Here is a 113,300-nt window from a genome sequence, read left to right on the forward strand (position 1 = left end):
TTACAGACCCTTCTAAGGGATCATATGACGGAACGGTCGTAGCGACGCTGGGGTCTCCGGGCTGATGTTCTACCTGTTGCATGAGATCCCGGCTTTCGCTGGGACGACAGGCATTTGGACGTGCTCACTCCGGGTAGCTGATCTCCATCACCTCATATTCCTTTTCCCCAGCGGGGAGCATGACGCGGCGCAGGTCGCCTATCGCCGCGTTGCGCAGGGCGCGGGCGATTGGGGAGTTCCAGCCGATCCGGCCTGCACTGGCGTCGGCTTCGTCATTGCCGACGATGGTGACGGTGCGGTGATTTTCGTCTTCGTCAGCGATCGTGACGGTCGCGCCGAAAAAGACGCGGGTCTTGTCGGGCTGTTGACGCGGGTCGATGACCTTGGCGTCCTTCATCTTCTTGGACAGGCGGCGGAGTTGGCTGTCAATTTCGCGCATGCGCTTGCGGCCGTAGAGATAGTCACCATTTTCGCTGCGATCGCCATTGCCTGCCGCCCAGCTGACGATCTCCACGATGCGGGGCCGCTCCTGCCCAAGCAGCTGATCATATTCGGCGCGCAGCTTCGCGAAGCCTTCGGGCGAGATATAGTTGGGATGAGCGGTCATGACGGGACATCTCTATCCATTCGGGTCGAGCTTGTCGAAGTCCCTCTGGATACGACAGGCTCAACCCGGCAGGAGAATGAGAAGCGTCAGCCCGGCGTCTGCTTGCCGAGATATTTGGACAGCGGCGTGTTCGAGCCCCGGAAACGTGCCCGTTCCGGGTTCATCGCTTCATACACCACCGCATTTTCGAGCACGCGCTGCACATAGTTGCGCGTTTCGAAAATCGGGATCTGCTCGATCCAGCGCAACATGTCGGCACCCGGCAGGCGCGGATCGCCATTGGCCCTGATCCAGCGGTTCACATTGCCGGGCCCTGCATTATAGGCCGCAACCGCCAGCGGATAGCTGCCGCCATAATAGTCGAGCATCCGCTGGAAATAGGATGAGCCCAGCATGATGTTGTAGCTGGGATCGTTGAGCGAGCCGGGGTCGTAGCCAAGGCCGAGCTTGCCCGCCTGCTCGCGCGCGGTGCCGGGCATCAGCTGCATGAGGCCGCGTGCGCCCGCATGGCTGACGATCTGACGGTCGAACTGGCTTTCCTGCCGGGCGATGGCGTGAACCATCGTCCAGTTGGACTGTGCGGTAGACGGCACGGGCACTCGGGGAAAAGCGCTCTCGCCATAGCCGGTGAGGCCGCTCGACACCGCGCGGCGGCCGACCATCACGCCCATGTCGGGCCTGCCGATGCTCTTGGCCAGTTCAGCGGCGAGATAATGGTCGCTGTCGCTGTCGGCATTATTGGCGATCGCGCGGGCGAATTTGCTCTGATCCTCCCAATAGCCCATTTGCCCGAGCGCCCGCACCGCGCGGACCACGGAGCGATTGTTGAAGGCGGTGCGATCAGCGGCGGAGATTTCCACCGGCCGCTCGACGGCGGCGGGCGCAGGGACCGGTTTCCCAACGCGTTCCAGGGCGAGCTGACCATAAAACTGGTCGGGGAATACCGACGCCTGGGCAAAATAGCTGTTCGCGGTGCTTTTATCCCCTGCGGCCAGTGCTGCGCGCCCGGCCCAATAATAGCCCTTGGATTGGGTCTGGGGCGATTTGGCAGCCGTGGCGTAGCTGCGGAACATCACCGCTGCGTCGGATGGACGATTGAGATTGTAGAAGGCGGTCGAGCCCGCCAGCCAGGCAAGGCTGGTATAGTCATCACGCTCGCCGATCGGGCGGCTGGAAACGTCGGTGCCGGGCGCATAGGCGTCGTCAAGCTTGCTGGCGATGCCATAGGCGAAGCTCCACTGGCTGTCGTTGGCAGCGGCGCGGGCCTGACCCAGCAAGGTCTCATACCATTTTTCGGCATTGCCCGGACGGAAGGTCAGCTGCGGGCGATTGGCGAGATATTGACGGGCGGCGACCCAATTGCCGGTGTTCATCAGCCATGTGGCCTTGTCCGCGACGAAGCCTGCGTCGGAGACGCCGATGGCTTCTGCCGCCTGCATCCGGACAGCCGCGTCCGGCGCTTTCCGGCGGAATGCCATGCGTGCTTCATAGACCGGCCGCCGCGATGGCGTGACATAGGCGAGCATCCGCTGCGCACCGGCAATGTCATTGCCCCACAGCAGCATGTCGGCGCGCTGGTCATGATCCGCGCTTGTCCAGCCCGAGCCGAACATCGAAAGCAATCTTGCTTCATCGTCCGGCGAAAGCGTTCCGCCGATCCAGGCGCTGCGGGCGGCGATGCGGGCTTCGGCCGCCCGGCCCATCTGCATCAGCGCCAGCGCATTGCGGGCATGGCCCGTGGCGGTGCGCGCCGGGAAGCGTGCGAAGAAGGCCGTTACTTGACGCGGATCATAGCTGTTGGGGTTGATGCCGGTTTCCGCCAGCCGCCGCATCCGGTCCTCCCCCGGCCAGCCGGGATTGGCGAGGATGAAGCTGGCATAGGAGGAGAAGCCCAGACCATCGCTTTGCTGCAAGGCGCGCCACTGGCCGATCGTCGCGGAGATCGATGGATCGGACGCAACGCCGATTCGGCTGCTGACCTGATTCCAGGGCGACGGCTGAGACGAGGGCCGAGTCTGGGCAGGCAGTTGCTGGACTACTGCGCCCGGCGGATAGGGCGATGCTGTTGGAGTTTCGGTCTGGGCGCTGGCGCCGGCGGTAAAAAGAAGAAGAGCGATCAAGGGCATGCGGACCATTGCTGTTTCGGGGCGGCGAGTTGACAGCCTACTGGACATCATCGCAATTCCATCCTTATCAGGCCCTGAATGACGCGCTATAGCGCCCCGTCGCCTTGAGGCGACAATGTGCCCCGGAATGCCGGTGAATTGAAGGAGTTTGTTGATGTTTTCCGGGTCGATTCCGGCACTGATCACCCCTTTCCGCGATGGAGCCGTGGATGAGGCGGCTTTTCGCGCGCTGGTGGACTGGCAGATCGAGGAGGGAAGCAGCGCGCTCGTACCGTGCGGCACCACCGGGGAAAGCGCGACCATGACGGTCGAGGAGCATAATCGCGTCGTCGCCATCTGCGTCGACCAGGCAGCGGGCCGGGTGCCCGTGATCGCGGGTTGCGGCTCCAACGACACGCGAATCGCGCTGGAGCATATGTTTGCCGCTCAAGCGGCTGGCGCGGACGCCGCGCTGGTGGTCGCACCCTATTACAACAAGCCGAACCAGGAAGGCGTCTATCAGCATTTCGCCTATCTTGCCGAACGCTGCCAGCTGCCGATCGTCCTCTATAATGTGCCTAGCCGCACGATTACCGATATCGGCGTGCCGGTGATCCACCGCCTGTCCGAAGAATATCAGACGATCGTGGGCATCAAGGACGCTACCGGGAATCTGGGGCGGGTCACCGCGCAGCGGCTCGCGTGCCGCGATGATTTCTGCCAGCTGTCCGGCAATGACGAAACCGCTTTGGGATTCAACGCCATGGGGGGCAGGGGCTGCATCTCCGTCACGGCCAATGTCGCGCCGCGCCTGTGCGCGCAGTTCCAGGCTGCGTGCGCGTCAGGCGATTGGGCCGGTGCGCTGGCGCTGCAGGACCGGCTCTACCCGCTGCATGACGCGCTGTTCAGCGATTCTTCACCTGGGCCAGTCAAATATGCGCTTAATCGGGTGCGGCCCGACATGCCCGGCGAGCTTCGCCTGCCGATCACCTGGCCTTCGGAACCGAGCCGAGCCGCCGTCGATCGCGCTTTGGAAATTGCGGGTCTCGTCTGAAAGGGGCTGCGGCCCTATATGGTGAAGTGAGTTAGTTAAGAGAGCCATGGCCCGCCCCCGTCCCGAACTGTTCGACAAGAAGAAGATCGTCGCCGAGAACCGGCGCGCGCGCTTCGAATATTTTCTGGAGGACGTGTTCGAAGCGGGCATCGCCCTGCAGGGGACAGAGGTGAAGTCGCTTCGCTTCGGCGAGGGCAACATCGCCGAAAGCTATGCCGAGGTGAAGGGCAATCAGGTGTGGCTGGTCAACAGCAACATCCCCGAATTCAGCCACGGCAACCGCTATAATCATGAACCCAAGCGGCCCCGCAAGCTGTTGCTGCACGAGCGGGAAATCGCCCGCATGCATGGTGCGGTGGAGCGCAAGGGGATGACGCTCGTCCCCTTGAGCGTCTATTTCAACAGCCGCGGCAAGGCAAAGGTCGAGCTGGCGCTCGCCAAGGGCAAGAAAACGCACGACAAGCGCGACACCATCAAGGAACGCGACTGGAAGCGCGATCAGCAGCGCATCCTGAAGGCGCATCGCTGATGGGGCCCAAGGCGAGCATGGGCCGTCTGGCCCGCTGGTGGCACGCCAATGCTCCGACCCGGGAGTCGATGGAGGAAAATCGCTTCATCGCGCCAGTCGCGCACCGGGTGCTGGAACCGTCGCTGTGGCGCTTTACCCGGCGGTCGGTGCCGCGTGGCGTCGCGCTGGGGCTGCTCGTCGGCATCTTTCTGCTGATCCCCGGCGTGCAGATTGCGGGCGCGGCGCTGCTGGCGCTGCCGTTCCGGGCCAATATCCCGATCGCGGCGGCGATGACATTCCTGTCCAATCCCGCCACCACGCCGCTGTTCCTGATGGCGTCGGTCTATATCGGTAATTGGCTGCTCGGGCGCAGCGCCGATGCTTCGGGCTTCATGGCGCTGGTCGACAAGCATGCATCGATCCGCGAATGGTGCGCCTGGCTCTTTTCCGAAGCGGCGCCCGCCATGCTGTTCGGCCTCGCCCTTATTTCCATCGCCTTTGCAGTCGTGGGTTATTTTCTGGCCGACTGGTTCTGGCGCCACAGGATGGGCCGGAAATGGCATGCGCGTAAATTGAGGATTGGCAAGGCACCCGAAAGCAGCGCATTGGAAGAAGTCGCCCGCGTCTGACGCCGGGTAGAATAGTCCAGGCGTTTTCAGGGGGAAGGCCGGCCGATGGCCTCGCGTATCAAAAGGGATGGGGAAGCGTGGACGGGCGAACGCCCTTCCCGGCTGGCCCTGCCGCTGCTGATACTGGCTGCGCTGCTGTCCGCGATCCTGATCATTTTCGCGAGCGGCAACGCGGCGGTCGGCGCTGGTTTCGGCGCAATGATCCTGGCCGCCGCCGCGCTGCTCAGCTGGTATCGCCGCCTCTTTCCCGAAAAAGCCGCTGACCTTGACGCGGTGCCGGACTGGACGGTCGCGCGGGCCGCAGCGGACGCGTCGAGCATGGCGATCGCGGTCACTGATCGTGCCGGGCGGCTCGTTTGCGCGAGCGACCTGTTTGGCGAATGGTTTCCCGGATTTCCAACGCCCCCCAACATCACGGCCGAAACGGGGCTGGCCCAAAGCCTTGCCGATGCCGCGCGCGGAGCCTGGCGCGACGGCGAAGCGCGGGTGGAAGGCATGGCGCAGGGCGCGCTGCGGCTGGACGTCGATATCAGCCGCACGGGCCGGTCGGAAGATTATCTGCTGTGGCGCTTTACCCCCGTGCGCCAGCCCAACGCGCTGGATGACGTGCATCGGCTGCTGACGGGCGATGCCGGGCGGCAGATGGGTGAGGCCGGGATCATGGCGGTCATGATCGGGGGGGAAGGGCGCATCCGCTCGGCCAATGGCGCTTTCCTGCTGCGCGCGGCGGGGCGGATCGACGCCAACATCACCGGGCGCGATTTTGCCGCCCATATGCGGGTCGATGACAAGGGACGGCTGTTCCTGGCGCGGGAAGAGTCGGGCGGGTTGCCGCTGCGGCTGTTGCAGGTGCCCTTGCGCCGGGCGACGCAGCCGGGCGGCTATCAAGGGAGCGGGCAGGGCGGAGGGCAGGACGGCCCGATGCTCCTGCTGCTGATCGACGAGCCTGCGGGCAGCGCGGGCGGCACGTCGGCGCTTTCCTATATCGAAACGCTGCTGTCGCTGCTGCCCTTTGGCCTGGCGATGGCGGATCGCGACGGGCGCATCCTGTTCCTGAACGGCGCCTTTTCCCGTGCCGTGGGGCTGAAGCGGAGCGAGAAGCCGAGCTATCCGGGCGACCTTGTCGTGCGGGAGGATCAGGCGGCCGTCGCTGATGCCGTGCGCCGCTTTGCCGTGGGGCCGCAAATGTCCGGCGACATCGCGATCAGGCTGCGGAACGAACCGGAGGAGCCCACCGCGTTGAGCCTCGCGGGCGTCCGTGGATTGGGCGAGGCGGCGGTGCTGCTGAGCCTCAAGGACAATAGCGAGGAAAGCAAGCTCAAGCGGCAGGTGGCGCAAGCGACGAAGATGCAGGCGATCGGCCAGCTGGCTGGCGGCGTCGCGCATGATTTCAACAATATCCTGACCGCCATCATCGGCCATTGCGACCTGATGCTGATGCGCCATACGCCTGGCGACAGCGACTATGACGATATTCAGCAGATCAAGTCGAACAGCAATCGCGCAGCCGGGCTGACGCGCCAGCTGCTCGCTTTTTCACGGCAACAGACGCTGCGGCCGCAGGTGCTGCAACTGCCCGACATCGTTGCCGATGTCTCCAACCTTCTGAAGCGCCTGCTGGGCGAGAGCGTCAAGCTGGAGGTCAGCCATGGCCGCAACCTGGGCGCGGTGCGCGCGGACCCGGGCCAGTTGGAGCAGGTGATCGTGAACCTGGCGGTCAATGCCCGCGACGCCATGCCCGAAGGCGGCATCCTCAATATCCAGACCTATGCGGTTCCGGCGGGCAAGGTGCGCGAGATGCGGCAGGAAATATTGCCAGCCGCCGACTATACCGCGCTGCGCGTATCCGACACCGGGCTCGGCATTCCGCCCGACATTCTTTCCAAGATCTTCGAACCCTTCTTCACGACCAAGGAATTGGGCAAGGGCACCGGGCTGGGCCTGTCGACGGTCTATGGCATCGTCAAGCAATCGGGCGGCTACATCTTTGCCGAATCCGAACTCGGGCGGGGCGCGAGCTTCGTCATCTACCTGCCCGTCTATCAGGGCGCGGACATGGAGCAGGCGATCCCCGCAAAGGCGCCGATCAAGCGCAGCGAGACATGGGGCACCGGCACCGTGCTGCTGGTCGAGGATGAGGACATGGTCCGCGCCGTTGCCGAACGCGCGCTGTCGCGGCAGGGCTACAAGGTGCTGACCGCCCATGACGGCGAGCAGGGGCTGGAGGTGCTGGCAGGCGGCGAGCAGATCGACCTGCTGATTTCCGATGTGGTCATGCCCAATATGGACGGCCCGTCCATGGTTGCGCGCGCGCGGGATACGCATCCTGACCTTCCGGTATTGTTCATGTCGGGCTATGCCGAGGAACAACTGCGCAAGTCGATAGACCTTGCCAATGTCGCCTTCCTGCCAAAACCCTTTTCCGTCAGCCAGTTGGCAGAGGCCGCGCGTGATGCCCTGGCGATGCGGCCCACGGCTGAATGAACTTCTTGAACGATCAAGCGTTTATACTGGTCCGCGCGTCGATGATAAGATAGCGAGCGTGACGAAATAGGGGATCGCACATGTCGGACAGCAAGACCATCCTGGTGGTCGAAGATGAAGCAATGATCGGCATGATGCTGGAAGATTATCTCGAAACATTGGGATATCGCCTGCACGCGGTTGCCGTTTCGGTGGATGAAGCCTGCGATCAGGCGCGCAGGGGCGGCTTTGACGCGGCGCTGCTCGACTGCAATTTGCAGGGCGAGAAAAGCTGGCCCGTGGCCGACATATTGGCCGAGACGGGAATTCCCTTCATCTTCGCCACGGGCGGCATGGCTGATGATGTGCCATCAGGTCATGCGGATCGGCCGACGCTGGCGAAACCCTATACGATCGGCGCGGTCGAGCGAGCACTGGCGAAGGTGCTTTCCGCCTAAATAGGAAATTTCCGTTCCCCTCTTGTTCTTTGAGAACAAAGCGGATACGTAGTGGCCAAGGCGCCACTTAATCGGCGCTTCCGCTTGACAGGGGATAGGCCGATGACAGCAATGCTCTCACTCATCGATTCCAAGAAGACAGGGACAATGGACAGACAGAAAGCATTGGAAGCGGCCCTTTCCCAGATCGACCGCGCCTTTGGCAAGGGTTCGGCGATGAAGCTGGGCAGCCGCGAGAAGATCGAGATCGAGGCGATTTCGACGGGGTCGCTGGGGCTCGACATCGCGCTCGGCATTGGCGGGTTGCCGCGCGGGCGCATCATCGAAATCTATGGCCCGGAAAGCTCGGGCAAGACCACGCTGGCGCTGCATGCCATTGCAGAGGCGCAGAAGACGGGCGGCGTTGCGGCTTTTGTCGACGCGGAACATGCGCTGGACCCTGTCTACGCCAAGAAGCTGGGCGTCGATATCGACGAACTGATCGTGTCGCAGCCCGACACTGGCGAACAGGCGCTGGAGATCGTCGATACGCTGGTGCGGTCGAACGCGATCGACGTGCTGGTGGTGGACTCGGTGGCCGCGCTGGTGCCCCGCGCCGAAATCGAAGGCGAGATGGGCGACAGCCATGTCGGCCTTCAGGCGCGTTTGATGAGCCAGGCGCTGCGCAAGCTCACGGGATCGATTTCGCGGTCGAAATGCCTTGTCATCTTCATCAACCAAGTGCGCATGAAGATCGGCGTCATGTACGGCAATCCGGAAACGACGACGGGCGGCAACGCGCTCAAATTCTACGCGTCGGTCCGCCTCGACATCCGCCGCACCGGCCAGATCAAGGATCGCGACGATATCGTCGGCAATGCGACCCGCGTTAAGGTGGTGAAGAACAAGGTCGCCCCGCCGTTCAAGCAGGTCGAATTCGACATCATGTATGGCGAAGGCGTTTCCAAGATCGGGGAGATCCTCGATCTGGGCGTCAAGGCCGGCATCGTTGAAAAGTCGGGCGCGTGGTTCTCCTACGACTCCGTTCGCATCGGGCAGGGCCGGGAAAATGCCAAGACTTTCCTCAAGGAACATCCGGAGATGGCCGAACGCCTGGAACGCGCCATCCGCGGCAAGACCGAGGAAGTTGCTGAAGGCATGATGACAGGACCTGAACCGGATGATGACGGCGAATAAGGCGCGCTTGTAGCTGCGTTTTTTATGAATAGTGAAAGGCCCGTCTGCGCATGTCGCGGCGGGCCTTTCTTGATTCTCGCACGTTGGCGCTGAGAGTTCTGCCCGCTCCCTCAACGGCAATGCATCCCTGATTGACAGGGTTCGTCGGAGGATCGAAAAGAACATAAGAAGAACATTCTTATGGTCGAGTCGGTAAAAACCCTTGCAGCCCTCAGGCGGCATATCGCATCGCTGGAAGGCATTCCGGCTATGGAGGCTGGTGCGCCGGTGGCGACGGGACATGGTCTGTTCGATCAGGCCTTGCAAGGCGGTCTGGCACGCGGGCGGCTGCATGAGCTTTTCGGCGGTGACGAGGATGAAGGCGCGGCAGCGGGCCTGTCGTTGATCCTTGCTCATCTGGCGGCGGGCGATTTGCCGCTCTTCTGGCTGCGGCTTGCCAAGGGGACGGGCGCGCAGCCCTATGGGCCGGGACTTGCGGAACTGGGGATTGATCCGGCGCGACTGCTGATCGGGGCAATGAAGGATGAGGCGCTGCTGCTGCGCGCGGCGGTCGATGTACTGCGCTGCCCGACGCTGGGGGCATTGGTGATCGAACTGCGCGGGCGCGCGCCGCTCATGGACCTGACGGCAAGCCGCCGCCTGGCGCTGGCAGCCGAAACTTCGGGAGTCACGGCCTTCCTATTGCGGATCGGCGGCGATCCCGTGCCGAGCGCGGCGGAGACGCGGTGGCGGGTGGAGGCCGCGCCTTCCCTGCCTTTGCCGGGCAACGCGCCGGGCATGAGCGCCTTTTCACTCCACCTGCTGCGCCGCCGGTCGGGGCCGGACGGCATGACATGGCGGATGGTGTGGAATGCCGAGCGGGGAGATTTTGGAGAAGAGTGCGATGAACGCCATGAGCATGGATGGGCAAGCGGAGGACGCGCTGAAGAGGCGGCGCTACCTGGCGCTGTGGTTCCCCTTCCTGGCGGTCGATCGGCTGCGCATCGCGCGGCCTGATCTGTGGCAGGCGCAGGCCGGTGCCGGGCCGGTCGCCATCGTCGAGTCCATGCGCGGGGCGATGCGTCTTGTCACGCCGGACGCCGACGCGCTGGCGCTGGGCCTGAGCGCGGGCATGACGCTGGCTGATGCGCGGGCGCAGGAGCCCGACCTTGTCAGCTTCGAAGCTGATCACCACGCCGATCAGGATTGGCTGGAGCGGCTGTGCGATGGATGCGCGCGCTATACGCCGGCGGCGGCGATCGATCCGCCGCATGGGCTGATGCTGGACATCACCGGCTGCGCGCATCTGTGGGGCGGGGAGGAGGCCATGGCGCGTGAGGCGGTGGACCGGTTCGAGCGGCACGGCATGGAGGTGCGTCATGCGATGGCGGGCACGGCGGAGGGAGCCCATGCGCTGTGCCGCTTTTCCGCAGGACCAGCGCCCGATGAAGAGGCTGCCTTGCGCCGCCTGCCGGTGGAGGCGCTGGAGTTGGAGCAGGAAAGCAGCGTGGCGTTGCGGCGTGCGGGGCTGCGCACCATCGGCGACCTTGCCGCCAGACCAGCCGCAACCCTGGCGGCGCGTTTTGGCGAGGAGGCGGTGGATGCGCTGCACCGCCTGTTGGGTCTGGGGCATCGTCCGCTTAGCCCCCGCCGCCCACGCCCTGTGCTGCGGATCGAGCGCCGTTTCGCAGAACCGGTGGGCAGCACCGCCTATGCCCTGCAACGGGTCGAGGAGATGGCGGCCGAAGCGGGCGAGCGGCTGGCCGAGCGGGGCGAAGGCGGGCGGCGGTTCGAGCTGTTGTTCTTTCGCACCGATGGTCTCGCTTTTCCGCTGCGGGTGGAAACCGGGCTGCCGGTGCGCGACGCGCCCGCGATCATGCGGCTGGTGCAGGAGCGGATCGACAGTCTGTCCGATCCGCTCGATCCCGGTTTCGGCTTCGACATGCTGCGCCTTGCCGTGCCGCAGACCGAGCCGATGGCTGCGACCCAACTGGCGCTGGAAGGCGGGGAAGCGCGGCGCGAGGAAGCTGTCGCGGCGCTCGTCGACCGGCTGTCCGTGCGGGCCGGCCGCAATCGCATCCAGCGCCTGGAGCCGCGCGACAGCCATATTCCCGAGCAGGCGCAGCTCGCCTTGCCCGCGATCGAAAGCCGCACGCTATCCAGTTGGCCGCGCCAGGGCGAACCGGGCGACCCACCCATGCGCCCCATCCATTTGTTCGATCCGCCCCAGCCGATCGAGGTGGTGGCGGAAGTTCCGGATGGCCCACCCCATCATTTCCGTTGGCGGCGCAGCGTGCATGAAGTGACCCGCTATGAAGGGCCGGAGCGGATCGCGCCCGAATGGTGGAAGGCGAAGGACGGTGCGCTGGCGGGCGAAAGCGCAGGGATGACCCGCGACTATTACCGGATCGAGGATGCGCGCGGCCGCCGCTACTGGATTTTCCGCCACGGCCTTTACGGCACGGAGGCGCGGCATCCGGGGTGGTATATCCACGGCCTGTTCGCATGAAACGCGGCAAGGGGCCTGATCCGTCGAAGCCTAAATCGATGGATCGGCGAGAGTTGGATGCGGTCGAAGCGGTCCGGGAAAGAACGCGGATGAAGGAGGCGCGGCCTCCGCCACCGCGCAAGGATGGGCCTGCCTTTGCAGAATTGTTGGCCGCCACCAACTTTTCCTTCCTGCGGGGCGCTTCCCATGCCTCGGACATGGTAGGGCAGGCGATTGATCTTGGCCTTAAGGGGCTGGGGATCGCCGATCGCAACACGGTGGCGGGCGTGGTGCGGGCCTGGTCTGCGCTCAAGCGCGCGCCCGAAAAGGCGCGAGCCCGCCTGTTGGAGGCAAAGAAGGAGGCGGGCCAGCCGTTGGAGCTGAATGAGGAAGAAGAACAATCATGCCAAACCGACCTGAAACTCGTTGTCGGCGCACGTCTGGTCTTTTCCGACGGCACTCCGGACATAGTCGCCTATCCGTCTACGCGGCGTGGCTGGGGGGAACTCACCAAGCTGCTGACGGTGGGCAATTTGCGGTCGGTGAAAGGGGACTGCATCCTCAACTATGAGGATCTGACGGCCTATCTTGATGACTTGCTGCTGATCGTCCTGCCGTCCTCCAGCGCCACGGAGCAGACCGCCCATCGGAAGCCGGTTGAATATGAGTATGACGACAGGCCATCTCAGGAAGCGATCCGGCAGGGACATTTGAGCCTGGTCCCGCCACCGCGTCCTGCCGATCTTGAATCCTATCTTCGGCGGTTGGCCCGATTGGCGCCAGATCGCGTTTGGCTGGGTGTGGCGTTATGTCGGGACGGGCGGGACGCGCGACGGATCTCCCACCTTAAGGGTTTAAGTGCCCGCACAGGCGTTCCTCTGGTCGCGACGATGGATGCGCTTTACGCCACGCCTGAGGAGCGGCCATTGCAGGATGTGCTGAGCTGCATCCGCGAAGGCGTGACCATCGGCAAGGCAGGACGCTTGCTGGAGGCCAATGCCGAACGGCACATTCATGCGCCCGATGAGATGGCGCGGTTGTTCCGCGACTGCCCTGAAGCTCTGGCTGAAAGCATGCGCTTTCTTGGCAGAGTGCATTTCAGGCTGGACCAGTTATCCTATGAATATCCCCATGAGCCGGTGCCCGAAGGCTGGACGGCGCAGCAATGGCTGGAGGAATTGACCATATCGGCCGCCCATGCGCGCTATGGTCCGCATATTCCGGCCAAGGTGCGCAAGCTGCTGGATGACGAGTTCAAGCTGATCCGCGAGCGTAACTATGCTTATTATTTTCTGACCGTTTACGACATTGTCGCCTTTGCCAAAATGAAGGGCATATTGTGCCAAGGGCGCGGATCGGCGGCCAATTCCATGGTCTGTTTCCTGCTGGGCGTCACCTCGGTCGATCCGGAACGGCATGAACTGCTCTTTTCCCGCTTCGTGTCGGAAGAAAGGGACGAGCCGCCAGATATCGACGTCGATTTCGAACATGAGCGGCGCGAAGAAGTGATGCAATATATCTACGATCGCTATGGGCGGCATCGCGCAGGGATCGCAGCGACCATCATTCATTACCGCTCCCGCAGTGCGGTGCGCGAGGCCGCCAAGGTGCTGGGCCTTAGCGAAGATGTGGTGGCGCGCCTATCGAGCACGGTTTGGGGCAGCTATTCGGACGAATTTCCCGAAGCGCGAATAACCGAGGCAGGCTTCGACCTTCATAATCCTCAGATCGTGCGGTTGCGGGCAGTGGTGGATCGGCTGCTGGACGCTCCTTTTCCCAGGCATCTGTCGCAGCATGTCGGCGGTTTCGTTCTGACCCAGAACCGGCTGGATGAAACGGTGCCGCTGCATCATGCTGCCATGGCGGACCGTAGCTTCATCGAATGGGACAAGGATGACATTGATGCGCTGGGATTGATGAAGGTCGACATTCTGGCGCTGGGCATGTTGACCTGCATCCGCAAGGCTTACGATCTGATGAGGCTCCATAGGCTGGGCGATCATGACCTCAATATCGATCTTAAATCGGACGATCCGGCCGTCTATGACATGCTGGAAAAAGGCGACAGCATCGGCGTGTTCCAGGTGGAAAGCCGGGCACAGATCAACATGCTGCCGCGTTTGCGCCCCCAATCCATCTATGACCTGACGGTGCAGGTGGCGATCGTGCGACCCGGACCAATCGAAGGGGACATGGTGCACCCCTATTTGCGGCGAAGATGCGGAGAGGAGGCGGTGGAATTTCCCGCGCCTGATCCTATCCATGGTCCGCACGATGAACTGAAATCCTTGTTGGGCAAGACCTACGGCGTCCCCCTGTTCCAGGAACAGGCGATGAAGCTCGCTATTGTCGCGGCGGAATTTACGCCTTCGGAGGCCAATCAGCTGCGGCGGTCGATGGCGACTTTCCGGCAGGTGGGGGGCATGGACAAGTTCAAGGAGAAGATGATCGGCGGCATGGTGCGGCGTGGGTATGAGCGCGATTTTGCCGAGCGATGCTATAGCCAGATCGAGGGGTTCGGCAGCTATGGCTTTCCCGAAAGCCATGCCTTGTCCTTTGCCCGGCTGGTCTATGTGTCGGCCTGGATCAAGTGCCACCAGCCTGCCGTTTTCGCCTGCGCGTTGCTGAATTCGCAGCCCATGGGCTTTTATGCCCCGGCGCAGATCGTCCGGGATGCGCGGGAGCATGGCGTTACCGTGCATGATGTGGATGTGAACATGAGCGGGTGGGACAATGCGCTTGAACCCCTGCTTCGATCGCGAAACAGGCGGCGGGGTGAAGGGGAAGGCCGGGCGTTGGCGCTGCGGCTGGGTTTTCGCCAGATCGATGGCTTTCGCGAGACCTGGGCTGCGCAGATGGTCGAGGCGCGGGCGCAGGGTCTGTTCACCAGCCTTGAGGATCTGGCGCGGCGGGCGGGGTTGCCTGCGCGGGCGCTGCGCCTGCTGGCGGATGCGGACGCTTGCCGGTCGTTGGGACAGGACAGGCGGGCGGCGCTGTGGGAAGCGCGACGGACGCCGTCCAATGAATTGCCGCTGTTCGCCGCTGCCCGCAAACGGGACCAGAAAGCGGCGGGAGAATTGGGGCAGGAACCGGACGCCCTGCTGCCCGCCATGCCGCTCGCCGAACAGGTCGCGGCCGATTACCAGATGACGCGCCTGTCCCTAAAAGGCCATCCGATGCAGTTCCTGCGTCCGGTCTTTGCGGCCGAGGGCGTGCTGAGTTGCGCGCAGACATCGGCGGCAAAGAACGGGACGAAGGTGCGGACTGCAGGCGTGGTGCTGGTGCGGCAGCGGCCGGGCAAGGGCAACGCCGTCTTCATCACGATCGAGGATGAGACGGGGATCACCAACATTTTGCTGTGGGCGCGACTGTTCGAAATGCAGCGGCGGCCTGTCATGGCGTCGCGGCTGATGATGGTCGAGGGTGAGGTGCAGCGGAGCAAGGAAGGCGTCGTCCACCTGATGGCGACCCGCGTGCATGATCGCACCGCCGAGATGTCGCGCCTTTCGGATACGCATAAGCCGCATATCGCCTTGTCGAGGGCGGATGAGTTTTTGCATCCCCAGCACCCGCGCACGTCCAGCCATCCGCGCAATGTGCGCATCTTGCCCAAGTCGCGGGACTTTCATTGAGGGCGCGCGTGAATACTCCCATCTTGCAATAGGAAGGATCAATTACGTCCGCTCTAGAGTTTCGCGCTTTAAATCAGCGCCACCTCTTAGCACCGTTCGCCCTGAGCTTGTCGAAGGGCTCTACCTTCTTAGGAAGGAGAGGGCTTCGACAAGCTCAGCCCGAACGAGCTACGTGATACAGAGTAAACGCATTCCGCTTTAACAGGAGAAGCCTCATGCCTATCCCCGATTTCCCCATCGATGGCGGTTGCCGGTGCGGCCGGGTGCGTTTCCAGTTGAGCGAAGCGCCATGGGGTGAGGCGGCGTGCCATTGCACCGGGTGCCAGAAGATGACGGGTAGCGCTTTTTCCACCACGATCATTATGCCGTCGAGCGGCTTTGCACTGATCGCGGGTGATACCGTGATCGGCGGGATGCATGGCGAGGATGTGCACCATCATCATTGCGGCTGGTGCAAGAGCTGGGTCTTCACCAGGCCTGCCGCCGACATGGGCTTCGTCAATGTCCGCGCGACGATGCTGGACGATGCCAGCTGGTTCGCGCCATGGATGGAAACGCAGACAGCGGAGAAGCTGGCCTGGGCGCAAACCAGGGCGGCGGTCAGCTTTGAGCGCTTCCCCGGCATGGATGAATATGAGGGGCTGATCGCCCGCTACCGCGCGGAGCGGCTTCAATAATCCTTCGAATAGCGCAGATTTGCCGATGATCCGGCGTTGGTGCCGGTCTTCGACAGCAGGCTCAGCGTCTTTGACAACGAGATTTCCAGCTGCGTGGCGGTGAAGCCCTTGGGGTCGGTGATCACCTCCACATAGATATTGTTGGAGATGCGCTGCCCGACTGCCAGCGACGTGCCGCGCCCGGTGGCATCGTCCCCGCCGACGATGCCGATGCGGTCGACGCCCGACGCGTTCTGCAGCTTGCCCATCGGATTGAGGCCGCCACCGCCACCGCGCAGCCCGTTGAGCGCGGCGGCAAGCTGGATCGCCTGCGTGGCGGACAGGTTCGCGACATTGTCGCCGAACAGGATGCGCGCCAATATCTCGTCCTGCGGCAGGGTGGGCGTCGAGATGAAGCTGATGTCGGGCCGCTGCGCCGTGCCGCCGACTGCAATGCCTGCGGTCACCGTGTTGATCCGGGTTTCGGCGCGGATCGCCAGCACCGGGTTCATCATCGGCCCGTTGAAGGTAATGATTCCCTGTTCAAGGTCGAACTGATGCCCTGAGAAGCTGTAGCGGCCACGTATCACCTCGATCTTGCCGACGACGCGCGGGGCCTTTGTTGTGCCCGTGACCCGCATGTTGGTCTTCCATTCGGAATCGAGCCCCATGCCGGTCAAGTAGATCTCATTGTCGGCACGCACGCGGATGTCGAGCTTCCAGTCGGCGGGCTTCGCCGCCGCTTGGCGGGACGCGACGCGCTGGTCGAGCAGGTCGGTGCCTTCACCCTTCCGACGGACGCCCTGAAGCTGGCGGATTTCCGCGCCGCCCTGCCAGGCGATGCGGTAACGGGTTTCGGGGAGCCACAGGTCGCCCTTGATCAACCCGCCATTCGCCGCGCTATTCGTGACGTTGATGTTGCCGGTCACGACGCTGGTGATGGCTTCGCTCCGCGCGATGCGGGCGCGGTCCAGCTTGACGGCGATGTTCATGGGATAGCCGCTTTCGGCGGCGAGCCCCACCGAGCCGCTTGCCTGCACGGTGCCGTCGCCCGCCCGACCGGAAAAGTCGCGTATCTCCAGCCGATCGTTAGTAAAGCGGCCATCAAGGCGCATCTGCGTCAGGCGCGTGCCGAACGTCTCATTTTCATAGGTCAGCGCGTTGGCGCGGACGAGGCCGTTGAGCCGCGGCGCGGTTAGGCGGCCGCTGAAGTCCGCGGCGACGGCGATCGGGCCGGTCAGCTGCTGGTCCGCGAGCCCGGCGAAGGAGAAGAGCACATCGGCCGGGCCGGCGTAGCTGATGCCGCCACCGAGCGGCGCCGATTGGAGTTGCTGCGTCCAGCTGGCTCCGGGGCCAGGAGGCGCGAGCGTGGCGATGAAGCGACCGAGCGGCGCATTGCCGCGCCGGATGAGGCCGCGCAAATCGCCGCCGCGCCCTGACAGGCGGCCCTCGATCGCCATGGATACGGGATCGGACACGGCGGACAGGCTTGAGCGGCGGAAATCATTGATCGCGATGCGGGTGGTGGCGGTGGGGAAGGCGTTGCCGCTCTGGTTGAAATCGATCGCGCCCGTCGCCTTGCCACTGATGCCGAGGCCGGGGCTGGCGATGTTCATGATGGCGAGGTCGAAATCCTTGAACCGGGCCTGAAGGGCGGTCTGTCCGCCGAACCGTCCGGCAAGATCAACCCTTCCTTGCGGCAAGACAAGCGTCGCGGGTTCGAGCCGGTAGCCCTGCGGTTCGACGCGGATGATCGCGGGTTGGGCGAAGCGGAAGGGGATGTTGCTGGCCTTGCCTTCCAGGGCGACGGCGTAGAGATTGGGGCGAAGCGCCGCATTCATGGCGACGGAGAAGGGCACGCCCGTCGATCCATCCGCAACAAGCTGCGCGCGTCCGCGCCCGCCCTGATAATTGATGCGCGCCCGCCCCTTGCGCACGACATAGTCGCCATAGGCCGCGTTCGCCATCTGCACATCGGCGGTGATGCGCGGCTGGTCGGCGAACACGATGTCCGCAGCCACTATGGCGCGGCCGATCACCACATCGGCTTCGCCGGGAAGGCGAGCGTTGCTGGCGGTGGCGTTCACCGCGATGCCCTGTGCCTTGCCCACGGCCGCGAGCCGCGCCATGCCGTTGATCCCCGAGCCGTTCATGGCCAGCCGTCCGGCGAAAGGTCCGGCGGCGGTCTGCTGAAGGCGGCCATTCATGTCTACGCCCGCGAAACGTGCGCGCGTGATGTCGATCGTAAGCGGCCCACGCCCCGTGCGGATCAGCACATTTGCGAAGAAGGGGCCATAGGCGGAGCCGCCAGTCGCTTCCAGCCGATAGCCGCCTGCTTCGCCATTGAGCTTTGCAACGACGTCGGACAGCTGCACGCCGACATTGGGCCGGGCCGCGCGCAGGATAGCTTGCGGCCGTTCCATCGTGCCGCGAACAGTGAGCGCAAGCGGGCCATATTGGTTGGACGTCGCGGACGCGTCAAAAGTGACCGCGCCATTGGTGTCGTAGCTGCCTGACCCGGAATGAATGCGGAAATTGGGTGCCGCGCCTCTGAGGCCGGCAAGGGTGAACTTGCCTTCCGGCGTCATGCCGATGCGGCCCGACATGACGGCATTGCCGCCAAGGAAATCGCGCACCGACGCATTTTCCCAGCGCGCGGTGCGGACGCCGAACTTGCCCGCAAGGCCCCAGCCGCCCTTGGGGCCCGGCACCAACTCCACATCGGTGTTGAGGTTGACAATGCCGACGCCGTCGATCTTGTAATCGTTCACCCGGCCCTTGAGCGCGCCTCGGTAAATGGCGTTGTCGAGGTCGGCAAGGACGATGGCGGTGGCGTCCACCCGATCGCTGTCGATCTTCAGATTGTCGCTGATCAGCTTGCCTGCGGAATAAGCGAAGTCGCCCTTTACCCGCAGATTCTGGAGCAACCCGCCTGCTGCTGCATTGAGGCCGGTGACGCGCCGCGCGGTCGCGTTTACCGGGATGCCGATGCGATCGGTATCGATCACTGCCCGGCCGCTGGCCTTCAGCCCTTCGATGCCGGTCTGGTCGAAGGCGAGCATCGCGGCGGTCAGATCATAGTTTATGAAGGGCGTCGCCATGGGGCCGTCGAGGATGATCGAAGCGCGCACATCCCTGCCGCGCACCTTTTCCATGATCGCGCCGGGCGTCAGCAGTGCGGCGTCGATCTTGAGCCCGCTGAACTGGCTTTTGCCGAGGTCGATGAGGCCCTGCGCCGTCGCGGCGAGCGCGTTTGAGCGGAGTGATCCTTTAAGGTTCACGCGCCGCTCGTTAAGCCCGGCGAAGAGATCGACATCGAGGGCTGGAGCGGTCAGCCGGTCAACGGTTCCGGCAAAGACGAGGCCGGGGCGTACCGGACCCTTGGCCGTGAAATTACCGTCGCGCGCGGCGAGGGCAATGTTCGCAAGCTCGCCCTTGGGCGAGTTGGCGACGATCCGGCCGTTCCACGCCTGCCAGGTACCACGCCCGTCCAGCGTCGCGGTGAGGCCATCGGTGAGCCCACTCATCTTTGCGATCACGCCGCCCTTGGGCGCGGTCAGCGTGCCCTTCATGGCCAGGCGGTTCTGTTCGGGCACCGCGTCGAGCCATGCCTGGAGCCGATCGCCGCTATCGACCACGGCATTGGCGCTAAGCTGCGCGCGTCCATCGGCAATGTGGGTGACGCCGTCAATGGCGATCTCGCGCTTCTGGCCGATCACCGGCTTCGCCAGCACGAATTTGGCGATCTTCAGCCGATCGACGTCAATGTCGAGGTCGGGAAGGATCGGGGCGTTTGGATCGCTTTGCGTGACGTTGAACTGTGGGCTGCGGGCCAGCACGACAAGCGGGCTTTCCAGCACGCGGACGGAGATATGGTTGTTGAGATAGCGGAAGGGGCTCCAAACGACATGAACGCGTGGCGATACGGCGAATGGCCCCTTGGGATCACGCAGGACGAGGTCGTGGATGACCATGTCGCTATAGACCGATCCTTCGATGCGGCCGACCTCGATAGCCATGCCGGATTCCAGCTTCAGCGCCGCGATCTGGCGGATCAGGAATTTCTTGCCCGGCTGCGTGTTGAGGAAGAGCAGCAACCCGGCGGCGAGGACGACCAGGCCAAGGATCAGACCGGCAATGCCGAGCACGATCTTCTGCCACAACGGCCGACCTTCCCGGATGATCACGGTTTGGCTTTCGGGAGCGGGTGGAGGCGTATCTTCGGCCATCAGAAAGCCTGTCCAATGCCGATATAGAGAGTGAATTTGGATTCGCCGGGCTGCCGATTGATCGGCATGGCTATGTCCGCCCGGAACGGGCCGAAGTCGGTATAGAAGCGGCCGCCCAAGCCTACGCCATAGCGAATGTCCGAGAATTTCGGGATGGCGCTTTCATAGACCTGGCCCGCGTCAACGAAGGCGACGACGCCATAATTGCCGAAGCGATAGCGGCCCTCGACGGCGAACTCGTTGACGGACCGCCCGCCGATCGGGTCGTCATTGACGTCTTTGGGGCCCAATTCCTGATAGCCAAAGCCGCGCACCGACCCGCCCCCACCAGCATAGATCCGGCGCGAGGGCGCAATCTGGTCGCGGGCAGCGCCGCTGATCGTGCCGAGCCGCGTCCGCGCCGCGATCACCAGCGCATCGGAAACGGGATAATAGCCGCTAAGGTCGAAGGTGCCGCGCACATAGGGCGACACATTACCCTGCAATGATGCCTCGGGCGAAAGGCGCAGATTGGCGCGAAAGCCCTTGGTCGGATTGAGCAGGTCATTTGAGCGGTCATAGCCGACCTGCAGCGGCAGCGAGCCGATGAAATAGGTCAGTCGCCGCTTTTCCGCCGTTGCCGGATCGATCGTCGTCTGTTCGTTGGACAGCAGGATTTCCGCGCCATAGGTATAGGTCCAGCGCTTCTGGAAAATCGGCGTCGATTGGCGCGACCAGCTGATGTTGAGGCCCGCGGTGAAGGCTTCGTAGGCATCGTAATTTTGATGGTTGAGCAGGGCGCCAGCCTGGAAGGTCTTGTCCCGCTTGCCCGCGTTCGAGCGGCGGAAGGTGCCCGAGACGCCCTGTTCCTGCGTGCCCGCGATGACCTTCGCGATCAGCGCGCCTTCCGGTGGGAAGAGGTTGCGATGCGTCCATGTGCCCTCGGCGCGGAAGCCCTGTCCCGTGCCATAGCCAAGCTCGCCCGCCAGGGTGCGCGGCGGTCCTGCTTCCTGATCGACATGCAGATCGACATATTCGGTGCCGTCGGGGCCGGGCTCGCTCGTGCGCACCGGATCGACCGCGATGCTGGAGAAAAGGCCTGTCGCGACGAGGGCGCGGCGCAGGTCGTCGACCTTGCGGCTGTCATATAGCTCGCCGGGTTTGAAGCGGCTGATGACCTTCATATGGTCGGCGCCAAAGGCTTGCTTGGCGCCGGAGGTGGTGATGCCCCGGAACGACCCGCGCGGGCCGACATCGACGGGCAGCGTATAGTCGCCCGTGATCGTCGCCGGATCGAGCAATATGTCCCGTTCGCCGACCTTGGCGAAGGGATAGCCATTTTCGGGGAGCCTCACGCCGACATTGGCTTCCGCGCTTTCCACATCGGCGGCAACGATATAGTCGCCGGTCTTGAGCGGCAGGCTGTCGCGGACGAGCCCGGGCGGCACCGTAGGCCCGGCGTTGATCACGATGTCACCGATCTTGTACCGCTTGCCCGGCGTGACGGACAAGACTGCCTTCAGCGTGCCATTGCCGGTCTGGTCGAGCGAGGCCAGGGCGGTCGCGTCATAATAGCCTTCCGAATAGAGCAGCCGCACGGCGAGGGCTTCATCCTCATGCGCGCGGGCCTGCACCATGGCGGCTGTGTCGGCGCGTCCCTTCCCATCGATCAGCGCTGACTCGCCCCGGAACTCATCTTCAAGGCCGGTCCTGCCGAAGCCGTCAATCTCGACAGCATAGCGGATTTCCGGCGTTTTCTCATTGGGGCTATCGCTTGCCACCTGGGCAGGCACGGTGACGCTGTCGAGCGGGGGGAGGGGCTGTGCGAGCTCTGCTTCCGCTGCGGGTTCAGTAGCCGGGGGAAGTTCGACGGGCGCGCTGGCCTGCGGCATTTGCTGGTCGATCCAGCTGTCGATCGACGGGAGCGGAGCGGAGGGGTTCGCCGTGTCACTCTCACCAGCCTTGGGGAGGCGCGCCTCGAATTCCTCGTCGGGCAGGATCGGCGGCTCCTGTTCCGGCGCAACCGTGCCGGTGGAAGCGCCGCTGGAAGTCTGGGCCTGTAGCGGAAGAGGTGACGCCGCAATCATCAAAACGCCCAAGGCATGCCGGACGCGTTTCGCCTGCCCTGAACTCATGTAAACTTCGCCGCCCCTTTCGATCCGCCGCACCCGCGCGCGGCTTGGGAATACGCGCAGGACATCGATTCGGTTCCGCCGCTGTCCGCGAACCGCTTCCCTCAAGGGCTTGGCCGGTTTAGGGACTGATAAATGACTGTCGCGCTGAATGTATCCCGCTCCATCCTTGGACAACCGTGGCGCTGGCGGGGTGCGGGCGCGGATGCTCGCGAGCCCGGCTATCTGCCCGACGACCTCGTCACACAGCTGTTGCTCGCCCGAGGCTGTCCGCGCGAGGCGGTGGATGCGCATCGCAATCCCACCATCCGTCATTTCATGCCTGACCCCAGCCTGTTCCGCGACATGGACAGCGCGGCCGAGCGGCTGGCGGATGCGGTGCAGAGCGGCGAACATGTGCGGATTTTCGGTGACTATGACGTGGATGGCGCGACCAGCGCGGCCTTGCTGATCCGGCTGCTGCGCGATCTTGGCCTGTCCGCGCGGCCTTACATCCCGGATCGGTTGATGGAAGGCTATGGCCCGTCTGGCGAGGCGCTGGTGCGGCTGGCCGGGGAAGGGGCGACGTTGATCGTCACCGTCGATTGCGGCGCTCAGGCGTTCGAGGCGCTCGCCATGGCGAAGGCGGTCGGCGTCGATGTCGTGGTGGTGGATCACCATAAATGCGCCGCAGCGCTTCCCGAAGCGTTCGCGCTGGTGAACCCGAACCGGCTTGACGAGGTCGAGGAAGCGGCGGCTCATGGTCATTTGGCGGCGGTCGGCGTCGCCTTCCTCCTCGGCGCGGCGCTGATCCGCGTGCTGCGGCGGCGCGGCTGGTTCGCGCAGCGGGCCGAGCCTGCGCTGATGGAGTTGCTCGATATCGTGGCGCTTGGCACCGTCGCGGACGTGGCGCAGCTCAAGGGGCTGAACCGCGCCTTTGTCGCGCAGGGCCTCAAGATCATGGCCAAGCGCCGCAACATCGGCATCTCGGCACTGATCGACGCCAGCCGCCTCAGCCGGGCCCCGCTATGTCATGATCTTGGCTTCGCGCTCGGCCCGCGCATCAATGCCGGCGGCCGGGTCGGCAAAGCCGACCTTGGCGTGCGGCTGCTGACAACCGAAGACCCGTTGGAAGCAGCGAGCATCGCGGCCGAGCTCGACCAGTTCAATGAAGAGCGGCGCGCGATCGAAGCGGCGGTGCAGGCCGAGGCCGAGGAATTGCTCGCCGCGCAGGGCAACCGAGCGGTTGCGGTGATCGCGGGGCCAGGTTGGCACCCCGGCGTGATCGGCATCGTTGCCGGACGCATCAAGGAAAAGGCCGGGCGGCCTGCGATCGTGGTTGCGATCGACGACGCGGGTACCGGCAAGGGATCCGGGCGGTCCATATCGGGCGTGGACCTGGGGGCGGCCGTGCTGGCAGCGAAGGACAGCGGGTTGCTGGTCGCCGGGGGCGGCCATGCCATGGCGGCGGGATTGACGGTCGCTTCGGACAAGGTGGACGCGCTGGCCGACTTCCTGGACGAAAGGCTTGGACCTGCCGTGGCCCGTGCGCGCGATGACCGCGCATTGCTCATAGATGCTGTGCTCGCGCCTGCGGGGGTCAATCCCGACTTTGTGGCCGCGATCGAGGCGGGTGGGCCCTATGGCGCTGGCTGGCCTGCCCCGCTGGTGGCGGCGGGGCCGATGCGGGTCATCAAGGCGGATGTGGTCGGCAACGGGCATTTGCGCGCCGTGATGGCTGGCGATGATGGCCGTTCGATCAAGACCATCGCGTTCCGCCAGGCCGAAAGCGAGCTGGGCCAAGCGATCCTGGGCGCACCGCGCGATCGCCGCCTGTGGGTCGCAGGGCGCGCCAAGATCGACGATTGGGGTAGCCGCCCGGCAGCCGAGCTGCATCTGGAAGACGCCGCCTGGGCCGATTGAAGAAGAGATGATTTTCTAGGCCCAAAGGGGGTTGACCGGCGCAAGCTCCCCCCCTAAAGCCGCCCTCGCTTCGCAGCACTGCCAGAGCGGTTCTGCAGTGTGGCCCCTTCGTCTAGCGGTTAGGACGCGGCCCTTTCACGGCTGAAACACGGGTTCGATTCCCGTAGGGGTCACCACCCAGCATCTGCTGGGTTTTTTCATCTCCACCGAGATAAGTTCCCCTGAAGCTGGGGATCAGTTTCCCCATCATCCTTTTGCGCGAAAGCTGCTAAGGCATTTCGGGTCTGCGCAGGAGGGATCATGGCGAAGCATCGCATCTACTCGGTCAGCGTTGCGAGCGTCTACCCCCTCTACGTCAGCAAGGTCGAGAAGAAGGGCCGCACCAGAAGCGAGGTCGATCAGATCTTCCGTTGGTTGACCGGACACAGCCAAGAAACGCTTGAGGAGCAGCTGGCGGCCAATGTCAGTTTCGAACGCTTCTTTGCCGAGGCGCCCAAACTGAACCCCGCGCGGCGGCTTATAACCGGCGTGGTCTGCGGCGTCCGCGTCGAAGAGGTCGATGAGCCCCTCATGCAAGAAATCCGCTATCTGGACAAATTGATCGACGAACTCGCCAAGGGCAAGCCGATGGAGAAGATCCTGCGCGCCGATGCCAGCTGAGCGGCTTCGGCCAGTTCCTGCCCTTCAACGCGCTTGAAGCACCATGTTGAATGGCCCTTCCGCGACTCTTTCGACCGACTGGAAGCCGCCGGTGGCGATGACTGCCGCCAGACGAGCTTCGCCTGCTTGCGCGCCCAGGCCTTCGCCGACCTCCTGGTCGAGCGACGTGGGCACGCAGATCATGGTGGACGCGTTGTAGTAGAGCCGCCCAACGGGATTGAGATTGTCTTCCGGCCTGTCGCCTGCAATCGGCTCGACGATCATCCAGCTGCCGCCCGGTGTCAGGATGCGGCGCATGTGTGCCGCGCATCCCTTGGGGTCGCCCATATCGTGCAGACAGTCATACATGGTGATGAAGTCGAAGTCCTTCTCGGCAATGTCCTTGGCCGCTGCTACTTCGAACCGCACCCGATCGCTGAGGCCATGTTCTTGCGCATGACGCCGTGCGTCCTCGATCGATGGTTCGTGGAAATCATAGCCGGTGAAGTGACTTTCGGGATAGGCCTGCGCCATCAGCAAGGTGGAGAAGCCGACGCCGCAGCCGACATCGGCGACCTTCGCGCCGGACCGCAGCTTTGCCTCCATGCCGTCCATCGCGGGTATCCAGCTCTGCACGATGTTGTTGACATAGCCGGGCCGGAAGAATGCGCCGGTCGCGCAGAACAGGCAGCCCGCATGGTCTCCCCATCTGACGCCCTTGCCGTTGCGGAAACATTCTTCGACCTTGGGCTCCGCCTCTATCATGGCGGCGACCATTTCGAAGGCGCCAGCCAGATAGACGGGGCTGTCGGGGTTCACGAAAACCATCGCCTGCTCTGGCGAGACGCTGAACATGCCTGAGCCAGGATCGAAGTCGATGAAGCCATTGGCGGCCTGGGCCATTGCCCATTCCCGCACATAACGCTCATGCAGGCCGCCTGCTCGTTGTGCGAGGTCCGCCGATGTCGCTGCGCCCTGCGCGAGCGCGTCAAACAGGCCTAGCCTGAAGCCGACGCGCACCGTCGGCACGCTGATCGCGCCGCCAAGGTCGTTCAGCATTTTTCCGACAAAATTGTGAAGTTTCGCTTCGTCGATTGACGTCTGCATCATGCCCTCCTCGAAACAGTTCGACTCTCGGCATTTCTCGTGGGCGACCTTATCAGATTAACGGACACGCGGCACGTGATGATTGACGCTGCCGTCGCGAGGAATAGACAGTAAGCAGGACAATATTCGACAGGAGCGGCGGTTGGTTACAGGCTCGGCTGAAGACATGCGGCCAACGCGGTCGCCCGGCATGAAGCTGCTGTTCGCGGCGCTGGTAGCGCTGTCCCTCATCGTGCCGCTGATGCTGATCTATGCTCTGGTATGGGACCGGCAGAGCCAATCGCAGACGGCGCAGGACGCCATCAATGCTGGTTGGGGCGGGCCACAGATCATTGCGGGACCTGTCATTGTCGTTCCGTTCCGTACCACTCAGGTGCAGGAAGAGCAGGTTGACGGCCAGCGGGTGTCGCGCACTGTCGAGACCGAAAAGCTGCTCTATATTTCGCCGGTCGAGAATATAGTCACGACCACCGTCCGTCCGGAAGAGCGGCGCAAGTCGATCTACCGCAGTGTGCTCTACGACGCACGTATAAAGGGAACCGCGCAATTTGCTTTGCCGCAAGACCTGCCACGTTTCGGCATCACCGCCGATCGCCTTTTATGGGAGCGGGCGGAATTGCGGATGGGCGCATCGGATGCGCGGGGATTGACCAGCGGTGGGTCGCTGTCTGCCGGTGGCAAGGCTTTGGCCGTTCAGCCCGGCAAAGGTCCCGGCGCTACCGGAGGGCAGGGTTTCTTCGCCTTTCTCCCCTGGGCGGGCGAGGGCAGACTGACCGTGGCATATGATTTCGGCCTGCGCGGCAGCCGGTCGCTGAGCCTGGTGCCAAGGGGCGGCAAGACCTTCTGGCAGATCTCTTCGACATGGCCGAGCCCGAGCTTTGGAGGCGCCTTCCTGCCCGAGAAGCGGGAGATTTCGGATGGCGGCTTTTCGGCCCGTTACCAGATCGACAAGCTGGCGCTGGGCCAGCCTCCCGTCGCGATGCAGGAATTGGGGCCTCCGCTGCTGGATGGCAGCGCGGGCTATGCCATGGTGGCGGCTGCCGACACTACGGTTGCGGCGAGGCCAGCCGAAGTCATCGGCGGCAATTCCCGCGCGGTGACGGTCGGCCTGATCGAACCGGTCGATCTTTATTCCAAGGTGGACAGGTCGGTCAAATATGGCTTCCTGTTCATAGGCTTCACTTTCCTCGCCTTCCTGCTGTTCGACATTGTCGGCGGCGCGCGCGTGGCTGCGGCGGAATATCTGCTGACGGGGGCGGCGCTGGTGCTCTTCTTCGCCCTGTTGCTTGCCTTTGCAGAGGTCATCGGCTTCACCGCAGCCTATATTCTGGGGGCGGCGGCGATCATTGGCCTGTTGTCCGCCTATAGCGCCGCCGTGCTGGGAAGCTGGCGGCGCGGCCGGTTCATCGGGGCGCTGCTGGTGGGGCTCTATGCCTTGCTGTTCGTGCTGCTCAACCTGGAGGCATGGTCGCTGCTCATCGGTTCGGTGCTGCTGCTGATCGCGCTGGCAAGCGTCATGTACGCCACGCGCAATGTTGAATGGAGCAATGTCGGGCAGCGGAAATCCGGGGAAGCGCAATCCCGCGCGTAGACCGGGTGGATGGGGCATGGCTGCTTCAGGGTTGGCTCGCCATGCCTCCCTCGCGCGCCTGCGTCGGGATCAAAGCCTTGGCGCGACCGTTCTTCATGCCTCAGCAACGCGGCATGAAAGGCAGGGACATCCGTGGCGTCACTTCATTGGCCAAGCCAGCTCATCATCGTTCGTCATGGCCAGAGCGCCGGAAATGTCGCGCGCGATGAGGCGACGGAAGCGCAATCCGATCGCATAGCCTTGTCGGTGCGCGACGCGGATGTCCCCTTAAGTGAGTTGGGCCGTGAACAGGCGCAGGCGTTGGGCCACTGGTTTGCAAGCGAGGCGGAGGATCATCGGCCGGAGGTTCTGCTATCCTCTCCCTATCTGCGTGCATTTCAGACTGCGCAGGTCTTTCGTGAAGCAGGCGGAGCGCGGGCGGACGAGCCGATCTGCTTCGACGAGCGGCTGCGGGAAAAGGAATTCGGAATATTGGACGGGCTGACGACGTCTGGCATCCGTAACCTTGAGGCGGAGCAATATGAGTTTCGCCGGATGCTCGGGAAATTCTACCATCGGCCACCCGGCGGGGAAAGTTGGTGCGACGTGATCCTGCGCCTACGGTCGGTGATGGATACCATATCGTTGCACTATGCCGGGCGCCGGGTGATGATCTTCACGCATCAGGTCGTCGTGCTGTGCCTGCGCTACATCATCGAAGGCCTTGATGAAGCGGAGATTTTGGCGATCGATCAGGCGGGAGACGTCGCCAATTGTGCGATCAGCGACTATGTCTATGACCCCTCGCATGGCCGCAATGGCGGGCTGGTGCTTCGCCGTTATAATGTGACCGCGCCGATGGAAGAAGAAGCGACACCGGTCACGCGCGAACCCGATGCCATTGCAGGAGCGCGGGGATGATGCCGGAGACCCTGGATACCGCCTGGCTGAAGGCGAACCCGTTGCCGGTTGTGGACAGCGATTCAGACAAGAATGAGCGCGGCCGTGTGCTGGTGGTCGGTGGGGCGGAGTTCGTGCCTGGCGCCCTTCGGCTGACGGGCGAAGCCGCGCTCCGGGCGGGGGCAGGCAAGCTGCAGATGGCGACGGTCCGGTCGGCCGCCATGTCACTGGGCGTGCTGGTTCCCGAAGCGGCGGTGATCGCCCTTCCCGCGCAGGAGGATGGTGAGATCGCCGTCGGCGCGGCCGCCGTGCTGAAGCCGCAGCTTGCCCGCTGCGATTCGCTGGTCCTGGGACCAGGTATGAATGTGAGTGCCGGGACGGATCAGTTGGTCGCCGATATTCTGGCTGCGACGGAGCCACCCGTGACCATCGTCCTCGATGCGGCGGCAATGACATCGGCGCGCGATTTACGGTCCACGATCGCAGCGCATGAGGGGCATATCATCCTGACGCCGCATCATGGGGAGATGGCGATCCTGACGGACGAGAGCGCTGAAGCCATCACAGCCGACCCGGTTGGGATCGCGTCGCAGGTTGCGCAGGATTTTCAGGCCGTGGTGATCCTGAAAGGGGACCGCAGCGTGATTGCGGCTCCGGATGGCGCCTGCCTGCTGCATGAGGGCGGTTGCGTCGGACTTGCCACAGGAGGATCGGGTGACGTGCTCGCGGGCATTGCTGGTGGTCTGGCAGCGCGTGGAGCCAACCCTTTCCGCGCCGCTGCCTGGGCAAGCTGGCTTCATGGGCGGGCAGGGCGCGAGCTGGCCGGCACGATGGGACCGATCGGCTTCCTCGCCCGCGAACTGTTGCCCTTGATCCCCCGTTTGCTGGAGGAACCCGGCAGCAGCTAGCGATGTTCGTTGCGCATCCGAATTCATGTTCGTGCGTTTAGTCGAAATGAGAGACACATTTTCGGTCCTGCCGCATCTGGTTCCGATCGTGATTGCCTATTGTCTGGCGCTTCCGATCGGCTGGAACCGGGAGCGGGCGGAACGCAGCGCCGGGTTGCGGACCTTCCCGCTAGTGGCCGTCGCCAGCTGTGGCTTGGTCCAGACGGTCGAGGGCTTAATGGCGCAGGAAGTGGAGGCGCTTGCCCGCGTGTTGGAAGGCGTGATCGCAGGCATCGGATTCCTGGGTGGCGGCGCGATCCTGCAGCAAAGGCATGCCGTGAAGGGCACCGCAACTGCCGCAAGCCTGTGGATCACAGGCGCGATCGGCGTTGCGGCGGGGCTTGGCACCTATGATGTGGCGGTGGTCCTCACGGGCTTCACTCTGCTGACCTTCTGGGTCATGGCGCCGTTGAAGCCCGATGAGAATGAACGGGACGCGGAAGAGACCATCAGCGAGCCCAGCCCGCCGCGCTGAGGCGAGGGCTCAACCGAGCGCCGCTTGCTTTTCGGCCGCTAACCTATCGAGCTCAGCGCGGCTCTTCTTCTCGCTGGCGGATTTCAGCTGCCCGCAGGCGGCCATGATGTCCCGGCCCCGCGGCGTGCGCACCGGAGCGGAGATGCCGCCTTCGAACACGATGTCGGAAAAGCGCTTGATCCGCTCGGGCGTCGAACATTCATAGTCCGTGCCCGGCCAGGGATTGAACGGGATCAGGTTGACCTTGGCTGGGAGCTTGTAGTGACGCAGCAGCCGCACCAGTTCGCGCGCATCCTCGTCGCTGTCATTCTTGTCCTTGATCATCACATATTCGAAGGTGATGCGGCGGGCATTGTTGGCGCTGGGATAGTCGGCACAGGCCTGAAGCAGCTGTTCGATGCCGAACTTCTTGTTGAGCGGCACCAGTTCGTCGCGCACATCCTTGGTCACGGCGTGGAGCGACACGGCGAGGTTGACGCCGATCTCTTCACCAGCGCGCGCCATCATCGGCACCACGCCGGAGGTCGAGAGGGTGATGCGGCGCTTCGACAGCGCCAGGCCATCGCCGTCCATGACGACCTTTAGCGCGTCGCGGACATGGTCGAAATTGTAGAGCGGCTCGCCCATTCCCATCATCACGATGTTGGTCAGCATGCGGCCATCGGTCGTATATTGCGACGCGTCGTCGGCTTCGTCGTCATTGGCCGACGCCATGCTGCCCTTTGGCCATTCGCCCAGCGCGTCGCGGGCCAGCATCACCTGCCCGACGATTTCGCCCGGCGTCAGATTGCGCACCAGCCGCATCGTGCCGGTATGGCAGAAACGGCAGTTGAGCGTGCAGCCCACCTGGCTGGAGACGCAGAGCGTTCCCCGATCGGCGTCGGGGATGAACACCATTTCATAATCCTGGCCATCGTCCGACCGGAGCAGCCATTTGCGGGTGCCGTCGCTCGACACCTGGGCTTCCACCACCTGAGGGCGGCCAACGACGAAGCGCTCGGCCATCCAGCCGCGCATGGGCTTGGCAAGATCGGTCATGGCGTCGAAATCGGTCTCGCCGCGATGATAGAGCCAGTGGAACAGCTGCTTGGAGCGGAGCTTCGCCTGCTTGGCGTCGAGCCCTGCTTCCTCCAGCGCGCCTTTGATCTGCGGGCGCGACAGGCCCATGAGGTCAGTGCGTCCATCTTCACGCGGCGTCACCGCGCGCGGCACGGGCACAGGGTCAATAGCGCCGGGAATCGGCATCAGGGGGCTGGCGGATGAATGCATGGCAGCGCCCATAGCGGATTTTTGCGTATTTATAAAGGGAGCGTCTATCAGCGCAGCCGGGCGCACCCCAATGCCGCCGCGTCGATCGCCGTGGCAGCGCCGCGCAGCGTGTAGGTGTCGGCAAAGGCTCGCCCATTCGCGCCTTGGGTCTGCACGCTCATGCTGCCTGCCGAGCGCATGGCCGCAATGATGGCGGCGTCGGAGCGGGGATCGGGCGCCCACGCGTCAGCCTGGCCCGCGACCAGCGGGAAGCGCCGCTCACCGACATTCAGGATGACGGAAGCGCCATCGGCCCGCACCCGGCTCAGCCGGAAATGCACCTGTCCGCGCACGCGTTGGCGGGGCCAGTTGCCGACCGCTGCAAACCCGCTGCCTGCGCGGCTCACTGGTTTGGCTATGGCGTAGCAGCGCGGCGCTGCCGGATCGCGGAATGCCCCCCAGGCTTCGAACATTCCCAGAGAATCCCGCGCAGCCGCAGGCGTCGAGATCAGCAACGGGAGGAGCCAGAGGCGCTTCATGAAGCTGGCAAAGCCCATCATGTACCCTTTTGCAACCCTTGCCGTCACGAAACGATCAGCAGGCGCTTGCCGCCGCCGCAACAGTGGTTATGAAGGATCATCCATCATTGTCGCCCGGATTCGACCGCATTCGGGCTTTGCGCAGAAAAGAAACGGACAAACAGGGACATGAAGGCCACAATCGAACGCGCCACGCTCCTCAAGAGCCTCAGCCACGTCCAGTCGGTGGTTGAACGGCGCAATACGATTCCGATCCTGTCCAACGTGCTGATCGAAGCGTCCGCCGACGGCGCGATCAAGCTGATGGCGACCGACCTCGATCTCCAGATCGTCGAGAGCGTTTCCGCGCAGGTGGAGCAGCCCGGCGCGACCACCATCAGCGCCCACACATTGTTCGACATCGCCCGCAAGCTGCCGGAAGGCAGCCAGGTTTCGCTGCACGCGGCCGAGGGCAAGATGCTGATCCAGGCGGGCCGAGCCCGTTTCAACCTGTCGACCCTGCCGCGCGACGACTTCCCCGTGATCGCGGAAGGCGATCTGCCCACCAGCTTCGAGCTGCCCGCAGAGACGTTGAAGCAGATCATCGACAAGACGCGCTTCGCTATCTCGACCGAAGAAACGCGCTATTATCTGAACGGAATTTATTTCCATGTGTCGGACGAAGGCCAGCCGGTTCTGAAGGCCGCTGCGACCGACGGCCATCGCCTTGCCCGCGTCACCGTGCCCCGTCCCGACGGCGCCGATGGGATGCCGGGCATCATCATCCCCCGCAAGTGCATCGGCGAACTGCGCAAGCTTCTGGATGAGGTGGAAGGGTCGGTCCAGATCACCCTGTCCGCAAGCAAGATCCGCTTCGGCCTGGGCAGCGCGATCCTCACCAGCAAGCTGATCGACGGGACCTTCCCGGATTATAGCCGCGTCATCCCGACCGCCAATGACAAGCTGCTCAAGATCGATCCCCGCAGCTTCGAGGAAGGCGTGGACCGCGTCGCGACGATCGCGACGGAAAAGACCCGTGCAGTCAAGATGACGCTTGATCGGGACAAGATCACCCTGTCAGTGACCAGCCCGGAAAACGGCACGGCGGCGGAAGAAGTGCCGGGCGCATTCCAAGGCGAGGGTTTCGATATCGGTTTCAACGCCCGCTACCTGCTGGACATTCTGGGCCAGATCGACAGCGAGACGGTCGAGCTGCACCTGGCGGACGCGGCAGCCCCGACGCTCATCCGTGAAAATGACCGGAGCCCGGCGCTCTACGTGCTGATGCCCATGCGCGTCTGAACGTAGGCTCGGCTGAGTATAATGATCAGGGTTTGGAAAGATGCTGGCGATGTTCAGCATCTTTCTTTTTTCCGCTCCCATCGCTGGTTTTCTGTACCCGCACCGAGCCATTATGCCTTTTGGCATAACCGGGTAAGTTTCTTTCAACATCTGTGCGTTACGCACGGCCCATGGCCCCTTCGCGCATCAGGCTGAATGATTCCCTGTCCCGGCCCGCTGATCTTGCGGTGGCGCTGGGCCTTGCCGAGGGCGGGACCGAGGCGTCGGCTTTCTGGATATCCGGCGCCTTTTCCCACATCGCGCGGCTTTGGCCGCTGATCCTGCTGGGCAAGCTGTGCACCGTCGCGCTGCTGCATGTGCCGCTTGGCAGCATCTACTCCATCCTGACATTGCTGTTCATGCTGCTGATCGACGGCGTGCTGATCGTCGGGCCGCGCGCCGAGCGGTTTCACAACCAAAGACCGCATGTGCAGAAATGGTTGATGCTGCCCGCCGTCCTGTTGTCGAGCGTGACATTCAGCATGTTGCTGGGACCGGCGCGTTTTGCCGGACCCTTGTCATTTTCCCTCGCGGCCGAAGTCGCGATGGCGCTGATCGCCATATCCGTGTTCGGCGACCGGCGGTTATTGGGCGTCAGTTATTTTCTTGGAACGCTGATCGTGTCAGCCGTTCAAGGCGCAGGCTTTGCCCAGATCGGCCTGTTGCTGAGCTGCATTGCCGTCATGCTGATCGCTGCTGTCCGCCAGGCGACCGTTGACCTTGAGCGCGCCGTTACCCGGCATCAGCAGGATCTGCGTGCCCAACGATCCGACCGGCTGTTGCAGGAATATGAGCAATCGGGGCAGGGCTGGTTCTGGGAAACGGATCGGCAGGGCTGCCTGACCTATCTTTCACAACCCTTGGCCCGGACGCTCAATGTTCCCGAGGATGACCTTGTCGGGCGGCCGATCACCGACATCGTATCGGCTGGTGATCATCAAAATGGCGGGGGTGAACGCACCCTGGGGTTCCATCTTTCAGCGCGGACCGGGTTTTCGGACGTTCATGTGCGGGCGGCGGCAACGCGCGACGAGCGCTGGTGGTCGATCTCCGGCCAGCCGGTCTTCAATGAATATGGCCAGTTCCATGGCTTCCGGGGAAGCGGGACCGACCTTACGGAAATGCGCCGGAGCCAGGCCGAGGTGCAGCGGCTCGCCCAGTTCGATTCGCTCACCGGGCTCGCCAATCGCGTGCAGATGCTGCAGTCGTTGGAAGATGCCGTCGCTGGCGCGCGCGGACAACCGGGCGATTGCGCATTGCTCATGCTGGATCTGGATCGATTCAAGACGGTAAATGATACGCTTGGCCATCCAGCCGGTGACGCACTGCTGCGGCAGGTCAGCCAGAGGCTCCAGCGCGTGGTCGGTAATCGCGGGCTCGTCGGGCGGCAGGGGGGCGACGAGTTCAAGGTGCTGCTGCCGGGCGGACAGGATCGCGCGCTTCTGTCCCAACTTGCCAAGACGATCATCAGCACGCTTTCGCAGCCCTACACGATCGAAGGCAAAGTCGTCGTCATCGGGGTGTCCGTCGGCATTTCCTGCTGTCCGCAGGATGGCGAGACGGCCGATGCGCTGATCCGCAATGCCGACCTGGCGCTCTATGCCGCCAAGGGTGACGGGCGGGGCGTTCATCGCTTCTATTCATCGGAAATGCATGCCGATGCAGAAGGACGGCGGCAACTGGAGGAGGATCTGCGTCACGCCCTCGCTTCGGACGGGCTGCACCTTGTCTATCAACCCGTCGTGTCCTCCAAGACGGAGCGGGTTACCGGCTACGAGGCATTGCTGCGCTGGATCCATCCGGTGCGCGGGGAGATATCCCCGTCCATTTTCGTGCCGATCGCGGAAGATACCGGCCTTATTGGATCGCTGGGCGAGTGGGTGCTCCGCACCGCCTGCCATGATGCAGCCCAGTGGGAAGAGGATATTCGCGTCGCGGTCAATGTCTCGCCCATCCAGTTCGCCAATCCCGGCCTGCCTGCGACCGTCATGAACGCACTTGCCGCCGCGCAACTCGCGCCCCAGCGGCTGGAGTTGGAGATCACCGAAAGCGTCTTCCTGAACGATGATGAAGGCACCGATGCGATGTTTTCCCGGCTCAAAGGGATCGGCATCAGGCTGGCGCTGGATGACTTCGGGACCGGCTACTCCTCGCTCGGCTATCTGAAGAAAGCGCCGTTCGACAAGATCAAGATCGACCAGAGCTTCGTTCGCGGGGCGGTGATGACCGGCAGCCGGAACAGCGCAATCATCAAGGCCATCGTCAGCCTGGCGGAGGCGCTGGGCATGGACACGACTGCCGAGGGAGCGGAAACGCAGGACGAACTCGCGCTCATCCGCAATCTGGGCTGTAGCCATATACAAGGCTATGTCTATGGCCGCCCGCTCGGCGCCAGCGATGTGCTGGCCCGGCACCGCGTTCATGGCACGGTCGCGCTGGTGGAAGGGTTCCAGTCCAGCCGTCCTGAGCGCAAGACCATGCTGCGCACGGTTGCGGTACATGCCGACGGCCATGCCTATACCGGGCGCATCCGCAATATTTCGGCCACTGGCGCGATGATCGAAGGTCTTTGGAACGTGCCTTCAGGCATGGACCTGACTGTCGAGTTCAGCGACGTGCACAGCGTCCATGCGGTCGTCCGCTGGTCCCGCGACGATCGAATGGGCGTGGAGTTCGCCAGCGCCATCGATATCGCCGCTGCGTGCGCCCTGCCTCGATCACTGGCATCCTGATCCCGCACAGCTTTGCGACCGCGCACAAAAAAGGAGCCGGCGATCGCGGCTCCCATATTGTGCTGAACTGATAACTGTTCAGGCGGCGATCGCTGTCCGCTCCGCCTGAACCATGCCGCGGGCCACGTCCCTGATCAGGGTGATGAACCGCCCGGCCTCGCGAGCGATCATGGCCTTGTTGAAGCAGGCGGCAGCGCCCCGGTCGAGCGCTTCGGCCATGATCGGCGCTCCGTCACGCATCAGGCTGGAGAGCATGATGACGGGGCAGGGATCGATCTCCATGATCTCATCGAGGATGCTGAGGCCATCCCGGCCCGGCATGGCGACATCCAGCGTCACCACGTCGGGCTTTTCCATGCGGATAAGGTCGATCGCTTCTTCGCCATTGCGGGCGACGCCTACGACATCGAACCGGCAATCGCGCTCCAGCAGCGTTTCGATCATTGCGCGGATGGTGAGCGAATCGTCGACCACCATGATCCGTATCGGCTTTGCCATATATTCCTCCGACCCATGTTTTCATGGATCATAACGGACGGAGAATGGAGTCATTTAGGCTAGGGTCAGAAGAAGAGCTTCCGGAAGGAAATGCTGATCGTCCGGCCCAGCGGATCAAGATAGCCCGGCTGGTAGCGCAGCGGCGTTCCTCCTGTGGCGTTGGTCACGTCGCGGCGCGTGTTGAAGACATTGTCGATGCCGATCGACACCCGCGATCCGCGTAGAAACGGGTGGTTCTTCACCAGCGAAGGCATTTGCCCGAGATTGGCGAACAGCCGCAGGTTCGCCGTCGCGAGGCTGCCGAAATCAAGCCGCGACGTGCCGCCCAACGCACCATCGACATGGGTGCCGCTTTCCCAATCGACGCTCAGCCGCGCGCCAAGCCCGTTGTTCGTGTAACCGACGCGGGCCTCCACCTCATGCCTTGGCTGGCCGCCCGATGATCCTGTCGCGTCGCCGTTCAACAGGTCGAGTTCCGGCACGCCCGGCGCGATCAGGATGCTCTCGGTAAAATGCCATGTGTGATAGAGGCTGAAGCTCAGCCGTCCGCCTCCACCACCGCGTCCGCCACCCGGCCCGCCAAAACCGCCGCCTGGACGTCCGCCGCCGCCGGGGCCGCCAAAACTGCCTTGACTACGGGGGTGATCGCTGTCGTTTGGCGCAGGCGGAGGGGGTGCGCCATCCTGGCCTCTCTGCGCTCCGCGCCCGCCACGGTTGCCGAACAGCGCGCGCATGTCCTGCAATTCCTTCGGCCGGTCCTCCGGCTTCGCGCCAGCCGCGCGCCAGGCTTCGACCAGCTTCTGGATGCGGGACTTGAGCGGGAAGGATAGATCGAAACCCCAACGCAGCTGCTCGCTTTGCGACCGTAGATAGTTGATCGGCCGCGCATCGATTTCGGTGAGCGCGCCGTTCACGCGAGTGAAGCGACCATCGAAGGCGTCCTCAATGGCCGGGGTCGGTTCGGGGAACGCCGCGATAGGATTGCTCGTCCGGCTGTTGAGGTAGGTCGCGGTCAAAGTCAGGTTGGGCTTGTCGAACGGCTTCACCGTCGCGCTCAGCCGGAACTGATCCCGCACGCTTTCCTTCAATTGCGCGTTGCCCCCGGTCACCCGCGTCACGAAGACGGTCTGGCCGCTTTGATAGTCGAAGACCGGAATATTCTCCGTTCTAATGACAGGATCGCTGAGCTGGTTGCCCGTAGGTGCTGCCCGGTCCTGGTTGGCGGAAACCAGCAGTTGGACCGCTGGTATCGGCCGCCACCGCACGCCATAGCCTAATGTGGAGAGCGTGCCGAAATCCGAAAGCTCCTGCGCAGCCGCATTCACATTGATGCCGATGTCGCCAACCGCGCCGAGGACGCCCCTCGCCTTGCTGGTGATGGGCAAGTCGAGCGTTACCTGTCCGCTGGCGATCTGCCGGTCATAGTCATTGCTGCGCTCGGTTCCGTTGCGGATCGACCAGGCTTCGAAGCCGTTGGCCGATGCGCCCACCCGGACCGAGCTTGTCACGGCGCCTGCGGGTAGGTCGACCACGGGGCCCGACAGTAGCAGGTCGCCCGTCACGGCCCGCGACCGCGCGCTCGCCCGGTCGGTTGAACTCGATCGGTCGGTTCGCGTGCGTGTGTCCGACACATCGCCATTGCCGGTGAAGGACCATTGCCAGCCTTTGCCGAGCAGCCCGTTGAACGTCAGCCCCAGATGGCCGGTCGTTCCGCGAATCTGCTGATCGAGCCGGTTGTCGCGCAGGAATTCGGCATAGCGCGGTCCATCGCCGATCGGCGCGGCGAGTGCTGCCGCCGAAAGCCCTTGCAGCGTGTCATTGTCCGAAAGCTCGACGCGACTATTGACGGTCATCGACACGCCGCCGAGCGCGCGGGCATAGGTGGCGTTCGCGGATATGCTTTCGGTCGCGGGGCTGAGAGTGCGAAAGCGGGTGACGTCGATCAGCGCCGGGTTACTCACCGTTCGTTCGATCCCGCGCTGGCTCTCCAGCAAGGAAGCGGCTGCATTATATTTGACGTTCAACGTGAAGCGATTGTCGCCCCGGATACGCAGCAGGCCCGCCTCGGCCGATCCGCTTTCCCGTCCACCATCGGTGGTCGTAGCCGCCCGCAGATCGGCAAGCTCTGCACGGAAGCGCTGGCGAAGCACGATGTTCGCCACCTTCTGTGTCGGGGCATAGCCATAGGACAGGGCGACCTGTTCGGGCAGGATATCGACCCGGGCCACGGCCTCCGACGGGATGTCCTGAATCTCGGAAAAGCTGGATATGCGCTTGCCGTTCAGCAGAACAACCGGCGTTCCGTTGGTCTGTGCCGACAACTCGGTGATCATTTCCGAAATGGATGTCACGCCCAAAGCGCGGATATCGGCGGAGGAAAGCTGCTGTTCGGGCTTGATATTGCCCAGCACAGCGCCACGCTGGGGCTGGCCGGTGACGACGATCTCTTCCCCTTCGTCGATCTGCACCGGCGGCTCCTGGGATGCAGTCTGCGCCATCAGCGCAGCGGGCGACGCGCCCAATAGGAAAAACAGCATCAGCGAAGCCGGTCGGCGCACGAACATACCCCTTTTGGAAAAAGCGAACCCTTGATGGTCCGTCACTAGGGGCGAACTGTCTCAAAATCTTGGCAAGGCCAAGGCTAATTTGTCGCAAATTGTAGCAGTTGCCGTCGCGCGCTGCGGAACATCTGTATGGACAGGCTTATCCTGCCGCCTGTTCCCTTCGCCGATCGGCTCGCCTAGGCTTTGCCGATGCGCACCTTATATCCGGTCACCGACCCTCATGCCTCCGGCCATCTCGACGTTGGCGATGGCCATTTCATCTATTGGGAGCGCGCGGGCACGCCGGGCGCGAAGCCTGCGGTCTTTCTCCATGGCGGGCCGGGCGGCGGCATCTCGCCCGATCATCGCCGCCTGTTCGATCCGGACCGCTATGATGTCCTGCTATTCGACCAGCGCGGGTGTGGCCGTTCGACGCCGCACGCGTCGCTGGAGGCGAACAGCACATGGCACCTCGTCGCGGATATCGAGCGGCTGCGGGAGTGGATGGGCGTGGATCAATGGCTGGTGTTCGGCGGAAGCTGGGGATCGGCGCTCGCCCTCGCCTATGCGCAGAGTCATCCCTCCCGCGTCAGCGAATTGATCTTGCGCGGGATTTTCACGCTTCGCCAACAGGAGATCGACTGGTATTATCAGGAGGGTGCGAGCCGCATCTACCCCGACAAATGGGAACGTTTCCTCGCTCCCATAGCGGAGGAGAATCGCGGCGACCTGCTTCATGCCTATCACCGCTTGCTGACGGGCGACGATCGTGCGGCACAGATTGCTGCAGCGAAGGCCTGGAGTGTCTGGGAAGGCGAAACCATCCGTCTGCTGCCCGATGCTGCCTTGTCAGGCACGCATGATGACGACGCCTTCGCTCTGGCCTTTGCGCGGATCGAGAATCATTATTTCGTTCATCGCGGTTGGCTGGAAGAGGGGCAGCTCATTCGCGATGCGGGTAAGCTAAGCGGCATTCCCGGCGTCATCGTTCAGGGTCGGTATGACATGGCCTGCCCTGCGGAAACAGCCTGGGCACTGCACAAAGCTTGGCCTGAAGCGCGGTTCGAGATGATCGAGGGCGCGGGGCACGCCTATAACGAGCCCGGCATTCTCCACGCCCTTGTCCGCGCCACGGATGGTTTTGCCGCTTGAGGCCCTTCCAGTGCGCAGGGAGAGCAGCCGTGGCGCGGCCGAGGACAAGAGCCTCAAGGTTCGCCGTTGGACTCCTGCATCCGCCGTTCCGCAAACCATTGCTCCAGCATCTTGGCGGTGCAGCCGGTGAAGCCGTTGCTGCCGATGGCCGAGCAACTGCTGGGCAGATTCTGCCGCTGAACCTGCTCCATCGTCGCCACCTGACTGCCCCAGCCCGGCCCACCCGACGGCGCTGGCTTTTCGCGCAACTTCTTGGGGATGCGGTAGCGTTCGGACTCGGGTTTGCGCGCGCAGACGATGATCTCGTCGCCCTCGCCCTTGGGGCAGGGGTCGTCCCCATAGACGATGAGGTTGAACACGCGCTGAGGGGGGTCTGCGCTGGCTGGCGTGAGCGACAGGAAGGGCGCCAGCGCCGCTAAGCCAAGCAAGGCATGTACAGGAAAGCGCATTGGTGAATATCCTCCATTCGCCCCTGTCCACCGGCGGACTGCCCAAATCCGCCCATTTATTCAGACGCCGAGCGTCGCGCGCACCGTCAGGGTTGCGGGGGCGTGCCCGGCTGGGGAGCAGTCTGCTGCGGTTGTCCGGCTTGCGCCTTTTCCTCCGCCACGGCTCGCGCTTCGATCGCCTTGCTATCCTCATCGATCGTGGAAAGCCGCCGTGCCCGTTCCGCTTCGACCAGGTCCTTCCAGCTGGCATTGTCCGCCGCCTGCCGTTCTGCCTTGGCAAGCCGGGCCAACTGGTTGAAGCAGCCGGTGAACCCGCCGGGGCCGGTGGCCGAGCAGCTTTCCGTGCCGGTGCGGCCGACATATTCCATGGATCGCACGCGCTCACCCCATGCCTGATTGCTCGGCTTGTTCGGATCGCCGCGCAGCGGCTCGGGGATGCGATAGCGTTCTTCCTCGCCCTTGCGCGCGCAGACGACGATGTCGCTGCCAGCGCTTTGCGGGCAGGGGTCCTCGCCATAGACGATGACGAGGTTCACTCGCTCCGATCCCGTCGTTCCGGCAGCGGCGGTGGGCGCCTGTTCCTGCACGGGTCCGGTCTGCTGCTGCGCCATGGCAGGCAAAACGCTCGCAGCCATCAGCAGCATGGCGGCTGTCGCGGTCTTCATCATCGTCCTTATCTCCTCAGATCCGCTTCGACAGCGCGATTGCAGCCCGGCACCCCAGGCGAATGACACCCGAAAGCAGCGGATAGGCGGGCGCCTGTTCCGCTCCACGGGCGATCGCGGTTTCGCGATGCTCGACCTCTTCCGCCTGAAAATCCGTGATGGTGGCGGCAAGTTCCGCATCTTCATTCGCCAGCTCCGCCAGTTGCTCGGCATAATGGCGGTCAATCTCCGTCTCGACAGCGGCGGTGCAGGCCATGGCGGCGCGGGGGCCAATCGCAGCAGTGACTGCGCCCAGCGCGAAACCCGCGACGTTCCAGATCGGCTGCAATGCGGTCGGACGCACGCCGCGCCGCGCGATCATTGCGTCAAATATCTTGCGGTGCCGCTCCTCCTGCGCCGCCATGCCCGCGATGATGCGGGCGTCGGGGTGCCGATCGCCAAGGACTGCAAGCTGCCCGGCATAGATGCGCGTCGCGCCGAACTCGCCAGCCTGATCCACGCGCAACATCCGCGCGCGATCATCTGCCGTCACCCGCCGGCCGGGGCGGGGGAAATCCCTGGTCGCGCTCATGCCTCTTTCCTCGACTTGATCAGCAGGGCAAAGATGGCGAGGGCGCTTGCTCCCGACAAGAGCCCATTGAAACCCGCCAGCGAAATGCCCAGCAAAGTCCAAGGCGCGACGTCGCAGCGCGTGATCGGGGTTGCCATGATCTGGTTCAATATGTCGGCCGGATTGCCCGCCGTTGGAGAGGTGGAGCAGGCCGTCAGCCCCTGCCACCAGCCATATTCGACACCCGCATGGAAAAGGCCGATTGCGCCACTGATCCCGATCGCCAGCGCCGCCAGCCCTGCGAACAACGCGCTGACGCAGGGGCGCCTTGTCGTGCCATAAGCGATCAAGGCCAACGGGACCGCCCCCATATGCGGATAGCGTTGCCACCAACACATTTCGCATGGGTGCAGGCTGCCCAAATATTGCGAGGCGTAAGCGCCACCCAGCAGCAGCAGTGGCACAACAAGGGCAAGGAAGCGGGCGAGGGGCAAGCTCTTCATTGTGCCCGCTTAAACGGCCTTGAACCTTTCGTCATGCTGAACTTGCGTCAGCGCCCGAACTTCCGCTGGGTCTTGCCGTAGCGCAGCTTGCGCGTGCCGGGCTTGCCTTCGGTGGCGCGGCCGCGCGGCGATGCGACCTGCTCGTCCATGGGCAGGCCAAGCTCGTCCGCCTCCAGTTTGCGGATTTCGTCGCGGATGCGGCCTGCTTCCTCGAATTCCAGGTCGGCGGCGGCGGCGCGCATCTTCTTTTCCAGATCCTCGATATAGGCGCGCAGGTTATGGCCGACGAGGTGCGGGCGGTCCTCCAGACCCGTGTCGACCGTGACCTGATCCTTGCTCGCCACATGGGCGATGATGTCGCCGATGTTGCGCTTGATCGTTGTCGGCGTGATCCCGTGTTCGAGATTATAGGCCTCCTGCTTCTCGCGGCGGCGGCTGGTTTCGTTGAGGGCGCGCTCCATGCTGCCGGTGATGCGATCGGCATAGAGGATGACCCGCCCTTCGACATTGCGCGCGGCGCGGCCGATGGTCTGGATGAGCGAGGTTTCGGAGCGCAGAAAGCCCTCCTTGTCCGCGTCGAGGATCGCGACGAGCCCGCATTCGGGAATGTCGAGCCCTTCGCGCAGCAGGTTGATGCCGACCAGCACGTCATAAACGCCCAGGCGCAAGTCGCGGATCAGTTCGATACGCTCCAGCGTCTCGACGTCGCTGTGCATGTATCGGACCTTCAAGCCCGCCTCATGCATGAACTCGGTCAGGTCCTCGGCCATGCGCTTGGTGAGCGTGGTGACGAGCGTGCGATAACCCTTCTTCGCCGTCTCCCTGGCTTCATGGATCAGGTCGTCCACCTGATCCTCGACCGGCTTGATCTCCACCGGCGGGTCGATGAGGCCAGTGGGGCGGATGACCTGCTCGGAAAAGACGCCGCCGGTCTGTTCCATTTCCCACGAGCCGGGGGTTGCCGAAACGCTGACCGTCTGCGGCCGCATCGCATCCCATTCGTTGAAGCGCAGCGGACGATTGTCGATACAGCTTGGCAGGCGGAAGCCATATTCGGCGAGCGTGATCTTGCGCCGATGGTCGCCACGCGCCATCGCCCCGATCTGCGGGATGGTCTGGTGGCTTTCGTCCACGAACAACAGCGCGTTTTCGGGCAGATATTCGAAGAGAGTCGGCGGCGGTTCACCGGGCAGGCGGCCGGTCAGGAAGCGGGAATAATTCTCGATCCCCGCGCAGGAGCCTGTCGCGGCGATCATTTCGAGATCGAAATTCGTCCGCTGCTCCAGTCGCTGCGCCTCCAGCAGCTTGCCCTCTGCGACGAGTTCCTTCAGCCGCTCGGCCAGCTCGAAGCGGATCGCTTCCATCGCCTGCTTCAGCGTCGGACCGGGCGTCACATGGTGCGAATTGGGGAAGACCTTCACATAGTCAAGGCTGGCGATCTTCTTGCCCGTGAGCGGATCGAACTCGACGATCTCTTCTATCTCATTGCCGAAGAAGCTGATGCGCCAGGCCGTGTCCTCATAGTGGGACGGGAATACTTCCAGATTGTCGCCCTTCACCCGGAAGTTGCCGCGGGCAAAGGCAGCGTCGTTGCGCTTATATTGCAGCGCCACCAGCTTGCGGATGATCTCCCGCTGATCTTCGATAGCGCCCTTCTTCATCGAGAAGGTCATGGCCGAATAGGTTTCGACCGAGCCGATGCCGTAGAGGCATGATACGGATGCGACGATCAGCACATCGTCTCGCTCCAACAGCGCGCGGGTGGCGGAGTGGCGCATCCGGTCGATCGCCTCGTTCACGCTCGATTCCTTTTCGATATAGGTGTCGGAGCGCGGCACATAGGCTTCGGGCTGGTAATAGTCGTAATAGCTGACGAAATATTCGACAGCATTTTCCGGGAAGAAGCTCTTGAACTCGCCATAGAGCTGCGCGGCGAGAATCTTGTTGGGCGCAAGGATCAGAGCGGGGCGTTGCATCGCCTCGATCACCTTCGCCATGGTGAACGTCTTGCCCGAACCAGTGACGCCCAGCAGCACCTGGTCCTTTTCCCCCGCCCGCGCCTGTTCCACCAGTTCGGCGATCGCGGTGGGCTGGTCACCCGAGGGCTCATAGTCCGAAACCAGCTTGAACGGACGCCCGCCCTCGCTCTTTTCCGGGCGCGCGGGACGGTGGGGGACGAAGCCTTCGCCGGTCTGGGGCTCGTCCAGCGTTGTGCGAATCTGAATGGACATGCGGGCCAATATGGGCATGGTCCCGCACCACAGCAATGTGGGGCAGGCATCCCACGCAACGATAGCGGAGGACTCGATGCGCAAGGCCATTTTTCTGTTCACCTCGATGGCCATGTTGCAGGCATGCGCGACGACCACGGCCGGGACGGGATCGACGCAGACGCCGCCATCGGTGATGCAGGGAACGAAGTCGCGCACCGCCAGCTATCTGGGTGGCGGCGCGCTGCCCGACGGCCTCCAGTTGTCGCCGCCGCCTCCAGCGGCTGGATCAGCGGCTGAAGCGCGCGATAAGGAAGGGGCAGCCGCCGCTCTCGCCATGCGCGGCAGCGCGCGTTGGGATCTCGCCAAGGCGGATGCGGATCTGCGCCCAGCCCACGCCGCTGCCGCATTTTCCTGCTCGGCCGGCATTCTCATCGATCAGGCGCATACACCTGCGCTTGTCCGCCTTCTGTCACGGGCCATGGGCGATCTCGGCGGCTCTACCGGCGAGGTGAAGAAGCGGTACATGCGGCAGCGTCCCTTCATGGTGAATGGGCAGCCGATGTGTACCCCGGACTGGGACAAGGTTCTGCGCCGTGACGGCTCCTATCCTTCCGGCCACAGCGCGATCGGCTATGGCTTTGGCCTTATCCTGGCCGAAGTCATGCCGGATAGGGCGGCAAAGCTGGTCGCGCGTGGCCGGGCGATGGGGGACAGCCGCCGCATCTGCAATGTGCACTGGTTGAGCGATATCGAGGAGGGACGCGTCATTGCTTCGGCCACGGTGATGCGCCTCAATGCCGATCCCGCCTTTGCCGCCGATCTCGCCGCCGCCCGCAAGGAGGTCGCGGCGCAGCGGAGCAAATCCGCCGAAGCCGCGCCCGATTGCGCGCAGGAGGCGGCGGCGCTCAGTCAATAGCCGCAGGATCATTTTCCATCCCTCGTCTGTCCTGATATGCTGCCGAACAGAGAGGCCGGGCCATTCCGGCATCAACGGGGGAATATCATGTTGAAAGCCTTGGCCGTCATTGTTCCTGCGGCGCTGTTGCTTGGCGGCTGCGGGGACAAGCCTTCGGGCGAACCGCAGAGCCGCGAGGAAGTGAGGGCAGAGGTGCAGAAGGTGCAGTTGAAGCCCGGCCAGTGGGAAGGAGCCTATACGCTCGAGGATATCGAGATGCCAAACGTGCAGGGCGGCGGCGATCAGATGAAAGAGCAGATGAAGAAGATGATGAGCCGCAGCTCGATCAAATATTGCGTTTCGCCTGAAGAAGCGGCGAACCCGAGCGGCAAGATGTTCTCTGGCCAGGAGAGCAAGGATTGCACCTACAAGGGCTTTGACGTCAGCGGCGGGTCGGTGAAGGGCGAAATCGCCTGCAAGTCGGAACATGGCACCATGAATGCCGTCATGTCCGGCAGCTACGCGCCCGAAAGCTATGAAATGCACATGGACATGAAGATGAGCGGTGCTCCGGGCGGCATGAACATGAGCATGAAGGCAAAGACGACCGGCAAGTGGGTCGGCGCGGACTGCGTCGCATCCTGATCTAATGGAAGGCGCGGAGGGCAGTTGCTGGCTTTGCGCGCGCCCGCTCGGAAAGCGTGTGGAATGGCATCATCCGGTGCCGAAGAGCCGGGGCGGGCGCGAGACGGTGCCCGTGCACCCGATCTGTCATCGCGCGATCCATGCGCAATTGAGCAATGTCGAGCTGGCCCGCACGCAAGGTGACGGCGCCGTTCTGCGCACGCATCCTGGGATCGCCCGCTTCCTTGGCTGGGTCGCGAACAAACCGCCGGACTTTCACGCGCCCACCTACAGGAAGCGCTAGTGCCGCTTTTTCCCTTGCGCTTCGACGCGCGCCGAGCGAGCCTCTGACTGTTCCGCAAGAGAACAGGGGAAGAGGATATGCGAAGGATGATGATGGCCGCGCTGCCGCTCGCGATGACGCTTGGCTTGGCCGGATGCGGCAATGAGGCACCCAAAACGGAAGCGGTCGAGGCGCCGATCTTCATGAAGGCGGGTGAATGGACGATCACCCGCAAAACGACAGGCTACAACACTCCAACCGTGACGCCCGCCCAATATCAGGCGGCGCTCAAACAGGTTGATGAGGAAAAGCTGTGTATCGCCGTCGATGCAAAGGGAACGCCCGATGCGAATGCCCTGGCTGGGGATGAGGGCCAGGATTGCACCTACAAGGACAAGCTGCTGCGCAAGGGAAGGTTGATCGCTACCCTGTCCTGCAAGTCCGGCGCGGCCACCTCGGAAATCGCGCTGGAGGGCAATTACACTGCCGACACTCTGACGCTGGGCAGCACCATGACGAAGACGGCCGGGGGCAGCCCGGTCCTGCGCACGACCCATGACGTAACCGGCAAACGCACCGGCGAATGCAGCAAGGCCTGAAGCGGCCGTGATGAAAGGTCCTCCGCCGCCGCTCGGCGGAGGATCACCTGTCCGAAATCGCCAATGCCGAGAGCGGGCTTCTGTGCCATGTTCGCCCCGGCATTCATCGGAATGGCGGAGGGTTAAGACATGCTCTTTCATCTTTCGATCGCCGCGCATGATCCCAAGCATGTTGCAGAAGTCATCGCGGAAATGTGGCGCGGCGAGGCCTTTTACTTCCCGCCAGTCACGCCTGGTAGCTGGATCGCCTTTGCGGGCGACGACCGGGGCACCGCGATAGAGGTTTATCCGATCGATACGGTCCTGCGGGAGGAAGAAGGCGACGCCGATAGTTTTGGAGAGCGGACTGGTGAAAGCCGCTACACCGCCACCCATGCCGCGCTGGCCACCCCGCTATCCCGCGAAGAGATCATGGGGATCGCGCGGCGGGAAGGGTGGCCCGCCAAATATCGCAAGCGCGGCGGCGCCTTCGGTGTGATCGAACTGTGGATCGAAGGGCGGCAGATGATGGAGATGCTGACTGCCGAGATGCAGTCCGAATATCTGGCCGCGATGACGACGGACAATTGGCGCGCCATGTTGAAAGCAGGCGCGCCCGCCTGACCTATTGCAGCGCCCGGATGGCGCGCTGGTCGCATTTTTTCGGCCCTTGGCGCGCGGCCGTGTAGGCGGGGACCTGAATCGATTGGCCGATGCGCAGCGGCGCAAAGCGTTGGCGCCCTATGCCTTCGCATTTGAGGAACAGGTCCAGCATGCGGGGCGGCGTGTCCCATTTTTCATAAGATAGCCGGAATGTGCCCCAATGAATGGGGATGGCAGTCGATGCCTTTAGCTTTTCGAACACCTCGACCGCGCGCTGCGGCCCGATGTGCGAGTCCGCTTCCATCTGCCCCGGCCAGAAACGAAAGGCGCCGATAGGGATCATCGCGAGGCGGATCGGGCCTAGTCGCGCGGCTTCTACCGGCCATGCCATGTCGCCAGCGCCCGTGTCTCCCGCGAAGAAGATGTTGCCCGCACGGGTTTCGATCAGGAAGCTGGACCATAAAGCGCGGTTTCTGTCCGTGCCCCACCGGCTGCTCCAGTGATGATTGCGCAGCACATGGACACGATAGTCGGGACAATGTTCGTAATTTTCGCACTGGATGACTGTTTGCGTCCCCAGATTGTTCAGGGCGGCGCCGGACACGGACTGGCCCCAATCAAGCGCGATTGCGGGAATGCCCTTGTCTTTAAGGATGCGCTCATTCCCCAAGCTGACGATGATCTTGGGCCGGTCACGCTCCCATAATCTCCTGAGCGTGGGGATATCCATATGGTCGTAATGATTATGGCTGACGATGATGAGGTCGATTTTCGGCAGATCATCGAACCTGATGCCCGGCTGCGCAACGCGCTTCGGGCCCAGTGGCGGAAAAGGGCTCGCATAGTCGGACCAGATGGGGTCGGTAAGAATGTTGAGGCCCGCCGCCTGCACCAGCACTGTGGCGTGGCCGACCCAGGTCGCCCGCATGCCGCGCGGCGCTGCGAATGCCGGGGGGCGTGTGGGTTCTACAGCGACCGCCGTGGGCCATTCGGGGCGTTCATCCTGGCCCGTCAGCCAGCGGAGAAGAAATCCGCGCCGGTTCTTTCCCGGAGGACTGGAAAATTGGATTTCGCCATCAGGATTGAAGAAATGCTCGCCATCATAATGACGGCTGACTGGCCCGTCATAATAGATGCGGTCGAGGAAGGGCGGGATGATCGTGATCGCGAGACAAAGCGCGATGACGAGGAACAGCAGCGCGACGCCCGCTCCGCGAAAGATTTTCCCGATGATGCGGCCCATGCCGTCTCCTGCACTGTTCACGATGCAGGGTCATAGCCTTGATAGGGCGCGCGGCAAGAGCCGCTTCCGGCGTTCGGCCTCAATGACGCATGTGCCGCAGCCAGGGCAGCAATCGCTGTTGAAGGTCCTGCGCCCCGCTGTCCTCGCCTTCCAGGAAGGGAATGGCATAGGCTTCCAGATCGTCTTTCAACAGACTTTCGCTCCGGCTGTGGCGATGCAGGTCCACCACCGCGCCATCAGGCATATGCATGGCCAGAGCAGCCATGCCATCGCTGACGCTGGTATAAGGCCCATCGACCTCATAATCCTCCGCCAGCAGCAGATCGACCATCATGCCGGCAAGTTTAGGATCGTCTTCGACGACCAGAATACGACCGTTTGAGTCCGGCATCTCCCTTACTCCAGGCCGAAACGGCTGCGGTAGCGATTGAAGCAGCGTTCGCCGCAGCTCAGGCGGATCAACGCGCCCTCTGCTATGGCGGTGGCGCGGCGGGGGTCTTCCGCGACCAGCGGCTTGATCGCCAGTTCGTTCCAGTCCCGGCTATGCTTGACGTCCAGCACCGCATGCAGATCGAAATATCGTCGCTCTGACTGGCTGAGCCCAATTCGTCGCAATGCGCGAGCGGTGTGCGCCGATCGACCGGGCGCGGTTAGTTCGATCGCGCCCAGCGCGCCGACGCTGTGCCAGGCGTAGCATCGCTGCGTCGCCATCGCGGTCATCGCGTTGGCGAGCGCCAGGCTTTCCCAGACCGTGGTCTCGATCGTCGGTGTAAGTTCGAGTGTCGTGACCAGCTGTGCAAGCATGGGGCCATGCATGCCCTTTTCCTGGCCGCGCCCCATTTCATCCCAATAATTGCGCGCGAGTTCCAACTTGGCGGAGTCTGGCAGCTTGACTTGCGTCAATGCGACGAGATCGTCAAAGCCAGCCTCGCCCGCCGCCTCCTGGGTCAGGAACCAGCGGATTTCGTCCCGGGACGCGTAGTCGGCGAGCCATGGGAACAGCGCATCATGCTGACCGGGGCCGGTTTGTTCGAGCGCTTCGAACCATTGGATGAAGCCTTCTGGATCAGTCGGGGCTTGTGCAGCACGATCACGGACCATGGCGCGTAGCTCTTCCATGAATCCATGTTCCAGGCGGAGCATGGCTTCGTCCTGGCGGAACCGGCTTTCCCAATCCTCCGGATATGACGGCGCAAGCCGTTGCCGATTCCAATGACTGAGGCGCTGCTGAAAACTTTGTTGAAGAAATTGCGACTCGCACTCGGGTGCGATGAAACGGGTAGCCACGGAAAATGCTCTCCTGATTGTACCCCTGTTCAATTCAGGGGAAGGCGTGACGTTCCCTTTAAAATGCCTAATCGGGATCAGTATCCTGGCGTTTGCCCAATCAAATTGGCATCGACTCGCCGATTTGCGCGTTTGTCGCGGCAGGAGGATTTTCATGCTGCTGCTACCTCATCGCGCGCTACGGCAGATGGTCCAGCACAATGTCGCCAAGGTCTTCGGGTCTGGGGGAGAAAGGATCAACCTCGACACGCCCCTTGGTGATCAGGGGCTGTTCGGGCAGCAATCCATGGCGTGGCGCGTGCATCAGGATTTCACGAGCATGATGACCGGCGGCATCGCCGCGCTCCTGCTTCAGATGCTTCATCCTGCTGCGCTTGCTGGAATATGGGACCATAGCCGCTTTCGAGAGGATCGTAGCGGGCGGTTGCGGCGGACGGCTCAGTTCATCGCGGGCACAACCTATGGCGCGACCGCCGAAGCCGAACGCCTGATCGCGCATGTCCGCGCCGTGCATGATCGGGTGGAGGGGGAACTGCCGGATGGAACCCATTATCGCGCGAGCGATCCGCAGCTGTTGCGCTGGGTCCATGTCGCAGAGGTCTATTGCTTCCTGACGGCCTATCGCCGCTACCGGGCGCCTATTCTAAGCCTGCGGGAGCAGAACCGCTATTATGGGGAAATGGCCGGTCTTGCCGAACGGCTGGGTGCTGCGCCCGTCCCTCGCACCGTTGTGCAAGTGCGGGAATATCTATCCGCCATGCGGCCGCAGCTTCGCAGCGATGAGCGGACGAGGGAGATCGTGTCCCTCCTGGCCGAACCCACGCCGGGCTTGCTCAACGCGCCCTTCAGCAAGGTTGCGATCGACGCGGCGATCGATCTGCTGCCGCCCTGGGCAGCGCGCATGCATGGCTTTGAGCTGGGGCCTGGCCGCCATGTGACACGGGCGCAGCTGGCGGGGATGGGGCTTCTTATGCGCTGGGCGCTGGATGGCGGGGCTGCGAGCCGGGCTGAGCGGCGGGTCAGTCAAGCCTAAGCAGCTGATTGATCTCGGCCGGGCGCAGTTCCGCTTGCAACTGGTCGCATGTGCATTGGCGCGGCGCTTTGTCGGGACGCCAGCGCAGGAAGCGGGTGCCGTGGCGAAAGCGCCCGCCGGTCACCTGATCGTAGATGACCTCCACCACCAATTCGGGACTCAGCGGCTCCCAGGCGCTCTCCTCGCCTTTGTTCCAGCGGCTCGGGCCACCCGGCGCCTTGCCGGTGAAGCCGGAGCCACCGGCAAGCGGCTCAAGGCGTTTTAGCAGATGGGCGCGCTCATCAGCCTTGAACGCGGAGGTGAAGCCGACATGGTTGAGTTTGCCTGCTTCATCATAGAGCCCCAGCAGCAGGGATGCAGCGCCGCCACCATCAGCCGTGCGGCGGAATCCGCCGACCACGCAATCGGCGCTGCGATAATTTTTCATCTTCATCATGGCGCGTTCGCCGGAGCGATAGGGCGCATCTAATGGCTTGGCGATAATGCCATCCAGCGCGCCGCCGCTTCCTTCCAGCCAGCGGTCGGCATCCTCGATCCGTTTACTTGCGGGCGACAGGAGCAGCGTTTTTGTCCTATTCTTTGCGTGAAAACGCTCCAAGGCCGCGCGGCGTTCGTGCAAGGGAGAGTCCATCAGGTCGCTCCGCCCCAGCGACAGGCAATCGAACAGCATCAGCTGCGCCGGAGTTTCGCGGGACAGGCGCATAATTCTGCTTTCCGCTGGGTGCAGCCTTTGCTGCAAAGCATCGAAGGAAAGAACGCCTTCCACGGGCAGGATCAACTCGCCGTCCAGCGCATAGCGGCTCTCGGCCGTTGCAAGCAGGGCATCAATGATCTCCGGAAAGAAGCGTGCCAGCGACTTGCCGGATTTTGACCGTATGTCGGCTTGCCCGCCGTCACGGCCGACGACAGCGCGGAAGCCGTCCCATTTGGGTTCATATTGCCATCCCGGAGGCGTCGGCAGTTCGGATACGAGCCGCGACTCCATCGGCAGCGGCAAGGCAAGCTCCATCGGGTCTTCCGCTCCGGTCATGGCTCCTCTCCGCTCATATCCAGCGTGATCACCACGGGCGCATGGTCGCTCGTCTTTTCCCAGGCGCGAGGCCGGGTGTCGACTTCGGCGGCGACCAGCTTGGCTGACGCCACCGGGTTCAGCAGTGCGTGATCGATCCGCAGACCGGCATTGCGCTCGAAGGAGCCACGCCAATATTTCCAGAAACTGTAGATCACCTCATCCGGATGCAGTTGCCGTATCGCATCGCTCCATCCCTGATCGAGGAGTCGTTGGTAGGCAGCGCGCACCTCCGGGGCGAACAGGGCATCGTCGCGCCACCGATCGGGAACATAAACGTCAAGGTCAGTCGGCATCACATTATAATCGCCAGCGATGACCACCGGCGCGTCGACATCGATGAGCGAAGCCATATGGCTGTGCAGCCGATCGAACCAGCGCAGCTTGAAATCGAATTTGGGGCCAGGGCGAGGATTGCCGTTCGGAAGGTAGAGGCAGGCAATGAGGACCCCATTCACCGCTGCTTCGATGTAGCGGCTCTGCACATCATTCGGGTCGCCCGGCAATCCGCGCCGCGTTTCATGAATCGCGCCAACACGGCTGAGGATCGCGACGCCGTTCCACCGGCTCTGCCCGTGCCATATTGCATCATATCCCGCATCGCGGATCGCCCGCTCGGGAAAATTCTCCTGCGGAGCCTTCAGCTCCTGCAAGCACACAATGTCTGGCTCGGCCTGCTCCAGCCATCGCAGCAGCACGGGAAGACGTCCATTGACGCCGTTCACATTGTAAGTCGCGATCTTCATGTCTTTTCAGCAAGACGCTCCGCGGCTCGATTGGTTCGACGAGGGCAGGAACGACGCCGTCGCCAGCCCGTTCTTTCGCCAAGGCATCCAAGGAGCGAATGACGTGGACCACGACCAGAACAAATGCCCGACCAACGAAACCGAGATCGTCAAGAAGGCATCGCCCAAGCCGCAGCCGCCAACCGAGAAGGAGCGGAAGCAGATTGCCGACGCTCAAGAGAAGGCGCAGAAGGATCAGGAAGAACTGCGCTCGGCAGGATTTGGCGACCACAAGGGGACGGATGGCTTCTGATAGCCGCCCAAATCAAAAGGCCGCCCGGTTGGTTCCGGACGGCCTTTCCATTGTCAGCCGATTGGACGCGCTCAGAAGAGGCGGACCCCCGCGGCGGAGGTCAGGCTCTTCATTTCTGCCGTGATCGGCATAAGACAATGAGACATCAGACCACCTCCTTTCCGTTGTTGACGATGACCGCGATATGGGTGCCCGAACGGCGAGAACAAGGGGTCAGTTGCGTGCCATTACCGCGGCCTTCGGGGAGAGCGACCGGAAGGTGATCGACCAGCGGCGCGTGTCCATGCCCGCGATGCTATGCTCCCACGCATGCCGTGCTTCGCCTGAGAGATGATATATGGATCTGCGTGACACCGGTAGCGAGATGCGATCGAAGCCTTTTGCCGTCCGCCTGCGGAAGCGCAATGTGGTGGCTCTGCCCAAGGAAATGCCAACAACATGTTCGAAGACCGGACGGTCCCGGTGCCAGCCTATACCAGCGCCCGGATCGTAGCGGATCAACAAAGCCTGGACGAGGTCGGCATCCGCCAGCCCTGCGAAGGATGCGGCCCGCGCCTTGATCGGCCGGAGCCAGGGCGGGATCGGCTCGCTCGGGCCAAATCGGCCATTGTCGAAGTCATAGGTCCAGCCAAGCGACAGCGTCAGCCTTTTGCCGGTCCATCCCTGAAAGCGGAAGGGCGTCAGGGGCAGTTCATCGATCTTTGTGATGAGCATCGACTCTTCGTCAGGGTCCAGCATGTCGTCCCGGTAATCGAGCCCGGGAATGAGAGGCGTTTCGAACAGGTTGGTCTGCGTCATTTTCTACGCCGGGAGAGCCGCCGTTGATTGCGGGCCACCGCCCTGCGGTAATGGGCGATGGAGTTGCGCATGGCTGCGTCAGGATTAGTGCCAAGAGTGCCGGTGAGCGCTTTCCACTGCAGCGCGCCGACCGCTTCTATCTTCTCGGCAACCATAAGATGGGCCTCCCGCGCTGCAGCGGAATTGCCCGCTAGCAGCTTGGGTATTCGCAGGGCGATCACCATCCATGCCTCTACCCCCAGCTGCCAGCTGTCGATCATGAGGCTGAATGGATTGGCCTTCACCATAGTGGGTAAAGTCGTGCCCCGGCCGTGAGTTCCACGTCCGGGGCAAGGCTGTTCAAAGGGCGAGGAAGTCCAGCAGATCGGCGTTCAGCCGGTCCGGCGCGGTCGCGAACAGGCCATGTGGTTCGCCATCATATTCGATAAGTTGCGCACCCCGAATGGCAGCCGCCGCTGCTCGTCCGGTGGGATCGATCGGCACCGTCTTGTCGCTGGTCCCGTGGATAACGAGCGTCGGAATGTCGAACGCGGGAAGGTCCGGCCGGAAGTCGGTGCGGCCGAAGGCGTTGATGCAATCGACCGTCGCCTTGGGGCTCGCCATGATCGCGAGGGCAAAAGTCCAGTCGAGCAGCCCGTTGCTGACTGGCTTGGATACCAGGCCGATGCCGTAGAATGTCTTGGCGAAGCTTTGCAGGAAAGCGAAACGGTCCTCCCGCACCTGTGCCTGCAATTGGTCGAACACGGAATCATCGACGCCGTCGGGGTTGCTGTCATCCTTCAGCATGTAGGGAACGACCGAACCGACCAGCGCGACCCTGTCCACTTTCGCCGATCCATAGCGCGAAAGATAGCGAGCGATTTCGCCACCGCCCATGGAAAAGCCGACGAGCGACACCTTGGGGGCGCTCACTTTGTCGATGACGGCCGCAAGATCGGCGGCAAACACATCATAATTATAGCCGTCCGCAGGATGCCCCGACTGGCCGAAACCGCGACGGTCGTAGGTAATCACCCGATAGCCCGCTTCGAGCAGCGCCAACGTCTGATATTCCCACATGTCGCCGGTCAGCGGCCAGCCGTGGATCAGGATCACCGGGTGGCCCGAACCCATGTCCTTCACATGGATGACATGACCTTCGGAGGTTTCGATATGCATGGAGCCACTCCTTCTACTAGGAAGTGACCGCAACCGGTGGCGCCGCGTATCGTTCCGTACGCTCCATCGATCCGCGCTGCGCGCCTTTGGGGAACCATGGCCCTTCATCCCGGTTGAACAGCATAGAGCGGCGGGCGCCATAATCGGCCTAACACACAGGCCAAGGAGATGTCATGGTGACGCTCACTCCGCTGGAAATCGGCTTGGGACTGGTCGTCCTTGTCCTGCTGGCCGGAATAGCCGTGTTGATCATGCGCAACAGGCAGCGCGCCAATCTGCGGTCGAAATTCGGGTCTGAATATGCGCGCACCGTCGAGGAAACGGGAAGCTCACGCAGAGCCGAAGCAGAATTGCAGGAGAGGGAAAAGCGCGTTGCGAGCTTTTCGCTGCGCCGTCTTCCGCCGCAGCAGATCGACATGTTCAACGATGGCTGGATGAAGGTGCAGAACCAGTTCGTCGATGATCCGCAGGGCGCGGTTTCGCGCGCCGACGTGCTGCTGACGGAAGTCATGGAAGCGCGCGGCTATCCGATTGCCGACTTCGACCGGCGCTCGGCCGACCTGTCGGTCGATCATCCCGAAGTGGTGCAGAATTATCGTTCGGCGCACGACATCGCGATCCGTCACGCGCGTGGCGAGGCCGATACCGAAGATCTGCGCCAGGCGATGATCCATTATCGCGCCCTGTTTGAAGAGCTTGTGCACGAGCCTGGAGAGCCCAACGGCATGTCGCACATGACACGGCCCAGCCGGTTCGGCGAGCCCGACTATGGCCGCCGCGATCTTCATTGATCTGACGGCAAGTTGCCGCCGCAGTTCCCCTTGGGAAGACTGCGGCGGCTTCATGCTCAGGCGGTGGCTGTCAGACCCGACCGGCGAAGGTCGAAGCGATCGGCATCCATCACCTTGACCCAGGCGTTGACGAAGTCATCGACGAACTTCCTGTCCGCATCGGCGGAAGCATAGGCTTCCGACAAGGCGCGCAGTTGCGAGTTCGATCCGAAAACCAGGTCGACGCGCGTGCCCGTCCACTTCTGCTCGCCAGAATTGCGGCAGGTGCCGATGAACACATCGCCCTTCTCGCTTTCCGCCTTCCACGCCGTGCCCATGTCGAGCAGGTTGACGAAAAAGTCGTTGGTAAGCTGCCCCGGCCGATCCGTGAACACGCCATGCTTCGATCCGCCATGGCTGACCCCAAGCACGCGCAGCCCGCCGACCAGTACCGTCATCTGCGGCGCGGTCAGCCGCAGCAGGTTCGCGCGATCGATCAGCAGTTCTTCCACCGGTACGCGATAGCTGACCGGCAGATAGTTGCGGAAGCCGTCCACCTTCGGCTCGAGTACGGCGAAGCCATCGACATCGGTCTGTTCTTGCGACGCGTCGGTGCGGCCCGGTGTGAACGGCACAATCACATCATGCCCTGCGTCCTTCGCCGCCTGTTCGATGCCGACACTTCCACCCAGCACGATGAGGTCTGCGATGCTGACTTTCTTGCCACCGGATGCGGCGCCGTCGAACCCGGCCTTGATGCCTTCCAGCACGCCAAGCACGCGGGCCAGCTGATCGGGCTGGTTCACCTCCCAATCCTTTTGCGGCGCGAGGCGGATGCGGCCGCCATTGGCGCCGCCGCGCTTGTCCGATCCGCGGAAAGTGGATGCCGATGCCCACGCCGTCTGCACAAGTTCGGACACAGTCAGTCCGGAAAACGCGATCTCCTGTTTCAGCGCGGCGATATCGGCCTCCTCGATCTGGGCATAGTCCGCGGCCGGGATCGGGTCCTGCCAGATCAGGTCTTCGGCAGGAACATCGCTCCCGAGGTAACGGCTCTTGGGGCCCATGTCGCGATGGCACAGCTTGAACCAGGCGCGCGCGAAGGCATCGGCGAAAGCGTCCGGGTCTTCGCGGAAGCGTTCGGCGATCCTGCGATATTGCGGATCTTCCCTGAACGCCATGTCGGCGGTGGTCATCATCGTCGGCAATCGCTTGTCGGGGCTATGCGCGCCCGGTGCCATGTCTTCAGGCTTCTGGTTGACGGGCTGCCACTGATGCGCGCCCGCGGGGCTCTTCACCAACTCATAGTCATAGTCTAGCAGCATGTGGAAGAAGCTCATGTCCCACTGGATGGGCGTCGGCGTCCATGCGCCTTCGATCCCGCTGGTGATCGTGTGATCGCCAACGCCGCTTTCATGCCCACTCTGCCAGCCAAGCCCCTGCTGCGCTATGTCCGCGCCTTCCGGTTCTGCCCCGATCTTCGCGGCATCGCCTGCGCCATGCGCCTTGCCGAAGGTGTGACCGCCAGCGGTCAGCGCCAGTGTCTCTTCGTCATTCATGCCCATTCGTGCGAAGGTTTCGCGAATGTCGCGAGCCGATTGGAGCGGGTCGGGGTTGCCGCCCGGTCCTTCAGGGTTGACGTAGATGAGGCCCATCTGGATCGCCGCGAGCGGTTCTTCCAGCGCCATTTCCTTGTCGGGCTGAATGCGGGTCTGGTTGTCTGCATGCCCGACCCACTGTTCTTCAGTACCCCAGTAAATGTCCTTTTCCGGTTCCCACACATCTTCGCGTCCGCCGCCGAAGCCGAAGACGGGCCCGCCCATGGATTCAATCGCGACATTGCCGGTCAGGATCATCAGGTCGGCCCAGGACAGCTTGCGGCCATATTTTTGCTTGATCGGCCAGAGCAGGCGGCGCGCCTTGTCCAGATTGGCGTTGTCAGGCCAACTGTTGAGCGGCGCGAAACGCTGCCCGCCCGAAGACGCGCCGCCGCGCCCGTCACCGGTGCGATAAGTGCCTGCGCTGTGCCACGCCATGCGGATGAAGAAGGGGCCATAATGCCCATAATCGGCCGGCCACCAGGGCTGGCTGTCGGTCATCAGCGCGTGCAGGTCCTTCTTGACCGCTTCCAGATCAAGACTGGCGAACTCCTTCGCATAATCGAAAGATTCCCCCATCGGGTTGGCGTGTGCGCCATTTTGATGAAGGATTTCGAGAGATAATTGGTTCGGCCACCAGTCGCGGTTGGTGCGTCCGAGCAATGACCGGAGCGCGGCCGGTTCCTTCATCGGGCAGCTCAGGGGGCTTCCACCAGTTTTTGCGTCCATGATTGGCTCTCCTCTTGAATACAGGGGGTAGGCTAGGCTCGACGCGATAGTTACGGAAGCGATTAAGATCGGTCAGAGCGATCGACAAAAGCGATCAGTGCCGCGGTGCTAACTATGCCCGGCCGAGGTACGAAGCTGCTTTTTGGTTCCGCTTCGTTACGCTTTGGTGTAATCTGCTGCCATTGGCCATGAGGCGCTCCTCATGCCGAGACGATGCGCTGCGCAGGTCAACAGGCCGCCTCCGTCACCAGTCCCGACTGAGGGTAAGGAAGCTTGAGCGTCCGTCATGGTGACTTCGCGAGGGAGAGCGAGCATGGCGATCACGCATTCGGCTGATGTTCCACGCGGCCGGGAAGATCATGAAATTCGCAAGATCGGCTTTGACGACCTGCGGATCGCGCTGCGGCAGGGCTGGGAAGATTTTCAGGCCAAGCGCGGCGACCTCATCTTCATTGGGCTGATCTATCCTGTGGTCGTGCTGTTCGCCATCCTGATCGCCAGCCGTGTGTCGATATTGCCCTTGCTGTTCCCGCTTCTAGCCGGGTCCGTCCTGTTCAGTCCTGCTTTGGCCAGCGGCTTCTATGAGCTTGCCCGGCGCAGGGAACATGGCCTCGACTCGCGCTGGCGGCATTTCCTGGACGTCGTGCGCGGACCGTCCGCGCCGTCGTTGTTCGACCTTACCAGCATCACCGCCCTGTTGTTCCTCGCATGGCTCGCCGCGGCGTGGTTCATCTATAATTCGACGGTGGGCAAGTTCGGTCCTGAGGCGATTTCATCGCTTGGCGCGTTCGTGAGCGCGGTGTTCGGGACGGCCGAAGGTTGGCAGATGATCATCATCGGCAATCTCGTGGGCCTGGCCTTTGCGATGGTGACGCTGGCGGTCAGCGTCGTGTCCTTTCCGATGATCGTCGATAGACAAGTCAGCTGGGGCAACGCGTTGCGCACATCTGTGCGCGTCACCAGGGAAAATCCCGTCACCGTCGCGACATGGGGACTGATAGTCGTAGCGTTGCTGATCCTGGGTGCGCTGCCGGGACTTGTCGGGCTTGCCGTCGTGCTGCCGGTGCTCGGATACGCTACCTGGCATCTCTATACCCGCGCGGTCGTCCGGTAAGGCGGCCCCTCACTGCCCGGCTTGCGGGGACGGCGCTGGCAGCGGGGGCCCTCCATTCCCGAGGCTGGCAAGATATTTGATGACGGCGGCGCGATCTTCGGGGCGGCGCAGGCCTGCAAAGCTCATCTTGGTTCCCGGAATGTCGCGCGCGGGGGAGGCGAGGAACTCGAACAGCTTGTCGTAGGTCCAGCTTCCCCCATGGGCCTTCATCGCCGGAGAATAGGCAAAGCCTGCATGGCTTGCGACCGGCCGCCCCACCACGCCCCAGAGATTGGGTCCGATCCGGTTTGGGCCGCCTTGGCTGAAAGCATGGCAACTGGCGCAAAGCTGCATCTTCGCCTTGCCCGCATTGGCGTCGGCACTCGCCAGCAAGGTGCCAAGATCCAAGGGTGCCGGGGCGGGCGCACCGCCAACGCTGGAGGCGGGCGCGGGCGCCTTACCGCGCATGTCGCGATGATAGGCGATCAGTCGCTTGCCTTCGCCTGGATCGCCCAGGCTCGCGGGCCAGTCGCGCTGGACCGACGCCATGTCGACGCGGGGCGGCATGTCCTCGCCCGGCTTGTAGGCGAGGGTGCCCGCATCGCCATTGGGATATAGCTGTCCCGCGAACCAGTTGAGGCTCCAGAGCGCGCCTGCCGCGCCTGCGACACACAGTCCCGTCACCAGCCAGCGCACGCGGTTCATGGCTTCATCCTCCCCCGCCCATGAAGATCGCCCGCGTCCAAAAGGCGTAGTCGGCTTCGATCGTCATGATCCGCACCAGCACCAGCAATACCAGCGGCGGCACCAGGATTGCGTAGATGAGCGACAGCCTTTCCCAGGCGAGATGCATGAAGATCGACAGGATCAGCCCTGCCTTCAGCAGCATGAACAGGATGATGAGCGTCCAGCGGACGATCCCCTGCACATGCATATAGTCCACCATGTAGGACATGGCGCTCAGCACGAACAGATAGCCCCAGACCTTCAGGTAAAGGCTGATGGGGTGATGTTGCCCTTCATGGACTAGCGAGGCTTCGCTGCCTGGTATCTCATGTTTCATGGGCGTCACCACAGGTAGAAGAAGGCGAAGATGAAGACCCACACGAGGTCGACGAAGTGCCAGTAGAGCCCCGCTATCTCCACCGCGCTATAGTCACCGGCACGGTCATAATGGCCGCGCGCGACCTTGGACGCGATGATCAGCAGCAGAATGACGCCGCAGGTCACGTGCAGGCCGTGAAAGCCGGTGATCATGAAGAAGCTCGCCCCGAATTGCGGCGCGCCCATGGGGTTGCTCCACGGGCGCACGCCTTCGTGGATCAGCTTGGTCCATTCAAAAGCCTGCATGCCGACGAAGGCCGCGCCGAACAAAGCGGTGAGCAGCATCAATATGGCTGTTTTGCGCTTGTCTTTGCGATAACCGAAATTGACCGCCATCGCCATCGTGCCGCTGGAACTGATGAGGACAAAGGTCATGATCGCGATGAGGATGAGCGGAATGTCCTGACCACCGATCGTCAGGGCGAATACTTCGGCGGTATTGGGCCATGGCTCCGCCGCTGACGCGCGCATCGTCATGTAGCCTGTGAGGAAGCAGGAGAAGATGAAGGTATCCGACAGAAGGAATATCCACATCATCGCCTTGCCCCAATGGGTATGGCGAAAGACTTCCTGATCGGCCGACCAATCCGCGACGATTTCCCGCAGCGCGGGCGTGATGATCTCCCTGTCTCTTCCGTCGGATACTGTGTGAGCCATGGATGGACCTCATGTGGAGACGAGCAGGGCGGCGATCAAAATCCAGATGAAGAGGAGGAAATGCCAATAGATGGCGCACAGCCGGACATTGAGCAGATTGTGCGCCGCAAGTACCCAGGCGGCCGCGACGAGCCCGCCCAGAATGTGCAGGCCATGGAGCGCCGTCAGCAGATAGAAGAAGGCGTTGGCGGGGTTGGACGAGAGATAATGGCCCTGCGCCAGATAATGACGCCACAGCAGCCATTGGCCAATCAGGAAGGCAAGGCCGAGTGCCGTGCCCGTAGCGGCTGCGCGCACTGTCCTTCCGTTGTCGAAGGAGCGGCGCGCGATCTCCCAGGCGATGCTGCTCGCGGCCAATATCCCGCTGTTGATCCAGAGCAGTGGCGGATCGGGCACGGCGACCCAATCGTCCGCATGGCCCATGGACGCATGCAGGCCCATGCGCATGACATAGGCCGCGCCGAGCAAGGAGAACATGACGAGAGCAACGGCGAAATAGACGCCGAGGCCTATCCCTCCGGCGGACGGGCGGGGGCCGGACGATGCGGCAGGGTCCCGATCGCTGGCCGGTTCCCAGCTCTTTTCCGCAAGGCGCGCAAGGATGGTCATGTGCGCGGTTCCGTCTGAGGAATGAAGTCGCGCGGCGCGCCCGGCACGCTGTAATCATAGGGCCAGCGATAGACGGTCGGCAGGGTTGGCCCCCAATTGCCATGCGCCGGCGGCGTCTGCGGCGTCTGCCATTCGAGGCTTGCTGCACCCCAGGGGTTCGGATCAGCGCGCGGTCCCCGGAAAAGGCTCCAGATCATGTTGAAGAAGAACAGGCCTTGTGCAGCGAAGACGATCAGTGCGGCGATGCTGATCCATTCATTGGCCAGATGGACCGAGGGCGGGATGAAGCCTGTTTCGCCCAAGGCATAATAGCGGCGCGGCACGCCGAGGATGCCGAGATAGTGCATCGGCAAGAAGATCGCATAGACGCCGAGGAAGGTGATCCAGAAGTGGAGCTTGCCCAATGTCTCGTTCCACATCCGCCCGAAGATCTTGGGATACCAGTGATAGATGGCGCCGAAGATCACCAGTACAGGCGACACGCCCATCACCATGTGAAAATGTGCGACGACGAAGAAGGTATCGGACAGCGGAACGTCGACGCTGACATTGCCAAGGAACAATCCCGACAGCCCGCCGTGGATGAAGGTGAAGATGAAGGCGATGGCGAACAGCATCGGCACGCGCAGATGGATGTCGCCGCGCCAAAGCGTCAGCAGCCAGTTATACACCTTGATCGCCGTAGGGATCGCGATGATCAGCGTCGATGTCGCGAAGAAGAACCCGAAATAGGGGTTCATGCCGCTGACATACATATGATGTGCCCACACGACGAAGCTGAGTGCGCCGATAATGGTGATCGCCCACACCATCATGCGGTAGCCGAAGATATTGCGGCGCGCATGGACGCTGATCAGGTCCGACACGATGCCAAAGGCAGGCAGCGCCACGATATAGACTTCGGGATGGCCGAAGAACCAGAAGAGATGCTGGAAGAGGAGGGGGCTTCCGCCTTCCGTCGGGGTGATCGCACCCATTGACTGCATGGTCGGCATGAAGAAGCTGGTGCCCGCGAAATGGTCGAACAACATCATGATCGCCGCGACGAACAGCGCGGGAAAGGCAAGCAGGCCCATGATGGATGCGGTGAAAATGCCCCAGACCGACAGCGGCATCCGCATCAGGGTCATGCCTTTGGTCCGCGCCTGAAGCACTGTCGTCACATAGTTGAGCCCGCCCATGGTGAAGGCGGCAACGAAGATGGCAAGGCTCACCAGCATGGTGGCAATGCCCCATTGGTGGCCTGGCGTCCCTTCGCTGATCGCCTGCGGCGGGTAAAGCGTCCAGCCCGCCCCCGTAGGCCCGCCTGGAACGAAAAAACCCGCGACCAGGACGATGACCGACAACAGGTAGAGCCAGTAGCTCAGCATGTTGACGAAGGGGAAGACCATGTCCCGCGCGCCGATCATCAGCGGAATAAGATAATTGCCAAAGCCGCCCAGCAGCAAAGCCGTCAGCAGATAGACGACCATGATCATGCCGTGCATCGACACGAACTGGAGGTAATTGTCCGGCTGGATGGCGGGGAAGACACCGGGGAAGCCAAGTTGCAGCCGCATCAGCGCGGACAGGACCAGCGCTACCAGTCCGATCGCGATGGCCGTGACGCTATATTGGATGGCGATGACCTTGTGATCCTGGCTCCAGACATATCTGGTGACCCAACTATGAGGATGATGCATCGGCCTCAGGTCGTCGGCCAGGGTGGTAGCCATCAACTCTTGCTCCAGGAAGCGGGAACTATGCAGGCATTTGCCTTGATCAGCAGGATCGACATGGCGGCAGGCGGCGTTTCGGCGAGGATCTGGCCAAAGCTTGTCTGCTGCGCCTGCCAGGCGGCGAAAGCCTTGGGCGGCTCCACCACCACGCGTCCGCGCATTTCATGATGGCCCGTGCCGCACAGTTCAGCGCAGAGAATATCGAACGTGCCCGCCTTGGTCGGGGTCATCCAGAAATAGGTGACGATGCCGGGGACGAGATCCATCTTCGCCCGGAATTCGGGCACGTAGAAATCGTGCAGCACGTCCTTGGAGCGCAGCACGATCTTCACCGGCCTATCCAGGGGAAGATGAAGGTCGCCCGCCTCCACCAGCAGATCGTCGCGGCCGAACGGGTCCAGCGGATCGAGGCCCAGCGAATTGTCGGGCGTCACATATTTGACCGCTGCCGCGCCCAGCACGCCATCGGGTCCGGGATAGCGGAAGGACCATTGCCACTGCTGGCCAACCGCCTCGATGATCGTCGCGTCCTGGGGCACGGAAACATAGCGGCCCCACGCGGCGAGGCCTGGAGCCAGCATTCCGGCGATGCCGATCGCTGTCCAGATTGTCAGCCTTTTCTCCAAAGAGGCGTTTTCCGGCTCATAATGCGCCCGGTGCCCGGCGCGGTGACGGTAACGCACCAGGACCCAGGCCATGAACAGGTTGAGGAGGATGAAGGCGGCCGCGCAAATCCAGAGGGTTACGTCCAGCGCGGAGTCGATGGAGCCCCAATTGGACGCGATCGGCGTACGCCACCAGGGACTGAACAGATGAAACAGGACCGAACCAAGCACCAGCATGGCGATGGCGACCGCAATCGGCACAGGCCCTCTCCCACCAATGCGGGCGCCTCATAGCCTTCGACCCGGCTTTTCTTGAGTCGCTTCGGAAAATAACCGCATTGGTAACTTATATAAAAAATGCGCGCTTTGGAAGTGGTTGGCCGTGGAGCGGCCTTTCGACGGGGGCAGTGCGGCTTGGGACTGCGCGCAAGCGGCGCGTTGCTGCGCCGCTTGCGTCACGCGATGCCCGAAGGGGTTAATCATTATTCCTGCCCTTTGCGCCCTAAGATTGTTTGATCGCTCCTTCCAAAAGCAGGAGGGTCGGCGGCCAATGGGGCAGATGCCGTCGTGGAGGATCTATTCATGCTGTCGCAATCGGGAATGCTGAATGCGCCCCTTCTCGAAGCAAGGTCTGACGGCCCGATGGATGGCGGGTCCCGCCCTTCCAGCCTTTCGGCACGGCAGGTCATAAAGATCATCCGGCGGCATGAATTGCTGCTGGGCGCGATCGTCTTCTTCGCGGTGCTGATTGTTCTTGCGGTGCAGTTGACGAGCACGCCCGTCTATCAGGCGACGGCGACGGTCCAGGTCGAATTGAATGACGACAGCGGATCGCCGGACATGGCCGCCCGCAACCAGCAGCGTGTGGCGAACGAAGCGGGCATCTACCGGTCCCGATCGCTCGCCGAACGCGTCGTGCAGGACCTGAAGCTCGCTTCCGATCCGCGATTCGTCGAAAATCCGCTGCCCGCCAGCGCCATCCTCGACAACCGGCGCCTGTCGCGCCTCGCGGGCAGGCTGATATCCAGCACGTCGGTTTCGAGCCAGAAGGAATCCGACTTCATCGATATCACCGTGCGGTCCACGTCGCCTGATCTCGCATCCGAAATCGCCAATCAATATCCCGCCAGCCTTGCCGCTTACCGCGCCGTGTTGCGCGACGACCGACAGGGCAAGATCGCGGCTCAGCTGGATGATGAACGGGGCCGGCTTGCGACCGAGGCGCATAAGGCGGAGCAGGCCGTCGCCGATTTCCGCCGCCAGCACCAGATGCTGACCGGTGCCGGGGGCTCTGAAGATTATGCGCAGATCAACCGCATCGCTACGGAGGCTGCATCCGCCGCCGCCATGCGCGCGGCGCAAAGTGCGCGCGCGGCCGGCATCGCGAGCGCGGTGAACAATATCACGACGGCGGGCGCGACATCGCCATTGCTCGACCAGCAGCGGCGGCAATTGGACGATCTCACGCGCACGCGCAGCGAACTGGCGATGATGTATGGCGCCGAGCATCCCAAGATGCGTGGTTTGGAAGCGCAAATCGCCGAAACCACGGGCAGCATGCGCCAGGAGCAGGCCCGGGTGATCGCGGCCGCCACGACGCAGGCGCAAAATGCCGCGGCTCGCGAAGCTGGCCTGGCAAGAAGCGAGGCGGCCTCTGCAGCCTCGCGAGCGGGACAGTTGGAAGGAACGCTTCGTTCCATCACGGGCAAGGCGTTTGCAAACACGGCCGCGACGGTCGAACTGAACGCGCTGGAACGTACCGCTGAAGCCGCCCGGAGCGCCTATGTCGCGATGAGCACGCGGGCGGAACAGGTAAAAACCAGCCTCGCTGCATCGGGCATCCATTCGCGCCTGATGTCGCCCGCCGCCGTGCCCCAGGACCCGATTTCGCCACGGCCAAAGTCCGCGACCTTTGCGGCGTTCGTCGGATCGCTCATCCTTGGCCTGCTGATCGTCTTTGGAATTGAGCTGACCGACAATCGGCTGTGGAACGCCGAGCAGATCTATCACCAGTTCGGCCTTCGTACCTTCGCCATGCTTCCCGAACTGGACGGCGATGCGCTGATGTCGGCAAAGGCCAACCCGGTTTTGAAGGACCCCCAGTCATTGTTTGCGGAGGTGGCGCGTGGCCTGGGCAGCGAGGTCGCCGAACTGGCACAGCCAGGCAAGGCCCAGACCGTGCTGATCACGTCGCCCATCACGGGGGACGGCAAGTCGACGGTCACATTGACCTTGCTGGCCGCGGCCGTCGCAATGGGCCGCCGCGCCATCGTCATCGACCTTGATCTGCGGCGCCCCAGCGATGTCCTGCGCCCCACCGATGACGGGGGAGGAAAGCCGGACCTCATTGATTATCTGAGTGGTGCAGTCGATGCGCGCCACATGCTCCCTCCCCTTGCCCTGACGCAAAGGCAGGACCTGGAGCCGTCCGAAGTAACGACCTATGAACCCGTCGTCCTGAGCGCCCGGGAGCCCGCCCGCAATCCCGTCGCGCTGATGCGGCTGCGGAAAGTCAACGAATTGCTCGATCAGTTGCGGGAACATTATGACCTGCTGATCATCAATGCCCCGCCGACGCTCGCCACGCGGGACTCGCGGATGTTGATGGATGCAGCCGATCACACATTGATGGTCGTGCGCTGGGGCCGGACCACGATCGAACAGGTGCGCGCGGCGTTGCAGGTGCTGCAAAAACCGGTGGACGGCGTGGTCATCAATCGGGTCGATTATGCGGAACATGCCCGTCGCGGCTATGGCGATCCCGTCCAGTTCTACATGGATTCGGCCGAATATTTCAGCGGCGAAATGCCGACCCGGCGCCGTTGGTACGAGCGTATGGCTCCGTCACGCTGGCGGGAGCGCGCCGAGCATATGGCGTGAGGCACTGAAGGGGCTACGCGCATGCAATGGCGGACGATCTCGCGGCTCGGCATGGCATTGGCTGGCTTGAGCGCCTGCGCCCAGGCAGGCCCTTCCACGCCGAAGCAGAGGGACATCATCCTCGTCGGTGATTCCACCGTCTCTTCCACGACCGGCTGGGGTGATGCCTTTTGCCAATCGATGGTTGCCAAGGTGAAGAGTTGCGCGAATCTCGCCCGCGCGGGGCGAAGCTCCAGAAGCTTTCGCAAGGAGGGCAGCTGGAAAGCCGTTCTTCAGAAAATCAAGGATGATGGCGCTTCACATGCACTGGTCCTCATCCAGTTCGGCCATAATGATGCTGGCAAGGACGAGAAGCGGAGAACCGATCCCGACGCGGATTTCACGGACATCATCAGCCAATATGTAGATGATGTCAGGAGCTTGAATGCCGAGCCGATCCTGATCACGCCCGTGGCGCGCCGCATCTATGTTGATGGAAAGATCAGGGACGGGCTGGAGCCCTATGCTGGTGCGGTTCGCCGGATCGCGGCGGCAAAGCGGACGTCCCTTATCGATCTGCACACCATGAGCGTCGTGGCCTTGGAAAAGATGAGCCCGGCGGAGGCGCGGGGGCTTGGTCCAGAGGGAGCGCAGCCGGACATCAATCATCTGGGCCCGAAGGGCGCGCGCTATTTTGCTGACATGGTCATCCGGCAACTGCGGCTTTGACCGGTTTCGCGACGTAATGCGGGCTGGCGATGCGCCAGGATGCAATGCGCTGCCTGATTGCCTGGGCGGCAAGCTGATGTCCCGCCTCATTCCAGTGCGGGTCCGTATCGCTCAAGTCGAAGCGCTTGCCGGTCTTCGCGTAGAAGCGCCTGAACGGTGCATCCAGGTCCAGCACCTCAAGCTGTTCGGCATTGGCCTGCTTCACCAATAGATCGATATTGGGGCGGCTCATCTGCTTGCCGGAATAGATCGCCTTGGCGTTGGGTTGCAGCACCAAAAGGACATGCCCCCCATTGGCCCGCAAAGTGGTGAGATCATGCACGAACCTCTGGACCGCGCGCTGCTTCAAATTGGCTTCGGCCGGCGCTGGCATGTCCTTCTTCACCGCAGGGAAGGGATCAAGCGAGCGCGCGACATCCGAAGGGGAAAATTTGAGATTATAGACAAGATAGCTGGCAAGGCGGCTGCGGCCTATGCTGTTCCGAAACGCGCTGGGCGATCGGGATCGCACCTGCAACTCTGATCCATGGCCCTCATACCAGTAGCCGCGCAGCTTAGGCTGAATCGAGGATGAGAGATCCTCTTCATTGACGACGACGATGGCATTCCGCGCCTTCAGATGCTGCTCCGCCCACCGCGCCGCGACGACATAATCGGCAAAGTCCGCGCCCGCCACGCCAAGCGACACGACCGGCTTTGGCACAGCGCTGTTTTCAAGCAGATAGCCCACCCGTTTCTCCGGCCGGATGCTGAGCGCATCGACGAAGCTGTCGCCGATCAGCGCTATGCTCTGGTCGGTCGGGCTCACCTCCGGGCCCGAAAAGCCAAGGCTGTTCATGCGTCCCGAGACAGCATCGCGCATCAGCCATCCGCTTGACGAGGTATATTGGGTGCTCGGCACATAATGAACCACTGGGTCCCTGGGCGATAGAGGCGGGCTGGCGAAGCCCGAACTCACCGGCAGCAACCACAGTGCGAGTTCCAACGCTCCGATCGTGAGAGCCGCGCCAGCGAGAAATTGGGAGATGGGTTTCATCTTGCGCTCAAAAGTTGAAGTAGATGAAAGGCGACACGCCTTGCGATGAATGTATCGCCATGATGAAGCAGGTGAGGACAGCGCTTGCACCCATAAGCGACCAGCGGCGGGAAGAAATCAGTTCCTCCGCCTTTGCGACCAGCTGCTGCGAATTGGGCATTGCCCAGACGATCAGTCCACCGAGGCATATGAGGCTGACCGGCGCCAGCAACATCTCGTCATAGCCGAGCAGGCGGGACAGTTCTGCCGTCGCTGGCTGCCAGCCTGCAAAGCCGTTGAGGCCGAACATCCCGCCCAGCATCGTTGTACCTGACGCAAAGCTTTCGGCACGGAAAAACACCCATGCGATGATCACGCTGAAGAAGGTGAGCGCGGTCGACGCGATCACACCCGCAGCGCCCCAGGATGGCAGGGAGAGCCGCGCCGCCAAGGATCGCCACGCATGATTTATGATCAGATAGGATCCATGCAGCGCGCCCCAGAAGACGAACGTCCAGTTCGCGCCATGCCACAGTCCGCCCAAAAGCATGGTGAGCAGCAGATTGACATAGCGGCGGCCCGGACCCTTCCGGTTTCCGCCAAGCGCGATGTAGAGATATTCGCGCAGGAAAGCGGACAGGGTCATGTGCCAGCGGCGCCAGAAATCGACGATGCTCCGCGCTTTGTAGGGCGAGTTGAAGTTGAACGGCAATTGGACGCCGAAAAATAGCGAGAGGCCGATCGCCATGTCGCAATAGCCGGAAAAATCGAAGTAGATCTGAAATGTATAGCAGAGCGCTCCGATCCAGGAGACGGCGAAGTCGGGTGCGAAGCCTTTCAGGGATGCGTTGAATATCGCGTCCGAATAGAGGGCGAAGCCGTCAGCCAGGACCACCTTCTTGATGAGGCCGATGAGGAAGAAGACAGTCCCCAGCGCCGCCCCACGCGCGGTAGGACGGAAGATCGATTTGGATTCGAATTGCGGCATCATCGACTTGTGGTGGATGATCGGCCCCGCGATCAGATGGGGAAAGTAGCTGACGAACAGGACATAATTGGTGAAATTATATTCCTTCGCTTCTCCGCGATAAGCATCGACCAGGAAGGCGATCTGCGTGAAGGTGTAGAAGGATATGCCGATGGGAAGGACAATATAGCCGACCGCGAAATCAAGCCCGGTCAGCGCATCGATATTGTTCGCGATGAAGGTCGCATATTTGAAATAGCCCAGCGCGCAGAGGTCGATGGCAATGCCCGCCTGCATGATGCGGAGAGCCGACTTGCGCGTGCGCGCTTTCACGATCGCACAGCCGCAAAGATAGTTGAAGACGATCGAACCGGCGAGCAACCAGAGGAAATGCGCGTCCCACCAGATGTAGAAAAGCACCGAAGCCAGCGCCAGAAAGGCGCCGCGCCAATCCGGCTTGAACCGCCACAACAGCAGGAAGCCGCACATGGTGAGCGGGAAGAAGCCAAACAGAAATGCATATGAATTGAAAAGCATGCCTCCCCTTTCACCAAATGTGTGGATACGGACCGCTTCTCTCTGTCACCCGCGGGAACTGCATAATGTCATGGTAAAGCGCCCTATCCCGCGCAGAAATCGTCCTTTTGGGGACATATCTTTTTCCCCATGAGGATGGAGCATGACCCGGTCGGCTGGATCGGATCACGCTCCATCTACCTTTAGTGGTCCGAATTTTCCGAAGCCAGCAGGATGCGATCTGCTTCGAAAATGCTCGATCCGGCTTCAGCTTTCCAGCGGCGGAAGGCGGCCGCGCATACCGCGGCGTTGCCCAGGCGAAGGAAGGAAGCGCGGGTCTATCACCCCCTGTCCGACAAGCGACGGACTGAGGGCAAGGAAAACGAAGAGGAACCAGCATCGCCCATAGACATGGGGCATCCCCATGACAGCGTTGGCGAAGGCCACCAATATCGTGACCGTGGTCAGGAGCACCAATTTCCCGTGCTTGCTCCGGTGCGCCGCAATGGCGGCGAGCAATGGAACGGCGAGCAATATCAGATAGCCGAGCAGAGACAGTCCGCCGCCTTCGTTCAACAGGAGAAGATAGAGATTATGTACCGGGAGACCATATCGGCTTTCCTGCCGATACTGGTCAGCGCCCATGCCAATGATGAGATTCTCATCGGCCTTTTCGAGCGCTTCCTTGTTCAGCTCCTGGCGGTCCGCGAACGTGCCGGCGCTCGAGAGGTCGCCGGAGTTCATCGCTGACAGCACGCGGGTCTGGAAGGTCTCGGGCAAATAATTCTGCCCAAAGGTCAACAGCGCGCTGCCAAGCAAGGCTATGACGATCAAGGTCTTGAAATTGCGCCTGCCACCGAAGAAGATGAGGGCGGCAGCGATCATGCTGTAGAGACCTGTGTTGGAACTGGTCAGGATTATGCCCGTGACGAGAAGGGCAATGCAAAGCAGTGAAACCCAGGTCCGCATCTTTTGCGATAGCAGAAGGAGCCAGACGAGCGGCAAGGCCATGACCGTCAAGACCGCCATGCCGTTGGGATTTCCGGCAAAGCCCTGCAACCGCCGGTTGCCTGTCACCACCGCCATCTGCTCTCTTTCGGCGCTGTAATGGCCGCTTAGATAGATGATGCCGCCGATAACGCACATCGTGACCATGCCCCAAATGCAGCATTTGATCAGGCGCACCGCTTCCTCTTCCGACCTGCGCAACAGCACGAGCGGCACGATCAGATAAGCGAAGGCATATTGCGCGATCAGCACCAGGCATCTGACGACGTCGCCCTTGAAGACGCTGCCTATGAACAGGCCGCCGCTCAGCATCAGAAGGCCGAGCACCCAGAGCCAGGTCAAGCTGGCGAAGGGGGTGGCCACCCGGCCCGACGCGACCCGCAGGAAAAAGGCGCCCGCGAACATGATGTCGCTCAAGGTGATGTAGACGCTGGGATGGCGGAACGCGATATAGGGCGCAAAAAATACCGCTCCCTGCAACAGAACGAATTCCCAACGGTGCAGTTCGTCCGTCCAGAACTGCGCCCGTTCCCGGGGAGGGCTGGCGCCATGACCGCTGGGCAAAGGATAGTTGCTTGCCTGATAGTGACTGGTCTGCACGCCTGGCGCTCCGGCTCGTAATTACTGCCTCGTTCGGCGGCTAGGATGCAAATCCGATCTCGATTAGTCCATTGCACATAATGCCTGCGCAACGTTCAAAAGGGGCAGGCGGCAATATCCAATCGGGTAAGGGGCAGAGCCACTAAAAACCGAAAATTTCGCGCGACTTAGGGGAATGCGGCGGTCTGGTCTCTGCCGCTTTTCAGACGTTGGCCGTATAGCCGGTGGCGGCGTTGCTCCCGCCCTTTGCAGCAAGGCCGGGATGATCGATCTTGGCGGAAGAGGTGGCGGTTTTGGGGAACGACGTATCGCCGCCAGCCATGCCGTGCAGCCCTTGGCTCGCGGCCCATATCGCCGCCTGGGTGCGGTTGGACACGCGCAGTTTGCGGAGTACCGCCTTCACATGGACCTTAACGGTGGCCTCGCTGATCGACAGCTGGCGCGATATGACCTTGTTGGGCAATCCGGCGATCAGGCGCTGCAATATTTCCATCTCCCGCGCGGAAAGATTGGCGCCGTCGATCGACACGGCATCAGGAACCTCCTCGCAAGTCGTGGCTTGGTCGATCAGCTGCTGAGCCAGTTGTGACGGGAAAATCTTTTCTCCAAGCGCTATGAGATCAAGATATCCGCCCAGTCTTTCGCAAGAGAGGTCGTTGATCAGATAGCCTTCCGCCCCGGCCCGAAAAGCATCCAGCATCGTGTCGAAGTCAAATTTGTTGGCGAGAATGGCGATGCGGGCGGCAGGACATTGCTCGCGCACCTCGGCAAGGGCAGCGCCGCTCCATTCCCTGTCCTGATCCTCGATCAGCAGCAGCAGACATGCGGGGCAGTCCGTTTCCGAAAGGAGGAACTCATCAAGCTTGGCGCCCGTATAAAGGATATGGCGGTGCTGGGAGGACAACAGCCGCCGCAAACCTTCCCTGACGATCGAGCTTCCGCCCACAAGCACGACATCTGAAACTATTGTCATCGTTCGCCTCCCTCAACATCATCGGCACGCCGTGATGGATTGAAATGCAAAAGCACTGCCTGAAGGCGACCCCAATCTTATCGAGCCGGAGAGTATCACAACTGCCGATCTGAACAATAGGCGTAACTTTCTGTAAAAACTTAACTTGTATAAAGAATGTTCAGGAGGCGGATCAGGTAAGGTCCTGTCTTTTCACATGTTTGGCAAAATGGTTGAAATCATGTGCCGCATTCCATTTTCGCTGCAATATGACCGGGCGGCATAGACCAAGTGTCCGATTCGTTTGTGACAGCATCAAAGGACCACCGGCGTTATTAGGCGCATCCGGGCGTTCGGAAGATCGCGGTGCCAACACCGCGTGGGCTGCTGTCAATTAGCCAAAAGATTTACTCCGACCTCATCCGGTAAATCATTCGGGCTGCCAGCGTCGGGAATTCTGCTCCTTCGGCCATCGCTGGCGCCCATTTTCTGCCACTAGGGATGATAGCTGTCTGGTTCATTGCGGGTGAAACCCAAGTCGTTACCGTTTGGCGGTGACTTGAACGATCACGCTCTGCATGCCGCGAAGATGTCTTCGACCTATGCGGTGCGCGATCGTCGAAGGTCTTTTCTTGAACCGCAAGGGTTTTGCTATGGATGCGAGCGCACCGCCCGCTGGATCTGACCCAATTCTCGACGACGGCGTGGACCTGCGGGAAAATGTGCCCGCTGGCGCGCCGGTTTGGGCGATATTGCTCCATGATCTGCTGACACGGCCGACCGGCTTCCCTGGTCCTGCGCGTTTTGCAGCGCTGATGCTGATCGATGCATCATTGATCCTGATCACCTTGCTTGCGGTGGTCATGACCATGCCGGGGACGGTTTCGACGGCCTTCCATGATCGCCCCAGCCTCATGTTCTTCTTCAGCCTGGTGGCGGTGTTCACCCTTTGCCTGACGGGCCTTTATTGGCGGAGCTGGCGCTTCCTCTCCTTTGGCGACGGCATCACCTTGTCGACGGCGGTGGCCGGAGGCGCGGCGGCCGCCTGGGGGATGTGCCTGATCCTCTCCGCCAAGATCAGGGCTGCTCCGCTGGAGGCGGTCGGCTTTGCTCTGCTGCACTCCGCCCTGTTGCTGGTCGCCATGATCGGCGTGCGAACGGTGCGCCGTGGCCTGCGCGAATTTGCCCTTGCCCATATCGTGCCGCCGGGCGGCAGCCACAATATCCTGCTGCTCGGCGAGCTCGACTGGATCCGGTCGCTCATCGACATGCTGCGCGCCGAACGCACGAACCGGTTCAATGTCGTGGGTGCTCTCACCTTCGACAGCCGCGAGACGAGGCTGCAGATCGCGGGTGTCCCCGTGCTCGGGTCACCCGACAAGCTGCCCCAGATCGTGGAAACGCTGGCGACACGCGGGCTGAAGCCCGAGAGCCTTGTCATCCGCGGCGACAAGACGATGCCGCGCCGCTCCTTCTCCCATCTGGTCAAGCTGGCGGACCAGTGCGACCTTACCGTCGCCCATGCCAACGACCTGCAGAAAACGAAGGATGGGGAACCGCGCATCGAGATCAAGCAGTTCGAGCTGGCCGACCTGCTCGGCCGTCCCGAAGTGTCCCTCCAACGCAATATCGTCGACCGGCTGATCCGTGGCCGCCGGATATTGGTCACTGGGGCAGGCGGCACGATCGGCGGCGAACTGGTGCGCCAGATCGCAACCTTCCGCCCAGCGGAGATCGTGCTGCTCGACCATTCGGAGTTCAATCTCTACACGATCGAGATGCAGGTGCGGGACAAGTTTCCCGAGGTCATCTGCCGCCCTGAACTCTGCTCGATCCGTGATCGCGCGGCGCTCAATGACGTCTTCGAGCGCCATCAGCCTGAAGTCGTCTTCCATGCGGCCGCGCTCAAGCATGTGCCGATCGTCGAGGCTAACCCCTGCGAGGGCGCACACACCAATGTGCTTGGCACGCGCAACGTCGCCGATGCGGTCTGCGCCTATGGCGCGCTTGCGATGATCCAGGTGTCGACCGACAAGGCGGTCAATCCCGTCGGTGTCATGGGCACGACCAAGCGCCTGGGCGAACTTTATTGCCAGGCCCTCGACCTCATTGGTCAGTGCGATCCGGACAGTCCGCGCTTCATGACCGTCCGGTTCGGCAATGTGCTGGGTTCCAGCGGCTCTCTCGTGCCCCTGCTGCAACAGCAGATGGCCGCCGGAAAGCCGCTCACCATAACGCATCCTGACATCAAGCGCTATTTCATGACCGTCGGCGAAGCTGTGCAGCTCATCCTGCAGAGCAGTGCCCGCGCGATGGAAACGAATATCGACCGCGGCACGATTTTCGTCCTCGACATGGGCGAGCCGATCAAGATCGTCGATATCGCGCGCAGGATGATCCGCCTTGCGGGGCTGCGTCCGGACATCGACGTGCCCATCAAGTTCGTCGGCCTGCGCCCGGGCGAGAAGCTCTACGAGGAACTGTTCGACACGACCGAGGAACAGCTTCGCTCCACCATTCCTGGCGTCATCGAGGCCAGTCCTTGCCCCGTGCCGTTGGAAAAGCTGGTCAACGCCTTCACCGAATTGGCGAGCCTGATCCATGCCCATGATGAGGATGGGGTTCGCGACCTGATGAAGGAATTGCTGCGCGCGCCCGCCCAATCCACCTGGGCCAAGACGCTGCGCGAACTGACCCGCGAAATCGATCTTGTGGGCAAGGCTGCGAATGAATGACGGACTGCGCTCCAGACGCTCCGGCTCGCAGCCGTCCCAAAGATCAGCGTGAGGGCTGGAAGTCGATGAACCAGATTGTCCAAAATCGTGAGATCAGTGGCGCGAGGCCTTTGGCTGCGCCGTTCCCGCCGCCCGAGCAGCGCTGGCCGCAATATGAGCAGGACGAAATCGACGCAGTCGTCCATGTATTGCAAAGCGGTCGGGTCAATTCGCTGGTGCATGGCGATGAGTGCCGCGCGTTCGAGCGGGAGTTTGCCGACTATTGCGGCATGCCCCACGCCATATCGCTGGCGAACGGCACGCTCGCGCTGGAGCTCGCGTTTCGCGCTCTGGACGTTGGGCCCGGCGACGAGGTGATCGTGCCGGCACGCAGCTTCTTCGCGAGCGCTTCGGCAGTAGCTGCTGTCGGGGCGGTGCCCGTATTCGCCGACATAGACCGGAATAGCCAAACCATAGATCCCGCCGCCGTCATTCCGCTGATCAATGAGCGGACAAGGGCGATACTGTGCGTGCATCTGGCGGGCTGGCCATGCGACATGGACGGGCTGTTGGCCATTGCGGATCGACATGGCCTGTGGCTTGTCGAGGACTGTGCCCAGGCGCATGGCGCGGCGATCCGGGGAAAGATGGCGGGTTCCTTCGGCCATGCCTCCGCCTTCTCCTTCTGCACCGACAAGATCATGTCGACAGGTGGCGAGGGCGGGATGCTGCTGCTGAAGGATGAAGCCCATTGGGAACGAGCCTGGGCCTATAAGGACCATGGCAAGAATGTCGCGATGCTCAGCGCCCCGTCGGCTGGCAATGCCTTCCGCTATTTGCACGAAAGTTTCGGCACCAACTGGCGGTTAACGGAGATGCAGGCCGCGATCGGCCGGGCCCAGCTGCGCAAGCTGCCATCCTGGCTGGCCCGCCGCCGCGCCAATGCCGCCATTCTGCGCGCAGGCTTGAGCAGCCACCCGCTGATCGCGCTTCCGCAGGTGCCCCACGGGGTCGAACATGCCTATTATAAATTCTATCTGCTGCTCGATCCAGCGGTGGCGCGATCCGAGGTGATCGCGGCGCTCGCGCGGCGCGGCATTCCGGCGGGGACGGGTTCCTGCCCGGACATGTCGCGCGAGTTGGCGGTGCGCAACAGCGCCCATCCCAATCTGCGGCCGCTCCCCGTCGCTGCCGAGATAGGCGAGCGCAGTCTCATGCTTCCGGTGGACCATCTTCTCGGAGAAGCGGCGATGCACTTCATGATCGAGACGTTGCTGGAAGCAATCGGCGATGAAGGCGGGAAATTATCGTTACTGAACAAGCAACTATACAGCAGCAATTGACTTGAACTTATTTCTGTTCTGAAACTGAAACAAAATGGCCAGAGATGGTCAGAGATATGGGAGGTGGTCATGCGGATCGTCCAGTCTTTCGGCATTTCCCTCATGCTGGCCCTTTCGGCCTGTGCAGGCTCGGTTGGCGGACTGCCCGCCGTTTCCACCGCTAACGCTGATCAGTACAGGTTGGGGCCGGGCGATGAGCTTCGCGTCATCATCCCCGGCCTGACGGAGATCGAAAATGGCACGGCTTTCGTTGTCAACGATCGCGGAGAACTGACGCTGCCGCTGATGGGCGGGATTCCGGTCAAGGGCTCGACGATACCCGAACTGGAGCAGCGGGTCGCTGCCCTGCTGGTGGAAAAGAGGCTGATGGTGTCGCCTGCCGTCAGCATTCAGCCTGTGAAGCTGCGTCCCATCTATATTCTTGGCGAAGTGCGCAGCCCAGGTGAATATCCTTATCGGCCGGGCATGACTGTCGTCACGGCTGTGTCGGTGGCCGGCGGCTACACCTTCCGCGCCAACAAGAACACTGTCGCCATCATCCGTCAGGTGGATGGGCAGGCATCCACCGCCAAGGCATCCGAAAATACGCCGATCCAACCGGGTGACACCATCAAAGTCGTGGAGAAATGGTTTTGACAGCAGCACGCCTCCTCCCATTCTGCTCCTGCATCATCCTTGCGGGGACCGCATTGCCAGCGGCCGCTCAGCAACTGGACAGGGCCACGCCGCTGCTGGAAACACCCGAGGAATATGAGGCAAAAGCAGTCCAGTTGGGGAGGATTTCGGCTTATCTCGGCGCGGACGTCCGGCTGGAATATGATTCCAACATCTATGCGCTGCCTTCGGACAAGATAGATGATGAGCGCCTGACCATCTCGCCCTGGCTCAACCTGCGACTGAGTGACGACAAGTTCCAGCTGTCCGCGCAGGCGCGGGGCGTCGTTCGGCGCTATTTCAAAAATGAGTCTGAAAACTCCGAAGGCATCAACGCAAGCCTCGGCGGCGTATACAATCTGTCGGGCAGCGACGCGATCAGCGCCAATGTTGGCTGGACACGGCTGGTCGAAGACCGGGGTGAACCTGAAGCACGGCTTGGAACCGGCACCCCACCGCGCAAATATGACATATGGCAGGGCGACCTTGGCTATACGCATCGCGGCGCTCGCTTCACCGTCGGGGTGAAGGGGAGTGCGCTCAAGAATAATGCGCTTGCCTCGGTCGATGCCGAGCGCGACTATGATCAATATTCCGGCTCCGCCCGCCTCGGCTATCGGCTCAGCGGAATGATGGACGTCTTTGGCGAGGCCTTTTACACCGCCAGAAACTTCCGGCTGGCCGTAGATGCGTCGGGTGTCGATCGCGACTCCAAGACTTATGGCGCACGCGGCGGCATCTCCTTTGAACCGGGTGGGCTGATCCGCGGCGAGGCGGCGATCGGCGTGTTCCGCTTCAATCCCGACGATCCCCGGTTCGACAGCCGCACCGGCCTTTCCGTGTCGGCGGGACTCATCTACACGCCTGCGCCGCGCTGGGCGGTCACGCTCGACGGTTTCCGGGGCGATGTCGCCACGGTCCGAAACGGCGCGCAGTCGCGAACCGACACGCGCGTGCGGTTGGGGGTACAGAATGAAATATACCATAACATACGCTGGCAAGCTTCCGTTGTGTATCGCCGCAGCAACTTCATCGGCACCAGCCAGAAGGAGCGCACCATTGCGGGCGTGGCCGAAATCGAATATCTGCTGAACCGCAATATTTCGTTCGCCTTGACTGGCCGTATTGCAAACCGAGACAGCAGCAGAGCGTTCGACGATTTCGATCGCACTATCCTCGGCGCGGAAATCCGCCTGCAATATTGATAGCAGAAGCGTCAGCGGATCTGCCGACCGGCCATGACCTCGCGATGGGCGAAATCGAGAAATTCGTCCAGGTTCAGCCATTTATCATGATCGGCATCCTGCCAGGCGTCGTTTTTCCTGGGATCCATGCCGTTGACCCGTTCCCAACTGTCCGCCATTCCGTCCTCGTCCAGGTCGGCATAGGGCGTGCCCGGCGCGATCGCCGGTAAGGGGCGAGGGCCCGCCTGCATTGCGGGGTCCTGCAGGATCGTGCCCTTGCGCTCGCGCACTTCCGACACGGTCCGCAGGTCCAATGCGTCGCGCGGAAAAGCCCCCGCGCCTCCCAAGGCCTGGGCATAAGCCTCATCAGCTGAGATCACCCGGACGCTCAAAGGACATGCCGGGCGTTTCACCAGGGCGATGTCGACATCCTTGGTGTTGAGCCGCGAAACACGGTCCAGCTTGTTACCCTCCAGGAAGACCTGAGATATGCCCGGATTGTCATAAACCACGCGATCCACCGCAGCGATATCGTCCCTGCTATTGGGTCCTCTCTTGTAATAATTGCTAACGAGATTGACCGCCGAACCTCCAAAGCTCTCATGAACTTCGGTGAATTGGGATTGGGCATTGTAAAGAAGGTTGTTGACTATCTCTATACAGGAGCCGGGCATGAAGTTCACGTCCGGATTACGGTCACCATTATGCGCGCAAATATTGCGGATGAAGCTGATCTTCTGTGGCTTTTCCGGATGAGAGGCGAGCAGCGCGCATTTGTCGTGCTTGGGAATGCCCTGGGTAAAGATCGAATTGGAAATGGTGATATTGTCGTTGAAGAGGAAGCCCGTCATGATCTGGTCCTGGGCCCAGGCGCCGCTGACATGATCGAATATCACATTGCGGCTGTTCTCGAAGGTGAAAGAGCCATTGCTGCCGCGATGAACACCATTGAGGTCGGTACGAACACGAATATGGCGGATGACAACATCATGGGTGTCCTTGGCCACGATAGGGGTAAAGCCGTCCTCTCCGCCGCCATGGGTGATGATTACTCCGCCCCCAGGCGCAGTCTGCCCTGCGATTGTGATGAATGGATTGCGGATCGTTGGGCGCTGGGTGGTGAAGCGGATCACGCCGCTTACCCGGAAAATGCAGGTTCGCGGCCCCTTGGCATCGATGCATTCGCGCAGGGACCCGGGGCCATGATCCGCCAAGGTCGTCACGGGCATGATCCTGCCGCCGCGTCCGCCGCGCGAACGGCGGCCGAAGCCCTCGGCTCCCGGAAAGGCTTCCGCGCCCGCCACTTCGGGCAGTACCGATGACCCATTCACATCACTGTCAGCGCCTTGTCCGGTCTGAAGGCTGAACAAGTCGGGCGGCGCGACGAATGGCGTGATCAGCAACGTGGCAATGCTGACGCCCAGAACCGCGGTCGCATTCTGGCTTACCACGACTTGTGCTTTCCCTGGCGTTCGTCCGCGAGCAGCGACCGGTAGATCGCGCTGATCTCGGTCACATGGCGATCAACCCCATATCGCTCGACGGCCTGGGTCGCTGCCGTCGCCGCTATCCTTGCAGCCTGCTCCGGCGAATCCAGCAGAGAGATGAGAGTCGACGCCATGGCATCAGGATCGTCGACCTTGGCGAGCAGCCCGTTCACTCCATCCTCGATCGCTTCCAGATTGCCGCCGGATGCAGCTGCCACGACTGGCGTGCGCAGCAACATGGCTTCAATCAAGGTTCTGCCGAAGGGTTCACCGACTGCCGTCACCGCATGAATGTCGCATCCCGCCATGAACCTTTCCGAAGGATAGCGAAAGCCCATCAAGCGCACCTGGGCGGCGACGCCTTGCGCTTCGATCCGCTGGCGCAATTGGTCTTCGATCCCATCGATCAGGGGAGAGCCGAACATGAGCCCTACCACGGGCAGATCGGGCCGCATCCTTGCAACGCGTGCCATCATGTCGATGAACATGTCTGGCCGCTTGCTTCCCACCAGATTGCCGAAAAAGCCGATGAGCCGTGTCGCCGGGTCGAGCCCCAGTTCCCACGTCAGGCGATGATGCGCTTCTGCCCTGTCGATCGGTTCGCAGTGCGTATCGAACGGGCTATACACCACCGCCGTCTCCCGCGCGGCTGCGGTGATGCGGCGTACCTCGGACAGGGCGAAAGCCGACACGCCGACGATCCGGTTGGCGGCGAACGGCGCGATATACCGCACGCCTCGCGCCTTGGATGTTCCGCGATGGTGCCAGAGCATCTTTGCCCCGGCGAGGCGCGCGGGCAGCGCCCAGGAAATATGCATCGGACCTTCATTGGTATGAACGATCCTGACGTCGTGGGACTTGAGGAAGCGGCTGAGGCTCCATTGGTCCGTCAGGGCGCCCATGAGCGCACGCGCCCCTTCAAGTGGCGGCACACCCGAAGACTTGCCCAGGAAGCGGCGGGGCAGGGTGATGAATTCGAGCCCTTCCTTCCGGAGCAGTTCGGCGCATTGTCCCGCGCCATGATGCAGCACTATCAGCGGCGTGAATTGTGTCCGGTCGAGGCGCTGGATGAGCTTGAGCGTCGAGATATGGCTACCGCCCACCACGCCTCCGGCAAAGGGGAAGCAGATGCGGGCCGGACCAGCGCAGATATCGCGCGGTGCGAGTCTGGCGTCGGACGGGCTGGCGCTGAAGGCTGGCAGAACCTGATCCATCACATCACCTGCGCCGGGCCGATACCGGCCTGAAACAAATTTCGAGGGATGCCTGCGCCGCCTGCGCTCCGGTAGAGATCGCTGTACATCCCGGCGATCCTGCTCATGGAAAATCTCTCCTTCACGCGAGCGCGCGCGGCGGCGCCGAGTTGACGGCGCCCGTCCGGCCCCATCCTGTCCAGGCTGACGATGCCGTCCGCCAGAGCTGCCGCATCGCGCGGGGGAACGATGATGCCGGTATCGCCCAGCACCCATCCGCTGTCGCCCACATCCGTCGCGATGCAGGCTATGCCGCAAGCCATCGCCTCGCCCAGAATGTTGGGAAAGCCTTCGCCCCATGCCGATGGAAGGACGAGGAGATCGAGGCCCTGTAACAGTTCCGCGAGTGAGCCATCATGGCCGCGCAGTGTCACGCGATCGGAAGGGAGCGCCTCCAGCAGCTCCGCCAGCCGCCCCGTCGGCCGATCCATCCCTTCGCCCGTCAGGATGAGGTGGGCATCGACACCCGACTGCCTGGCAATCAGCACTGCCTCCGCCAGGTTGGCGGCGTCCTTCATCGGATGATTGCGCGCCGCCATCCCGATGATCAGCGATCCGGGATCAATGCCGAGTTTGGCGGCGAGTTGCTCGCGCGCGCCTTCGCGAGGGCGGAAGAGATCGGGGTCGAAGCCGTTCGAGATCACCATTGCATGGCCCGCGTGGAAACCGAGCCGTTGATGCTGTCCGGCGGCGGCATGCGAATTGTAGATGATCGAGTGGGGCAGGTCGGATAGCAGGGCTGCCGTCCGCACGACCGCTCGCAGCGCGGGCTTTTCCTGACGGATATCGTCGATGCTATGGCGCACGTTCCAGATCAGGGGGATTTTTCGGGGCATCAGCCCGCTGGCCAGCGTGGCGGCGATGTGCGCGTGGTACATCCACGCCATGATCAGGTCGGGCTGTACCTGGCGGACGACCGCGCGCAGGCGGAACAGGCTGGGTAGCAGGGTGAGCGGTCCGGTCAGGCCGCAATCATGAACGGGCGTGCCGCTGGCCCTGATACGATCCGCGCCAGCGCCGGGCGGCATCAGCGACGCGACCGATGACTGGACGGCATAGCCGTGCATGCGCTCATGCTCGACCAGTTTGGCGAGCATGGTTTCCGCGCCCCCCACGTTCAGGGCCGTAATGACGTGGAGGACTTTCATACTTTCTCCCGCACCGGATAGTGTAGAAAAATCTACAATTTAGCGCTGGGGCAGAAAGTGGGCTCTTGGATATGAGGCCTGCCAATTGGGATTAGCCCGAAGTTGGCGGGCGTTCCACGATAATCGAGATGTTCCAAGGGGGTATATCCGGAAGGGCCGTGGATTCGGCTTTGCTGCGCCTTCATTGTGCCGGACGAATGATAACCAGTCGCGACGGACGTGCGCGCTGCTGACACCCGGACCTGAGGGAGATGCAAACAGCATGTGTGGCTTGATCGGCGGCTGGAGCCGCCAGCATTTCTCCCTCCTTAAAAACAGCCTGCCTGTCATGAACGACGCCATAAGGCATCGCGGCCCCGATGACGGGGGAGGCTGGCATGATGACGAAGCGGGCATCGCGATGGCGCACCGCCGGCTTGCCGTTGTCGACCTGTCGGCTGGGGGGCATCAGCCGATGCAGTCGGCAGGCGGGCGCTGGGTGATCGTGTATAATGGCGAGATCTACAATCATGCGGACATCCGCCGGGATCTGGAGCGGGAAGGCCTTGCGCCCCAATGGCGGGGGCATTCCGATACGGAGACGCTGCTCGCCGCAGTCGAGGCCTGGGGGCTCGACAAGGCGCTGAGGCAGAGCACAGGCATGTTCGCCTTTGCTCTTTGGGATCGGGCGGAGCGATGCCTCTACCTGGCGCGCGACCGGTTCGGCGAGAAGCCGCTCTATCATGGTTGGCACAAGGGCGTTTTCCTGTTCGGGTCGGAGCTGAAGGCGCTGCGGCGCCTGCCCGGCTTCAACGCTCCGCTGAACCGGCGCGCGCTTGCGCTTTATTTGCGTCACAATGCCATTCCCGCGCCTTTCAGTGTCTATGAGGGCATCGGCAAGCTGCTGCCCGGCCATTGGCTCAAGATCAACATGCAGGATCTGGAGAGGGGCGTGACGCCCGATCCGCAGCCCTATTGGCTCGCCGCCGATGCAGTCGCCCGCCAGCGCCAGATGCCGTTCGCCGGGGACAAAGCGGACGCCACCGATGCGCTCGAAGATCTGCTGCGTGGCGCGATCGGGCGGCAGATGGTTGCAGATGTCCCATTGGGCGCATTCCTGTCCGGCGGGGTCGATTCCTCGGTCATCGTTTCGTTGATGCAGGCTCAATCGTCGCAGCCCGTCCGGACCTTCTCGATCGGGTTCCATGAGGCCGACTATAATGAGGCGGAACATGCCGCTGCGGTCGCCCGGCATTTGGGCACCGATCACACCGCACTCATGGTGTCTCCGGCCGACGCCATGGCCGTCATCCCCGATCTGCCCGCTATCTATGATGAGCCCTTTGCCGATCCTTCGCAAATTCCCACCACGCTGGTGACGCGGCTGGCGCGGCAGCAGGTTACCGTCGCCATGTCGGGCGACGGGGGTGATGAGCTATTCGGCGGCTATGCCCGCTATTTCATGGCCGCAGGGCTGTGGCGGCACACGGCGCGCATCCCCCGTATGGTGCGGCGCATGGCTGGCCAGTTGGTGCAATCGGTTCCCGAACAACAATGGGACCGGCTCTATGCCTTTGCCGAACCGCTGATGCCCGCGCACAAGCGATGGGCGCATCCGGGGGACAAGCTTCACAAGGGCGCGAACGTCATCGCTGCGCCCGACCAGAAAAGCTTCTGCCGCGAAATGACCAGCCTGTGGTCTCCATCGGACCTGATGGAAGGCATAGACGAGCCGCTGGAGTACGGCCCGCCGCGCGATGTCTCATCGGGCAATCTGATTGAATATCAGATGCTGGAGGATACTTGTCACTACATGTCAGACGATATTCTGGTGAAGGTCGACCGGGCAGCCATGGCTTGCAGCCTCGAAACGCGGGCGCCTTTTCTCGATCATCGCCTGTTCGAATTTGCCTGGACCCTTCCCTACAACTTCAAGGTACGGCGCGGCGTCGGCAAATATCTCCTGCGGCAGCTGCTTTACCGCCATGTTCCAAAGCAACTGATCGACCGGCCGAAAATGGGCTTTGCCGTTCCGCTGGATGACTGGTTGCGGGGGCCCCTGCGTGACTGGGCGGGCGACCTGCTCGACCCTGCCCGATTGGCCGAAGAAGGATATTTCAATCCGAAGGTGGTGGACCGAAAATGGCGGGAGCATCAGTCGGGCGTCCGGAACTGGCACCATCATCTCTGGGGCATCCTGATGTTCCAGGCATGGCGGCACGCGGTGGACTGATCATTCGCGTGAAGAGATTCGTCCGATATTCGCCGGAATGGCAATCCCGCGCTGGCTGCCGACCATCGGGATATCATCCCCAATCGACATGGAATCTCGGCTGCGACGGCCCCACTGTGACCGCATGACAAAACCGGTTCACGGCAAGCCGCATATCGCCTTCGTCCTGCCTGGGCTCCGTGCGGGCGGATCGGAACATATCGTCAGCCTGCTCTGCAATCATTTCAGCCGGTCAGGCTGGTCGGTCAGCCTCTTTGCCTTCGAAGAACCGGGAACGCCGCCCTATTATGCCCATGATCCAGCGGTCAGCATCATTCAGCTGGGCCATCCCGTCAGCCGCATGCCGGTGCTGCTATCTGCCCTTGCCGTGTTGGACCGTATCGCCGCTCTCCGGCGGGCGCTGGCGGGCAGCCGCCCGGATCTCGTCATCAGCTTCCTCACCCGGACCAACTTCGTCAGCGTGCTTGCCGCCAGGCCGCTCGGCATCCCCGTCATCGTGTCGGAGCGCAACAATCCCGCCCTGCAATATCCCGGGGCGCTCTGGTCGGCCTTGCGCCGCTATGCCTATGCCCGCGCCCATGGGCTGGTGACGATGACGGAAGGCGCGATGCGCTATTTCCCCAAGGTCATGCGCCAGCGCCAGTGGGTCATCCCCAATCCCACCTATGCTCCGGTCCAGCTCGATGGGTTGCGGCCAAATGGCAGGCGGATCGTCGCGGTCGGGCGGTTGGTGCCGCAAAAGGGCTTCGACCTGTTGCTCGATGCCTTCGCCAAAGCTGCGCCGCATATCCCCGATTGGTCGCTCACCATTTGGGGGGAAGGCCCCGAACGCGCCCGGCTGGAAGCGCAAAGGAATGCGCTTGGCCTGCAGGGCCGCGTAACATTGCCGGGCGTCACGCAGGAACATGGCGCATGGCTTCGCGACGCCGACATCTTCGTCCTTTCCTCCCGCTTCGAAGGCTGGGGCATCGTTGTGGGCGAAGCCATGGCGGCAGGCGTCCCGGTCATATCCTTCGATTGCCGCTGGGGCCCTGGGGAGATGATTTCCGACGGCATCAGCGGCCTTCTCGTTCCCGACGGCGATATTGCCGCTCTTGGCGCTGCCATTGCGGCACTTTCCGCCGACCCGGATCAAAGGCAGCGCCTTTCCGAAGGCGCCCGGATCGCAGCCCAGCGCTTCACCATCGATCGCGTCCTTGCTCAATGGGAACGGACCGCCCGGGAGGCGATCGCGCCGCGAGAAGCCGCCATGGGGACGATCAAGGCCGCCGCTATTTGAACGGAGCAGCCTGTTTTTGCCACATCTAGACGATGCTGTTCGGTTCCACTCGCAGGACGATTGGCTTCCGGGCAATCATAGCCTCGAAGTGGAAGTCGTTGCTCTCAAAAGCATAATGTCAGCATCTTTGTTGATCCTGTGCCAACACTTGCCCCGCACATCGAGAACAATCCGCCTCCTGTGGGCATTTCAATCATACATTCATTTATATTAGCTACACCGCAAGTTAGATCAGCCTGGCGTCACTTGACGGCCGCCAGGCTTTTTGCGGGAGCGGGGAAATGGCGAAATTTACCGGTACGATTGGCAACGACCTCATCAGGGGAACGATCCTTGCCGACTTCATGTATGGCGGGGCGGGCCATGATCAATTGTGGGGCGGATCAGGCGACGATTATATCGAGGGGAATGACGGGAACGACGTGATCCATGGCGAAGCGGGTCTCGATTTCCTCAAGGGCGGATTGGGCGACGATCAGATCTGGGGAGAGGATGGCGACGACTTGATCGACGGTGGGGCGGGCAATGACCGTATCTACGGCGGCTCCGGCAAGAACACGATTGAAGGCGGCGACGGCAACGACCGGATCGAAACCGCCGATGGCCACGATCATATTCTGGGCGATGGCGGTAATGACACCATCTACAGCGGTGCGGGACGCGATTATATCGACGCGGGGCCGGGCGACGATATCATCTATGCAGGCGCTGGCGATGATGGCTTCGCGAACGAGATCGATCCCGGCACTGGCCTGATGACGACCCAGGCCGTTTCCGGCGGAGCAGGAAATGACTGGATCTACGGGGAAGATGGCAACGACAAGCTGAAGGGCCAGTCGGGCGACGACCATGTCTATGGCGGGAACGGCGATGACAGGGTCGATGGCGGCGACGGCAACAACTATCTGTCCGGCGGGATCGGCAACGATATTCTCGATTCTGAAAATGGCATCGACCAGCTTTACGGTGGTGATGGTCGCGATAGTCTGGAAGCGGGCGCTGGCAACGATTTCCTTGACGGTGGCAGAGACGCGGATTCCATGAGCGGGGAGGCTGGCGACGACATCATGTATGGCGGCGATGGCGACGATATGATGCTGGGCGGCGACGGCGCCGACCAGCTGCATGGCGATGCCGGGTTCGACAAGCTGATCGGCGACGCGGGCGCCGACAGGCTCTGGGGTGGCGCTGGCAATGACTGGTTCGTCTTCAAGGGCGCAGGAGCGCTGGGCGGCGGTGACCGTGTCGAGGATTTTCAGGACGGCATCGACCGCATCGTGCTCGAAAAGCTTGGCGTCACGAAATATGCGGCAGGCGGCGGGCTCGGAACTGTCTTCGCGCGCGACGGGGCGGGGGGTAACGTGTTCCTGGATGTCGTTACATCGACAGGGGCAAAGTTCAGCATCGACATCGCCGATCCTACGGCATCGCTGAGCGCCGCCAACTTCACGGCTGCGGATTTTCTTCTCGTCTAAGGCTGGTCGACAGTCTCTTCTTGTTGAACGGGATGGCGCCGCCTGCGGGGCAGCGCCATCCCGTTCCTTCTTTTCCAGCACAGGCTATTTAGGATTAAGACGACAGAGAAGCTGCGTCTTGCGTGCTTCAGCCCCATGCTAAGGCCGTGAAAATACGATCTAAGGTGGGCTGCCGATGAATGCCGGCGGATTTCGATTAAGAATGAACCTGTCCTCGGTATCCCTGCGCGATGTCCTGGCTCATCGGCGCGTAAGGGCTGTTTTCCATCTTCTCACCGGAACGGCGGCGACGCTGGCGCTGACGCTTCTATCCATCGCTTTGGTCGCCCGGCTTTTGACGCCAGCCCCCTATGGCGTCTTCGCCATGATCCTGACGCTCGGGCAGGCGTGCGAACGGCTGTTGAGCTTTCAATCCTGGCAACCGCTGATCCGCAGCGGCGCGACGATTGATCTTCAGAGGGACGAAGCCTCCTATTTCGCGTTGCTGAAATTCGGATGGCTGCTCGATATCGGCGGCAGTGTGGCGGCCTGGGCCATCGCCAGCGCATTGACGATCGCCGGACATTTCCTGTTCGGCATTTCGCTCGAGCATGTCGGCTATACGCTGCTGTTCGTCACGTCGCTGCTGTTCAACTTCAACGGCGTGTCTACTGCGATCTTCAGGCTGGCAGGCCAGTATCGGGCCGTCGCCCACATCCAGGTTGTGAATGCCCTCATCCGCCTCCTCTGTGTAACGGGGGCCTATCTGGCCGGTGCGGGCATGGTTCATATCATCATCATATGGACGATCACTCAAATATTGGGATCGCTGCTCAATTTCGTCTGGGCGATGCGCCTGTTACCCAAGCCTGGGTTCCGCCAGCTGCTGAAGGCAAGCACCAAGGGTATCAACAGCCGTTTTCCCGACATCTGGCGCTTTGCGCTCGGTTCCAACATCTCGCTCACCCTCTGGTCGAGTGCTCAGGCAGTAGACACGCTGATCGTCGGATGGCTCGCCGATCCAGCCAGCGCAGGCCTCTTCCACATTGCCAAGCGCATCAGCCGCGTCGTCATGCAGGTCGGTGCGCAGGTGCAGGCCGTCGTCTATCCCGACCTCAGCCGCCTCGTCGCGGCGGGCAAGCGTCATGCCTTCGTTCGGGTGCTGCTTCAGACCGAAATGCTGCTCGCCGCCTTTGGTGTCTGCTGTTTCATAGGCATGTTGCTGGTCGGCGGACCGTTGATGCGGATCGCTGTCGGGCCTCACTTCGCCGGGGCCGTGCCATTGCTCACCGTCCAGATCCTGGCGGTGACGCTTACCATGAGCGGGTCGGCAAGCCGTGCAGGGCTGCTGGCGCTGGGCGATCAGCGCGCACTTCTGAAAACGACCATGGCGTGCACGCTCGCCTTCTACTGCGCCGTATTTCCGCTGGTCCCGCTGGTCGGGGCGATGGGCGCGAACATCGCGCATCTGCTGTTCGGTGCGATCTGGCTCGGGGGGCTGGCCTTCTATCTGCGCCGCGCAATCAGCGCGGCTCCATGGGCGGACGCTAGCGAGAAGGGCAGAGAGCGTTAGAGCTCTTCCAGCGTCTCGATGAAACGGTCGGCTTTCACGCCCTCATGCGCGGCGAAGTGATGGATGCGTTCCGGCCGGGCAATCTGCACCGTCCGCCATCCGCGCTCTCGCGGCGCGGTGAAATCCTTGGACGGGTTGTCCGCGACATAGGTCAGCGAAGCCCCGGAACATCCGAACAACTGCTCGACATGTTCAAAGGCGCGCGGGTTCGGCTTCCAGCAGTCTCGTCCCCATCTGTCGGTGCAGATGCCCAGATGGATGCCGCGCCCATAAAGGCCGAGAGCCCTGATCTTGCGCCGCTGCGCGTCGAGAAAGCCGTCCGTGATCACCGCAAAGCCTGTCCTCTCGTCCCGGGCGGCAAGGAAATGGTCTGCATCCGGTGCCAGGCGGATATCCGGCCGGTGCTGGCGGTATGTTCCCAGCATGCGCGCGATCAGAGGGGGCGAGGGCGTCAGCCCCATCTCCATCAAGCTTTCGTCGAAGATATGGGTGCGGAATCCCGCTTCGAACCGGGCCCGCATCATCTCGCCAAGACCGTCGATCCCCAGCGCATTGCGCGCCCATCGCCCCACGGCCCCGAGCCCGCTCAGCACATAGTCGCGCTCCAGATAGAGCGTGTCATCCAGATCGAAGACGATGACGCGATCGAACCGAGTGGCTTCAGACGAAAACGGCATCATCGAAACGCAACATCATGACATTGTCCTGCCAGCCATCATGGGCCGTGAGTGGCAGTCCCAGCCGTTCCTCCAGCAACCACTGCGCGAAGCGCGCGCCTGCCCGGTGCGCCAGCGGATAGCCGCCGCCAAAGCGTGCGTTGATCTCGAATATCGAGGCACCCCCGGCCGCATCCATCCTGAGCTGGAAGCACAGCGCCCCCCGCGCGCCCCGAAGCGCCGCGCCCAACCGCCACGCCAGCTCTTCGATGATGGCGTTGCGGACGGTCACGCCCTTTTCGACCTCGCCAGCCCGCACCCGCAGTCGCTCATGCGGAACCGCGCACTGCATCCGTCCCTCCCCATCAAAGTAGAGGCTAACGGTAAATTCCCGCCCGTCGAGGAATTGCTGCAGGATATAGGGCTCGCTGTCGTCCAGCGAGGCCACTTCCTCGCGATCATAGACCATGCCGATGCCCCGGCTCGAACTGCCATGCCGCGGCTTGGCGAGCAGCGGCAGCGGCAAGTCCGCCGAGCCCGCCAGATAATCCTCGGCCGCGATCGTTGCGGGGGATGGCAAGCCTGCACCCGTCAGGAACTGCGCCGTCGCCAGCTTGTCCCGCGCCATCTCCACCACCGCCGCATCGGAGACCGCGACATGGCAGTTGATCGCGGCGAACTCATCGCGTGCGTGCGCATAAGCGATCAACTCGGTATCGATCGTCGGCACGATCAGCTCGATCTGCTCACGCCTGCATATATCCAGCATCGCCGGGATGAACCCTTCGCTCTCCGCAGGCGGCGCGGCAAAGCTTCTGTCAGCCTCGACGCAGGCGGGGCTCCAATCCGGCTTCAGGTCCGAAGCGAACATCATGAGGTCTATGCCGAGCGCTGCCCCCGCTTCACGAAAGCTCCGCATCAGGCCGACCCGCCGCCCGGCGGAGCTCAGCATCATGCGCAGCGACCGGCCGCTGCGTTCTGCCCCTTCCCAATCCGTGCCCAAGCTTGCCGATGCTCCTCCATGGCGAGTCGCGGGTGCGTCCATGTCAGGCTACCTCTCTTATCAGGACAAAGGCTTCGGCGGCTCTCCTGCTGACGCAACTGCCGCGCACCTGCGCCAATGCGCGCAGGGTTTCGAAGGATCGTTCGTTGGGAAAAGGACGGACCTGCGACTCAAAGCAGCCGAAGGCTTCGATCTTCCGCTCGAGATGCTCGCTGATGTCGACAAAGACATGCGGCTGAAAGGCAGGCGTCAGATAGGGCGCCGCCCAATTGGTTTCCGATACCGTTTCATAAGCCAGGATGCGCGCGGGATAATGCGTTCCCACCGGACGCGCCGCGACCATCGCCGCTTCGAAGATCAAGCCATGATCGAAATGCAGATCGGCGGGGAAAGGAACGAACAGCGTGTCGGGGCGGCTTTCCGCCACAAGGGCGGCGACGCCCTCGTTCAACGCCGCGCGGGGAACGCGATCCAGTGCCGCCGCTTCGAAATCCAGCATGTGCGTCCGCGCAACGCCCAGCACCGCATGGGCCCTCTTCGCCTCGGCCTGCACCCGTTCCACCTGCGCCGCATCGAAGCGCGGCGGCTTGCCCCGTGTGGCGACGACCACCTCGACATGGCGGCCCATCGCGGCAAGGCGCGCGATCGTCCCGCCGCAGCCGAGCACTTCGTCGTCCGGGTGGGGCGCGATCACCATCGCGCGCTGAATAGTCTCGATCATCGTCATGCCGCCGCCTTTGTCCGCCCCAAAATAGCGTGGTTGGGCAGGGGCGCTTCCCGCGCGGTCTGCCAGCGCAGCACATGCAATCCCTGATGATCCCCGCAGCGCACGATGAAGCCAGTGTCCAGTCGCTCCACGATCTGCCCCGGCATGGCTGCGGCATGATGGCGCAGCGGCACCAGCGCCGCCTCTTCGATGACGATCTTCTCGCTCGCATAGCTCGTCCATGCGCCCGGATAGGGATGACCGCAGGCCCTGACGCTACGCCAGATGGCCGATCCCGGCGCTGACCAGTCGATCAGCGCGTCTTCGGGCCGCCTGCGCGCGGCATAGGTGGCGCATCGTTCATCCTGGATCGTCAGGGTCGGCGATCCGCTAGCAATATCCTCCAGCACGGGCGGCAGCATCGCCTCCAGCGCGGCCATATGCTTGGCGTAGAGCGTGGCGGCGGTCTCGTCGGGCGCCAGATGGAAATAGCGCTGGCCAAGCAGCGGCCCGCTATCGACGCCCGCGTCGATCAGGAACAACGACGAGGCGGAAATCGGTTCATCCAGCAGGATCGTCCAGGGGATGACGGCGCGTCCCCGCAGGCGCGGCAGCGGCGCGGGGTGGTAGCCGACGACGCCCCTCCTTGCAGTTCCCCGGAATTCTTCGCCGCAAATCTGCGACCAGCCGATCACGAAGATATAATCGGGCGCGAGATCGCGGATCGCCTGCAATGCGGCATCGGAATTGATATTGGCCGTCCGCACCATGCGCGCGCCCGCCTTTTCTGCCTCTCCCGTAAGATCGACGAAATCCGAATGACGGTGGGACAGATCCGATGGCAGCGTGAAGACCGCTGCCAGATCCCATTGCCGGGATGCGCCCAGGCAAGTGATCGCGATCCGCGTACTTTCAACCGCGCCGACGACTATGGCCTTCATGCGCCCTCCTGATCGATGACGGGTTGAAGCGTTCGCCGCATAAGGCCACGCCGGCTGTGCGAATGAGGATTATGAGGTCGAGCCGAAAAGAGCGGTTCGCGATATACCAGAGGTCCAGCGCGAACTTGTCCTGCTCGCCGAGCAAGGCGTTGCCGTTGACCTGCGCCCAACCCGTGAGGCCAGGGGTGACTTCGCACCGCCGCCGCCCAGCTTCTCCGGCTTCCTCTATGGTCGCGGGCAGCAAGGGGCGGGGCCCGATCAGGCTCATGGCGCCGGTCAGGATATTCCAAAGCTGCGGCAGTTCGTCCATACGCGAGCGGCGGAGAAAGCGGCCAAGCCGGGTCATCCGCATCCTGTCGGGCAGCAAATGTCCTTGCGCATCGCGCGCGTCTGTCATCGTCCGGAACTTGATGAGTTCGAACCGCCGTCTTCCCTTCGTGACGCGGACCTGCCGGAACAGCACAGGATCGCCATCGGTCAGCTTTATGGCGGCGGCGATGACAGCCATGACGGGCAGTGCCAGCGGCAGGGCGGCGGCCGCCACCAGCATGTCGATCAGGCGCCTGACGGCCATCAGGATTCCCCGGCGAGCATCGGCGCGCTGGCCCTCGCCCTACGGGGCTGCTCGGCAGGGGGCTTGTTCATCTCCATTGTCGAAAGCAGCAGTGCATTCACCATCTCGACCGAATAGCGCTCTTCGACCGTCTCGCGCGCGGCCGAGCCCAGTCTGGCTGCCAGGTCGGGCTGGGCGTATATCCGCATCATTGCACCGGCAAGGGCGCCTGCATCGCGCGGTGCGACGGTGAAGCCGTTCACCCCCTGCCTGATCGGTTCCCGGCATCCCGGCATGTCGGTCGTGATCACGCCGCGTCCCACCGCCATCGCTTCCAATATCGTGCGCGGCAAGCCCTCCCGATACCAGCTCGGCAGCACGAAGATGCTGGCTTCCTCCAGATAGGGGCGGACGTCGCGCGTTTCGCCCAAATATTCTATGACGCCTTCGTTCTGCCATTGCGCGACCGTTTCCCGCGAAACAGCGGCCGGATTTTCATCGAGCGGCCCCAGCAATTGCAGCCGCGCATCCGGGAAGCGCGCCCGCACGATCCTGGCCGCCTCGACATATTCGATCAGACCCTTGTTCCGCAGCAGCCGGGCGATCATCAGGAAGACAGGCGGCCCCGGCGGCACGGGAGCCTGTGCATAATGCGAAAGGTCGACTCCTGACCCTGGCACCTGGATCACCCCATTCGTCCCGCGCAGTATCTTGTGCCGCATCATCTCGCCGCGGTCGTCGCTGTTGAAGACGAACACCGCTTTCGACTTGGCCAGGGCCTGCCGGTAGAGGATCGAAACGATGCGGCGCACATAGGGCAGCAGGCGCGATTCGCCATCGCTGAAGACATGGCCAAGGCCGCTCACCATGGCGTAGAAGCGGATCGACGGGAAAAACCGGCTCGCGATGCCGCCATAGATGATCGGCTTTTGGGTATAGGCAAGCACCGCGTCCGGCCGGTTGTCCCGGAAGCAGCGGATCAGCCATGTCAACGTACCCAGATCGGCGAACGGGTTCATGCCCGCGCGCGCCATCGGCATGGGCAGATAGGTTGCGCCCATTGCCGCCAGCTTTTCCTCTATTTCAGGATCGCGGCCCGGTGCGCAGACGACGACCTCATGTCCGTTCCCGATCATCGCGGCGATCAGCCGTCCACGGAAGTTGATCAGCGAATAGGCGAGGCTGGCGATAACGATGATTTTCATGCGGTCCCGCATTAGCTCCCGAACGGCCGCGCTCCAGGCGGCGACGGCAGGCCTAACCATAGGATAAAGCTGCCAGAACGCGCCGCACCATTTCGCCACCTATACTTGAGGCCAGCTGGCCCGGCTCCACCCATCCTTTCGGGTGAGAAAAAGGGATCGGGAGCCGATTTCTGCTCAAATGGATAGGGGACGCTAACCCTATTCGGATCGTACCGATGCTCTACTGCCGCGCGCCTGCAACCCGCCTATCTGAAGGACATGACTGATCGACAGCCAAGCTTCGTCGTGATCGGCGCCATGAAGGGTGCAACCACATGGATCGCCCATCAGCTCCGCAATCACCCCCAATTGTGGCTCCCCGGGGCGGAACCGCATTATTTCAGTTCGGAATATGATCGTGGCCCCGCATGGTATGCCTCGCTCTTCGACGCTGCTCCGGCGGACCGGATCATCGGGGAAAAGTCGGCGGATTATCTGGCGCATCCATTGGCGGCGGAGCGCATGGCTGCCATGATCCCCAGCGCACGGCTGATCGTTCAGCTGCGCGACCCCGTGCAGCGGGCTTACTCCGACTATTGCATGTTGTTCCGCCGTGGCTGGGTCAGTGGCGATCCGGCGAAATATCTGAAGGGCGCCAATCCCGAACAATCCCGCTTTTTGTCGGGCGGCCTTTACGGCGCGCATCTGCGCCGCTTCCTGCAACATTACCAGCGCGATCAGATTCAGGTGATCCTCTACGAATCGGTGCGGGAGATGCCGGAGCAGGTCATAGCCGACGTGTGCACCCACATCGGCGTGCCGGTGCATATCGCACCCGAAGAGGTTGCCAGCCGGAAGAATGACAGCGCCAGCCCCATGTTGCCGCTGCCACTGCGCCGTGTCTTGCAGCCGATGCGCCCGATGCTCGATCCGCTTCGGGCCAACCGTCATTTGGCAAAACTGCGCGCGTCGCTGGCAGCGCCCGTGCGCTACCCGCCCCTGACCGACGAACTGCAGCAGATGCTCCGGGACTTTTACCGGGACGATATCCTGCTCCTGCAGGACATTCTTCAAATGGACTTGCGCCATTGGATGGCTGGGCGGCAGCCGTCGAAGGGCCCGCATGCCATGGCCGCGAGATGAGGCAGGCCGTGCAGGATATGACGGACGGAATAGTCCGGAAAAGTGTGCTGCTGGAGAATGACCTTGCCGTAACGTGTAACCGAAGTTGAAATGAGGTGCGCTGATGCCGGGTTTCAGGGTGGGCCGCCCTTGGCTGTTGAACCTCTATGTTCATCGGCTGCCACACTTCCGGGGGAAGTGGCGGCTTTTGTCGTTTTTTGCTGAGCTGCTGAACGGCACTCCGGTCCGGTCGAGCTACGGCGATGTTTGCCTGGCCTTCGATGGGCGGGATCGCACCCATCTGCTCGGCGTGACCGGACGCTACGGCGTGCGTGTGTCCAATGAGGTGGAACGTCTTCGACCGGGCGACTGCTTCATCGACGTGGGGGCCAATTGCGGTATCTTCACCCTGCTGGCGGCCAAGCGCGTGGGTCCGGACGGGCTCGTCGTCGCCTTCGAACCCTGTTTTTCCACCTTTGCCAAATTGGTGCGGAACATCGGGCTGAACGCCTTTGGCAATGTGCTGCCGCTCAACATGGCTCTGGCCGATCTCACCCGCCCTGACCTGCTCGACAATAGCGCCGTTGGCCATTCCGGCCGTTTCTCCATCGCGCATGAGCCGGTCGAAGCGGCCGAACGGGTCATGACATTGGCAATCAGCGACTTTCCGGGGCTGATGAAGCTGATCGGCGATCGATCCATCACCGTGAAGATCGATGTGGAGGGATTTGAATATGCCGTGCTGCAGGGATTGCAGCCGATCCTGGCCCTGCCGCAAACCTCCGGCGCGATCGTCGAGGTCGACGATCACAACCTCGGCCGCTACGGCAATGAAGCAAGCGATGTGTTTGGCCTACTCGAGCGTCACGGCTTTACCCGCATCAACCCCGGCGACGGGGGCGGGCATTTCGATGCGGTATTCCGTCGCCCGAACGCGGCTGCATCGAAGCCCGGAGCTTCTGTGACGCTGCCATCATCGCGCCAGCCCGTTGCCGCGCCTAAACGCCGATTTAGCGCAAGCCGACTGGCGCGCGCTGCCGCTATCATGCTGGTCATTGGTGGCGGCTGGTTTTTCGTTGGAAAGGGCTTGCCCGTCGAGCGGGTCGAGGCGGAAGAATATTTCATACAGGAAGCTTTGCAGTCCCATGAAGTCGCGGAAATGCGGGCGGCCCTGCGCCGTTCACCGCCGACGGTGTTCAACGTCGGTGAAGTGGGATCATCCGCTCGGATCGCCTTGCCCGTGCTGCCTCATGGATGGCGCGTCACCGATGTGCAGCTTTTTCCCTCCGACAGCGGCCCCAGCCTCCAGATGACGATCAGCGACAAGGCCAGCCGTCCCGTCTCTCTCTTCGCCGTCCGAGACGATGATGTCGCGCCCGCCAAACCGGCGGTGCTGACCCGCGACGGCAAGACGGTCGCCTATTGGCAGGAGGGGGAACTGGCCTATGCCCTTGTTGCCCAGAAAAGGCAGCCGGCGGAACTCGACCGCCTGGCCGAAGACATTGCCGACAATGTCACCTCTTGAAGGTGGCGCGCGAACCAAAAGCAGCGGCGCGCTAATGTAGGTTGGCGCTGCCCCTGCGACCTGTCATGCCGGGTCGACGTTCTTGCTGTTCCCTATTTTCTGGAGAGCAGCATGTCGTTTCGTCACGGTCATTTGCCCTTTTCCCTGACTATATGCGCCGGGCTTTTCCTTTCCGCGTGCAGCCCCGCCGCCCAGAATGAGAGCGGCCGGGTGCCCGGCGGCACCGACCAGCAGGATGCGATCAACGCGGCGAACGACAGCGGCGCTTCGAACACTATGCCGGGCATCGGCGCGCCCGGCACGGGCGGGCAGGGGACGCAGCCATGATCCGCTCCGCATCGCTGTTGCTGGGGAGCGCGGCCCTTCTCCTCCTCGCCGCCTGCGACCAGACGAGCGGCGTCGCCGGAGACACCCAAGTCGCCAATGGCTCCGCCACCGTCGCCAAACAGTATGAGGGGCCTAAGCCCGAAGGGGTCTCCAGCCCCAATGACGCGGTCACCACCACCTTCTACATCCCACAAGCCGCGATCAGCGACATGTATGAGATCGAGGCCAGCGAAATGGCCCTCGTTCGCGCGAAGGCGCCGGAGGTGAAGGCCTTCGCCAGGATGATGATCGACGATCACAAGAAGACGAGCGCCGCGCTCAAGCAGTTCGTCGCCGATAACCCGGTCAATATCGCGATACCTGCCCATATGGATGCACGCCGCCAGGCGATGCTGTCGAACCTGAAGGGCGCAAGCGACGCCGAGTTCGATGCCCAATATGTGGGCCAGCAATCCGCCGCGCATCAGGAAGCGTTCAACCTGCAGAGCAGCTACGCCAACCGCGGCGACTATCCCGCGCTCAAGAAACTGGCCCAATCGACCGTCAAACTGATCGAGCATCATCGCGAGCAGGTCACCGCTCTCGACAAGAGGTTCGGCACCGCTGCCGGAGCACCCTGACGGGAAACAGCGCGGCCCTTTTTAGAATTCGGGCGTGACGGGCCGCGCCTCTTCCTGCGTCAGTGGTCCTTCAAGGCCGTTCCCGGTCCGCATCCGCGTGACGATGTTCCATGTCGCGATGAACAGCGCCGCGATCACCGGCCCGATCACGATGCCGTTGAACCCGAACATGTCGATGCCGCCCAAGGTGGTGATCAGCACCACATAGTCCGGGATGCGCGTATCCCGCCCGACCAATATCGGCCGCAGCAGATTATCGACCAGGCCGATGACGAACAGGCCGCAGGCGACGAGGATGATTGCCTTCGCCACGGCGCCGGTCGCCAGCAGGTATAGCGCGACCGGCACCCAGACGAGCCCCGTGCCCACCGCCGGGATCAGCGAGAAACAGCCCATCAGCACGCCCCACAGCAGCGGCCCCTGTATGCCCAGCATCCAGAACACGATACCGCCGATCATGCCCTGGACGATGGCCACGACGACGCTGCCCTTGATCGTCGCGCGAATGACGATCACGAATTGCTCCATCAACGCCCGCCTGTGCGTGGTGCGCAGCGGTGCCGCCCGATCAAGCCGCGCCGCCAGCGCGGACCCGTCACGCAACAGGAAGAAGGTGAGGTAAAGCGAGACGCTCAAGGCCACGAAAAAGCTGAACGCACTCTGCCCGATCTGGAAGACCTGAGCCGCGACGGACTGAAAGCTGTTGGCGATTCCTTCGCCCAACATGGTTCGCACGGTCGCGAAATTGGTGATGCCGACCCGCTCCAGCAGTGCCGATGCCCAGTCGGGCAGGCTGGCCTGAAACGCATTGAACATCGCGGGAATGTTGATCTGCCCGGACTGCACCTTGGCGTAGAAGAGCGTTGCTTCCTGCACCAGCGCCACGCCAAGGACGATCGCCGGCAGGATGACGACCGCGACGATCAGCAACAGGGTAAGACTGGCGGCGCTGTTCGGGCGACCCGGCATCTGCCGCAACAGGTTCTGGTTGATCGGCGCGAACAATATGGCCGCGATCACGCCCCACAGGATCGCCGCGAAAAATGGTTCGATCACCAAGGCGAACGCCACCGACACCAGCAGCACGAAGCCCAGGAAAACGCCATCTTCGATACGAACATTCTGCGGCTGGTCGATCATTCACCGGCTTTGGCAGAAATGGGGGGCAAAAGTCCATCGCTGGGCCGCGCGAGCCTCTGTTGCGCCGCCACAAACATCGGCTGTGTCAAAAAGGTCGCAGTGACGCCAATTTTGTCCAGGCGATTGAATCCGCGCCCATGAAGCTTAAGAGCTTTAAAGGACAACCATCGGAAAGCAGGACATGGCAAAACCCGAATCCTGGCGGCTGAGCCCGGAAGCATACAGCTTCATCACCAGCATGGACACGCGCTTCCAGGATATCGACACGATGGGCCACATCAACAATGTGGCTATCTCGGGTATCTTCGAAACCGCCCGCATCCGCTTCCACCATCATCTCGGCCGCCATCCGCAGGAGCAGGGCGTCCGCTGGCTGGTCGCCGCCGTGTCGCTGAACTTCGTCGAAGAATCGCACTTCCCTTATCCGTTCGAAGTCCATTGCGGCATCGGCCATATCGGCCGCACCAGCTGGACCGTCAGCTCCGCCGCATTCCAGAAGGGCGTCTGCGTCGCCACCTGCGACACCACCGTCGTCACCCATGGCTCCGAAGGCCGCCGCATCATCGACGCCAGCCTGCGCGAAGCCATGGAACGCAACTTCCTGCGCAAGCCCGACTGATCGGATTCTCGCCGACTCAGCGCAACCGGACCTCAACAGATAGCCGTCACCCCAGCGCAGGCTGGGGTCTCGTGATGCCAGGCCGCGCGTTCCCACCGTTCGCCCTGAGCCTGTCGAAGGGCTCTCTTCCTCTTAGAAGAAAAGGGCTTCGACAAGCTCAGCCCGAACGGGACTGGGATTTCCACATAAACAGGCGAGATGGTGAAGAGTGGAGGCCCGGATGGGTCCTGCTCCAACACAGGAATCCCGCATCTCCGCGTGAACAAACCAGCCCGGAACCCGGCGGGCGCTGATTCAACCAGCAAACCCATCCATCCGCCGCGCCCACTGAAACGCGATCACCGCTCCCTTGACCGGCTGGATCATTACCCCTGCCAGCACCATTGCCAGTCCCGGCCACAGCAGCGCCTGCATTCCCAGCGGAATGGCGAGCGCGCCATTTACCTCGATCATCAATGGCACCAATATGTGTCCCAGCAGCAGGATCACGATATAGGCCGGAAAGTCATCGGCCTGCGACACATTCCACGGCTGCCCGCACGCACTGCACGCCGCACTTGGCTTCAGGAACCGCGCGAACATCGCGCCTTCGCCACAGGCAGGACAGCGCCCCTTCAGCCCCGACAGCACTGCGGATCTGAGCGGCCTCGCCGCCACATCGGTAGAAGGATGATCGCTCATGCACCGTCCCTATGGCTGACGGCCGGTCCACGCAACAAGGCTTTAAACATCCGCCGCCCTTCCTCCCGGCCAAAAGGCTGTTAAGACGGCGCGGATGCGATTGCCGGGTTCTTCCGAAGCCTTTGTCCTGTTCGACGATGCGCGAGAGCGCAATCCCGCGCCTGCGCGCCTCTATCGCGACCCTGTGGAAGTCATTTGCGCGAACAGCCTAGAGGAAGTGCAGCCCGCGCTTGATCGCCTTGCAGAAGCGGCGGAACTGGGCCTGCACGCGGCAGGCTACATGAGCTATGAGGCCGGCCTTGTCTTGGAGGACCGGCTGCTTGCCCTGGCTGCTGGGCAAGGGGATCGCAAACCGGGCATGCCGCTGCTCTGGTTCGGCCTGTTCGAAGGTCACCGCTTGATCGACCCGGCGCTGATGCCGGACCTGCTTCCCGATCCCGCCACCGCCACGGTCGAAGCGCCCCGTCCCCTGCTGGACGAAAAGACCTACCACGCTGCCTTCGCCCGGGTTCAGGATTATATCCGCGCAGGTGACATCTATCAGGCCAATCTGACTTTCCCTTGCTCCACCCGCTTCACCGGCGACATCATGGCGCTTTACGCTGCTATCCGCCCGCGCCAGCGCGCCGGCTATGGCGGTATCATCCGCACCAGCGCGCATAATATCCTCTCCTTTTCGCCCGAACTCTTCTTCACCAATGTGCGCGGGCAGCTGACCGCGCGGCCCATGAAGGGCACCGCCCGCCGCGCGGCCGATCCCCTGGTCGACGCGGCGCTGGCGCGCGAATTGGAGCAGGACGCCAAGCAGCGCGCCGAAAATCTCATGATCGTCGACTTGCTGCGCAATGATCTGTCCCGCGTGTCGCGCGCGGGCACGGTGACGGTGCCCGACCTCTTTCATGTGGAAACCTATCCGACCGTCCACCAGATGGTCTCGACGATCCGTGCCCGGATGCTGCCTGGCCTTTCCCCCATCGACATATTGCGCGTCCTCTTCCCGTGCGGGTCGATCACCGGGGCGCCCAAGGTGCGGGCGATGGAGATCATCGACGCGGTGGAGGCCTATCCCCGCGACATCTACACAGGCACCATGGGCTGGATCGATCCCAATGGAGATGCCGCCTTCAATGTTGCCATTCGCACGATTTGGGTTGAAGAAGGCAGCAGGGAAGGGCGCCTGGGATTGGGTTCGGGCATCGTCGCGGACTCGGATGCGGTATCCGAGTGGGCGGAATGTCTGGCCAAGGGGCGCTTCCTCACGACCGCAGCACAATAGGGGGCTTGAATAGTTTCGATGTCATTGGCTGACGGACGGTTTGATCTGCTCGAAACCATGGCTTTCGATCCCGTCGAGGGCATCAGGCTGCTGGAGTTGCACTTGGAACGGTTGAAGGAAAGCGCGGAGGCGCTTGATTTCAGCTTCGACCGCCATGAAGTCCGCAACGAATTGCAGGCCGCGACATTTCGTCTGCGCGAACGCAGCCGCCTTCGCCTCCTTGTCTCGCGGCGCGGCTCGATCGCGATAGAGGTGCGCGAACATCGCACCTGGCCACAGGCGATCATGCATGTGGCTACCGTTCCCCGCCAGAGCTCCTGCGACGACCTGCGCCTGATCCACAAGACGACGGATCGCAGCGTCTACCGCGATGCGCTGAAGCGCGGTGGCACCTATGAAGTGCTGATGACCGACGAGGATGGCTTCCTTACCGAAGGCTGCTTCTCCTCGATCTTCGTCGAACGGGGCGACAAGCTGGTGACGCCGCCGCTTTCGCGCGGCCTGCTCCCCGGCGTCCTGCGCCGCAGCCTCCTCGAAATGGGCGAAGCGATCGAAGACGACCTGCGCCCCAGCGACCTTGCCCACGGCTTCTTCATCGGCAACGCCGCCAGGGGCATGGTCGCCGCGTCGCTGGTCAAATAACGCCGTCATCTCAGCGAAAGCTGGGATCTCAGGTTAGGTTTACGGCCCCTCGCCAGATTCCAGCTTTCGCTGGTATGACGAAGAGGATGAAGCCACCCCATCCCAACTGGCGGTTGCCCACCGCGTGATAGCGCACTAAGGAGCCTCGCGTCCGCCCGGGCGGATTCACTATCCATCAGAAAGAGTGTCACGATGAGCCAGACTTCCGCTGCCCTCGGTCGCATCCAGCCCTCCGCCACCCTGGCGATGAGCGCGCGCGTGAATGCCCTTAAAGCCGATGGCGTCGATGTCATTGGTCTCTCGGCGGGCGAACCCGATTTCGACACGCCCGACTTCGTCAAGGAAGCGGGCATCGCCGCGATCCGCAAGAACCTGACCCGCTATACCGACGTCGACGGCACCGCCGACCTCAAGGACGCCGTCGCCTTCAAGTTCAAGCGCGACAACGGCCTGGACTATAAGCGCAGCCAGATCAGCGTGAATTCGGGCGGCAAGCACACTCTGTTCAACGCGCTGGTCGCGACCGTGGACGTGGGTGATGAAGTCATCATCCCCGCGCCCTATTGGGTCAGCTATCCCGACATCGTGAACTTCGCGGGCGGCACCCCCGTCTTCGTCGAAGGCCCCGCGAGCCAGGGCTACAAGATCACCGCCGCGCAGCTCGACGCCGCGATCACCCCGCGCACCAAGTGGCTGATCCTGAACTCGCCGTCCAACCCTTCGGGCGCGGCCTATTCGGCGAACGAGCTCAAGGAGCTGGGCGAGGTGCTCCGCCGCCATCCGCACGTTCTCATCATGACCGACGACATGTATGAGCATGTCTGGTACGCGCCGACCCCCTTCGCGACCATCGCGCAGGTCTGCCCGGACCTCTATGAGCGCACCCTGACGGTCAACGGCTGTTCCAAGGCCTTCTCGATGACGGGCTGGCGCATCGGTTTCGCCGGTGGTCCCGAATGGATCATCAAGGCTATGGGCAAGCTCCAGTCGCAATCGACCTCGAACCCCTGCTCGATCAGCCAGGCGGCCGCCGTCGCCGCGCTGACCGGCGATCAGGACTTCCTGGAAGAGCGCAACGCCGCCTTCAAGAAGCGCCGCGACATGGTCGTGTCGATGCTGAACGACGCGCCGGGTCTCGACTGCCCGACGCCCGAAGGCGCTTTCTACGTCTATCCCGACGCCAGCGGCGTGATCGGCAAGACCACGCCCAAAGGCCAGCTGATCGACAGCGACGAAACGCTGATCGGCTACTTCCTCGACGAAGCCCGCGTGGCTGCGGTTCACGGCGCCGCCTTCGGCCTCTCCCCCGCCTTCCGCATCAGCTATGCGACGTCGGAAGAGGTGCTGGCCAAGGCATGCAAGCGCATCCAGGAAGCCTGCGCCGCACTCAAGTAAGCTGATCCTCCCTCCCCATTGGAATATGGGGAGGGACCGCTCTTGTTGAAAAAAAATCGGACCTACGTCCGAAACAGCCTCTTGCAGCCAGAACCCGGCCGCCTATATCGCGTTTCAACTCGAAACTGATTGGTCGGCCTTGTTCACCAAAGGCTAACGCGCCTGCTGCTATCCCCCTCCGCCCAGGCAAAGATAGAAAGGAAGAAAGCCATGCTGACATTCCTGAAGTCGGACCTCTTCCTGCGATTCCTTGGTGGTTTCGCGATCGGCTCCGCTGGCCTGTTCGCCTTTCACGTTGCCGAGCCTCCTGCGCTCACCACCCCCGCCATGGCCGCGCCCGAAAGCGCTCCGCAGGCGATCGAACATGCGGCGCGTTAACGCCTTTCTCCTCGCCTTCTCGGCGGCCATCGCCGTCGCCTCTCCCCTGCGCGCCGAGCGTCCCGTGCTTGCTCCCGCGCCCGCGATAGACGCTCCGGCGACGCGCAAGCTCGAAACCGCTGTCTTCGCTGGCGGCTGCTTCTGGGGCGTCGAGGGCGTCTTCTCCCACATCAAGGGAGTGCGCCTCGTCACGTCCGGGTTCGCCGGTGGCCCTGCCAAACTCAAGGTCGATTATGACCGCGTCAGCCAGGGCGACACAGGGTTCGCCGAAGCCGTCCGCGTGACCTATGATCCGCGCCAGGTGAGCTACGGCACTTTGCTGCGCGTTTTCTTCTCGGTCATCGCCGATCCCACCACGCTCAATTATCAGGGCCCCGATCGCGGCACCCAATATCGCAGCGCCCTCTTTCCGCTGACGCCCGGCCAGGACAAGGCGGCCCGCGCCTATCTCGCGCAATTGGGCAAGGCAGGCCTATGGCGCGACCCGATCGTGACGAAGGTGGAACGGTTCACCGGCTTCCAGTCCGCTGACGCCTATCACCAGGATTTCCTGACCCGCAACCCGCGGCATCCCTATATCAAGCGGTGGGACATGCCCAAGCTCGCCGCGTTCAAGGCGATGTACCCGAGCCTCTACAGCGCCCGCCCTTCAGCCTAAGAAAGGAAAGCGACATGACCGAGATCCAAGGCCTGAAACTCCTGTCGACCTTGGATGCGGATGGTCGCTTGATCGTGGAACTCGCCGAGGAGAGGCTCCCACCTCCGCAGGCGGACGAAGTGCTGGTCCGTGTCGAGGCCGCGCCCATCAACCCGTCCGACCTCGCGCTGCTCTTCGCGTCCGCCGACGTCGAGAACGCCGAATATAGCGAAGGCCGCATCGTTGCACGAATGCCCGACGCCGCGCGCCGCGCGCTTGCAGGGCGGGTCGGTCAGCCAATGACGATCGGCAATGAAGGCGCGGGCACGGTCATCGCCGCTGGTGAAGCGCCGGAAGCACAGGCGCTGCTGGGCAAGCGCGTCGCCCTGATCAGCGGCAGCATGTTCGCGCAATATCGCACCGTGAATGCCCGCGCCTGCATGGTCTTGCCCGACGACGTGACGGCGGAGCAGGGCGCGTCCGCCTTCGTCAATCCCATGACCGCGCTGGGCTTTGTCGAAACGATGAAGCGGGAAGGGCACACGGCGATCGTTCATACCGCCGCGGCCTCCAACCTTGGCCAGATGCTGGTGCGCATCGCCCAGGAAGATGGCATTCCGCTGGTGAACATCGTGCGCAACGATGCTCAAGTGGCTATCCTCAAGGATATCGGCGCCGAACATGTGCTCAACAGTTCGGAAGAAGGGTTCGCCGCTCAACTGGAAGCCGCCGTCGCCGCAACTGGCGCGACCATCGCCTTCGACGCGATCGGTGGCGGCCATCTCGTCAGCCAGATCCTGCACGCCATGGAACAGGTTGCCAGCAAGGACGCCCCGTACAGCCGCTATGGCTCTGACAGCCCCAAACAAGCCTATATTTACGGCGCACTCGACCTTTCGCCCACCATCCTGACGCGCAGCTTCGGCTTTGGCTGGTCTGTCGGAGGTTGGCTGCTCTTCCCCTTCCTGCAAAGCGCCGGGCCGGAAACGATCGAACGGATGAAGCAGCGCGTAATGGACAATATCACCACCACCTTCGCCAGCCACTATATGGGCCATATTTCACTGTCCGAAGCGCTCAGCCGCGACGCAGTGCTCACTTACAATGCCCGGCGCACCGGCGAAAAATATCTGGTCGTTCCAAACTGACCTGAAACGCGAAAATTCAGGAGCGCTACAGCCGCGCTCCTGAAGCCCCGATCTAACTCAACCCGCCATGTGGTGCAGCGCGCACAGCTTGTTGCCTGCCGGGTCGCGCAGATAGGCGAGGTATAATTTGACTACACCGCTGTCACGAACACCCGGGGGGTCTTCGCAAGTCGCACCGCCCGCCGCGATGCCCGCCGCATGCCATGCATCGGCCTGCTCGGGCGAAGAAACGGAAAAGCCGATGGTGCCCCCGTTTGCAGCACTTGCCGGTTCACCGTTCAGCGGCTTGGAAATCGCGAACACGCCGCTTTGCGTCATGTAGAAGACGCGGCCCTTGTCGTCGATGAAACCCGGGGGGATGCCCAGTGCGCCCAGCGTCGCGTCGTAAAATTGCTTGGATTCCTGAATGTCGTCGGCACCCACCATGATGTGGCTGAACATATTCACCCTCTCTGCCATTTCGAGCGGCCCGCACCAACCGGACTTGCCGGTCCGTCCGGAAAACGCTTCGCATAAAAGCTGAAACTCACCGAGCCGATGGGTCGGAAAAGCTTCACAAGACCACGGCTTATCTTTGCCGCGCCTCATGCATGAACCAGCCGAAGCCCGCTGTCGACCCTCATCGAACTCGCGCCCTGCAACTGCTTCACGCTCCGTGCTCCGGCGTCTCCATAACAAAATGGGCGGAGCCTGAACCCAGACCCCGCCCAATTGCATCTGCCAAAGCGGCAAGCCTTATTTCGGCGCCAGCACCATCAGCATCTGGCGGCCTTCCATGCGCGGATAGGCTTCGACCTTCGCGATCTCGCCGACATTTTCCGCCACGCGCTGGAGCAGCTGCATGCCGAGCTGCTGGTGCGACAATTCGCGGCCGCGAAAGCGCAGGGTGATCTTCACCTTGTCGCCGTCGCCGATGAAATCATGGACCTTCTTCATCTTCGTATCATAGTCATGATCGTCGATGTTCGGACGCATCTTGATCTCTTTGAGTTCCTGCGTCTTCTGGGTCTTGCGGGCGATATTCGCCTTTTTCTGGGCCTCGTACTTGTACTTGCCGATGTCCAGGAACTTGCAAACCGGCGGATCGGCGGTCGGCGACACTTCGACCAGGTCGAGCCCGATCTCATAGGCGCGCTCGATAGCCTCCTGCGTATACATCACGCCCAGATTTTCGCCTTCGTCGTCGATCACGCGCACCTTGGGCACGGTGATGAACTCATTGTAACGGGGACCGGACTTAGGCGGCGGCGCCATCGGGCGGCGCATCATTGGGGGACGTATAGCGGCTTCTCCTATGGAAACTTCAAGAATCTGGCGGGGTCTTTAGCGCAAAGCCGAAAGGGGCGGCAAGTCCGCAGTTGCGGATTCACCGGCCCCATGTGGCATTGCCGCCTCACTGCATATCGGGAGCCAGTGCGTCCTTTGCAAGGCGCGCGATGACATCATCGACGGCAAGGACACTTTGCCCTTCCTTGCCCAGCTCGCGCAAAGCGACCGTGCCCTCATCGGCTTCGCGGCGGCCGACAACCAGCAAATTCGGGACTTTGGCAAGGCTATGTTCGCGAACCTTATAGTTGATCTTCTCGTTGCGGACGTCGACTTCCGCGCGAATCCCGGCCGCCCGAAGCTTCTCCACCACCTCGTTCGCATAGTCGTCCGCATCCGAAACGATGGTCGCGACCACCGCCTGCACCGGTGCGAGCCAGAGCGGGAATTTGCCCGCATAATGTTCGATCAATATGCCGATGAAGCGCTCATAGGACCCAAAAATCGCCCTGTGGAGCATCACCGGCCGGTGCCGTTCGCCATCTTCGCCCACATAGGATGCGTCGAGTCGCTCCGGCAGAACCCGGTCCGACTGGATCGTGCCCACCTGCCATGTCCGCCCAATCGCGTCGGTCAGATGCCATTCCAGCTTCGGCGCGTAGAAGGCGCCTTCGCCCGGCAATTCCTCCCAGCCATATTCCGGCGTGTTGAGGCCAGCGGCGGCAACGGCGTTGCGCAGTTCCTCCTCGGCCTTGTCCCACATTTCCTCGGTGCCGAAGCGCTTGTCCGGGCGCAGCGCCAGCTTGATCGAGTAGGTGAAGCCGAAATCCTTGTAGATCCGGTCGGCCAGCTCACAAAAAGCCTGCACCTCCGCGACGATCTGGTCCTCGCGGCAGAAGATGTGCGCGTCGTCCTGCGTGAATTGCCGTACGCGCATAAGCCCATGCAGCGCCCCATGCGGCTCGTTCCGATGGCAGCAACCATTCTCGTAAAAGCGCAGCGGCAGGTCGCGATAGCTCTTGATCCCCTGGCGAAAGATCAGGACATGCGCGGGGCAGTTCATGGGCTTCAATGCCATCCAGTCGGCATCGTCCGACACCAGCGGGCCTTCGTCCGCGACGTTCGGCACTTCGTCGGGGATGACGAACATATTTTCGCGATATTTGCCCCAATGGCCGGACTGCTCCCATTGGCGCGCATCCATCACCTGCGGCGTCTTGACCTCGCGATAGCCGCCCGCATCGATCGCCCGGCGCATATAGGCTTCCAGCTCCCGCCAGATCAGATAGCCCTTGGGATGCCAAAAGACGGAGCCATGCGCTTCCTGCTGAAGGTGGAACAGGTCCATCTCCGCGCCCAGCTTGCGGTGGTCGCGCTTGGCTGCTTCCTCCAGGCGCGTGAGGTGCGCGTCGAGCTGCTTCTTGTTGAGCCAGCCCGTGCCGTAGATGCGCGAGAGCATCGCATTCTTCTGATCGCCGCGCCAATAGGCGCCCGACACGCGCGTCAGCTTGAAAGCGTTGGGGTCAAGCTTGCCCGTCGAAGCCAGATGCGGCCCGCGGCACATGTCGAGCCAGTCGCCACCCGACCAGTAAACAGTCAGCTCCTCCCCCTCAGGAAGCTCTGCCGCCCATTCCGCCTTGAACGTCTCGCCTTCCGTCTTCCAGCGCGCTATCAGGTCTTCGCGCGTCCACACCTCGCGGCGAAGAGGCTTGTTGGCCGCGATCAACTCCCGCATCTTCGCTTCGATCGCAGGCAGGTCCTCTTCCGTGAAGGGCCGGTCCTTCGGTGCGAAATCATAGTAGAAGCCATCGTCCGTCGCCGGGCCGAAGGTGATCTGCGTCCCTGGGAACAGCGCCTGCACGGCCTCCGCCAAAAGATGCGCGAAGTCATGCCGCGCCAGTTCCAGTGCGTCAGCTTCGTCTTTGCTCGTCACCAAAGCGAGCTGCGAATCCTGCTCCAGCGGGCGCATGATATCGCGCAGTTCACCATCCACCCGCGCCGCGATCGCCGCCTTGGCCAGACCAGGGCCGATCGCCGCCGCAATATCCGCCGGAGTAGTGCCGGGCGCAACTTCACGCACGGAACCATCGGGCAGGGTGATCTTGAGCATGGCGGACAAGGGACAGGTCTTTCTGTGAGTGGAGGCAAGCAGCGCAAAAAGCCGCGCTTTCCCCATAAATGGGCGGCCCCGTCTGTCAATAGAAGGGCTCTTGCCAAGCGCCCCTACCCAAGGCAAGATGAATGTGTTGATATATCATTCAACAGGAGGGGTTCATGGCTTCAAGCTTTGCGCAATCCAACATATCTCAACCCGATCATCCAATGGGCGAGATGAACACCACCCCATTGATCGATGTGATGCTGGTGCTGCTGATCATGTTCATCATCACCATCCCGATTCAGACGCACAAGGTTGGGGTTGATCTGCCCCAGCCGGTGGTCAAACCGTCAACAGAACCCGTCAATCCCGTCAAAAACCGTCTGACGATCGATACCGACGGGGTGCTGCGCTGGAACGGTGCGGCAGTTGATCGGCTCACTCTGCGTCAATATCTCGCCGCCTCCCTTGCTAAGCCGGTTGAACCGGAGCTCCAGTTTCAGCCTGCCGCTGACGCCCGTTATGTCGTGGTGGACGAGGTGCTTGCCGATATTCGTCGCGCGGGCATCACGAATATGGGTTTCGTGGGCAACGAACGTTACGCCACATTCTGAAGCTCATGCCAAGAGCAGGCGGGCCTCATCGCTGGTCTCCTGCAGGAAGGAGACGGGGCCGCCTGCTTCCACCTCCGGCGGGAGCATGTCTGCGGTCATGCCCGCCAGCATGAGCCCGCTCTGGCACGCGAGGATAGTCACGCCCAACGCAACGGCTTCGTCGATCAGCGTTCCAAGCAGTGGCAGGCCAGCCGCCGCATGTGCTGCGTCTCCGGCAGCTGTAATCGGGTGCCGCAGCAGCGCCACCGCATCCAATTGCAGGAATATGCTGGCCGCTCCCCCCAGCGCCGCCTGCGTGCTCGCCAGCACCAATGCGCCGCGCAGCCGCTCTGCGTCAGCCGTGGCGACGACGATCCTCAGTTCGCGCATAGTTCAGCGGCGCACGCCTTGCAGCCGGGGTCCTTAGCGACGCTGACCGCGCGGAACCGCATGGAAAGCAGGTCGGCGAGCAGCAGCTTGCCCGCCATGTCCGCGCCGAACGGAACGAGCGCGCGGATGACTTCCAGCGCGGCGAGGCTACCCATCATACCGGTGAGCGCGCCGATCACGCCCGTTTCGGAGCAGTTGCGCTCCGGCGCATCCTGCGGATCGCCGACCAGGCAGCGATAGCAGGGCTGGTCGCCTTCCCAGCCGCGATAGGTCGCAAGTTGCCCCTCGAACGGCCCGACCGCGGCCGACACGAGCGGAATGCGCAGCCGCTGCGCGCAGTCCGCCACCGCTAGCCGCGTCGCGAAGCTGTCGCATCCGTCCAGAACGACATCCGCATCGCGCAACATGAGGGCGGCATTATCCGCATCGATCCGCGCATTGATGGGGATCAGCTTCACATCGGGATTGAGCCTGGCCACCGCCGCCATCGCGGCCTCGGCCTTCGGGGCGCCCACGTCGGAGGTGCCGAACATCACCTGCCGCTGCAAATTGGAAAGCGCGACATGGTCGTCATCGATAACCCGGATCGTGCCCACACCCGCCGCCGCGAGATAGAGGATCGCGGGGCTGCCGATGCCGCCCGCACCGATCACAGCGACATCGGCCGACAGCAGCCGCGCCTGACCCGCCCCACCGATTTCCTTCAGGACGATATGGCGGGCATAGCGTTCCAGCTGCTCGTCGGAAAAGGTCATGAGCTACTCACTCCCGTCGATCCGAAACCACCCGAACCCCTGACCGTCTCGTCCAGTTCCTCGACCTCGGCAAAGCGCGCCAGCTGCACCGGCGCCGCCACCAACTGCGCGATCCGGTCACCCCGCGAGATGACGAAGGGCTCGGTGCCCAGGTTGATGAGGATGACCTTCAATTCGCCGCGATAATCCGCATCGATCGTGCCGGGCGTGTTGGGCAGGCTGATCCCATGCTTCAGCGCCAGGCCCGACCTTGGGCGCACCTGCACCTCATACCCATCCGGAATCGCCATCGCGAAGCCCGTCGCCACCGCATGCCGCCCACCTGGCACGATGATCACATCCTCGGCAGACACGACGTCCATGCCCGCCGCATGTTTGGTCGCATAGGCGGGCACCGGCAGCCCCTCGCCATTAGGCAGGCGCTTCAGGCGGATTTCAATGGGGGAGAGGGGGGAGGGCATGAGCGACCTTTTCCATGATGCGAGTGGCGACGGCATCCTTGGGCAGCTGTTCCCAGCTTTCGATGCCGTCCGCCGTGACGATATGAACGCTGTTGCTGTCGCCGCCCATGACGTCACCCGATACGTCATTGGCGATGATCCAGTCCGCGCCCTTGCGCGCCAGCTTGGCCTGTGCATGTTCCGCGACCTTCTCGGTCTCGGCGGCGAAACCGATCAGCAGGGCGGGGCGCTGCGCATGCTTGCCGAGAGTGCCAAGAATGTCCGGATTCTCGACCAGCGCGAGCGGGGCAGGCTTGCCCGATCCATCCTTCTTGAGCTTTTGCCCGGACGCATCAGCCGTGCGCCAGTCGGCAACCGCCGCGACCATGATCGCCGCGTCGGCGGGCAGCGCGCCTTCGACCGCAGCCAGCATGTCCCGCGCTGTTTCCACATCGATGCGGTCCACGCCCGCAGGCGTCGGCAAATGCACCGGGCCCGCCACCAGCGTCACGCGCGCGCCAGCCCGCGCCGCCGCCGCCGCGATGGCAAAGCCCTGCTTCCCCGAAGAACGATTGGCGATGTAGCGCACCGGATCGATCGGCTCATGCGTCGGCCCGGCGGTAATCAGGATATGGCGTCCCTTGAGCGGCAGTTCGGCCCCTTCGAAATCCGGCTGCCCGGCAAGCGGGTCTTTCATCGCCGGACGTTCAAGCAACCGCTCAACCTCCGCGACGATCGCTTCGGGTTCAGGCAGACGCCCCTTGCCGAACTCGCCGCAAGCCATCTCGCCGCTATCGGGTTCCATCAGGTGGACGCCATCGGCATGCAGGCGCGCCAGGTTCCGTTGCGTTGCCGGATGATGCCACATGCGCACATTCATCGCAGGCACCGCCAGCACCGGCTTGTCCGTCGCCAGCAGCAGCGTCGTTGCCAGATCATCGGCAATGCCATTCGCCAGCTTCGCAAGAATGTTCGCCGTCGCGGGCGCGACCACCACCAGGTCCGCCTGTCGGCTGAGCTGGATATGCCCGATCTCCCGCTCTTCCTTCAGGTCGAACATGTCGCCATAGACATGATCCTCGGTCAGCACGCCCAGGGACAGCGGCGTCACGAAATTGGTCGCGCTATCGGTCAACACCGCGCGCACCGCGATGCCGCGCTTCCTGAGCAGCCGCACCAGCTCCAGCGACTTGTAGGCGGCAATGCCACCGGCGACGATCAGGAGAATGCGGCGCTGAGTCATAGCTGCAGATGTAGCAGGGCCGTAACGACCGCTCCAGTCACCGCGGCGATCCCCGCCACGGCGGCATAGCGCCACCCGCCGCCGATGCGGATCAGCCTGACTTCGGTCAGCGGCGGCGGCGGCGGCGCGCCGCCCTTCTCCGGGAAAGCTTCCTCGATCCGGCGCACAAGGCCCGGCAATCGCTGAAGCGTCCGCCAGTTTTCGATCAGCGCATCGGCGGCCTTGGCCTCCGGCCCCAGTTCCGCGCGCAACCACTCCTTCACATAAGGGCCGCTCGTTTCCCACAGGTTGATGTCGGGATCGAGCGCGGTCGCCACGCCTTCCACCATCACCATGGTCTTCTGAAGCAGCAGCAGGTGCGGCTGCGTCTGCATGTCGAAATCACGGGTGATGGCGAACAGCCCGTCCAGCATGCCCCCGACCGAAAGCTCGCGCACCGGTTTGCCCCGCATCGGCTCGCCGACGGCGCGCAGGGCGGTCGCGAACTCCTCAACATTATGGTGGCCCGGCACATATTGCGCCTCGAAATGGATCTCTGCCACCCGCTTGTAGTTGCCGGTGATCAGGCCGTAGAGGATCTCCGCCAGCCACATGCGGGCCCGCCGGTCGATCCGCCCCATGATGCCGAAGTCGATCGCCACGATGTCGCCATTGCCGGTGACGAACAGGTTCCCCTGATGCATGTCGGCGTGGAAGAAACCTTCGGCGATCGCCTGCCGCAGGAAGGCGTTGACCAGCCGCGCAGCCAGTTCCTTCACGTCATGGCCCGCCGCGATCAGGCCGTCGCGGTCGGAGATCTTGATCCCGTCGATCCACTCCATCGTCATGACCTTGCCGGTCGTGCGATCCCAATCGATAACCGGCACGCGATAGCCGGGCATCGCCTCCATCGCCTCGGCCAGTTCGGATGCCGATGCGGCCTCGCGGCGCAGGTCCAACTCCCGTGCCGTCCACCGCTTGAGGTTTGCGATGACGAGGCGCGGCCGCAATCGCGCGGCCTCCCCGCCCAGCATCTCCATATGAGCGGCGGCCCATTCATAGGTCTGGATGTCGCGGTTGAACTGGTCCGTGACGCCGGGCCGGATCACCTTCACCGCCACGTCGCGCCCGTCGGTCGTGACGGCGCGGTGCACCTGCGCGATTGAAGCCGCGCCTACCGGTACTTCGTCGAAGCTGCGATAGATGCTCTCCAACGGACGCCCGAAACTCTGCTCGATCTGTGCGCGGATCGTGGCGAACGGCACGGGCGGCAGCGCGTCCTGCAACCGCAGAAGATCGTTCGCTGCTTCATCGCCGACCAGGTCGGGGCGGGTCGCCAATGTCTGCCCCAGCTTGATTGCCGCAGGCCCGATGGCCTGAAACGCATCGGCATAGCGCGGCTGCCTGGGCACCCTGGCGCCGACCCGTGCCACCCGCACCAGACGCCGGACCGGCGCTGGCGTCAGCGGATCGCGCTCAATCCCTCGCAGCGCGCCA

General features: G+C 62.8%; 102 protein-coding genes and 1 tRNA gene (1 of these 103 cut by a window edge). 51 read left to right on the forward strand and 52 right to left on the reverse strand.

Translation table 11 applies throughout. From position 1 onward, the window contains the following. Nucleotides 1–124 precede the first annotated feature (124 nt). Complete coding sequence (gene greB, locus NCHOL11_RS01350) at nt 125–607, reverse strand: transcription elongation factor GreB (protein WP_097090722.1); 483 nt, start codon at nt 605–607, stop codon at nt 125–127. Between the two features lie 86 nt (nt 608–693). Continuing rightward, nucleotides 694–2,733, reverse strand: a complete 2,040-nt coding sequence (locus NCHOL11_RS01355; protein WP_097092646.1) for a lytic transglycosylase domain-containing protein — start codon at nt 2,731–2,733, stop codon at nt 694–696. Nucleotides 2,734–2,887: 154 nt separating this feature from the next. Here NCHOL11_RS01355 and dapA point away from each other — a divergent pair, with 154 nt between their 5' ends. The 10 genes from dapA (at nt 2,888) to NCHOL11_RS01405 (ending at nt 15,776) form a co-directional block, all read left to right on the forward strand. Next, nucleotides 2,888–3,766 (forward strand): 4-hydroxy-tetrahydrodipicolinate synthase, encoded by an 879-nt coding sequence (dapA, locus tag NCHOL11_RS01360; protein ID WP_097090723.1) that lies wholly within the window; start codon nt 2,888–2,890, stop codon nt 3,764–3,766. 46 nt (nt 3,767–3,812) lie between these two features. Next, complete coding sequence (gene smpB / locus NCHOL11_RS01365; RefSeq protein WP_097090724.1) at nt 3,813–4,295, forward strand: SsrA-binding protein SmpB; 483 nt, start codon at nt 3,813–3,815, stop codon at nt 4,293–4,295. Continuing rightward, nucleotides 4,295–4,903: a DUF2062 domain-containing protein gene (locus tag NCHOL11_RS01370; protein ID WP_236575055.1), complete on the forward strand. Its 609-nt coding sequence runs from the start codon at nt 4,295–4,297 to the stop codon at nt 4,901–4,903. The genes smpB and NCHOL11_RS01370 overlap by 1 nt, the downstream gene beginning before the upstream one ends. A 45-nt stretch (nt 4,904–4,948) precedes the next feature. After that, on the forward strand, nt 4,949–7,387 hold the full coding sequence (locus NCHOL11_RS01375; RefSeq protein ID WP_097090725.1) for a hybrid sensor histidine kinase/response regulator: 2,439 nt from the start codon (nt 4,949–4,951) through the stop codon (nt 7,385–7,387). 80 nt (nt 7,388–7,467) lie between these two features. Next, complete coding sequence (locus NCHOL11_RS01380) at nt 7,468–7,824, forward strand: response regulator (protein WP_097090726.1); 357 nt, start codon at nt 7,468–7,470, stop codon at nt 7,822–7,824. 102 nt (nt 7,825–7,926) lie between these two features. Then, on the forward strand, nt 7,927–9,000 hold the full coding sequence (recA, locus tag NCHOL11_RS01385; protein WP_097090727.1) for a recombinase RecA: 1,074 nt from the start codon (nt 7,927–7,929) through the stop codon (nt 8,998–9,000). A gap of 180 nt (nt 9,001–9,180) precedes the next feature. Then, entirely contained in the window at nt 9,181–9,996 is an 816-nt protein-coding gene (locus tag NCHOL11_RS01390; protein ID WP_097090728.1) for an ImuA family protein, read from the forward strand. After that, the gene (locus NCHOL11_RS01395; RefSeq protein WP_097090729.1) at nt 9,893–11,488 is read left to right on the forward strand and encodes a Y-family DNA polymerase; all 1,596 of its coding nucleotides are present in this window, start codon (nt 9,893–9,895) and stop codon (nt 11,486–11,488) included. Before NCHOL11_RS01390 ends, NCHOL11_RS01395 begins: the two co-directional genes overlap by 104 nt. Further along, the gene (locus NCHOL11_RS01400) at nt 11,485–15,099 is read left to right on the forward strand and encodes an error-prone DNA polymerase (protein ID WP_097090730.1); all 3,615 of its coding nucleotides are present in this window, start codon (nt 11,485–11,487) and stop codon (nt 15,097–15,099) included. The genes NCHOL11_RS01395 and NCHOL11_RS01400 overlap by 4 nt, the downstream gene beginning before the upstream one ends. A gap of 215 nt (nt 15,100–15,314) precedes the next feature. Beyond that, complete coding sequence (locus tag NCHOL11_RS01405; protein WP_097090731.1) at nt 15,315–15,776, forward strand: GFA family protein; 462 nt, start codon at nt 15,315–15,317, stop codon at nt 15,774–15,776. Here the strand turns inward: NCHOL11_RS01405 and NCHOL11_RS01410 are convergent. Continuing rightward, complete coding sequence (locus tag NCHOL11_RS01410; protein WP_097090732.1) at nt 15,770–19,984, reverse strand: translocation/assembly module TamB domain-containing protein; 4,215 nt, start codon at nt 19,982–19,984, stop codon at nt 15,770–15,772. The two genes, NCHOL11_RS01405 and NCHOL11_RS01410, sit on opposite strands and share 7 nt — an antisense overlap. Further along, nucleotides 19,984–22,098: an autotransporter assembly complex protein TamA gene (locus tag NCHOL11_RS01415; protein ID WP_097092648.1), complete on the reverse strand. Its 2,115-nt coding sequence runs from the start codon at nt 22,096–22,098 to the stop codon at nt 19,984–19,986. Before NCHOL11_RS01415 ends, NCHOL11_RS01410 begins: the two co-directional genes overlap by 1 nt. Nucleotides 22,099–22,230: 132 nt before the next feature. Between NCHOL11_RS01415 and recJ the strand changes: the two genes are divergently transcribed. From recJ to NCHOL11_RS01430, 3 genes are all read left to right on the forward strand, one after another. After that, nucleotides 22,231–23,997 carry a single-stranded-DNA-specific exonuclease RecJ gene (recJ, locus tag NCHOL11_RS01420; protein WP_097090733.1) on the forward strand — a complete coding sequence of 589 codons (1,767 nt, stop codon included), beginning with the start codon at nt 22,231–22,233 and terminating at the stop codon, nt 23,995–23,997. Between the two features lie 101 nt (nt 23,998–24,098). Further along, nucleotides 24,099–24,173 (forward strand) — tRNA-Glu (locus NCHOL11_RS01425). Nucleotides 24,174–24,297: 124 nt separating this feature from the next. Further along, entirely contained in the window at nt 24,298–24,657 is a 360-nt protein-coding gene (locus NCHOL11_RS01430) for a DUF2200 domain-containing protein (RefSeq protein WP_097090734.1), read from the forward strand. A 24-nt stretch (nt 24,658–24,681) separates the two neighbouring features. Here NCHOL11_RS01430 and NCHOL11_RS01435 read toward each other — a convergent pair whose 3' ends face one another. After that, nucleotides 24,682–25,746 (reverse strand): class I SAM-dependent methyltransferase, encoded by a 1,065-nt coding sequence (locus NCHOL11_RS01435; RefSeq protein ID WP_236575053.1) that lies wholly within the window; start codon nt 25,744–25,746, stop codon nt 24,682–24,684. Nucleotides 25,747–25,933: 187 nt separating this feature from the next. Between NCHOL11_RS01435 and creD the strand changes: the two genes are divergently transcribed. From creD to NCHOL11_RS01455, 4 genes are all read left to right on the forward strand, one after another. Next, nucleotides 25,934–27,334: a cell envelope integrity protein CreD gene (gene creD, locus NCHOL11_RS01440; protein ID WP_255254676.1), complete on the forward strand. Its 1,401-nt coding sequence runs from the start codon at nt 25,934–25,936 to the stop codon at nt 27,332–27,334. A 132-nt stretch (nt 27,335–27,466) separates the two neighbouring features. After that, the gene (locus NCHOL11_RS01445) at nt 27,467–28,234 is read left to right on the forward strand and encodes a histidine phosphatase family protein (protein WP_097090736.1); all 768 of its coding nucleotides are present in this window, start codon (nt 27,467–27,469) and stop codon (nt 28,232–28,234) included. Beyond that, complete coding sequence (locus NCHOL11_RS01450; protein ID WP_176502158.1) at nt 28,231–29,121, forward strand: NAD(P)H-hydrate dehydratase; 891 nt, start codon at nt 28,231–28,233, stop codon at nt 29,119–29,121. The genes NCHOL11_RS01445 and NCHOL11_RS01450 overlap by 4 nt, the downstream gene beginning before the upstream one ends. A 46-nt stretch (nt 29,122–29,167) precedes the next feature. Then, nucleotides 29,168–29,635, forward strand: coding sequence for an MgtC/SapB family protein (locus NCHOL11_RS01455; RefSeq protein WP_217991035.1), 468 nt, complete (start codon nt 29,168–29,170; stop codon nt 29,633–29,635). A gap of 9 nt (nt 29,636–29,644) precedes the next feature. Here NCHOL11_RS01455 and rlmN read toward each other — a convergent pair whose 3' ends face one another. Together rlmN and NCHOL11_RS01465 are read right to left on the reverse strand one after the other, a co-directional pair. Next, nucleotides 29,645–30,916 (reverse strand): 23S rRNA (adenine(2503)-C(2))-methyltransferase RlmN, encoded by a 1,272-nt coding sequence (rlmN, locus tag NCHOL11_RS01460; RefSeq protein ID WP_441339461.1) that lies wholly within the window; start codon nt 30,914–30,916, stop codon nt 29,645–29,647. 35 nt (nt 30,917–30,951) lie between these two features. Continuing rightward, nucleotides 30,952–31,422: a hypothetical protein gene (locus NCHOL11_RS01465; protein WP_097092652.1), complete on the reverse strand. Its 471-nt coding sequence runs from the start codon at nt 31,420–31,422 to the stop codon at nt 30,952–30,954. Between the two features lie 168 nt (nt 31,423–31,590). Here NCHOL11_RS01465 and dnaN point away from each other — a divergent pair, with 168 nt between their 5' ends. Both dnaN and NCHOL11_RS01475 read left to right on the forward strand, forming a co-directional pair. Further along, nucleotides 31,591–32,703 (forward strand): DNA polymerase III subunit beta, encoded by a 1,113-nt coding sequence (gene dnaN, locus NCHOL11_RS01470; protein WP_097090738.1) that lies wholly within the window; start codon nt 31,591–31,593, stop codon nt 32,701–32,703. 170 nt (nt 32,704–32,873) lie between these two features. Beyond that, nucleotides 32,874–35,474, forward strand: a complete 2,601-nt coding sequence (locus NCHOL11_RS01475) for an EAL domain-containing protein (protein ID WP_097090739.1) — start codon at nt 32,874–32,876, stop codon at nt 35,472–35,474. Between the two features lie 78 nt (nt 35,475–35,552). Here the strand turns inward: NCHOL11_RS01475 and NCHOL11_RS01480 are convergent, their stop codons facing one another. After that, entirely contained in the window at nt 35,553–35,972 is a 420-nt protein-coding gene (locus tag NCHOL11_RS01480) for a response regulator (protein WP_255254677.1), read from the reverse strand. Nucleotides 35,973–36,037: 65 nt separating this feature from the next. Further along, the gene (locus NCHOL11_RS01485; RefSeq protein WP_441339462.1) at nt 36,038–38,536 is read right to left on the reverse strand and encodes a TonB-dependent receptor; all 2,499 of its coding nucleotides are present in this window, start codon (nt 38,534–38,536) and stop codon (nt 36,038–36,040) included. A gap of 189 nt (nt 38,537–38,725) precedes the next feature. On the opposite strand from NCHOL11_RS01485, the gene pip reads away from it, so the two are divergent. After that, on the forward strand, nt 38,726–39,667 hold the full coding sequence (pip, locus tag NCHOL11_RS01490) for a prolyl aminopeptidase (RefSeq protein ID WP_097090740.1): 942 nt from the start codon (nt 38,726–38,728) through the stop codon (nt 39,665–39,667). Nucleotides 39,668–39,720: 53 nt separating this feature from the next. On the opposite strand, the gene NCHOL11_RS01495 is transcribed toward pip, so the two are convergent. The 5 genes from NCHOL11_RS01495 to uvrB form a co-directional block, all read right to left on the reverse strand. Further along, nucleotides 39,721–40,116, reverse strand: coding sequence for a hypothetical protein (locus NCHOL11_RS01495; RefSeq protein WP_097090741.1), 396 nt, complete (start codon nt 40,114–40,116; stop codon nt 39,721–39,723). A gap of 86 nt (nt 40,117–40,202) precedes the next feature. Then, the gene (locus NCHOL11_RS01500) at nt 40,203–40,784 is read right to left on the reverse strand and encodes a hypothetical protein (protein ID WP_097090742.1); all 582 of its coding nucleotides are present in this window, start codon (nt 40,782–40,784) and stop codon (nt 40,203–40,205) included. A gap of 13 nt (nt 40,785–40,797) precedes the next feature. Beyond that, the gene (locus NCHOL11_RS01505) at nt 40,798–41,352 is read right to left on the reverse strand and encodes a demethoxyubiquinone hydroxylase family protein (protein ID WP_097090743.1); all 555 of its coding nucleotides are present in this window, start codon (nt 41,350–41,352) and stop codon (nt 40,798–40,800) included. Beyond that, entirely contained in the window at nt 41,349–41,834 is a 486-nt protein-coding gene (locus NCHOL11_RS01510; protein ID WP_097090744.1) for a disulfide bond formation protein B, read from the reverse strand. The genes NCHOL11_RS01505 and NCHOL11_RS01510 overlap by 4 nt, the downstream gene beginning before the upstream one ends. 47 nt (nt 41,835–41,881) lie before the next feature. Then, entirely contained in the window at nt 41,882–44,065 is a 2,184-nt protein-coding gene (gene uvrB, locus NCHOL11_RS01515; RefSeq protein WP_097090745.1) for an excinuclease ABC subunit UvrB, read from the reverse strand. On the opposite strand from uvrB, the gene NCHOL11_RS01520 reads away from it, so the two are divergent. The 5 genes from NCHOL11_RS01520 (at nt 44,064) to NCHOL11_RS01540 (ending at nt 47,051) form a co-directional block, all read left to right on the forward strand. Next, nucleotides 44,064–44,963: an acid phosphatase gene (locus NCHOL11_RS01520; protein WP_255254678.1), complete on the forward strand. Its 900-nt coding sequence runs from the start codon at nt 44,064–44,066 to the stop codon at nt 44,961–44,963. The genes uvrB and NCHOL11_RS01520 overlap by 2 nt on opposite strands. An 87-nt stretch (nt 44,964–45,050) precedes the next feature. Continuing rightward, nucleotides 45,051–45,587 carry a DUF3617 domain-containing protein gene (locus NCHOL11_RS01525; protein ID WP_097092656.1) on the forward strand — a complete coding sequence of 179 codons (537 nt, stop codon included), beginning with the start codon at nt 45,051–45,053 and terminating at the stop codon, nt 45,585–45,587. 4 nt (nt 45,588–45,591) lie between these two features. Continuing rightward, nucleotides 45,592–45,870 (forward strand): HNH endonuclease, encoded by a 279-nt coding sequence (locus NCHOL11_RS01530; RefSeq protein WP_097090746.1) that lies wholly within the window; start codon nt 45,592–45,594, stop codon nt 45,868–45,870. Nucleotides 45,871–45,947: 77 nt separating this feature from the next. After that, the gene (locus NCHOL11_RS01535; protein WP_097090747.1) at nt 45,948–46,448 is read left to right on the forward strand and encodes a DUF3617 domain-containing protein; all 501 of its coding nucleotides are present in this window, start codon (nt 45,948–45,950) and stop codon (nt 46,446–46,448) included. A 129-nt stretch (nt 46,449–46,577) separates the two neighbouring features. Next, nucleotides 46,578–47,051, forward strand: coding sequence for a hypothetical protein (locus NCHOL11_RS01540; protein ID WP_097090748.1), 474 nt, complete (start codon nt 46,578–46,580; stop codon nt 47,049–47,051). A 1-nt stretch (nt 47,052) separates the two neighbouring features. Here the strand turns inward: NCHOL11_RS01540 and NCHOL11_RS01545 are convergent, their stop codons facing one another. The 3 genes from NCHOL11_RS01545 to NCHOL11_RS01555 form a co-directional block, all read right to left on the reverse strand. Beyond that, the gene (locus tag NCHOL11_RS01545) at nt 47,053–48,273 is read right to left on the reverse strand and encodes an MBL fold metallo-hydrolase (RefSeq protein WP_097090749.1); all 1,221 of its coding nucleotides are present in this window, start codon (nt 48,271–48,273) and stop codon (nt 47,053–47,055) included. 79 nt (nt 48,274–48,352) lie between these two features. Then, the gene (locus tag NCHOL11_RS01550; protein WP_097090750.1) at nt 48,353–48,664 is read right to left on the reverse strand and encodes a response regulator transcription factor; all 312 of its coding nucleotides are present in this window, start codon (nt 48,662–48,664) and stop codon (nt 48,353–48,355) included. A 5-nt stretch (nt 48,665–48,669) separates the two neighbouring features. Then, nucleotides 48,670–49,416 (reverse strand): iron-containing redox enzyme family protein, encoded by a 747-nt coding sequence (locus NCHOL11_RS01555; RefSeq protein ID WP_441339463.1) that lies wholly within the window; start codon nt 49,414–49,416, stop codon nt 48,670–48,672. Between the two features lie 298 nt (nt 49,417–49,714). Here NCHOL11_RS01555 and NCHOL11_RS01560 point away from each other — a divergent pair, with 298 nt between their 5' ends. Next, nucleotides 49,715–50,593 (forward strand): oxygenase MpaB family protein, encoded by an 879-nt coding sequence (locus NCHOL11_RS01560; protein WP_097090752.1) that lies wholly within the window; start codon nt 49,715–49,717, stop codon nt 50,591–50,593. Here NCHOL11_RS01560 and NCHOL11_RS01565 read toward each other — a convergent pair. Together NCHOL11_RS01565 and xth are read right to left on the reverse strand one after the other, a co-directional pair. Further along, entirely contained in the window at nt 50,580–51,623 is a 1,044-nt protein-coding gene (locus tag NCHOL11_RS01565) for an ATP-dependent DNA ligase (RefSeq protein WP_097090753.1), read from the reverse strand. The genes NCHOL11_RS01560 and NCHOL11_RS01565 overlap by 14 nt on opposite strands. Further along, nucleotides 51,620–52,408, reverse strand: a complete 789-nt coding sequence (gene xth / locus NCHOL11_RS01570) for an exodeoxyribonuclease III (RefSeq protein WP_097090754.1) — start codon at nt 52,406–52,408, stop codon at nt 51,620–51,622. Before xth ends, NCHOL11_RS01565 begins: the two co-directional genes overlap by 4 nt. A 103-nt stretch (nt 52,409–52,511) precedes the next feature. Here xth and NCHOL11_RS17970 point away from each other — a divergent pair, with 103 nt between their 5' ends. Beyond that, the gene (locus tag NCHOL11_RS17970) at nt 52,512–52,700 is read left to right on the forward strand and encodes a hypothetical protein (protein WP_141397796.1); all 189 of its coding nucleotides are present in this window, start codon (nt 52,512–52,514) and stop codon (nt 52,698–52,700) included. A gap of 213 nt (nt 52,701–52,913) precedes the next feature. Here the strand turns inward: NCHOL11_RS17970 and NCHOL11_RS01580 are convergent, their stop codons facing one another. From NCHOL11_RS01580 to NCHOL11_RS01590, 3 genes are read right to left on the reverse strand one after another with little or no spacing between them, the layout of a single operon-like run. Beyond that, nucleotides 52,914–53,498 carry an alpha-ketoglutarate-dependent dioxygenase AlkB gene (locus NCHOL11_RS01580; protein WP_097090756.1) on the reverse strand — a complete coding sequence of 195 codons (585 nt, stop codon included), beginning with the start codon at nt 53,496–53,498 and terminating at the stop codon, nt 52,914–52,916. Further along, nucleotides 53,495–53,785 (reverse strand): hypothetical protein, encoded by a 291-nt coding sequence (locus tag NCHOL11_RS01585; protein ID WP_097090757.1) that lies wholly within the window; start codon nt 53,783–53,785, stop codon nt 53,495–53,497. The genes NCHOL11_RS01580 and NCHOL11_RS01585 overlap by 4 nt, the downstream gene beginning before the upstream one ends. A gap of 52 nt (nt 53,786–53,837) precedes the next feature. Then, a complete protein-coding gene (locus NCHOL11_RS01590; protein ID WP_097090758.1) occupies nt 53,838–54,656 on the reverse strand; it encodes an alpha/beta fold hydrolase in 819 nt (272 codons plus the stop codon). A 173-nt stretch (nt 54,657–54,829) separates the two neighbouring features. On the opposite strand from NCHOL11_RS01590, the gene NCHOL11_RS01595 reads away from it, so the two are divergent. Continuing rightward, the gene (locus NCHOL11_RS01595) at nt 54,830–55,447 is read left to right on the forward strand and encodes a hypothetical protein (protein ID WP_176502159.1); all 618 of its coding nucleotides are present in this window, start codon (nt 54,830–54,832) and stop codon (nt 55,445–55,447) included. A gap of 56 nt (nt 55,448–55,503) precedes the next feature. Here NCHOL11_RS01595 and katG read toward each other — a convergent pair whose 3' ends face one another. After that, nucleotides 55,504–57,753, reverse strand: a complete 2,250-nt coding sequence (gene katG / locus NCHOL11_RS01600) for a catalase/peroxidase HPI (protein WP_097090759.1) — start codon at nt 57,751–57,753, stop codon at nt 55,504–55,506. Nucleotides 57,754–58,066: 313 nt separating this feature from the next. Between katG and NCHOL11_RS01605 the strand changes: the two genes are divergently transcribed. Further along, nucleotides 58,067–58,867 carry a DUF2189 domain-containing protein gene (locus NCHOL11_RS01605; protein ID WP_097090760.1) on the forward strand — a complete coding sequence of 267 codons (801 nt, stop codon included), beginning with the start codon at nt 58,067–58,069 and terminating at the stop codon, nt 58,865–58,867. A gap of 9 nt (nt 58,868–58,876) precedes the next feature. Here the strand turns inward: NCHOL11_RS01605 and NCHOL11_RS01610 are convergent, their stop codons facing one another. From NCHOL11_RS01610 to NCHOL11_RS01635, 6 genes are read right to left on the reverse strand one after another with little or no spacing between them, the layout of a single operon-like run. Next, nucleotides 58,877–59,551 carry a c-type cytochrome gene (locus NCHOL11_RS01610; RefSeq protein ID WP_097090761.1) on the reverse strand — a complete coding sequence of 225 codons (675 nt, stop codon included), beginning with the start codon at nt 59,549–59,551 and terminating at the stop codon, nt 58,877–58,879. A gap of 4 nt (nt 59,552–59,555) precedes the next feature. Beyond that, nucleotides 59,556–59,909, reverse strand: a complete 354-nt coding sequence (locus NCHOL11_RS01615) for a cytochrome C oxidase subunit IV family protein (protein ID WP_097090762.1) — start codon at nt 59,907–59,909, stop codon at nt 59,556–59,558. Between the two features lie 5 nt (nt 59,910–59,914). Continuing rightward, on the reverse strand, nt 59,915–60,607 hold the full coding sequence (locus NCHOL11_RS01620) for a heme-copper oxidase subunit III family protein (protein WP_097090763.1): 693 nt from the start codon (nt 60,605–60,607) through the stop codon (nt 59,915–59,917). Nucleotides 60,608–60,616: 9 nt separating this feature from the next. After that, the gene (locus NCHOL11_RS01625) at nt 60,617–61,216 is read right to left on the reverse strand and encodes a cytochrome c oxidase subunit 3 (protein WP_097090764.1); all 600 of its coding nucleotides are present in this window, start codon (nt 61,214–61,216) and stop codon (nt 60,617–60,619) included. Continuing rightward, complete coding sequence (locus NCHOL11_RS01630) at nt 61,213–62,931, reverse strand: cytochrome c oxidase subunit I (RefSeq protein ID WP_097090765.1); 1,719 nt, start codon at nt 62,929–62,931, stop codon at nt 61,213–61,215. Before NCHOL11_RS01630 ends, NCHOL11_RS01625 begins: the two co-directional genes overlap by 4 nt. Further along, nucleotides 62,931–63,800: a cytochrome c oxidase subunit II gene (locus NCHOL11_RS01635; protein ID WP_097090766.1), complete on the reverse strand. Its 870-nt coding sequence runs from the start codon at nt 63,798–63,800 to the stop codon at nt 62,931–62,933. Before NCHOL11_RS01635 ends, NCHOL11_RS01630 begins: the two co-directional genes overlap by 1 nt. A 321-nt stretch (nt 63,801–64,121) precedes the next feature. Here NCHOL11_RS01635 and NCHOL11_RS01640 point away from each other — a divergent pair, with 321 nt between their 5' ends. Further along, nucleotides 64,122–66,419 (forward strand): GumC family protein, encoded by a 2,298-nt coding sequence (locus tag NCHOL11_RS01640; protein WP_097090767.1) that lies wholly within the window; start codon nt 64,122–64,124, stop codon nt 66,417–66,419. Nucleotides 66,420–66,440: 21 nt separating this feature from the next. After that, complete coding sequence (locus tag NCHOL11_RS01645) at nt 66,441–67,127, forward strand: rhamnogalacturonan acetylesterase (RefSeq protein WP_097090768.1); 687 nt, start codon at nt 66,441–66,443, stop codon at nt 67,125–67,127. Here NCHOL11_RS01645 and NCHOL11_RS01650 read toward each other — a convergent pair. The 4 genes from NCHOL11_RS01650 to NCHOL11_RS01665 all read right to left on the reverse strand — a co-directional run bounded on the left by NCHOL11_RS01650 (nt 67,105) and on the right by NCHOL11_RS01665 (nt 72,206). After that, nucleotides 67,105–68,163: an alginate O-acetyltransferase AlgX-related protein gene (locus tag NCHOL11_RS01650; RefSeq protein WP_097090769.1), complete on the reverse strand. Its 1,059-nt coding sequence runs from the start codon at nt 68,161–68,163 to the stop codon at nt 67,105–67,107. The genes NCHOL11_RS01645 and NCHOL11_RS01650 overlap by 23 nt on opposite strands. A 7-nt stretch (nt 68,164–68,170) precedes the next feature. Beyond that, complete coding sequence (locus NCHOL11_RS01655; protein ID WP_097090770.1) at nt 68,171–69,646, reverse strand: MBOAT family O-acyltransferase; 1,476 nt, start codon at nt 69,644–69,646, stop codon at nt 68,171–68,173. A gap of 246 nt (nt 69,647–69,892) precedes the next feature. Further along, nucleotides 69,893–71,233 carry an O-antigen ligase family protein gene (locus NCHOL11_RS01660; RefSeq protein ID WP_097090771.1) on the reverse strand — a complete coding sequence of 447 codons (1,341 nt, stop codon included), beginning with the start codon at nt 71,231–71,233 and terminating at the stop codon, nt 69,893–69,895. 202 nt (nt 71,234–71,435) lie between these two features. Beyond that, complete coding sequence (locus tag NCHOL11_RS01665; RefSeq protein ID WP_097090772.1) at nt 71,436–72,206, reverse strand: response regulator transcription factor; 771 nt, start codon at nt 72,204–72,206, stop codon at nt 71,436–71,438. Nucleotides 72,207–72,838: 632 nt separating this feature from the next. On the opposite strand from NCHOL11_RS01665, the gene NCHOL11_RS01670 reads away from it, so the two are divergent. The 4 genes from NCHOL11_RS01670 to NCHOL11_RS01685 all read left to right on the forward strand — a co-directional run bounded on the left by NCHOL11_RS01670 (nt 72,839) and on the right by NCHOL11_RS01685 (nt 78,101). Continuing rightward, a complete protein-coding gene (locus NCHOL11_RS01670; RefSeq protein WP_176502160.1) occupies nt 72,839–74,920 on the forward strand; it encodes a polysaccharide biosynthesis protein in 2,082 nt (693 codons plus the stop codon). A 65-nt stretch (nt 74,921–74,985) separates the two neighbouring features. Continuing rightward, nucleotides 74,986–76,242 (forward strand): DegT/DnrJ/EryC1/StrS family aminotransferase, encoded by a 1,257-nt coding sequence (locus NCHOL11_RS01675; RefSeq protein WP_097092657.1) that lies wholly within the window; start codon nt 74,986–74,988, stop codon nt 76,240–76,242. Between the two features lie 69 nt (nt 76,243–76,311). Further along, the gene (locus tag NCHOL11_RS01680) at nt 76,312–76,878 is read left to right on the forward strand and encodes a polysaccharide biosynthesis/export family protein (RefSeq protein ID WP_097090774.1); all 567 of its coding nucleotides are present in this window, start codon (nt 76,312–76,314) and stop codon (nt 76,876–76,878) included. Continuing rightward, nucleotides 76,875–78,101: an outer membrane beta-barrel protein gene (locus NCHOL11_RS01685; protein ID WP_176502161.1), complete on the forward strand. Its 1,227-nt coding sequence runs from the start codon at nt 76,875–76,877 to the stop codon at nt 78,099–78,101. The genes NCHOL11_RS01680 and NCHOL11_RS01685 overlap by 4 nt, the downstream gene beginning before the upstream one ends. An 11-nt stretch (nt 78,102–78,112) precedes the next feature. Here the strand turns inward: NCHOL11_RS01685 and NCHOL11_RS01690 are convergent, their stop codons facing one another. From NCHOL11_RS01690 to NCHOL11_RS01700, 3 genes are read right to left on the reverse strand one after another with little or no spacing between them, the layout of a single operon-like run. Then, complete coding sequence (locus NCHOL11_RS01690; protein WP_097090776.1) at nt 78,113–79,531, reverse strand: pectate lyase; 1,419 nt, start codon at nt 79,529–79,531, stop codon at nt 78,113–78,115. Further along, nucleotides 79,525–80,781: a glycosyltransferase family 4 protein gene (locus NCHOL11_RS01695; RefSeq protein ID WP_097090777.1), complete on the reverse strand. Its 1,257-nt coding sequence runs from the start codon at nt 80,779–80,781 to the stop codon at nt 79,525–79,527. Before NCHOL11_RS01695 ends, NCHOL11_RS01690 begins: the two co-directional genes overlap by 7 nt. After that, the gene (locus tag NCHOL11_RS01700; protein ID WP_097090778.1) at nt 80,781–81,968 is read right to left on the reverse strand and encodes a glycosyltransferase; all 1,188 of its coding nucleotides are present in this window, start codon (nt 81,966–81,968) and stop codon (nt 80,781–80,783) included. The genes NCHOL11_RS01695 and NCHOL11_RS01700 overlap by 1 nt, the downstream gene beginning before the upstream one ends. A 262-nt stretch (nt 81,969–82,230) precedes the next feature. Between NCHOL11_RS01700 and asnB the strand changes: the two genes are divergently transcribed. The 4 genes from asnB to NCHOL11_RS01720 all read left to right on the forward strand — a co-directional run bounded on the left by asnB (nt 82,231) and on the right by NCHOL11_RS01720 (nt 88,486). Then, nucleotides 82,231–84,180 (forward strand): asparagine synthase (glutamine-hydrolyzing), encoded by a 1,950-nt coding sequence (gene asnB, locus NCHOL11_RS01705; RefSeq protein ID WP_097090779.1) that lies wholly within the window; start codon nt 82,231–82,233, stop codon nt 84,178–84,180. 124 nt (nt 84,181–84,304) lie between these two features. Beyond that, nucleotides 84,305–85,459 (forward strand): glycosyltransferase family 4 protein, encoded by a 1,155-nt coding sequence (locus tag NCHOL11_RS01710; protein ID WP_097090780.1) that lies wholly within the window; start codon nt 84,305–84,307, stop codon nt 85,457–85,459. A 281-nt stretch (nt 85,460–85,740) separates the two neighbouring features. Then, nucleotides 85,741–86,934 (forward strand): calcium-binding protein, encoded by a 1,194-nt coding sequence (locus NCHOL11_RS01715; protein WP_097090781.1) that lies wholly within the window; start codon nt 85,741–85,743, stop codon nt 86,932–86,934. Between the two features lie 202 nt (nt 86,935–87,136). Continuing rightward, nucleotides 87,137–88,486, forward strand: a complete 1,350-nt coding sequence (locus tag NCHOL11_RS01720) for a lipopolysaccharide biosynthesis protein (RefSeq protein WP_255254680.1) — start codon at nt 87,137–87,139, stop codon at nt 88,484–88,486. On the opposite strand, the gene NCHOL11_RS01725 is transcribed toward NCHOL11_RS01720, so the two are convergent. Genes NCHOL11_RS01725 through NCHOL11_RS01750 form a run of 6 tightly spaced genes read right to left on the reverse strand, consistent with a single transcriptional unit; the run spans nt 88,483 to nt 93,550 of the window. Next, the gene (locus NCHOL11_RS01725; RefSeq protein ID WP_097092658.1) at nt 88,483–89,163 is read right to left on the reverse strand and encodes an HAD family hydrolase; all 681 of its coding nucleotides are present in this window, start codon (nt 89,161–89,163) and stop codon (nt 88,483–88,485) included. The two genes, NCHOL11_RS01720 and NCHOL11_RS01725, sit on opposite strands and share 4 nt — an antisense overlap. Further along, nucleotides 89,147–90,187, reverse strand: coding sequence for an ATP-grasp domain-containing protein (locus NCHOL11_RS01730; RefSeq protein ID WP_097090783.1), 1,041 nt, complete (start codon nt 90,185–90,187; stop codon nt 89,147–89,149). The genes NCHOL11_RS01725 and NCHOL11_RS01730 overlap by 17 nt, the downstream gene beginning before the upstream one ends. 1 nt (nt 90,188) lies before the next feature. Beyond that, nucleotides 90,189–90,872, reverse strand: coding sequence for a PIG-L deacetylase family protein (locus NCHOL11_RS01735; protein ID WP_097090784.1), 684 nt, complete (start codon nt 90,870–90,872; stop codon nt 90,189–90,191). Next, entirely contained in the window at nt 90,869–91,792 is a 924-nt protein-coding gene (locus NCHOL11_RS01740; protein ID WP_097090785.1) for a methionyl-tRNA formyltransferase, read from the reverse strand. The genes NCHOL11_RS01735 and NCHOL11_RS01740 overlap by 4 nt, the downstream gene beginning before the upstream one ends. After that, complete coding sequence (locus tag NCHOL11_RS01745; RefSeq protein WP_097090786.1) at nt 91,764–92,366, reverse strand: sugar transferase; 603 nt, start codon at nt 92,364–92,366, stop codon at nt 91,764–91,766. The genes NCHOL11_RS01740 and NCHOL11_RS01745 overlap by 29 nt, the downstream gene beginning before the upstream one ends. Then, nucleotides 92,366–93,550 (reverse strand): glycosyltransferase family 4 protein, encoded by a 1,185-nt coding sequence (locus tag NCHOL11_RS01750; protein WP_097092659.1) that lies wholly within the window; start codon nt 93,548–93,550, stop codon nt 92,366–92,368. Before NCHOL11_RS01750 ends, NCHOL11_RS01745 begins: the two co-directional genes overlap by 1 nt. A gap of 258 nt (nt 93,551–93,808) precedes the next feature. Between NCHOL11_RS01750 and NCHOL11_RS01755 the strand changes: the two genes are divergently transcribed. The 4 genes from NCHOL11_RS01755 (at nt 93,809) to NCHOL11_RS01770 (ending at nt 97,123) form a co-directional block, all read left to right on the forward strand. Then, nucleotides 93,809–94,672: a sulfotransferase family protein gene (locus tag NCHOL11_RS01755; protein ID WP_097090787.1), complete on the forward strand. Its 864-nt coding sequence runs from the start codon at nt 93,809–93,811 to the stop codon at nt 94,670–94,672. Nucleotides 94,673–94,775: 103 nt separating this feature from the next. Continuing rightward, nucleotides 94,776–96,176 (forward strand): FkbM family methyltransferase, encoded by a 1,401-nt coding sequence (locus tag NCHOL11_RS01760; RefSeq protein ID WP_097090788.1) that lies wholly within the window; start codon nt 94,776–94,778, stop codon nt 96,174–96,176. Between the two features lie 111 nt (nt 96,177–96,287). Continuing rightward, nucleotides 96,288–96,503 carry a hypothetical protein gene (locus NCHOL11_RS01765; RefSeq protein ID WP_097090789.1) on the forward strand — a complete coding sequence of 72 codons (216 nt, stop codon included), beginning with the start codon at nt 96,288–96,290 and terminating at the stop codon, nt 96,501–96,503. Further along, nucleotides 96,500–97,123, forward strand: a complete 624-nt coding sequence (locus NCHOL11_RS01770; RefSeq protein ID WP_097090790.1) for a DUF4142 domain-containing protein — start codon at nt 96,500–96,502, stop codon at nt 97,121–97,123. The genes NCHOL11_RS01765 and NCHOL11_RS01770 overlap by 4 nt, the downstream gene beginning before the upstream one ends. A gap of 21 nt (nt 97,124–97,144) precedes the next feature. Here the strand turns inward: NCHOL11_RS01770 and NCHOL11_RS01775 are convergent, their stop codons facing one another. Then, nucleotides 97,145–98,263 carry an AI-2E family transporter gene (locus NCHOL11_RS01775; protein WP_097090791.1) on the reverse strand — a complete coding sequence of 373 codons (1,119 nt, stop codon included), beginning with the start codon at nt 98,261–98,263 and terminating at the stop codon, nt 97,145–97,147. Nucleotides 98,264–98,444: 181 nt separating this feature from the next. Between NCHOL11_RS01775 and NCHOL11_RS01780 the strand changes: the two genes are divergently transcribed. Next, on the forward strand, nt 98,445–98,882 hold the full coding sequence (locus NCHOL11_RS01780) for an acyl-CoA thioesterase (RefSeq protein ID WP_097090792.1): 438 nt from the start codon (nt 98,445–98,447) through the stop codon (nt 98,880–98,882). A gap of 294 nt (nt 98,883–99,176) precedes the next feature. Here the strand turns inward: NCHOL11_RS01780 and NCHOL11_RS01785 are convergent, their stop codons facing one another. Next, nucleotides 99,177–99,563: a DUF983 domain-containing protein gene (locus NCHOL11_RS01785; RefSeq protein WP_097090793.1), complete on the reverse strand. Its 387-nt coding sequence runs from the start codon at nt 99,561–99,563 to the stop codon at nt 99,177–99,179. 94 nt (nt 99,564–99,657) lie between these two features. Between NCHOL11_RS01785 and pabB the strand changes: the two genes are divergently transcribed. The 6 genes from pabB (at nt 99,658) to NCHOL11_RS01810 (ending at nt 105,039) form a co-directional block, all read left to right on the forward strand. After that, nucleotides 99,658–100,839, forward strand: coding sequence for an aminodeoxychorismate synthase component I (gene pabB, locus NCHOL11_RS01790; protein WP_097090794.1), 1,182 nt, complete (start codon nt 99,658–99,660; stop codon nt 100,837–100,839). Between the two features lie 18 nt (nt 100,840–100,857). Then, nucleotides 100,858–101,481 carry an aminotransferase class IV gene (locus NCHOL11_RS01795; protein ID WP_097090795.1) on the forward strand — a complete coding sequence of 208 codons (624 nt, stop codon included), beginning with the start codon at nt 100,858–100,860 and terminating at the stop codon, nt 101,479–101,481. A 192-nt stretch (nt 101,482–101,673) separates the two neighbouring features. Further along, nucleotides 101,674–102,876, forward strand: coding sequence for a pyridoxal phosphate-dependent aminotransferase (locus NCHOL11_RS01800; RefSeq protein ID WP_097090796.1), 1,203 nt, complete (start codon nt 101,674–101,676; stop codon nt 102,874–102,876). Between the two features lie 210 nt (nt 102,877–103,086). Beyond that, a complete protein-coding gene (locus tag NCHOL11_RS18130; protein ID WP_176502162.1) occupies nt 103,087–103,254 on the forward strand; it encodes a hypothetical protein in 168 nt (55 codons plus the stop codon). Beyond that, nucleotides 103,241–103,912, forward strand: a complete 672-nt coding sequence (gene msrA, locus NCHOL11_RS01805) for a peptide-methionine (S)-S-oxide reductase MsrA (RefSeq protein ID WP_097090797.1) — start codon at nt 103,241–103,243, stop codon at nt 103,910–103,912. The genes NCHOL11_RS18130 and msrA overlap by 14 nt, the downstream gene beginning before the upstream one ends. Before the next feature lie 14 nt (nt 103,913–103,926). Then, nucleotides 103,927–105,039: a zinc-binding dehydrogenase gene (locus NCHOL11_RS01810; protein ID WP_097090798.1), complete on the forward strand. Its 1,113-nt coding sequence runs from the start codon at nt 103,927–103,929 to the stop codon at nt 105,037–105,039. Nucleotides 105,040–105,096: 57 nt separating this feature from the next. Here NCHOL11_RS01810 and NCHOL11_RS01815 read toward each other — a convergent pair whose 3' ends face one another. The 3 genes from NCHOL11_RS01815 to thrS all read right to left on the reverse strand — a co-directional run bounded on the left by NCHOL11_RS01815 (nt 105,097) and on the right by thrS (nt 108,415). Further along, a complete protein-coding gene (locus NCHOL11_RS01815; RefSeq protein WP_097090799.1) occupies nt 105,097–105,480 on the reverse strand; it encodes a VOC family protein in 384 nt (127 codons plus the stop codon). 294 nt (nt 105,481–105,774) lie between these two features. Then, nucleotides 105,775–106,308 (reverse strand): translation initiation factor IF-3, encoded by a 534-nt coding sequence (gene infC, locus NCHOL11_RS01820; RefSeq protein ID WP_021238112.1) that lies wholly within the window; start codon nt 106,306–106,308, stop codon nt 105,775–105,777. Nucleotides 106,309–106,432: 124 nt separating this feature from the next. Further along, a complete protein-coding gene (thrS, locus tag NCHOL11_RS01825; RefSeq protein ID WP_097090800.1) occupies nt 106,433–108,415 on the reverse strand; it encodes a threonine--tRNA ligase in 1,983 nt (660 codons plus the stop codon). A 164-nt stretch (nt 108,416–108,579) separates the two neighbouring features. Between thrS and NCHOL11_RS01830 the strand changes: the two genes are divergently transcribed. Beyond that, complete coding sequence (locus tag NCHOL11_RS01830; RefSeq protein WP_097090801.1) at nt 108,580–109,017, forward strand: ExbD/TolR family protein; 438 nt, start codon at nt 108,580–108,582, stop codon at nt 109,015–109,017. A 3-nt stretch (nt 109,018–109,020) separates the two neighbouring features. On the opposite strand, the gene NCHOL11_RS01835 is transcribed toward NCHOL11_RS01830, so the two are convergent. The 5 genes in view from NCHOL11_RS01835 to ubiB are tightly spaced (each overlapping or abutting the next) and all read right to left on the reverse strand, a layout consistent with a single transcriptional unit that may run on beyond the window. Then, nucleotides 109,021–109,386 (reverse strand): DsrE family protein, encoded by a 366-nt coding sequence (locus tag NCHOL11_RS01835; protein ID WP_097090802.1) that lies wholly within the window; start codon nt 109,384–109,386, stop codon nt 109,021–109,023. Next, nucleotides 109,374–110,141 carry a HesA/MoeB/ThiF family protein gene (locus NCHOL11_RS01840; RefSeq protein WP_097090803.1) on the reverse strand — a complete coding sequence of 256 codons (768 nt, stop codon included), beginning with the start codon at nt 110,139–110,141 and terminating at the stop codon, nt 109,374–109,376. The genes NCHOL11_RS01835 and NCHOL11_RS01840 overlap by 13 nt, the downstream gene beginning before the upstream one ends. Next, nucleotides 110,138–110,602 carry a dUTP diphosphatase gene (dut, locus tag NCHOL11_RS01845; RefSeq protein WP_097090804.1) on the reverse strand — a complete coding sequence of 155 codons (465 nt, stop codon included), beginning with the start codon at nt 110,600–110,602 and terminating at the stop codon, nt 110,138–110,140. The genes NCHOL11_RS01840 and dut overlap by 4 nt, the downstream gene beginning before the upstream one ends. Continuing rightward, entirely contained in the window at nt 110,577–111,824 is a 1,248-nt protein-coding gene (gene coaBC, locus NCHOL11_RS01850; RefSeq protein WP_097090805.1) for a bifunctional phosphopantothenoylcysteine decarboxylase/phosphopantothenate--cysteine ligase CoaBC, read from the reverse strand. Before coaBC ends, dut begins: the two co-directional genes overlap by 26 nt. Continuing rightward, a protein-coding gene (gene ubiB, locus NCHOL11_RS01855; protein ID WP_097090806.1) for a 2-polyprenylphenol 6-hydroxylase crosses the window boundary here: on the reverse strand, nt 111,821–113,300 show its 3' portion. 62 nt of this gene lie beyond the right edge of the window; the window shows 1,480 of its 1,542 coding nt (coding positions 63–1,542); its start codon lies beyond the right edge, outside the window; the stop codon is at nt 111,821–111,823. Before ubiB ends, coaBC begins: the two co-directional genes overlap by 4 nt.

The organism is Novosphingobium sp. Chol11, from assembly GCF_900218065.1.
Taxonomy (GTDB): domain Bacteria; phylum Pseudomonadota; class Alphaproteobacteria; order Sphingomonadales; family Sphingomonadaceae; genus Sphingobium; species Sphingobium agri.

Coding starts and splice junctions, on each gene's coding strand:
- greB (WP_097090722.1), bottom strand. CDS start 607: ATGACCGCTCATCCCAACTATATCTCGCCCGAAGGCTTCGCGAAGCTG.
- NCHOL11_RS01355 (WP_097092646.1), bottom strand. CDS start 2,733: ATGCCCTTGATCGCTCTTCTTCTTTTTACCGCCGGCGCCAGCGCCCAG.
- dapA (WP_097090723.1), top strand. CDS start 2,888: ATGTTTTCCGGGTCGATTCCGGCACTGATCACCCCTTTCCGCGATGGA.
- smpB (WP_097090724.1), top strand. CDS start 3,813: ATGGCCCGCCCCCGTCCCGAACTGTTCGACAAGAAGAAGATCGTCGCC.
- NCHOL11_RS01370 (WP_236575055.1), top strand. CDS start 4,295: ATGGGGCCCAAGGCGAGCATGGGCCGTCTGGCCCGCTGGTGGCACGCC.
- NCHOL11_RS01375 (WP_097090725.1), top strand. CDS start 4,949: ATGGCCTCGCGTATCAAAAGGGATGGGGAAGCGTGGACGGGCGAACGC.
- NCHOL11_RS01380 (WP_097090726.1), top strand. CDS start 7,468: ATGTCGGACAGCAAGACCATCCTGGTGGTCGAAGATGAAGCAATGATC.
- recA (WP_097090727.1), top strand. CDS start 7,927: ATGACAGCAATGCTCTCACTCATCGATTCCAAGAAGACAGGGACAATG.
- NCHOL11_RS01390 (WP_097090728.1), top strand. CDS start 9,181: ATGGTCGAGTCGGTAAAAACCCTTGCAGCCCTCAGGCGGCATATCGCA.
- NCHOL11_RS01395 (WP_097090729.1), top strand. CDS start 9,893: ATGAGCATGGATGGGCAAGCGGAGGACGCGCTGAAGAGGCGGCGCTAC.
- NCHOL11_RS01400 (WP_097090730.1), top strand. CDS start 11,485: ATGAAACGCGGCAAGGGGCCTGATCCGTCGAAGCCTAAATCGATGGAT.
- NCHOL11_RS01405 (WP_097090731.1), top strand. CDS start 15,315: ATGCCTATCCCCGATTTCCCCATCGATGGCGGTTGCCGGTGCGGCCGG.
- NCHOL11_RS01410 (WP_097090732.1), bottom strand. CDS start 19,984: ATGGCCGAAGATACGCCTCCACCCGCTCCCGAAAGCCAAACCGTGATC.
- NCHOL11_RS01415 (WP_097092648.1), bottom strand. CDS start 22,098: ATGAGTTCAGGGCAGGCGAAACGCGTCCGGCATGCCTTGGGCGTTTTG.
- recJ (WP_097090733.1), top strand. CDS start 22,231: ATGACTGTCGCGCTGAATGTATCCCGCTCCATCCTTGGACAACCGTGG.
- NCHOL11_RS01430 (WP_097090734.1), top strand. CDS start 24,298: ATGGCGAAGCATCGCATCTACTCGGTCAGCGTTGCGAGCGTCTACCCC.
- NCHOL11_RS01435 (WP_236575053.1), bottom strand. CDS start 25,746: ATGATGCAGACGTCAATCGACGAAGCGAAACTTCACAATTTTGTCGGA.
- creD (WP_255254676.1), top strand. CDS start 25,934: ATGAAGCTGCTGTTCGCGGCGCTGGTAGCGCTGTCCCTCATCGTGCCG.
- NCHOL11_RS01450 (WP_176502158.1), top strand. CDS start 28,231: ATGATGCCGGAGACCCTGGATACCGCCTGGCTGAAGGCGAACCCGTTG.
- NCHOL11_RS01455 (WP_217991035.1), top strand. CDS start 29,168: ATGAGAGACACATTTTCGGTCCTGCCGCATCTGGTTCCGATCGTGATT.
- rlmN (WP_441339461.1), bottom strand. CDS start 30,916: ATGGGCGCTGCCATGCATTCATCCGCCAGCCCCCTGATGCCGATTCCC.
- NCHOL11_RS01465 (WP_097092652.1), bottom strand. CDS start 31,422: ATGAAGCGCCTCTGGCTCCTCCCGTTGCTGATCTCGACGCCTGCGGCT.
- dnaN (WP_097090738.1), top strand. CDS start 31,591: ATGAAGGCCACAATCGAACGCGCCACGCTCCTCAAGAGCCTCAGCCAC.
- NCHOL11_RS01475 (WP_097090739.1), top strand. CDS start 32,874: ATGGCCCCTTCGCGCATCAGGCTGAATGATTCCCTGTCCCGGCCCGCT.
- NCHOL11_RS01480 (WP_255254677.1), bottom strand. CDS start 35,972: ATGGCAAAGCCGATACGGATCATGGTGGTCGACGATTCGCTCACCATC.
- NCHOL11_RS01485 (WP_441339462.1), bottom strand. CDS start 38,536: ATGTTCGTGCGCCGACCGGCTTCGCTGATGCTGTTTTTCCTATTGGGC.
- pip (WP_097090740.1), top strand. CDS start 38,726: ATGCGCACCTTATATCCGGTCACCGACCCTCATGCCTCCGGCCATCTC.
- NCHOL11_RS01495 (WP_097090741.1), bottom strand. CDS start 40,116: ATGCGCTTTCCTGTACATGCCTTGCTTGGCTTAGCGGCGCTGGCGCCC.
- NCHOL11_RS01500 (WP_097090742.1), bottom strand. CDS start 40,784: ATGATGAAGACCGCGACAGCCGCCATGCTGCTGATGGCTGCGAGCGTT.
- NCHOL11_RS01505 (WP_097090743.1), bottom strand. CDS start 41,352: ATGAGCGCGACCAGGGATTTCCCCCGCCCCGGCCGGCGGGTGACGGCA.
- NCHOL11_RS01510 (WP_097090744.1), bottom strand. CDS start 41,834: ATGAAGAGCTTGCCCCTCGCCCGCTTCCTTGCCCTTGTTGTGCCACTG.
- NCHOL11_RS01520 (WP_255254678.1), top strand. CDS start 44,064: ATGCGGGCCAATATGGGCATGGTCCCGCACCACAGCAATGTGGGGCAG.
- uvrB (WP_097090745.1), bottom strand. CDS start 44,065: ATGTCCATTCAGATTCGCACAACGCTGGACGAGCCCCAGACCGGCGAA.
- NCHOL11_RS01525 (WP_097092656.1), top strand. CDS start 45,051: ATGTTGAAAGCCTTGGCCGTCATTGTTCCTGCGGCGCTGTTGCTTGGC.
- NCHOL11_RS01530 (WP_097090746.1), top strand. CDS start 45,592: ATGGAAGGCGCGGAGGGCAGTTGCTGGCTTTGCGCGCGCCCGCTCGGA.
- NCHOL11_RS01535 (WP_097090747.1), top strand. CDS start 45,948: ATGCGAAGGATGATGATGGCCGCGCTGCCGCTCGCGATGACGCTTGGC.
- NCHOL11_RS01540 (WP_097090748.1), top strand. CDS start 46,578: ATGCTCTTTCATCTTTCGATCGCCGCGCATGATCCCAAGCATGTTGCA.
- NCHOL11_RS01545 (WP_097090749.1), bottom strand. CDS start 48,273: ATGGGCCGCATCATCGGGAAAATCTTTCGCGGAGCGGGCGTCGCGCTG.
- NCHOL11_RS01550 (WP_097090750.1), bottom strand. CDS start 48,664: ATGCCGGACTCAAACGGTCGTATTCTGGTCGTCGAAGACGATCCTAAA.
- NCHOL11_RS01555 (WP_441339463.1), bottom strand. CDS start 49,416: ATGCTCCGCCTGGAACATGGATTCATGGAAGAGCTACGCGCCATGGTC.
- NCHOL11_RS01560 (WP_097090752.1), top strand. CDS start 49,715: ATGCTGCTGCTACCTCATCGCGCGCTACGGCAGATGGTCCAGCACAAT.
- NCHOL11_RS01565 (WP_097090753.1), bottom strand. CDS start 51,623: ATGACCGGAGCGGAAGACCCGATGGAGCTTGCCTTGCCGCTGCCGATG.
- xth (WP_097090754.1), bottom strand. CDS start 52,408: ATGAAGATCGCGACTTACAATGTGAACGGCGTCAATGGACGTCTTCCC.
- NCHOL11_RS01580 (WP_097090756.1), bottom strand. CDS start 53,498: ATGACGCAGACCAACCTGTTCGAAACGCCTCTCATTCCCGGGCTCGAT.
- NCHOL11_RS01585 (WP_097090757.1), bottom strand. CDS start 53,785: ATGGTGAAGGCCAATCCATTCAGCCTCATGATCGACAGCTGGCAGCTG.
- NCHOL11_RS01590 (WP_097090758.1), bottom strand. CDS start 54,656: ATGCATATCGAAACCTCCGAAGGTCATGTCATCCATGTGAAGGACATG.
- NCHOL11_RS01595 (WP_176502159.1), top strand. CDS start 54,830: ATGGTGACGCTCACTCCGCTGGAAATCGGCTTGGGACTGGTCGTCCTT.
- katG (WP_097090759.1), bottom strand. CDS start 57,753: ATGGACGCAAAAACTGGTGGAAGCCCCCTGAGCTGCCCGATGAAGGAA.
- NCHOL11_RS01605 (WP_097090760.1), top strand. CDS start 58,067: ATGGCGATCACGCATTCGGCTGATGTTCCACGCGGCCGGGAAGATCAT.
- NCHOL11_RS01610 (WP_097090761.1), bottom strand. CDS start 59,551: ATGAACCGCGTGCGCTGGCTGGTGACGGGACTGTGTGTCGCAGGCGCG.
- NCHOL11_RS01615 (WP_097090762.1), bottom strand. CDS start 59,909: ATGAAACATGAGATACCAGGCAGCGAAGCCTCGCTAGTCCATGAAGGG.
- NCHOL11_RS01620 (WP_097090763.1), bottom strand. CDS start 60,607: ATGGCTCACACAGTATCCGACGGAAGAGACAGGGAGATCATCACGCCC.
- NCHOL11_RS01625 (WP_097090764.1), bottom strand. CDS start 61,216: ATGACCATCCTTGCGCGCCTTGCGGAAAAGAGCTGGGAACCGGCCAGC.
- NCHOL11_RS01630 (WP_097090765.1), bottom strand. CDS start 62,931: ATGGCTACCACCCTGGCCGACGACCTGAGGCCGATGCATCATCCTCAT.
- NCHOL11_RS01640 (WP_097090767.1), top strand. CDS start 64,122: ATGCTGTCGCAATCGGGAATGCTGAATGCGCCCCTTCTCGAAGCAAGG.
- NCHOL11_RS01645 (WP_097090768.1), top strand. CDS start 66,441: ATGCAATGGCGGACGATCTCGCGGCTCGGCATGGCATTGGCTGGCTTG.
- NCHOL11_RS01650 (WP_097090769.1), bottom strand. CDS start 68,163: ATGAAACCCATCTCCCAATTTCTCGCTGGCGCGGCTCTCACGATCGGA.
- NCHOL11_RS01655 (WP_097090770.1), bottom strand. CDS start 69,646: ATGCTTTTCAATTCATATGCATTTCTGTTTGGCTTCTTCCCGCTCACC.
- NCHOL11_RS01665 (WP_097090772.1), bottom strand. CDS start 72,206: ATGACAATAGTTTCAGATGTCGTGCTTGTGGGCGGAAGCTCGATCGTC.
- NCHOL11_RS01670 (WP_176502160.1), top strand. CDS start 72,839: ATGGATGCGAGCGCACCGCCCGCTGGATCTGACCCAATTCTCGACGAC.
- NCHOL11_RS01675 (WP_097092657.1), top strand. CDS start 74,986: ATGAACCAGATTGTCCAAAATCGTGAGATCAGTGGCGCGAGGCCTTTG.
- NCHOL11_RS01680 (WP_097090774.1), top strand. CDS start 76,312: ATGCGGATCGTCCAGTCTTTCGGCATTTCCCTCATGCTGGCCCTTTCG.
- NCHOL11_RS01695 (WP_097090777.1), bottom strand. CDS start 80,781: ATGGATCAGGTTCTGCCAGCCTTCAGCGCCAGCCCGTCCGACGCCAGA.
- NCHOL11_RS01700 (WP_097090778.1), bottom strand. CDS start 81,968: ATGAAAGTCCTCCACGTCATTACGGCCCTGAACGTGGGGGGCGCGGAA.
- asnB (WP_097090779.1), top strand. CDS start 82,231: ATGTGTGGCTTGATCGGCGGCTGGAGCCGCCAGCATTTCTCCCTCCTT.
- NCHOL11_RS01710 (WP_097090780.1), top strand. CDS start 84,305: ATGACAAAACCGGTTCACGGCAAGCCGCATATCGCCTTCGTCCTGCCT.
- NCHOL11_RS01715 (WP_097090781.1), top strand. CDS start 85,741: ATGGCGAAATTTACCGGTACGATTGGCAACGACCTCATCAGGGGAACG.
- NCHOL11_RS01720 (WP_255254680.1), top strand. CDS start 87,137: ATGAACCTGTCCTCGGTATCCCTGCGCGATGTCCTGGCTCATCGGCGC.
- NCHOL11_RS01725 (WP_097092658.1), bottom strand. CDS start 89,163: ATGCCGTTTTCGTCTGAAGCCACTCGGTTCGATCGCGTCATCGTCTTC.
- NCHOL11_RS01730 (WP_097090783.1), bottom strand. CDS start 90,187: ATGGACGCACCCGCGACTCGCCATGGAGGAGCATCGGCAAGCTTGGGC.
- NCHOL11_RS01735 (WP_097090784.1), bottom strand. CDS start 90,872: ATGACGATGATCGAGACTATTCAGCGCGCGATGGTGATCGCGCCCCAC.
- NCHOL11_RS01740 (WP_097090785.1), bottom strand. CDS start 91,792: ATGAAGGCCATAGTCGTCGGCGCGGTTGAAAGTACGCGGATCGCGATC.
- NCHOL11_RS01745 (WP_097090786.1), bottom strand. CDS start 92,366: ATGGCCGTCAGGCGCCTGATCGACATGCTGGTGGCGGCCGCCGCCCTG.
- NCHOL11_RS01750 (WP_097092659.1), bottom strand. CDS start 93,550: ATGAAAATCATCGTTATCGCCAGCCTCGCCTATTCGCTGATCAACTTC.
- NCHOL11_RS01755 (WP_097090787.1), top strand. CDS start 93,809: ATGACTGATCGACAGCCAAGCTTCGTCGTGATCGGCGCCATGAAGGGT.
- NCHOL11_RS01760 (WP_097090788.1), top strand. CDS start 94,776: ATGCCGGGTTTCAGGGTGGGCCGCCCTTGGCTGTTGAACCTCTATGTT.
- NCHOL11_RS01765 (WP_097090789.1), top strand. CDS start 96,288: ATGTCGTTTCGTCACGGTCATTTGCCCTTTTCCCTGACTATATGCGCC.
- NCHOL11_RS01770 (WP_097090790.1), top strand. CDS start 96,500: ATGATCCGCTCCGCATCGCTGTTGCTGGGGAGCGCGGCCCTTCTCCTC.
- NCHOL11_RS01775 (WP_097090791.1), bottom strand. CDS start 98,263: ATGATCGACCAGCCGCAGAATGTTCGTATCGAAGATGGCGTTTTCCTG.
- NCHOL11_RS01780 (WP_097090792.1), top strand. CDS start 98,445: ATGGCAAAACCCGAATCCTGGCGGCTGAGCCCGGAAGCATACAGCTTC.
- NCHOL11_RS01785 (WP_097090793.1), bottom strand. CDS start 99,563: ATGAGCGATCATCCTTCTACCGATGTGGCGGCGAGGCCGCTCAGATCC.
- pabB (WP_097090794.1), top strand. CDS start 99,658: ATGCGATTGCCGGGTTCTTCCGAAGCCTTTGTCCTGTTCGACGATGCG.
- NCHOL11_RS01795 (WP_097090795.1), top strand. CDS start 100,858: ATGTCATTGGCTGACGGACGGTTTGATCTGCTCGAAACCATGGCTTTC.
- NCHOL11_RS01800 (WP_097090796.1), top strand. CDS start 101,674: ATGAGCCAGACTTCCGCTGCCCTCGGTCGCATCCAGCCCTCCGCCACC.
- NCHOL11_RS18130 (WP_176502162.1), top strand. CDS start 103,087: ATGCTGACATTCCTGAAGTCGGACCTCTTCCTGCGATTCCTTGGTGGT.
- msrA (WP_097090797.1), top strand. CDS start 103,241: ATGCGGCGCGTTAACGCCTTTCTCCTCGCCTTCTCGGCGGCCATCGCC.
- NCHOL11_RS01810 (WP_097090798.1), top strand. CDS start 103,927: ATGACCGAGATCCAAGGCCTGAAACTCCTGTCGACCTTGGATGCGGAT.
- NCHOL11_RS01815 (WP_097090799.1), bottom strand. CDS start 105,480: ATGTTCAGCCACATCATGGTGGGTGCCGACGACATTCAGGAATCCAAG.
- infC (WP_021238112.1), bottom strand. CDS start 106,308: ATGATGCGCCGCCCGATGGCGCCGCCGCCTAAGTCCGGTCCCCGTTAC.
- thrS (WP_097090800.1), bottom strand. CDS start 108,415: ATGCTCAAGATCACCCTGCCCGATGGTTCCGTGCGTGAAGTTGCGCCC.
- NCHOL11_RS01830 (WP_097090801.1), top strand. CDS start 108,580: ATGGCTTCAAGCTTTGCGCAATCCAACATATCTCAACCCGATCATCCA.
- NCHOL11_RS01835 (WP_097090802.1), bottom strand. CDS start 109,386: ATGCGCGAACTGAGGATCGTCGTCGCCACGGCTGACGCAGAGCGGCTG.
- NCHOL11_RS01840 (WP_097090803.1), bottom strand. CDS start 110,141: ATGACCTTTTCCGACGAGCAGCTGGAACGCTATGCCCGCCATATCGTC.
- dut (WP_097090804.1), bottom strand. CDS start 110,602: ATGCCCTCCCCCCTCTCCCCCATTGAAATCCGCCTGAAGCGCCTGCCT.
- coaBC (WP_097090805.1), bottom strand. CDS start 111,824: ATGACTCAGCGCCGCATTCTCCTGATCGTCGCCGGTGGCATTGCCGCC.